Genomic DNA, 105,877 nt, shown 5'->3' with positions numbered 1-105,877 from the left:
GTCCCACCCTGCCAACTTACAAGCTATTCAAAAGTTCCGGACTCCGGTTGAAGCAACACGGACTGATAAGGCAAATTGCATGTTTTCCTCCCAACACCACACATCTGAAAGTTGTGTTAAGCATCATGTTGCGCGCCAGAAAAACAAAGCGGCGTTGGGCTGCCTGCATCCATTGTGCTTTGCTATCAACATGGCCATTTGCGGATTCGCCGTGGGCGCCGAAGCCCCGGCCGCAGTGGCGAGTGAATCTTTCAATACGCTGTTCCTTGAAGGTTCATCGGCGGTCGATCTGCAACCGTTGCTGAATGCCAACAGCGTCTTGCCAGGCCAATACCGCGTCGACGTGTTCAGCAACGGCACGCTGGTCGGGCGTCGCGATATCGATTTCGCGGCCAACCCGGTCAACGGCAAAGTCGAGCCACGCATCACCCTGGAACTGTTGCAGCAGCTGGGTGTGGACATGCGCAAACTGCGTGAGCAGGGTCTGGTTGACGAGCAACACCCTGCCGATCACTACGACCTGCCTGCAATGATCGAGCAAGCGAGTCTCAATTTCGATGCCAACCGCCTGCGCCTCAATATCAGTGTGCCGCAGGTCGCCATGGCGCGTGGCATGCACGGCTATGTAGATCCAGAGCTTTGGGACCAAGGTGTGGCCGCCGGTTTCATCAACTACCAGCTGAGCAGCACCCGCAGCAAAACCGATTACACCACGCAAATCTCCAATAACCTGGGGCTGCGCAACGGCATCAACTTTGGCGCCTGGCGTCTGCGCAACGAGTCCAATCTGAGCAGCTCCACCGGCCGACCCAATCGTTTTGTCAGCAACCGCACGTTCATCCAGCGCGACCTCACGGCGATCAAGGGGCAACTGAGCGCGGGTGAAATCTTTTCCGATTCGGATCTGTTCGACAGCGTGCGCTACCAAGGCGTCAAGATCGCTTCTGATGAAGGCATGCGTGCAGACAGTGAGCGCGGTTATGCACCGATCATTCGTGGCGTGGCGGAAACCAATGCGAAGATCGAGGTCCGCCAGGACAACTACATTCTCTACACCACCAATGTACCGCCGGGTCCGTTCGAGATCAGTGATATCTACCCATCGGGCTCCAACGGTGACCTGGAGATCACCATTGTCGAAGCGGATGGTCGGCGCAAGGTCACCCGCCAGGCGTTCTCCGCCCTGCCGACGATGGTGCGTGAGGGGCAACTGAAGTACAGCCTGTCGAGCGGTAAATTCAACAACAACAGCGAGGGTTATGACAAACCAGCCTTTCTCGGCGGCACTTTCGCCTACGGCTTGACCAGCAATCTGACGGGCATTGCCGGCATTCAGGCGAGCAACGGCTTCAAGGCGCTGTCCATCGGTGCGGCGAAGAACACCTCGATTGGCGCGATGTCCCTGGACGTTACGCAATCGTCCAGCAAGGCATTCGGCAAAACCACCCAGGGCAGCAGTGTCCGCGCGCTTTATGCAAAGACCTTCACCGGTACCGATACCAGCTTCACCCTCGCCGCCTATCGTTATTCGACCGAGGGTTACCGCACGCTGACCGACCATGTGCAGGACACCAGCGCCGGCGCTACGCGGCGCGCGGGCAATGCCAAAACCCGTACCGACCTCACGGTCAACCAGACCCTTGGCGAAGCGCGCCAGTTCGGCTCGCTGTATTTGAATGCCAGTGACCAGCGCTATTGGGATCGCGGTGGCTCGCGCAGCTTTTCCGCCGGCTACAACAACAATTGGCGCGACCTGAACTACAACATCAGCCTGAGCAAAACCCAGGAATTCGGCGCACGCGGTGACACCAGCAACGACACGCAATTAAGCGTTTCAATTTCGTTCCCGCTCGGATCGACACCACGCGCACCGCGTGCCTACGTTTCCAGTAACCATCAGAACGCCGGTACCAGCACGCAAGCCGGGATCAATGGTTATCTGACCGAGGACAGCGACACTTACTATTCCGTGCAGACCGGGCGCAGCGTCCAGGGCGAGCGCTCTGGCTCGCTCAGTCTGAGTACCCGTACGTCGATGGGCGATCTGGGCTTTGGCTACAATCGAGGCAGCGGCTATGAGTCGCAGAACCTGAGTGCGGCCGGATCGATCGTGGCTCATGCCGGCGGCATCAATATGGGCCAGACCGTCGGTGAAACGTTCGCCCTGGTGGAAGTACCCGGCATGTCGGGCGTCGAAGTCAGCAGCTATTCGGGTGTGAAAACCGGCCTGAACGGCTATGCGGTTCTGCCTAACGCGCAACCGTACCGCGTGAACTGGGTAACGCTGGACACGCGTAACCTGGGCGGTGAGATCGAGCTGGACAATGCCACCCAGCAACTGGTGCCAAGACGAGGTTCGGTGGTTCTTGCACGCTTCGAAGGCAGCAAAGGCAGACGCGTCCAGTTTGAACTGTACGATGCCAACGGCCAGCCGATTCCATTCGGCGCGGTGCTGTTGGATAGCGACGGCAAACAGCTGGCATTGTCAGATCCGACGGGCAAGGCCCTGGCGCTGGTGACCAAAGATCACGGTGTCATCACCATCAAGTGGCAGGGCAAAAGCTGCCCCGTGCCATACAAGCTGCCTGAAAGGGTCGAAGGTTTGAACTACGAGCAATATCGGTTGGCTTGCTCTTCGAGCGCGAAGTAGACCGACCGCGAGCTTGTCACCCTACGTCCCCTCAACCAAAACTCAGCCCTGATGATTCAGGGCTTTTCAATGCGCAGTTTGAGCATCGCGTTGATCAATACGCTGGCCCCAGAGCTGAACGTCAAGAAACCTTCCACGGATGCTCACGCCACTTGTTCTGAAAAAACTCGATGAACACTCGTATCCGTGGACTCAAATGCTTGCGATCCGAATAAAGCAGGTAGATCGGCTCGACCACACCCGTTTTGAAATCCTCAAGCAACGGCACCAGTGTTCCCGCTTTTACATCAAGCCCGATATGAAAGTCCGCAAGCTTCACCACGCCAGCGCCTGACAGCGCCATGTCGCGCAACAGATCGCCTTGAGTAAAAGACGCGCTGGCGGTCACCGGTACCGAGACGCCGTCTCCATCCTGCAAAAATGACCATTTGTTCCACGGGCTGACGAAGCTGAAATTGAAGCAACGATGATTCAGCAAATCTGCGGGTGTGGTTGGTGTGCCGTGTTCAGCCAGGTACTGCGGCGAGGCACAGATCAGCCATTCACATTCGCCGATGCGTCTGGCAATGCGTGATGAGCTGGGCAATACGCCGCTGTGGATGGCGATATCCAGACCTTGCTCGAAGTGATCGACAAATTGCGCACCGAGTTGAATCTCAACGTCCAGTGAGGGATACAAGTCCAGAAATTCCGGTAGCCACGGCACGATCTGGTGTTTGGCGAAAGAGGTCATGGTGTGAATGCGCAGGGTGCCACTGACCCTGGAGGGCAACGCCTCGGCCAGCGAGTCCGCCTCGTTCATGGCTTCGACGACGGCTTTGGCGCTGCGCAGGTAAGCGGCGCCCTCCTCGGTCAGCGTCAGCACGCGCGAGCCGCGCTGGAACAGCCGGACCTGCAAGCGATCTTCCAGGCGGGTGATCAGTTTGCTGACCGCTGATGGCGTCAGGTGATGGGCGCGCGCGGCAGCAGAAAAACTTCCACATTCGGTAGACCAGATAAAAGCGAGTAGCTGCGAATAATTGTCCATGGCCGGTCCTGGCGAAAAGCTTGAAGGCATGTTGTCTCAACGCTCATGAAAAAGCGCGCCGAAGCGCGCTTTTTCCTGGGGTCCGGGTCAGCGAATGAACTGTTCGATGTAGTCGTCCGGCAAACCCAGCGTCTTGTAATGCGCTCGGGCGGCTTCAAGCTTGGTGAACACATCTTCGTAACCCACGGCAACGCCCTGCGGATCGACGTAAGTGTAGCCACCCTGCACGTGGAACCAGGTGATCATTTCACTCACATCCTCGGGGACGAACAGGGTATGCGTTTCACCGGGCGGCTCATAGGCAAAAGACCCCTCCTCCGCGACCCAGTCATGCTCCAGGTAGTACCAGCGACCCTTGAGCACGATCGCATGCACGCCGCCGGTATGGCGGTGACGCGACAGCACGCCGGCCTGACGCACCCGCAACAGGTTGATGTAATAGCCGCCGCTGGTGTTGAGCAGCAATGGCTTGAAGGAGACAGATTTCGTTACCGGCACCCACAGCGCATCGTCTTCGAGCCACTGCGTCATGACGCCCGGATGCACCATGTCGGGCGTCATGAATGGAACTTGCGGCAACTGGTACGCAATGGCGAGCTCATCAGGTTTAACAGGAGTATTCATTGTCAGGCCTCTAGGTTTTCTTGACGAACTCACAGCACTTGATTGCGCCAGGATTTCGCTTGAGGGAAAGGTTATGGCGTCGCTGTACGGGAGAAAACAGCTACTTGGTCATACCTGTTGTGACACAGGATCACAGCGTCGCGGGCGGCTTCGCGCAGCCTCTGATCAACCGCGCACCCAGGCTGTCAGCCGCCGCCAATCCTTCTACCAGGCGCTGGTAGGTCAAGGGCGGCTGCATGTTTCTGGCGTATGCCGCCGATAAGGTCGCGTCCACCAGAATAGTGATCTGCGCTGTCGTCAACGGCGTGCGCTGACCCAGCTCAGCGAACGTCACGGGCAGCTTCACCGCGTGCAGCAGACGCGCGACCTGTTCAATCTCGTCGACCGGTCGCGCCTCCACCGCCATCTGCACCAGTGTGCCGAACGCCACCAGTTCGCCGTGCAGCATCGACGCCATCGCCGGTATCGCGGTCAGCCCCCGAACGAGGGCATGGGACAGTGACAAACCACCGCTCTCGAAACCGACACCGCTAATCAGCACGGTGCCTTCGATGACCCGCTCGACATCATCGGTGAGTTCATGTCGACACACCGCCTGATAAGCCGGGACGCCGTACTGCATCAGCGTGTCGAAAACCAGGTTGGTGAGCATCAACGCCGTGTGCAGAGGCGGTGTGCCGAAAGAGTTGTGGCCTGCGGCGGCGTAGCACTGTCGGGCTTCGAATTTCTTGCTGATGGCATCGCCGATCCCGGCCGCGAAGAACCGTGCCGGCGCCTGAACGATGACCTCTGTATCGACAATCACCGCAGCGGGATTCATCTTCAGGAACTCCACGCCCACCACTTTGTGCTCTTCGTCATAAAGCACGATCAGCCGACTCGTTGGCGCGTCACTTGAAGCGATCGTGGGGCAGACAATGATCGGTACGTCGAGATTGGCCGCCAGCCCCTTCGCCGTATCGATGGTCTTGCCACCGCCCAGCGCAATGATCGTGTCGGGGGCGTGCAGCAATGCCTGCTCGGATAACTGCGCAATCGCAGCGCGCGTGCACTCGCCGGGAAACTCGATGTGCAATGGCTCCCATCCCTGGTCCTGCAACGCGGCGCCAACCTGCGGCCATAGATGCCGGGCGACAAACTCATCGCAAAGCACCAGCGGCCGCGATCGGCCCATGTCGTTCAGCACTCTGCCCAATTGGTGCAATGCATTCGGACCCTGCTCGTAGCGTCCGGGAAATCCCATTGTTTTAACCATGACAAACGTCCTCGCAAGAAGTCATCAGCGCATCAACCAGCCGCCCGCGACATCAACCACCTGGCCGGTAATGAAGTCGCTTTCGCTCGACGTGAGAAAACACGCCGCCCTTGCCACCTCAAGCGGTGTGCCCAGCCTGCGCAACGGTGTCTCGTCGACCACGGCTTGATTGGCCTGGGCCGATACGGTCTTGAGCAATGGCGTTTCGATTCGTCCCGGTGCCAGCGCATTGGCGGTGACACCGAACGGCCCGAGTTCGCCGGCCAGGTGGCGGGTAAAGCCGATGACTGCGGCTTTGGTCGCACTGTAGTGCGCTGCGACAATCGGCAAGAACGCGCTGCCCGCCACCGAAGACATATTGACGATGCGCCCGAACCGGCGCTCGACCATGCCGGGCGCGAGCACTCGCACCAGGTTGAAGGAGCCATTGAGGTTGATATCGACCACCCGCAGCCACTCATCCGGCGCCATGGTCCAGATCGGCGCGGGTGCGCCGTGGTGTTTGGGCGAAATGCCGGCGTTGTTGATCAGCGTATCGATGGGGCCGAGCTCACCTTGCAAGCGCTCGCAGGCAGCAGCGCAGTCTTGAAAATTCGCGACATCAGCCTGCGCCCACGCGACCGCAAAACCCGCATCACGCAACGCCACGCCCTGCTGTTGCACCTTGTCGGCATCGGCATCGAGCAGCGCCACGGCTGCACCTTCTTCGCAATACAACCGCGCGATCGCCGCACCGATGCCGCCCCCGGCGCCGGTGACCAATACGGTGCGCCCGGCGTGTCTGGAATGAGTCATGACCTTCTCTCGCTTGCAGATGAATGGATTGGGTCAGAGCCCCAGATAAGCACGCTTGACGTGCGGGTTTTCCAGCAGTTCCTGGCCGGTGCCGCTGAGCACCACCTCGCCGTTCTCCAGCACGTAACCGCGATGAGCAATGCGCAGCGTATGAACGATGTTCTGCTCGACGATCAACACGGTGGTGCCCAGTTGGAGAATCCTGTCGATGATCTCGAAGACCTGCGACACCAGCAGCGGTGACAGGCCCAGCGACGGCTCATCAAACATCAACAATTTCGGCTCGGCCATCAGGCCCCGGGCGATGGCAACCATTTGTTGTTCGCCGCCCGACAGTGTCCCGGCGTTCTGATCAAGGCGTTCGCGCACCCTCGGAAACAGATCGAGAATATTGTCCAGACGCTGCCTGTAGCCTGCTCGTGCACTGCGTTTGTAGGCGCCCATCAAGAGGTTGTCGCGCACGCTGATGAAGGGAAACAACTGGCGCCCCTCCGGTATCAGTGTCAGGCCCGCGTCGACAATCTGATCGGGGCGTTTGCCATCGATGCGCTGGCCTTCGAATTCGATCGTGCCTTGGGACGGTGTGACGATGCCGCACAAGCTGCGCAGGGTCGTGGTTTTGCCGGCGCCGTTGGCGCCGACGATAGTCACCACCTCACCGGCATTGACCTCGATGGACACGCCACGAAGGATCTCCGTACCGCCATAGCCGCTGTGGACGTTGTCGAGTTTAAGCATGGCTGTACTCCTTGCCGAGGTAGGCTTCGATCACCTGAGGATCGTTGATCACATCATGAGGCGCGCCCTGCATCAGCAGCGTGCCGGAACTGATCACGACGATGCGGTCAGAAAGGCTCATGGTGGCTTGCATCAAGTGCTCGATCATCAACACGCTGACACCCGAATCACGCACCCGGCGAATGACTGCGATGGCCTTGGCAACATCCGTCGGGTTGAGGCCGGCCATGACCTCGTCGAGCAGCAGGATGCGCGGGCGCGTCGCCAGGGCGCGGGCCATTTCCAGGCGCTTCATGCCGCCGACCGTCAAGTTGCGCGCCCGGGTGTCGAGCAGCGCGGTGAGTTCGGTCAGCTCGGCGACTTGCTCGGCGATCGCCCTCGCCTCCTTCGCGTCGGCGGTGTGCATGAATGCACCGAGCATGATGTTTTCGCAGACACTCAAATCAGCGAATGGCTGCACGATCTGAAAGGTCCGGCCAATGCCTGCCCTGGCGAACTCGGCCGGGCTGCTCGGGGTGACCCAGTCGCCATTGAGCAAGCGCACTTTCACTAGGCCTTTGGACGGCAGAAGAAACCCGGAGAGCTGGTTGAACACCGTGGTTTTGCCGGCGCCGTTCGGGCCGATCACACCCACGATTTCGCCTTCGGCCAAGCTCAGCGAAACATCGTTGGTGGCGTGCAGTCCGCCAAAGAACTTGTGCAGGTTTTCTGCGACCAGAACCGGCTCACCGTGCGTGGCCGAGTGAGCTCGCGCCAAGGACGGCCCGATCGGTGCTTCTGCATTTGCCATCGAACGACGGCCGCCGGGCAATGAGTCGATCCAGGCAAATATCCGAGCCCCAAAACGCCCCACCACGCCTTGCGGAATAGTCAGCACCACCGCGACCAGCACGATGCCATAGACCAGACCGTGCACACCGCTGCCCAGATCGCCCAGCCAGCCGCGTGCCAGTTCAGCCAGCGGCAGCACCAGCAAAGTGCCGATCAGCGGTCCCGATACCGTGCCCAGTCCACCAATCAACGCGAACATGGCGATCTGAATCGACATCTCCAGAGAAAACATCGAGCCGGGTTCGATGAAGGTCAGGTACATCGCGTGAAAGCTGCCGACCAGGCTGGTGATAAATGCGGACAACACCACGGCGATCAGCTTGACCTTGACCGAGTTCACGCCCACCGCATGGGCGGCGTCTTCACGTTCACGCACGGCGATCAGGTAATAACCCAGTCGGGAATTCTTGATCTTCCACGACACTGCCAATGTGATGAGCAGAAACGCGAAGGCAATCAGCAGGTATGGCCAGCGCGGGCGGAACAACATCCACTCGAAACCGAGCTTCAGCGGTACGCCCAGCCCTGCCGCACCACCGGTCACGTCATGCTGATTGATCGCCACCAGACGCACGACCTCCAGCACCGCAATGGTCGCCAAGGCAAAAAACGGCCCGCGCAACCTGAAGCACGGCCAACTGATCAGCACCGCGACAATTGACGACAGGATTGCGCCAGCGAACATGCCGATCCATGGACTGATGCCCAGTTTCATCATCAACAGCGTCGTCGTGTAAGCGCCCACTCCATAGAACACGGCATGCCCCAACGAAAGCTGGCCGGCAAACCCGCCGACGATGTTCCAGGCACTGGCCAGTGCCGCATAACTGCATATGAGGATGAACAGGTGATAAACGAACGGCGAGCCAACGCTCAATGGAATGATCAGTAACAGCGCCAGGGCCAGTGCACTGACATAGACACGCGGGTGCAAAATATTCATGACCATTTTCCTCACTCAGACCCGCGACCGGCGCCGAAAAGACCTGTCGGACGAAACACCAGGATGCCCAGGAAAATCGTGAAATAGACGACCTCCTTGAGGTCCGGCGCGATGTAGTAACCGGCTAGACTGTCGACGATGCCGATCAGCATTGAACCGATCAGTGCGCCGGACAGGCTGCCCAGGCCGCCCAGCACCACAATCACAAACGCCGTCAGCACGAAGAAAGTGCCAACGGTTGGAAAGACCGGATATTGCGGAGCGATCAGTCCCGAGGCGACGCCCAGGCAGGCGCAACCCAGGCCGAAGGCAAACACATAGATGTTCTTGACGTTGACGCCCATCAGTTGCGCCGCGTTGCGATGCTGTGCAGTAGCGCGGACGGCCCGGCCGAGAAAGGTGTTCTGCAAAAACCAGTGCAGCCCCGCGACCAGTGCGAGCGACGCGACAAAAGTGATCAACTGACCGCTGCTGACGCGAAAGGCGCCAAAGCTGACGGTTGTGGTACCGACGCTGATGTTCTTCACCGTCATGACGTCGGCACCGAAGATCAGCAACGCGCCGTTCATCAGAGCAATCGAGATGCCCACGGTGGCGAAAATCTGGATATGTCCCTCAGCGCCAAGCAACGGCTGAATGATGAAACGCTGCATCACCGCACCAGCGGCAAACAACAGGATCGTCGCAGGAATGATCGCCATATACGGGTGGATGCCGAAGTGCGAATTCAGCAAGTACACGGCATACAGGCCGATCATCAGAAACTCGCCATGGGCGAAGTTGACCACTCGCACGATGCCGAAAATCAGAGTCAGGCCGATGCTGATGATGGCCAACGTGCCACCGAGCAATAAGCCGTTCAACAGGAGCTGGATGAAAATTTCCACGGTTGGCGCCCTCTTTGCGAGCGAACGAACCCGTGAAGCTCAATGATCAAGCTTCAGCAGATTGCGGGGTTCAGGTATCAGGGTTGGTCGGAAAAACGCGCTTGGGCAACGGCGGCTGCCTGGGGGTAAACGGTTTTCAGCAGTCCGTTCTGCCACTGCATGATTGCCGTATTGGCGCGCTGGTTCTGGCCGTTCTTGCCAAACCTGGCACCGATGCCGGCAGCCGTACCGCCGAGAGGAATATCGATGGTTGCCACCGAGGCACGGATCGCATCGGCGTCCAGCGAAGTACTGTTTTCCATGGCATCGAGGAATATCTTCGCCCCGACATAGTTGATCAGGCTGTGGCCCGAGCGCGGTTCGCTGCCGTAGCGATCCTTGTATGCCTTGGCGAACGCCCCGATACCGGGAGCGCCGTTTTCATTGGTCTGGAACTGTGGGAAATCGACATCAAGCACGCCTTCCATATTGGCTGCGCCGACGACCTTGACCGTGTCCTGCATGGAATAGCCGCCGCCGGCGCCGATAACGGCTTTGGGCCTGAAACCGGCTTCGCGGATCTGGCGGAAAAACAGCGTCGTGTCGTTCTGATAACTGGTCTGCAATACCACATCCGCCTGGGCGCCTTTCAAACGCAGGATCAGCGATGAGAGATCGACCGCTTTGGCCGAATATGGTAGTACCTCGACCACATTCAGACCTTGCTCCTGAGCGATTTTTTTCTGAAACCCGGCGATGGTTGTACCGTACAGCGCATCCTCGTGGATGATCGCGACCTTCAATTGTTTCGGATCGACCTTGAGCGACGGGCTGACAATGTCCGTGATGGCGGTGATGGTGCCTTCGGCGAAATTCCTGGCGGTCGGGTTGCTGCGCATCACGTAGCTCAGATCACGCTCAGTGATGTGGTCGGACACCGCACCCAATTCGAAAAACGGCACCCCCGCCATCTCCGTCACCTGCGTGGCCGCAAATGACAGCGCCGAGGAATAGCTGCCAAATACAGCAGTGACGTTCTCAACAGAGGTGAGCCGGCGCGCGGCACCGACCGCTTGTCCCGCATCGACTGCGTCGGCCTTGAGCAACTTGATCGGCTCGCCCTTCAAACCGCCCGAGGCATTTCGTTCGGCGACGGCCAGTTCGAGGCCACGGAAGCTCTCGTCGCCCAGTAACGCCAGGGATCCACTCAGGGGATAAAGCGCGCCGATCCTGATGTCCGCGAGCGCGGCGACCGGGGTGGACAGGCAAAGCAGGATGCCGGCAGCTTTCAGCCAGCTTTTCGCGGTAGCCGCCACGGCCACGGCTTCCTCTTGAGCGAGTCTCATTGGATTCATCTCCCGCAGATATTGTTTTTATTGTTCCTTCAAATGATCCGTGCCGAGCACAGACATCGTCGGATTACAGTGGCGATGACACGCAAGTTTCTGCGCCACTGTTTGCAAGAGTACGGCTCGCCAAGATTGGCTGGATATAGCTGAAAAAGCACACCTGCTGTGAATTTGCGGCACAGCTCCTATGGCGGGCTGATCAGTCCCAAGGCGCCGGTGACCACGCTTCCACCAGCCTGTCGATGAACAGGCGAATCTTCGGCGACAGGTGTCGCTTGCTCGGGTAAATCACCCGGATCGGCTCGGCAGCCTCGGCGTACTCAGCGAGCAACTGCACGAGCTTGCCACTGCGCAGGTCATCGTTGACCACATAGGATGGCAACGTCGCGATACCGAGGCCTGCCGCAGTCGCCTGATGCAAGGCTTCGGCGCTGTCCATTTGCAGCCGTCCGGCATGAATGACCGGCACAGGCTGACCATTGACGCGAAAATTCCACGCCAGCAATCGGCCACCGCTGACGAAGTGCAGGCACGCATGCCCGGCGAGATCTTCGGGTGTCTGCGGTGCCGGATGTTCTTTCAGATAATCGGGCGAGGCACAGGTGATCATTTGCTGGTAAGCCACCGTGCGCGTGAGTAGTCCGGAGTCTTCCTTGGGGGGACCGATGCGAATCGCCAGATCGAAACCCTCGTCGATCAGGTCGACCAGCCGATCGGAAAACGTCGCGTCGATGGCGAGCGACGGCCAGTCTCTCAAGCAGCGCTCGATGTGCTGCACAACGTGCAGCCGGCCCAGTGCTACCGGCAGGCTCATGCGCAAGCGGCCGCTGGGCGTCGAACGGCGGAACGCCAAAGCCTCTTCGACCTCGTCCAGATCCTGCAAGATGCTTACACATCGCTCATACAGCACCCGACCATCGTCGGTCAGGCTCAGGCTGCGGGTGGTGCGGTTGAGCAGGCGGACCTGCAAACGCGATTCAAGCCGCACGATCGATTTACCAACGGCCGAGCGGGTCAGCCCGAGTTGCCTGGCCGCCGCAGTAAAACTTCCGGTATCCACCGAGGCGACGAAGGCGGCGATGTCGTTCAGGTTATGCAGTTCCATGAGGCCTCCGGGTTGGGCATTCAAGCGGCTTGGCACCGGTTATGGGGAACCCTATTCCCCAATCATGAGCATACCATTTCGATTAGTTAAGCCATCACTAACGTCTGATCGAGGTCATATGAACACTGAAGTAAAAGCAGCTGTACAAACTTGGGCCAACAGCCTCAGCGATCTGGTGCCCGTGCTGAAGGGTATCGATACCACCACTAAGATGAGCGACATCCGCGATGCCTACGCAAAAATGCTAGGGCAGAATCAACCACCGGCTGGCGTGAGGTTTGAAGCAGTCGACATGGGCGGCGTGCCCGCTACGCTGGTGACTCCGGATGAACTCAAGACCGACGCGGTGCTGATGTACATCCACGGCGGTGCCTACATCGTCGGTCGACCTGACGGCTACCACGGCATCGGCGGCAACTACGCAAAAATGCTCGGCGCGCGGGTGTACATGCCGGATTACCGCCTCGCACCCGAGCATCAGTTCCCCGCCCCCATCGATGACACTTTGCGCGCCTATGAGTGGTTGCTTGAGCAGAACATCGCCGCCAGCAAGATTGCCTTCGCAGGCGAGTCGGCGGGTGGCGCGATGGTGGTCAGCGTGATGGTCGCGGCAAAATCCAAAGGCTTGCCCTTGCCCGCAGTGGGTTCGTCCATCTCGCCATGGGCCAACCTCGAACACACCGGCGTCTCCATGAGCAATCGTGAAGGCCTTGATCCGCTGAACTCCAAGCCCGTGCTGGATATCCTCGCGCGAGCCTTTCTCGGCGACACCTTGGCCAACCATCCGCTGGCGTCGCCGGTGTTCGCCGACGTCACCGGACTGCCACCGATTCTGGTGCAGATCGGCGAAAACGAACTGATGCTCAGTGACGCCATGCGTCTGGCCAATCACCTGGCGGACAACCGCGTCCGGGTCAATCTTGAAGTGTGGCCCGGCATGTTTCACGCTTGGCATTTCTACGCGGGCATGCTGGCCGAGGGGCAGCAGGCGCTGGAGAGTTCGGTGCGGTTTATCGAGGCGGGGTTGATTGGGGCGGCTCGCTGATCAGACAGCATTCGCTGCTGATCGGCGACACTTCTGGCTGTATAGCTCGGCGCCTTGGCGGTATGGTGGTTTGCCGACCGCCGAGGAACCGTGAATGCCGAAAAAACCACCACCCCCTGACAGCAACCCCAGCGCAGCCGACATCGAACGCGCCATTCTGGCCTTGAACAAAATGGCCGAACGCCTGTGGGGCGTCGGGCGTGAAGCCGAGGCCAAGGCGCTGCTCGATGCACTGGATGCGTTGAACCGCGCCCTCGACCGGATCCGCATCGGGGAAAGTCGCAGGGCCGTCACCCTGCACTGAATCAGACCTGATAAAACTCGCGATACCACTGCACGAACGCTTGCACGCCCTGCTCGATCGGCACCTGCGGGCTGAAGTCGATGCAGCGTGCCAGCGCCGATACGTCGGCCCAGGTCTTCAGCACGTCGCCCTCCTGCATCGGCAGATAATGGCGCTGAGCCTTGATGCCCAGTGCCTGCTCCAGGCATTCGACGAAGCTCATCAGCGCTACTGGACTGCCGCGGCCGATATTGAACAGGCGATTGGTGCCGCGTTCGGCGCTGAGTGCGGGCGGTTTGTCGAGCAGTCGGAAAATCGCTTCGACAATGTCATCGATAAAGGTGAAGTCGCGCGCCATTTCGCCTTGGTTGTAGAGGTCGATGGCGCGCCCGTTGAGCATCGCTTCGGTGAATTTGAACAGCGCCATGTCCGGTCGACCCCACGGGCCGTACACGGTAAAGAAGCGCAGGCCGGTGGCCTGCAAGCCGTAGAGATGGCAGTAACTGTGCGCGATCAGTTCGTTGGCGCGTTTGCTCGCGGCGTACAACGAAACCGGTTGATCGACCGGATCGTCTTCTGCAAACGGCATCTTGGTATTGGCGCCATACACCGAACTGCTCGATGCATAGATCAAGTGCTCTGGCGGGTGACGACGGCACGCTTCCAGAACGTTGAGAAACCCGACCAGATTCGACTGCGCATAGGCATCAGGATTGTCCAGCGAGTAGCGCACTCCGGCCTGCGCAGCGAGGTGAATGACCTGTTTGTAGTGGCCGTGTTCGAACAACGCGGTCAAAGCGCTCTGATCGACAATGTCCAGCCGCTGGAACGTAAAATTGGCCAGCGTCTGCAATCTCTGCAAACGCGCCTGTTTGAGTTTGACGTCGTAATAAGGATTGAGATTGTCGATACCCACAACCTCTAGCCCTTCGCGACATAAACGCATGACCGTGTGATAACCGATAAAACCGGCGGCACCCGTTACCAGAACACTCATGATTGCCTCGGCTCACCGGTTTGACTTCAAGAAATATGCAGCACGAACATTTACCCGCGAACGACCGTAACTATTCATAGACGACCTTAGTTACTCGGGCCAGCAGCATCCGACGCGAGGCATCTAAAATCAAAACTTCTTACGAACCGAAACATGTAAGATTGAAACTAATTTGCTATCACGCGCACCATCTAACCTCCGCGACTTCAACAACTTCGAAAAGTTTAAAAAACCCGACGAATAAATTTCACCTTTACCAATCAATAACCTACGTGAGATGGCCATCATCAGCGGATGAAAGGTAATGTTTTTGACTGTTAGCAATTGACAGCTTGCAAAGACTGGCCGATAACTAATCACTGCCCGATGAGCTCGCGCCGACGCGCACTTTTCTGCTCTCCGGCTATTTATGTAATTGGATCCTGAAGGTCGCAACTGCGAACCGTGCGGTAGCTTTGCTCAAACAAAAGCGCGGACTCGTTATAGCAAGACGGCCATGGATATAACAACAACCCAATCAAGTTGATTCATTTTTGAAACACTTCTTCTGCCAATAAACATTGATGCATCTGGCTCGGCACTTTGCCTTGATCAGCCTACTACCTACTAGCAAGCTTGGCGGCTAGTCCCACGTTATCGGCCGCCCTGCTTACACGATCGCTATGTATGGAGTACTCCAGCATGCTAACGGTTTGCCGCAACGGCTCTAACTGGTATTTATTGCAGTGCAAGCCCCGCCAGGATGAACGGGCACAACTCAATCTGCAGCAACAGAACTATTCGACCTTTCGGCCGCAGCTGATGAGCGAGCGAAGTATTCGTGGCAAACGCCAACGAACACTGGAATCGCTGTTCCCCGGCTACGTATTCATTGAACTGAGCCGCGACGATAACTGGGCACCGATTCGCTCGACCCGCGGTGTCAGCCGCATCGTCGAATTCAACCATGTGCCCGCCCGGGTCGACGAAGACGTGATTGCGCAACTGCGCGAACGCAGCCAGGAGTCGCTCGGTTTTCCTGCCGAACCGACACTCAAGCCCGGCGAACCTCTGCAAATCGTCCAGGGCCCACTGTCCCCGCTCGAAGGTGTGTTCCTGTCCATGCACGGCGATGAGCGCGTGATGATGCTGCTCAATTTTCTCAACCGCCAACAGCACGTCAGCGTCCCGCTGAGTTACCTCGAACGCCAGCGACAATAGTCCGGATCTGCTTCGCCCTGACCCCGACCCCCTTAATCAGGAGCGTGATCCATGGCTCTGAAGCCTCGCTGTTCCCTGGTTTTAGTCGTCGCCTGCTGTGTCCCCGAAGCTGCCTGGAGCGTTGAGCCGCAAGCGATCAATGTCTACGGCTTCGATTTCACCCCGACCTTTGCCTTGTCGGAAAGCTACGACGACAACTTTCGCGAAGTCGAACACGATGTCGAATCGACCATGGTCACCCGTCTGGCGCCGGCCTTCGAGCTCAAGGCGGAGGACCGCAACAGCGCCACGCGGGTGATTTGGGAACCTACCCGCTACATCTATCACAGCGCCTCAGACGCTTCGAACACCGCCCAGCGCCTGCGCGCCGACAGCATCATGGAGTTCACTGATCGGCATCGTCTGAAACTCGAAGCCGAGGTGCGCAAATACGAGCGCACCACCTCGACCGCCGTCGACGGCATCAACGACAAGATCGAGAGTCAGCGCGTCGGCGGCGTCTACACCTTTGGTGCGCGCAGTGCGCTGAACCAGATCGACCTCGGCGCCAGTTACGCACAACTGCGCTATGACAACTCCGACGGCATCAACGATGACAAGGAGCGCAACACCAGCAACCTGACCAGCACCTGGTATCACCGCCTCGGCAGCAGGACCCGTGGCTTGCTCGAATACGACCACACCCGCTTCGACTACCTGCAATCGAACAGCCCGCGCAGCAGCCGCTCCGACGCCGTGCTGGCCGGTGCCGAATGGGACATGACGGCGAAAACCACCGGCAAATTGCGCGTCGGTTACGAGCGCAAGAACTTCGACCAGAGCGGTTCCGACGATCTGAGCAACCCGACCTGGCAAGTGGATCTGGCGTGGAAACCGCGCACCTACTCGACCTTCACCTTTCTCGCCCGCCAGGCCATGGCCGAAGGCGACGATGGCTCCGACGCGGTGAAAGCCACCTTCACCCAGATCGGTTGGCGTCACGGCTGGACCGAACGCATCACCAGCGTTGCCGAAGTCGGCACGGGCCATTACGTCTACGAAGGCCAGGACCGTAGCGACGATTTGCAGGACTACAAACTCGGCGTGAATTACGCAATGCGCCGCTGGCTGGACGTCGAAGTCGCCTACCGCCACCGCGATAACGACTCCGATGCCGACAACGAAAGCTTCACCCGCAATGTTTTCCAGATCACGTTCGACGTCAGTCTGTAGGAGGGTTGGGCCATGCATACGCGCCTGATTTTATTGTTGTTGCTGCTCTGGACAGTGCCCACGGTCGAGGCGGCGGACACCGACACCAATTACCGCCTGGCCGCTGGCGATGTCTTGCGCATCATCGTGTTCGGCGAGCCGGAACTGAGCTTCAAGAAGATCCGCCTCAACGATGCCGGGACCTTCTCCTACCCGTTTCTCGGCGAAATCGTCGCCAAGGGCCTGACGCCCAATCAGGTCGAACAGAAGATCATCGACGGCCTCAAGCAAGGCTATCTGGTCGATCCGAAAGTCAGCCTCAGCCAGATCGAATACCGCCCGTTCTACATCAATGGCGAAGTGCAGAAACCCGGTAGCTACCCCTTCCAGCCCGGGCTGACCCTGGAAAAAGCCATCGCCCTGGGTGGCGGCCTGACCGAACGCGCTTCAATGAAACGCGTGACGATTTTGCGCGGCAGTGGTGGCCCGCCGGTCACCGAGAACATCTCGCGCACCACCGTCATCGCCCCCGGCGACACCATTTCCATTGCACAAGGCTTTTTCTGATCATGGACAACAGCCCAAGCACCTACCTCGAACGTCCGCTCCAGGGCCACTTGCCAACGCAAGCCGCCGATGAGTCGGACACCCTTGATCTGCTGCACCTGTGGCGGGTGATCTGGTCGGCGAAGTGGAACATCGCCTGGCTGGTGCTGCTCAGTTGCGCGCTGGCCGTGGCGGCGCTGTCGTTCATCACGCCGCAGTACGTCGGCAGTGCGACACTGCTGATCAAGGACAAGACGCCGCCGGTGTTGAGTTTTCAGCAAGCCGCCGAATCCGGCGGCGCCACCACCACTGATTACTTGCAGACCCAGCAGGCGTTGCTGCAATCGCGGGAGCTGGCCGAGCGCGCCGTGCGCAAACTTGGCCTGACTACCAACCCGATCACCGATCCACGCCAGCAGGCGCAGAGTTGGTTCACCCCGCGCCAATGGCTGGCGGACCTCAATCGTGACCAGTGGCTGCCATGGCTGGATCTGCTGCCGCCGCCGAAGCCGCCAGCGACCGAAGAACAAGTGTTCAACGACGTCACGCAAAACCTGATGCTGCACACCAGCGTCAAATTCGTCGGCAAGAGTCAGTTGCTGGAAATCGAAGTCGAACTGCCCGACCCGGCACTCGCTGCGGCGGTGGCCAACGCCCTCGCCCAAGGCTTTATCGACAGCCAGCAGGACACCAGCCTCAAGTCTTCGCAAAACAACACCAGCTGGATGAACACCCGCCTGGTCGAGTTGCGCGACAACTTGCGCGTCGCCGAAAACAAGTTGCAGGCCTATCGCGAGGAACAGGGTCTGGTCGATGTCGACGGTGTCGCGACGATCAGTGCCAACGAGCTGCAAATGACCGGCAACCGCATGATCGATGCGCGCCGCGACCGTGCCGAAGCGGAGAGCCAGTTCCGTCAGGCGCAAGCCTTGAGCAACGGCGACATCAGTCGTTTGTCCAGCGTGCCGGCAGTGCTGAGCAACCCGCTGATTCAGCAGTTCCAGGCTGATCTGGCCAAGGCTCAGGCCAAAGTCGAAGAGTTGTCGGGCCGCTACGGGCCGAAGCACCCGGCGCTGATCTCCGCCCGATCCGAACAACGTACGGCGGCCAACAGCCTGCGCCTGCAAGTGCAGCAAGTGGTTGCCGGTATCGAGCGCCAGTATCAACTGGCAGTGGCCAGCGAAGACGCGTTGCGCAAATCCTTCAACAGCAACAAGGCGCAGATTCAGGACATTTCACGCAAGGAATTCCAGCTGCGCGAATTCCAGCGTGAAGTCGACAGCACCCGGGCGCTCTACGAAACCTTCGTCACCCGCCTCAAGGAAACCGCTGCCACTTCGGACATGGATTCGGCCAAGGCGCGCATCGTCGACCCGGCGATCGCACCGCTGGAAGCGAGCAAACCGCGCAAGAACCTGATTCTCGCGATTGTCGCGCTGGTCGCAGCGATCGTCGGCGTCGCCCTCGCCTTCCTCTTCGATACCCTGAGCAACACCTTCAAGACCGACGACACCGTCGAGAGCCTGCTCAATGTGCCGCTGCTCAGCGTCGTGCCGCTGGTGATGAAAAAGAGCCGGCGGCAGTTGGCGCGGCTGTTCGAGGACAACGACCACCCGCGTTTCTGCGAAACCATCCGCAACCTGCGTACCTGGCTGATGCTGCAAAACAACGAACGCCCAGCGCAGGTGGTGCTGGTCACGTCTTCGGTGTCCGGCGAAGGCAAGAGCACCATCGCCAACAATCTCGCTTCGTCGCTGGCGCCACTGGAACGGGTGCTGCTGATCGATGCCGACATGCGGCAGCCGACGCTGTCGCTGAACTTCGATTTTCCGCCGCAGAGCCCCGGCCTCGCCAACCTCATGGCCGGCAGCGCGCGGCTGGAAGACTGCATCCGCAGCGTCGGCAATCTCGACATGCTCCCGGCCGGCTGCCTGTCGCCATCGGCGCTGGACCCGTTCGAGGCACCGCGTTTGAAAGCCTCGAGCAGTTCGAGCAATGCCGTGGCCCCCGCGCAGGACTTGCTCAGTTCACCGCGCCTCGGTCGGCTGTTGCAGATTCTCAAGTCGCGCTACCGGCACATCATCATCGATTCGCCGCCGGCAGAAATCGTCAGCGACGCACTGTTGCTGGCCCAGCATTCCGATGCGGTGATCTACGTGGTCAAGGCGCAGAGCACGCCGGTCGGCCAGGTGCGCAAAAGCATCGCCGTGTTGCAGCAGAGTCAGGCGCCGGTGTTCGGCGTGGTGCTCAATCAGGTCGATCTGCGCAAGGCGCGCAAGTACGGCCATGGCCATTCCCGTTCTTTCTACGACTACGACTTCGCCCCGCGCTGATCCTTCGGGCCGTGCCGCCCGGCAACAGCACATCCTTCCCTGTTCGACGAATCGGAGATCGCGCCGATGACCTCGCAATATTCCGCGCAAATGGCACACCGTCGCGGCCTCACCTTCTGGGTGCAATGGCTGTGCGCAATGACCCTGGTCAACCTGTTGCTGATCGTGCTGGTGCACTGGCGCATCGGCGAGTTGCCCAGTGAGTACCGCTTGCTGATCATCCTCACCGTGCTTGGCTCGATGCCGGTCTACGGCCTGGTGCAGGTCTACCACAAGCGCCATGGTCTGCTGGTCGGGCTCGGACGTTTGCTCGCCGGCTGGCTGATTCTGCTCGGGCTGCTGATGAGCATCGCCTTCGTCACCCAGACCAGCGCGTTGTTCTCGCGGCAAGTGGTGATTGTCTGGGCCGTGTTCGGTTTTCTCGCCCAGGCGGCGACGTTTCTGCCCCTGCACCTTTTCGTGCGTCTTTACACCAAGATGATCAGCAACGAGCGCCGCGCGGTGATCATCGGCACCTGCCCGACCGCCCATGAACTGGCGCGCAAACTGCTCGACCCGGATCGCGCACTGCTGCTGGGTTTTGTCGCGGCGAAAGCCGACAGCGGCCCGGCGCCGAGCATCCTGCCGCTGCTCGGTGAGGTTGAGGACATTCGCGAAATCATTACGCGGTTGCAGGCGCGGCGCGTGTACATCGTGCTGCCGATGGCCGAGGCAGCGACCATCGAAGCGTTGTACATCAACCTGCTCGACATGAACGTCGACGTGGTGTGGATTCCGGATCTGGGCAGCATGGTCCTGCTCAATCATTCGATCTCCGAGATCGAACGGATGCCGGCGATTTACCTCAACGAAAGCCTGCTCACCTCGCATCCCGGCAGCCTGTTCTGCAAAGACCTGTTCGAACGCAGCGTCGCTGCGGTGGCGCTGATTCTGCTCAGCCCGCTGCTGCTCGGAGTAGCCATCGCGGTCAAGCTGACCTCGCCGGGACCGGTGCTGTTCAAGCAGAACCGCCATGGCTGCGACGGCGAAGTGATCCGCGTGTGGAAATTCCGTTCAATGCGCGTGCACGACGATCAGCAAGTACGTCAGGCCACCCGCGACGACGACCGCGTCACACCGCTGGGACGCTTTCTGCGGCGCAGCTCCATCGATGAGCTGCCGCAACTGTTCAACGTGCTGTTCGGCCACATGGCGCTGGTCGGCCCGCGCCCCCACGCGATCACCCACAACATCTATTACACCGGCAAGGTGCGCGCCTACATGGCGCGGCATCGGCTCAAGCCTGGCATCACTGGGCTGGCACAGATCACCGGGCATCGCGGCGAAACCGAGACCGTGGAAAAGATGCAGCGCCGGGTCGCCCAGGACCTCAATTACATCAATCAATGGTCGCTGTGGCTGGACATCAAGATCCTCCTGAAGACGCCCTTCACCCTGTTCTCGAAAAACATCTACTGACAGCGGCCAGCGTTCTGGCCCACCCGGCCACGCATGAGGTTTTCCCATGAATGTGAGTGTATTCGGTATCGGTTATGTCGGACTGGTCCAGGGCGCCGCGCTGGCCGAGGTCGGCCACAACGTGCTGTGTGTGGATGTTGACGCGGCCAAGGTGCAGGCCTTGAATGACGGCAGTCTGCCTATCTACGAGCCGGGTCTGAAAAGCCTGGTGCGGGACAATCATCACAGCGGTCGCCTGCAATTCGGCAGCGATCTGGCCGCTGCGGTAAAACACGGCGACGTGTTGCTGATCGCCGTCGGCACCCCGCCGGACGAGGACGGTTCGGCGGATCTCAAACATGTGCTCAGCGTCGCCCGCACCATCGGCGAGCACCTGCGCGGCGAGCAGATCATCGTCGACAAATCCACGGTGCCGGTGGGCACGGCGGATCGGGTGCGCGAATGCATCAGCGCCATCCTCGGCGAAAGCGGCCGTGGTGCACTGACCTTCGATGTGGTTTCCAATCCGGAATTTCTCAAGGAAGGCTGCGCGGTCGACGACTGCATGCGCCCCGACCGGATCATCATCGGCACCGACAGCCAGCGCGCCGAAGCGCTGATGCGCGAGCTGTACGAACCGTTCAATCGCAACCGCGAAAAAATCATCGTCATGGATGTGCGCAGCGCCGAGCTGACCAAGTACGCGGCCAACTGCATGCTCGCGACCAAGATCAGCTTCATGAACGAAATGGCCGGGCTCGCGGAAAAGCTCGGCGCCGACATCGAAATGGTCCGCCATGGCATCGGCTCGGATCCGCGCATCGGCTATCAGTTCATCTACCCCGGCATCGGTTATGGCGGCTCCTGTTTCCCCAAGGATGTGCGGGCGCTGATCCACGCCGCCCACGGCGTCGACATCGATGCGCGCCTGCTCCGCGCAGTCGAGTCACGCAACAACGAGCAGAAGAGCACGCTGTTCCACAAGATCGCTGAGCACTTCAACGGCGCGCTGGAGGGCAAAACCTTCGCGCTGTGGGGCCTGAGCTTCAAGCCCAACACCGACGACATGCGCGAAGCCCCCAGCCGCGTGTTGATGGAGGCGTTGTGGCGTGCCGGCGCCAATGTGCAGGCATTCGACCCGAAAGCCATGGAACAAGCCCAGCAGCTTTACGGCCCGCGCGATGACCTGACGCTGGCCGGGACCAAAGAGGCGGCGCTGAAAAATGCCGACGCGCTGGTGATCGTCACCGAGTGGCAAGCGTTTCGCGCACCAGACTTCGAACTGCTCGCCCGCCAGTTGAAAAATCCGCTGATCTTCGATGGCCGCAATCTGTTCGATCCGCAACGCCTCAGCGCACGCGGCTTCACCTACATCAGCGTCGGCCGGCCAATCTGCGCCGCCGAAACACAGGATCTCGCGTCATGATCCGCCTGGAATTGCTCGACCGTTATTCGCCGGCGCTGCTGGACTCCAACCGGGCCTTCTCCTTTCTCAACTTTGCCTCGATCGGCAGTTTCATCCGCCAGCCGCCGCCGTCGCTGGCGTATTTCTGCGACGGCATGCTGATGTCCGGGTTCATGTCGCGCATCACCGGGCGCGCGGTGCAGCGGGTCAGTTTCGATTTCACCTCGATTGCCGACCCGGTATTGCGCGAGTCAGAGCAGCGCGGCAAACGCGTCTACGTGGTCGGTGCGCGGCAGGCCGAGCTTGATCGTTTCGTTGACAAGCTCGGCACGCAGTACCCGCGCCTGCAATTGGTCGGCGCACACAACGGTTACTTCGACGCCGAACAAGGTGCGGCAATTCAAGCTGACATCCGCCGACAGCGCACCAACCTGCTGCTGGTCGGCCTTGGCGCCGGTCTGCAAGAGCGCTTTATCCTCGAAGCACTGCGCGGTGGTTTCAGCGGCGTGGCGTTCACCTGCGGCGGTTTCATTCGTCAGGAGGCCAATGCCAGCGAGCGTTACTACCCCGACGCGATCAATCGCCTGCACCTGCGCGCCTTTTACCGCATGTACCGCGAGCCGCACACGATCAAGCGTTACCTGCTCGACTACCCGAGCAATGCCCTGCGCCTGACCGAACTGATTCTGCGCCAGCAAGTGGCAATCAATGTCACTGCCCCATGAGGATTGTGCCGATGCATATTCTGTTCACGCTCAAGGATTACCAAACTGGCGGCGGCGTCGAGTGCGTGCAGCAACGCCTCGCCGAGCAGTTTCTGGCGGACGGTCGGCGGGTGAGCTTTTTCGTCATGAACGGCGACTCGCCCAACGTCGACGGCGCGCCGAGCATGGCCGGTGGCGGCAGTGGGCTCGCGGGCTGGCTGAAATCGATCGTGCTGCTGCGCCGCTTGATTCGCCGCGAAGGCGTGACGCACCTGATTGGCGCCAAGGAGCAGGCCAATCTCTGCACCTGGTTCGCCACGCTGGGCAGTCCCTGCAAAGTCATTTACACCCGCCACGCCGCGCTGGATTGCGCCGAGCAAAACACCGGGCGCGCCAGCCTGCGGCTGTTGTACGCGCTGTACCTGTGCGGCAGCGGCAAGGTGGTCGCGGTGTCCCACGGTCTGCGCCAGTCGCTTGCCGGGTTGATGCCGTGGGGGCGACCGCGTATTCGTTATTGCCCGAACGCAGTGATCAGCGAACAACTGATGCGTGCGGCACAAGCGCCGTTGCCCGGTGGTGTGCCCCATCATTACTGGCTGGGCATCGGCCGATTGGTGCACACCAAGGGCTTCGATCTGCTGCTCGACGCCTACGCGCTGGCGGCGCAACAACGCCCGCTGCCGTATCTGGTGATTGCCGGCGACGGCCCGTTGCGCACAGCGCTTGAAGCGCAGGCACAACGGCTGGGCATCGAACGCCTGGTGCATTTCACCGGGCATCTGCGCAATCCCTATCCGCTGATCCGTCATGCGCAGCTGTTGGTGCTCAGCTCTTTACACGAAGGCTTGCCGACGGTGCTGGTCGAGGCGCTGGCGCTGGGCACTCCGGTGATCTCCACCGATTGCGGCAGCGGGCCGCGCGAGTTGCTCGATGATGGGCGCCTCGGGCGTTTGGTCGGTGTCAATGATGTGCCGGCCCTGGCCGAGGCAATGCTCGACAGTCTGGCCAACCGCGAACCGGCAGCTCCAGCCCGACATTCGGTCAGCGAAGCGATCCTGCCCTATACCAGCCAGTACGCCGCCCAGGCCTATTACCAGGTGTGGAACCGATGAAAAAGCTGCTGATCATCCTCCAGGACCTCGGCGCCGGTGGCGCGGAGAAAATGATGGTGCGCCTCGCCGGTGCCTTGGTCGAGGCCGGCAACGAAGTCACGCTGCTGATGCTCACCGGTGCCGGCATCAATCAACCGGCGCTCGACCCACGGGTCAGGCAAGTGCTGCTCGACAGTCCGCGCAGCGCTGCCGCCGTGCCCGCGCTGATGCGCTTTTTGCGCAGCAACCGCTACGACGCGCAACTGGCGGTGCTCACTCATGTCAACGTCGTGGCGATTGCCGCCGCCGCGCTTTCCGGGACGCTGGCGCGGCTGCATGTCAGCGAGCGCAATGCCTTTTCGCGGGACAAGCACGTCAACCCGGCCCTGTCGATCAAGCTCGCCTACTGGCTGGCGCCGTGGCTGTACCGGCTGATTCCCAACCCGGTGATCTGCGTGTCGCAAGGCGTCGCCGAAGACCTGGTCGACACCACCATCGCCCGCCCGCGCGATGTGACCACCGCTGACAACCCGGTGCTCGACAACGATTTTCGTGACAAGCCCGCCGCCGCGCCCAGCCATCCCTGGCTGAAGGACAAAACCACCCCGGTGATCGTCGCCGTGGGTCGCCTGGCGCAGCAAAAGGGCTTCGACACTTTGATCGACGCCTTCGCCCGCCTGCCGCAAGGCGATGCGCGGCTGATCATCTTCGGCGAAGGCGCCTTGCGCGGCCAACTGCTGGCCCAGGCGGCAGCGCTCGGCGTCGCCGAGCGTTGCGATCTGCCCGGGTATGCCAGTGACCCCATCGCCGAAATCGCTCGGGCCGATTGCTTCGTCTTGTCGTCACGCTTCGAAGGCAGCCCAAACGCCCTGGTCGAAGCCCTGTCGACCGGCACGCCGGTCGTGGCGACCCGCTGCCCGTACGGCCCGCAGGAAATTCTCGCCGATGGCGCCGTCGCGCCCTTGGTCGAGGTTGACGATCCCGCCGCCCTCGCCGCCGCGATCAGTGCGCAAATGGCCACGCCGCGAGCCGTGCATCGCCAGCGCCGCATTGATGCTGCCGCGCGCTTTGTCAATGCTCGCGCGGTGCAGACCTACCTCAAGGCGTTACTCGGGAGGCGCTGAGATGAACCGCCTGCAAGTGCGTTATTCGACGCTGGCCGACGCCTTCACCCTGTTCGGTGTGCTGTTCTATACGCAAGTGATCGGCTTCTTTTTGCGCCTGGGCAATGTGAGCACGCTGGACGATGCCCAGCAGGACCTGGAAGGCAATCTGGCCAATCAGGTCTGCGGCTTGCTGACCTTACTGGTGCCGCTGTTTTTCTTCATCCGGCACAAGGTGTTCCTCAGCAAGAGTTTCTACCGGCAGAACCTGTTCTTGCTGTTGTTTCTCGGCTGCGTGGCGGCGTCGATCAGTTGGTCGAGCGAGCCGATGCTCAGCTTCAAGCGTTTCGTTGCGCTGCTCAGTGTGGTGTTCTTCGCCGGCTTTATTGCTTGGCGCTACAGCCTGGAACGCATTGCGTTTCTGTTCGGCGGTGTGATCGGTGCGGCGGCGTTGGTCGGGTTGATCTTTGCCGTGATTCGCCCGGACATCGCCTTTATTTCCGGCGGCATTCGTGACGGTGCGTTTCGCGGGGTGTTCGCGGAAAAGAATGCCGGTGCACGCCTGAACGCTATTGCGATCCTGTTGCTGCTGCCGATGATCCGCCAGCGCAACCCAATGGCCATGCTCTACGGCCTGTTCGCGCTAATTGCCATTGGCCTGGCGCAGTCAGCCACGGCGATTGCGCTGATCGTCGCCGGCACCGCCAGTTACGCCTACTTCATCACGCTGATCCGGCTGCGAATCAACCGCTCACTGCTGGCCTTCACCGCCGCTACGCTGGTGTTCTTCCTCTTGTGTGGGGTGCTTTACGCCAACTACGCCATGCTGCTGGAACTGGTCGGCCGCGACCCGTCACTCACTGACCGCACGCTGATCTGGGAGCTGTTGCAGCCGCTGATCGATGCGCAATTTCTCAAGGGCTACGGCTTCGGCGCGTTCTGGGCCAGTGCCGATGCCGATGCGTTTATCACGCGCTGGGGCTACATCGGCAATGCCCACAGCGGCTACGTCGAAACCCTGCTCAATGGCGGCCTGATTCAGTTGATCGCCCTGCTGCTGATGTTTGCCCAGACCCTGAGCAAGCGCTATCGCGCAATCACCGCAGATCAGTCCGCGCGCTATCAGGCCTGTGCGCTGGTGATCATCGGCCTGTTCGTCGTTACCAATTACGTCGCCTACGTGATCCCCAACTATCGCTCGGGTGAGTTCCTGATTTTCTGCGTGCTCAGCCTGACCTTCCGCCACCACCTCGTCGCCCGTCCGCAGCCGCTGCCAGCGGCGAATGCTCGGCCAATGCGCGGCACTTTCCGGGAACAACGCCCATGCTGAATGATCCCTACGCCGTCACCGTGTGCGTGGTGATTCCGCTGTACAACGCCGCCGCCAGCATCCAACGCACACTGGACTCGGTGTGCGCACAGACCCGCCTGCCGGACAAAGTCATTGTCGTCGATGATGGTTCCAGTGATGCCGGTCCAGAGATCGTCAAGCACTACGCCGCGCCCTTGCCCATCGTCCTGTTGCAGCAGCCCAACCAAGGCCCGGCCAGTGCGCGCAATCGCGGTGTGTTCAGCGCCGAAGAAACCTTTATCGCCTTCCTCGATGCCGATGACCGCTGGCATCCGGAGAAACTGCAAAAACAACTGGCGCTGCACGCGGAGTTGACTCGACAGGGACGCAAGGTCGGCTTGATCGATTGCTTTCAGATGAGTGAATTCAGTGATGGCAAACGTCAATTGGAAGATCGCTGCAAACACGGCGAGCACTTTGCCGATTTCATGCGCGAAAACATCATCAACGGCACCTCCGGCGTATTGGCCGTACGCGAGATCATCCTTTCCATCGGCGGCTTCGATCAGAGCCTGCGCTTTGCCGAGGATCGCCTGCTGTGGACGCGCATCGCCGAAATCAGCGAGATCCACAGCGTGCCGCAGATTTTGCACTGGCGCGCCGTCAATGCCGCCAATATCACTGCGCAACCGCACAAGTATTACCCGCACAAGCTGCGCTTCATTCAGTTGTACCTGGCGCGTTACGGCACGCGGCTGAACAAACAGCAACGGATCTATTTCGTCCTCGCCAACCACGCCGAATTTCTCAATGCGTTTTCCCGGCGCGGCGATCATCGCCGGGTCATCGAGGTGTTCCGGCAGATGCTCGGGCATTCGTGGCAGACGCTGTTGTTCTCCCGGGGCAAACCGACCCTGCGCTACCTCTACGCCTGCTTGAAAAGCCTGGGCAACAGCCGCTGAATTCCAGGGATCGCGCCATGGCCAACCGTCGCCTGATGACCCTCGTATGGATTTTCACCGAGAAGTTCGGCCTGATCTTTCTGTCGATGATTACCTTTGTCGTCTACGCGCATCTGCTGACGCCGACGGAGCTGGGCATCGGCACGCTGATCATCGCCGTGGTCGAAGTGGTCGGCATTCTATTCTCGTCGATGCTGGAAGACCCGCTGGTGCGCCTGCAACGTGTCGAGGACAAACACATCAGCAGCGTGTTCTGGTTTGCCGTGCTGGTCAGTCTGCTATCGATTGCGTTGATTTCGCTGGCGGTGGTGCTGTATACGCCGTCCACCGCGCTGCGCTGGATGACCGCCGTGGCCTCGGTAAAAATCCTCTTCACCCTGATGGCGCGGGTGTATGTGGCGCAGATGCGCCGCAGCGGCAATTTCAAGTTGCTGGCCTCGCGCACCTTGCTCGGCAAAGTCGCGGGCGGGGTTGGCGGTGTGGCTGTGGCGATGCTGGGTTTCGGCCCGTGGGCGGTGGTTGCCCAGGCGCTGATCATGGACGGCGTTTCCACACTGGTACTGATGCGCAGCGAGCGTCGGCGCATTCCCTTTCTTATCGACCGCCAGGTGCTGGGCGAACTGCTGCGCGCCGGCCTCCCGGTCTGTATCAACGTGATGAGTTCGCAAACCCTGCAACGCGGCGTCAACCTGATTCTCGGCCTGACTGCCGGGGCGCATGCGGTGGGCATGTTCAACCTGGCCATGCGCATCATCGACCTGCCGCGCTCGGCGATCTACAACGGCTTGATGAGCTACGCCTTGCCGGTGTTCGCCCGGCGCAGTACCGAACCGGCGCGGCTGATCGGGGTGATTGGCGATTCCACGGCGATCAGCGGCTTCGTGCTGACACCGCTGTTCTGCGGCATCGCCCTGACCGCCGAAGACATCATCCTGCTGATCTTCGGCGCGAAATGGGCCGATGCGATTCCTTTGCTGCAAGTGCTCGCCTGCACGGCGGCGCTGGGCAACCTGGCGCTGTATGCAACCACTGCGCTGGTGGCGGTCAATCGCACGCATTTGACCCTCAAGGCGGAAGTCGCCACCACCTTGCTCGCGCTGGTGCTGGTGTATCTGCTCGGCGCGAGCTACGGCGGCATGGCGGCGGCGCTGGCTTTGCTGCTGCGCATGCTGCTGATCACGCCGTTGCAGGTACGCGGCCTGCACGCCGCGATCGGTTACGACTGGCGCAGCTTCTTTCAGTCCAGTTACCGCAGCCTGTTCGCCTCGCTGCTGATGGTCGTCGTGGTGATGTGGACGTCGCGGCAAACGAGCCTGTCCGGCTACGCGCACCTGGCCGGCGATATTGCCATCGGCGCGCTGACCTATGCCTTGGCCTACAGCCTGCTGCACCCGCGCTGGCCGCAAGAATTCAAGTTGGTGTTTACCGCCCGCTGAGCTGAATTTCCTCGCAATGGAGCACGTCGTCATGCGCAAAACCACGTTGATCACGGGCGGTGCCGGCTACATCGGTTCGCACACGGCATTGCAACTGATCGAGTCCGGACACTCGGTACTGATCCTCGACAATCTGTGCAACAGCAGCCGCGAAGCAGTCGCACGGCTGGAGCTGTTGAGTCACTCGCACGTCGATTTCATCGAGGGCGATATCCGCGACGCCGCATTGCTGGACGAGATTTTCAGCACCTACGCAATTGATGCAGTGCTGCATTTCGCCGGGCTCAAAGCCGTTGCGCAGAGCGTACGCCGGCCGATGGATTACTACGCCAACAATGTGTTCGGCACACTGAACCTGTGTCAGGCGATGGCCCGCGCCCACGTGTTCAATCTGGTGTTCAGTTCCTCGGCAACGGTGTACGGCGAGCCGGCCCGCATGCCCATCGTCGAAGACCACGGCACCGGCAAACCGGCCAATCCCTACGGGCGTTCCAAGCTGATGATCGAAGAATTGCTCAGCGACCTTGCCCTCGCGGATGCGCGCTGGAACATCGCTGTGCTGCGTTACTTCAACCCGATCGGCGCGCACCAGAGCGGGCTGATCGGCGAAGCGCCCAACGGTCGGCCGAACAATCTGCTGCCGTGCCTGACCGAGGTTGCCAGCGGCCAGCGCGCTGCGTTGACTGTTTACGGCAACGACTATCCAACCGTCGACGGCACCTGTATTCGCGACTACATCCATGTGCTGGATCTGGCCGAAGGTCATCTCAAGGCCCTACAGGTTTTGCAGGACGATGAACATGGCCTGCACGTGTGGAATCTCGGCACCGGCAGCGGCTACAGCGTCTTGCAGATCATCAGCGCCTTCGAAGACGTCACCGGCCTGCGCATTCCCTACCGCTTCGCCCCGCGCCGCGCCGGTGATGTCGCCGAGTACCGCGCCGATGCGAGCAAGGCCGGACGCGAACTGGGCTGGCGCGCGCAACGCGAGCTCACGCAAATGCTCATCGACAGCTGGCGCTGGCAGACCAACAACCCCTGGGGCTACCGCCCGCAACCGGCGCCGCTGCTGGCGGTGGGCACGTAATAACGGAGCAAATCCACGTTAGGGACGACTCATGAACAGATCACCATGCTTGCTGTTGGTTTTGCTGCTGCTGAGCGCTGGCGCCAACGCCAATATTCCACGACCGGTGGCTGACGGACTGGTGCTGTGGCTGGACGGCAATGATCCGGCCTCGATGACGCTGGAGGGGCAAAATCAGGTCGTGCGCTGGCTGGATAAGTCCGGCAAGGGCAATGACGTGGTCGTCGACAATCGCGCGGCGACGACTTTGCCAACGCGCGTCGACAACGCCCTCAACGGCCACGGCGTGGTGCGCTTCAGCGGCACGGCGGCATTCATGGGCCAGGCGATCCACACAAGCAAAGGGCCGGTGACGGTGTTCGTTGTCTCGCGGCGCCTGCCCGAGCAAGCCGGCGGCAAGGCCTGGCAGCGCCTGTTCAGCTCGCGGCCGCAACTGGCGGATAACGATAACGTCGCACCGAATTTCGGCATCAGCGTGCAGCAGACCACCGCGTACGAGCCGGCGCTGGCGTTGCTGGAAACCAGTGACGTGCCGATCGGCCCGTTCGCGGTGGCGCGCAACGTGGTTGGCACCTCGGAAAACCTCCGCGGTGACATCGCCGAGGTACTGGTTTATGACCGCCCATTCAGCAGCCAGGAAGAACGCCGCAACGTGTTCGAGTATCTGGCGCAAAAGTGGGCGGTCGCCATTCCGCAACAGGTGGATGCGTGGACTCGCGTCGGCCCATTAGGCCCGACCCCGACGCACGTTACGCCCGACCTGCCGTTATCGGACCAGGCCAATGCCGGCGGTTGGAAACGCGATACACGGCTGTCCGACGAATTCAACGGCAGCGCCCTCGATGCCGAACGCTGGCACGTCAACAACGCCACCGGCACCGATTCCCTCGGGCGCAAACCGGCGCTGTTTTTGCCGGAGAACGCCAAGGTCGGCAGCGGCAATCTGAACATCACCTTCCGCAAGCAGACCTTGCCGGAAAAATACGTCGCACTGGGCTATAAGGATTACAGCTCGGCGATGGTGCGAACCAACGAACGGGGGATGTACGGCTATTACGAAGCCCGGGCGAAACCGATGAACTCTGCCGGTTCCAGTGCCTTCTGGCTGGCCTGGACGGGGCTGCCGGACAACGCCACGGAAATCGATATCTTCGAAATCGGCGGCAAGACCCGAAACGAAGCCTTTGATCGCCGGTACAACATGAACGCGCATGTCTGGGCCAGACCGCAGAATGATCAACACCTCAGCTCCGGCAGCACCTGGATCGCACCCTGGCGGCTGGCCAATACCTTTCATGTCTACGGCTTTGACTGGCAACCCGAGACTTTGCGCTGGTACGTCGACGGCGTACTGGTGCGAGAGGCGAAAAACAGCTACTGGCATTTCCCGATGCAAATCGTCTTCGACAGCGAAGCGATGTGGGACTGGTTCGGCGTGGTCGACGATGCTGATCTGCCGTCGGTGTTTCGCATCGATTACGTCAGGGTCTGGACCCGCTCAGCGCAATAAGGCAGCGCTCAGCGGTTACAGACCAGCGCCTGCATCTCCCCCCTGGCCTGCGTGCAGCTCCTGCGGCGTGCCGCCCCGCACGATCTCGCCTTCCTCCAGCGCCATCCCTCCCCCTCGATACCCGCAACCCCCGAAACCGCTCGGAAAGGTTGAAGCGCGCCAAGCCACCTGAGCGTTGCACACGGTCACTCATTCTCGTGACCGTGCGCATCGGCACAGGACAATCGTCCGGACTCGCCGCCGGCAATTCGTTCTGCCTGATCGATGCCACGTTTGAGCGCGTCCTCGACTTCCCATTCCACGCCGGGCAATTTCCTGATGCGTTCGTAAGCGCATTCGCCGGTCGCGGTGTAAACGCTGATGAACATTTCGACGTCGCCATCATCGGCTTCCCGTGCCCGTACCTCGATATGACAGCCGTTTTCAACTTCTTCGGTATGGCACTTTTCCGCCTTTTCCGTCGCCTTCCATTTGTTGTAGGTTTCGCCGCGTTTGAACATGTCGTACTCCTGAACTCAACTCGCTCACGTCAAAGATCTTTCCTTTGGCGGAATAATTCCACGGATTGCCAAGAGGCATTTTCAGCATAGCGCGTTGATTCGCGCCCGCCGTTTCGCTAGTTCAACCGTTCGTCAGCTTGCGTAACATTCTGTAAAACCAACGTCGCAATGCTCATTCAAAAAGTTCGTGACCCAGGCGAGCTCAAGTACAACTCGTTATTCAGCCCAGCGTAATTAGCCGGTACAGAAACGGGGTTTTCTGTCCATGGCCAAGTGTTGCCCGAAGAAAACAAGGATCGATATAAAGAACAGGAGCATGTATGAAGCGAACAATCAGCTATTGCCTGGTCTATCTCGCTACCAGCGTTCTGCTCGCCGGTTGCAATCTGGTGGTGTTCAACCCCAAGGGCGATGTTGCCCGCGATGAACGCGACCTGATCATTCTCGCCACGGGCCTGATGCTGTTGGTGGTGATCCCGGTCATCGTCATGACCTTCCTGTTCGCCTATCGCTACCGCGCGACCAACAAGAAGGCCCGTTATTCGCCGCGTTGGGCCAGTTCGCACAAGATCGAAGCGGTGGTCTGGGGCGTGCCGTTCCTGATTATTTGCGTACTCGGCTGGGTGACCTGGGAAACCACCCACGCACTCGATCCCTATCGCCCGTTGGACTCCGACGTGCCGCACCTCAATGTGCAAGTGGTGGCAACGGACTGGAAATGGCTGTTCATTTACCCCGATCTGGGTATCGCCTCGGTCAATGAACTGGCGATACCGGTGAATACGCCGGTAAGTTTTACCGTCACTTCCGACGCGGCCATGACTTCATTCTTTATTCCGGCACTGGGTGGGCAGATATATGCCATGGCCGGCATGCAGACCAAGTTGCATTTGATCGCCAATGAAATCGGCCAGTATCGCGGGATTGCTGCGAACTATAACGGCCGCGGTTTTTCCGACATGCACTTCAGCACCCTGGCACTCAGCGGCGCTGATTACGAGGCGTGGGTCAACAAAGTCAAAGCGGCGCCCGGGCAACTTGATCAAGCCAGTTATGCCGAGTTGGCCAAGCCTTCAGTGGCGCACAAGATCACTTATTACTCGGCTGTGCAGGAGCGACTGTTTCTCGACATCGTCGACAAGTACGAAGGAATGAACAAAGCACCGCGCAAGAAGGAAACCCAGGTGCAACGCAACAGCGACGATGTGCGCGTCAATCAACAACCGAGTCTGCTGGCCGAGGAGCGTTAAATCATGTTCGGGAAACTTTCATGGGACGCGGTTCCATTGCACGAGCCGATTGTCATGTACACCCTGGCTATCGTCGGCCTGATGGGTTTTGCCCTGGTCGGTACCGTCACCTGGAAGCGCAAGTGGGGCTACCTGTGGCGTGAGTGGTTCACTTCGGTCGACCACAAGAAAATCGGCTGTATGTACATCATCGTCGCGCTGGTCATGCTGCTACGTGGTTTCTCCGACGCGATCATGATGCGTACCCAGCAGGCCATGGCTTCGAGCGGCGGCCCGGGTTATCTGCCGCCGGAACACTACGACCAGATCTTCACTGCCCACGGCGTGATCATGATTTTCTTCATGGCGATGCCGTTCGTGGTCGGCCTGATGAACATCGTCGTGCCACTGCAGATCGGCGCCCGCGACGTCGCCTACCCGTTCCTCAATGCGCTGAGTTTCTGGCTGTTCGTCGTGGGCGCGGCACTAGTGAATATTTCCCTGGGCGTTGGTGAGTTTGCCCGCACCGGCTGGGTCGCCTACCCGCCCCTGTCCGAGCTTGGCTACAGCCCCGGGGTCGGGGTGGATTACTACATCTGGTCATTACAGATATCCGGCATAGGGACGCTGTTAACCGGGGTTAACTTCTTCGTGACCATCCTGAAGATGCGCACCGAAGGCATGACCCTGTTCAAGATGCCGGTGTTCACCTGGAACGCACTGTGCACCTCGATCCTGATTCTCGCTGCGTTCCCGATCCTTACCGCCACCCTGTTGATGCTGACCCTCGATCGTTATCTGGGCATGCACTTTTTCACCAACGAGGCCGGCGGCAACCCGATGATGTACGTCAACCTCATCTGGGCGTGGGGCCATCCGGAGGTGTACATCCTGATCCTCCCTGCGTTCGGGATCTTCTCGGAGATCGCCGCGACCTTCAGCAGCAAGCGCCTGTTCGGCTATGTCTCGCTGGTGTGGGCGACGATTGCGATCACGATCCTGTCGTTCATCGTCTGGCTGCACCACTTTTTCACCATGGGCGCGGGGGCCAACGTCAACGCGTTTTTCGGCATCATGACGATGATCATTGCAGTGCCGACCGGGGTGAAAATCTTCACTTGGCTGTTCACCATGTATCGCGGCCGCGTGCGCTTCGAAACGCCGATGCTGTGGACGCTGGGCTTTATCGTCACGTTCAGTATCGGCGGCATGACCGGCGTGCTGCTGGCGGTGCCCGGGGCCGACTTCCTGCTGCACAACAGCCTGTTCCTGATTGCCCACTTCCATAACGTGATCATCGGTGGCGCGGTGTTCGGCTACATGGCCGGGCTGACTTACTGGTTCCCCAAGGCGTTCGGCTTCCGCCTCAACGACCGCCTCGGGCGCATTGCGTTCTGGTGCTGGCTGGTCGGTTTCTACTTCGCGTTCATGCCGTCCTACGTGCTCGGTTTCATGGGCATGACCCGACGCCTGAACCATTTCGACAACCCGGCCTGGCAACCGTGGCTGCTGCTGGAACTGTTTGGCGTCGGCATCATTCTTTGTGGCGTGTCCGCGCAGGCGTTGCAGCTCTACGTGAGCATCCGCAACCGCGCGAAACTGCGCGACCTGACCGGCGACCCGTGGGACGGTCGCACCCTGGAATGGGCCACGGCCTCGCCGCCGCCGTTCTACAACTTCGCCGAGCAACCGAAAGTCAACGATCTCGACGCCTATTGGGGCATGAAAGAGCGCGGCGTCAGCACCCTCAGTCACACCGACTACCGCGCCATCCATATGCCGCGCAACACCTCCGCCGGCCTGGTAATCAGTGTCTTCGCGCTGATCTGCAGCTTCGCCCTGGTGTGGCATATCTGGTGGCTGGCGATCTTCGGCCTGGTCGCTTCGGTGGTGGCAATGATCGTGCGCAGCTATGACGAAGACATCGACTATTTCGTCCCGGCGCAGGAAGTGGCGCGGATTGAAAAAGCGCGTCTCAAAGACTTGGCGGAGGCTTGAACATGTCCAACATCGTTCTGGATAAAGACATCGCGCACAGCCATGAACATGGCCATGAAGACGCGGGCTCGATGCGCATTTTCGGTTTCTGGATCTACCTGATGACCGACTGCATCCTGTTTGCGACGCTGTTCGCAGGCTATGCCGTACTGCGTGACAGCGTGGCTGGCGGGCCTTCGACCGTCGACATTTTCGAACTGCCCTACGTCCTTGCCGAAACCGCGTTGCTGCTGTTGAGCAGCATCACATACGGCTACGCGATGCTGGCGATGAATCGCAATGACAAAGCCCATGTGCTGCGCTGGCTTGGCGTCACCTTCGTGCTGGGTTGCGGCTTCATCGCCATGGAAATCAACGAATTCCATCATCTGATCGCAGAAGGCTACGGGCCGGATCGCAGCGGTTTCCTCACCGCGTTCTTCACCCTCGTCGGCACCCACGGCGCCCACGTGCTCAGTGGTCTGGTGTGGATGGCGGTATTGATGCTGCAAGTAAGCAGCCGGGGCCTGACCAACACCAATACGACACGCTTGAGTTGCCTGAGTCTGTTCTGGCACTTCCTCGATGTGGTGTGGATCTGCGTATTTACCGTGGTTTATCTGCTGGGGGTGGTGTGACATGTATAACCAGAGCCCGATTCATAGCAGTGCCGGCACCAGCCATGGCACCAGTCGTTCGTACATGGTCGGTTTCATCATTTCGGTGATTCTGACCGTCATTCCCTTTGGCCTGGTCATGTACCCGACGTTGCCACGCAGCGTCACCGCCTGGGTGGTGGTTGCACTTGGCGTGGTGCAGGTCTTCGCCCACCTCAAATACTTCCTGCATCTGGACACCGCCAAGGAACAACGCTGGAACCTCAGAGCGCTGATCTTCTCGGTGGTGATCATTCTTCTGCTGGTTGGGCTTTCGCTATGGATCATGGACAGCATTCACCACAACATGCTGGCGCACTGAAGCAATGGCGACTGTCGCTGAATGTCGGGCTGGAACTGACCAAGCCCGGCATCATCGTCGGCAACCTGGCTTCGGTGTTCGGCGGCTATCTGCTTGCCGCCGGTGGCCGCCCGGTGTCCCTGGCGCATTTATTGGCCGCCCTGCTCGGCACCGCGCTGGTCATCGCTTGCGGTTGCGTGATCAACAACTGCGTCGACCGCGATATCGATCGGCGCATGGTGCGTACCTGTCATCGGGCCTTGGCGGTTCGCGCAGTCTCGCTGCTTGGCGCGTTGTGCTACGCGGCGGTGCTGGGTGTGATCGGCTTCGGTTTGCTGTGGGTCGGCACCACAGCATTGGCCTGCGCCATGGCGGCAGTCGGTCTGATCGTTTATGCGGGCGTTTATACCTGCCTGATGAAACGCCGTTCGCACTGGGGCACGCTGGTCGGCAGCCTGTCCGGGGCCATGCCGCCGGTGGTCGGTTATTGCGCCGTGACCGGCAGCTTCGATGCCACGGCGCTGATGCTGATCATGGTGTTTTGCTGCTGGCAGATGCCCCACTCCCACGCGATCACCGTCATGCGCCATGAAGACTTTCGTGCCGCCGGATTGCCGACGTTGACGCTCAGACAGGCACGACGCGAGATCAACCTGTACATGGTCGCGTTCCTGATCAGTGCGGCGATATTGGGCTGGGTGGCGGCTATCAATGTTTCTTATCCGCTGGTGGTGCTCGGGCTGGGCGGCTACTGGTTTTATCTGACGTTGCGACCGGTGCGAACCACCAATGCGAAAGTCTGGGCGCGGCGCATCTTCAGCGTGTCGATCCTGCTGGTCCTGGCGCTGAATCTTTCGTTGGCACTGAACGCCGTACTGCCCTCGCCCTCTGCGCTCTACCGCTCATCGGGCGTGGCGGAAAATCATCAAACGCAGGTGCGGGGCGGGTTATCAGAATCGGTAACGACTGCCTTTACAGACCACCTGGAGGAAACCCATGGCTAACGATCCTTCAACAATTGATTGCGCCTGCCCGGGCTGCACCTGCAAATGCAGCGGCGAGCAAACCTTCGAGCGTGACGGCAAGCAGTTTTGCAGTCAGGCCTGCGCGGATCTTCACCCGAAGGGCCAACCCTGCCCGTCCTCGGCCTGCCATTGCGAGCAGAACCTTGGGGCCGATGAGCGTAATGTCAGTGATTCGAAACTGGATCAGGCGGTCGAGGAAACCTTCCCTGCCAGCGATCCGATTTCACCGTGAGCCTCAATCGACGCAGCCTCAATCTGGTCGCGGCAGCCTTCGCGCTGACGGCTTTGTCCTATGGCCTCGCGCGCTTCGCCTACGGATTGCTGTTGCCGCAGATTCGTCAGGATCTGACGCTCAGCGTGACCGCGGCCGGCTGGATCGGAGGCAGTGCGTTTGCGGCTTATTGTGTGGGCATCGTTGCGACGTTTGCCTGCAACGGCAAAGTCAGTCCGCGCGGGTTGACGGTGATGGCCGGCGCCGCTGCGACGCTGGGCATGGGACTGGTGGTTGTCGCTTCGTCGGGGCTGACGTTGGGCTGCGGCGTGGCGCTGGCGGGATTGAGCACCGGTTTGACCTCGCCGCCATTGGCCAGCGCGGTAGCGGCGCGTCTTGATGATGCGGATCGCCCGCGGGCCAATGGTTTTATAAATGCCGGGACGGCGGCAGGAATCGTTTTTTCCGGTTTGGCGGCGATATTGGCGGCCGGGCAATGGCGCCAGCTGTATGCCCTGTTTGCCTTGATCGGCATCGGCGTCACGATCTGGCTCTGGTTTGCGGTACCGCGCCGGGTCGAGCGTGACGTCGCGCAGAACTTCTCGCTGGCAATGCTGCGTCGACCCGGCGTACTGCCTTTGTGCGCCAGCGCTTTCCTGATGGGCCTGGCGAGCACGGCGATCTGGACATTCGGTGCCGACATTCTGCGCAGCGAGGCTGGATTCTCAGATCAGTCGATAGCATGGGCGTGGATCGTCCTGGGTGCGGCGGGAATCAGCGGATGCATGACGGGCGTGTTCACCGGCCGATTCGGTGTCGTGCGTATTCAGCATCTGGCACTGGCTGGGATCGCCCTCGGGACATTGGGACTGTCGACCGCCTCGATATCAGCCGGGTCTGGCCTCGTCGCAATGTGCCTGTTTGGCGCGGCCTATATCGTTTCTTCAGGCGTTTATCTGCTGCAAGGCATCCGCCTGTTTCCGGATCGCCCGGACTTGGGGCTGGGCATTCCGTTTCTGCTTCTGGCTCTCGGTCAAACCGCTGGCACGCCGGTTTTCGGCGCTGTGCTGGAGGCTGCCGGCGTAATCGTTGCCCTTTGTGTTTTCGCGGCGGCCGCTTGCGCCGCCATGGTGCTGTGCCCAAGAGATGGTGAAAGTCCGCGCGGACAGATGTGCCAATCCACCGAAGGCTTGGGTCGCTAATGATTTTTATCGTCAGGAGTACAAACCATGGCCGTAAACATCAGCAATCTCACCCTGTCCACCCCGGTGGCCGTTTCGGCAACCAATCCGGTCGCACTTGAGCTCAACGGCGCCGAGGCCATTGCGCAGTTCCCCAGCATCGTCACGGTGCTACCGGATGGATCGCTGCAACTGTCCGCGCCGACCAAAGGCGCCTCGAGCAAGAGCACTCACCGCACCCGCTGCGAATGGAAAGAATCCTTTTACTGGTCGCTGGGCAGCGCCGCTGACCACCTCAACTATCAGGAAATGACCGTGACCAAGGTCAACTCTGCGCAGAAAGTCGTTATCTCGCAGATGCATGTGAAAAATGACGACGGCCCGGTCATCAAAGTGTTCTGGCAGAAAGGCAACATCACCATGGGCTTCCGCCAGAGTTTCAATCAGCCCACCCCGGTCAACACCACGGTGCTCAAGGGCGTACCGTTGGGGGCGAAGTTCAAGATCACCATTCGCGCCAACTCTGCCGGCGTGGCTCGAGTCACTGTCGACTACAACGGCGTTGTCGGCACATCAGGTGATTTGCAGCTCGACTCAACCTGGAATTCGCAGGTGTTCAATTTCCACGGCGGGGTCTACAACCAGATCGACTACACCGACGCCACGCCGCCAGAGGATGGCTCGATCTGCATCATCAGTGACTTGTTGATTTCGCATACTTAGGCGCTGAAACGAGCAAGGGCCTGCGGCAGCTTTCGCTGGCAGGCCCTTGTCAGAGCTGAGCTCGATGTTGGGTTTTCAGCCTCCTCTTCGACTTCGAAATTGCCTGCGTCCTAACGTCGCAGCCTTCGGCTATTGGCAAATCCTGCGCAAGCCGTAGAATCCCGCGCGCTCTTGCAGAGGTCCAGTCTGGTCATAGACAGGCCTTTCCAGGACTGGCCATGCCTCATTGACGTACGGCCGACGCCACCGCCCTGCCCGATCGGCAGACATTTGCACAACACCTGTTCCAGCCTGGCAACCGCATGCGCAGAGGCGCACGTTGCGCTGTACGATTTCTTGAGGTTTTTATGTCTCCGCGTTTGCTGGCCATGGCGCTGGCGCCCCTGCTCGGGCTGTTCATTATTGCTCTGGGCAATGGTTTTCTGTCTTCCCTGACCACCCTTCGCCTGGACGCCGCCGGCGCCTCGGCGACGATGATCGGAATTGTTTCGTCGGCTTATTTCATCGGCCTGACGCTGGGCGCGGTGTTCAACGACCGGCTGATTCTGCGCATCGGCCATATTCGTGCCTACGGCAGCTTCGCCTCGCTGATTGCCGTGACGATTCTGTTGCAGGGGCTGTTCTATGACACCTGGGGCTGGCTGGTCCTGCGCCTGATCAACGGCTGGGCCACGGTCGGTGTGTTCCTGGTGATCGAGAGCTGGCTGCTACTCGCCGGTGACGAGAAGATTCGCGGGCGCTTGCTCGCGCTGTACATGATCGTCCTGTATGGCGCTGGCGTTCTGGGCCAGGCGACGCTGGGGACCATCACCGGCATGAGCGATAGCGCGCCGTTCATGGTCGCCGGCATGCTTGCTGCGTTGTCGGTGCTGCCGATCGTGATCCTGCCGCGCGTCTCGCCGCTGCTCGATCAGGTCGAGCCGCTCAAGCCCCGGCAACTGCTGGGTGTGACGCCGACCGGGCTGGTCGGCTGTTTCGGTTCGGGCGTGACCATCGCGGCGATCTACACCTTGTTGCCGCTGTATCTGCAACGCAGAGGTCTGGACGTCGGTGAAGTCGGCAGCATGATGGCCTGGACGATTCTCGGCGCGATGCTGCTGCAGTATCCGGTCGGACGCTGGTCCGACCGCACCGATCGCTTGCAGGTGCTGACGCTGCTGACGGTGGCGTGCACCGCGTTATCTCTGGTGGTTGTGCTGCTGCCGCTGTCTTCGACAATGCTCGCGGCGATGCTGTTTCTGCTCGGTGGCGGTGTCTTCGCGCTGTACCCGGTGGCCGTCAGCCACGCGGCCGACCGCGCCCCGGCCGAAGCGCTGGTGCCGATGATTCAGGGTTTGCTGCTGATCAACTCGCTGGGCTCGGCCATCAGCCCGATGATGATCTCGCCGGTGATGAACTCGTTCGGCGCCAACGGCCTGTTCTGGGTTTTCGCAGTGGTCAATCTGAGCATGGTCAGCTTTTTCTTCTGGCGCCGCGGCAAACGCCCGGTGCCAGCCAACCCCGCCCCGTTCACGGCGGCGGCCACCTATTCGCCGACGGGTGCGGAGTTGCGGGTAACCGAGGATTTGCGCGTCGCCGCTGAGGAGCATCCGGCGATGATGGATGCGATCAGCGGAGAACTGGTGACGCAGCCACGGTGACCGCCGATCAGCAACTGCCCGGCGGGATGCCGTCCTTGTTGAAGTCCTTCAAGCGCTCGCGCTCTTCTTCGGTGGAATGCGCCGGGGTTGTTTGATCCGGTACTTCTTGCGGCACTTCGGTTTTTTCTTCAGTCATGGCTTTGCCCTCGTTGTCGATGCTATTTCGGCATCGGCGAGGGCTGGCAGTTCCGGATTTTCAGCTCCACCGCAGCCATGCGCTTGAGTGCGGCGAACATCCCCTTCGACGAACGGCGCAAGATGCTTGCCTCAAGAGCGGGCACGCTCAATCAACATCCTCTGCAACGTGTTGTCCTTCACCCAGTAATGGTGGAACAACCCCGCCAGCGCGTGCAGGCCGATCAGCCAGTAGCCGGCACTGCCAATCCATTCGTGCCAGTACTTCAGTTGTTTGGCCAGGTCCGGATCAATAGCCACCGGCGCCGGCACATGGAAACCGAAGTACGGAAACGGCTTATCGCCCGCCGCGAGCATGAGCCAGGCGAGTAGCGGTGTGACAATCATCAATCCATACAGCGCCAGGTGTGTCAGGTGCGCGATTGCGGTCTGCCACGCTGGCGGCTTGGGGATGATCGGCGGACGCGGAGTCAGGCGGCCGATCAGGCGAATCCACACCAAGGCGAAGATGCTGGCGCCAAACAGGCCATGCAGGCCCATCAGCATGCTGCGCCCCTCACTGCCCTTGGGCAGACAGCCCTTGATTTCGACGCACGCATACACCCCGACGAACAACGCCAGCATCAGCCAGTGCAGAATGATTGAGAGTTTTCCATAACGGATTACAGCGGTTTCGCGGATCATAGGAAACGCCTCGTGATTGTTGTGGAACGACGATCTTCTCGCTGGCCTACCGTGCTTGCCCAGCCTTAAGACAGTCTGAAGATTGGCGCTGCGCTTAACGGTTTTTCATCTTCAGACTTCGTTAAGAAATGGCTTGGATACTGCGCTCAAACCCATTGAGGGAGGCGCTCTGCCCATGCCCGAATTCGACTGGAACATCCCGCTGCCCTTGCGCTTCGGCGAGGCCGAATCGTTGCCGATGACGCTGAGAAACGCGTTGCCGGTGGACGAGTTGCGCGCGCCCTTCGAAGCCTTTATCCAGCAGCGTTTCCGCACCGCTCACGGTGCCGAAATCCGCCATTTCATGCCCGAGCTGTTCGGCATGCACAACAGCGACGGCCAGTTGTGCGCCGTGGCCGGGGTCCGTCGAGCGCATCAACAGGCACTGTTTCTCGAGCGCTATCTGGATGAACCGATCCAGTCGTTGATCAGTGCCGCCGCCGGTCGTGCAGTGGATCGCAAGGTCATTGTCGAAGTCGGCAACCTCGCCGCCAGCGATACCGGCAGTGCGCGCCTGAGCATCATCGCCATCACCTATCTGCTGGCCATGGGCGGCCTGGAATGGGTGACCTTCACCGGCAACATCGGGCTGGTCAACAGCTTCCATCGCCTCGGTTTGAAGCCCGTGACATTGTGCGCCGCTGATCCACAGCGACTGGGTGACGAGCGTCAACACTGGGGCAGTTATTACGAAAGCAAACCCTGGGTGCACGTCGGCAACATTCGCGCGGGATTTGTTCATCTGCGCAATATTGGCCTGTTCACTCGCCTGGGTTTGCCGACTTCCGTTGAAGGAGCCTGCCATGTCGCTTGAAATGCAGCGCTTCCAGGAAACCCTGCGCGACCATGCCCGGCGCAATGACAACGCCTCAGCCCTGTGGGGCGACACGCTGAGAATAGATTACGCCACGCTGTATGCCGAGGTGTTGTATCGCCAGGAGCGGCTGCGCGATGAGCAGGTGCAGGTGATCGCGCTGGCGCTGGACAACGGCGTCGACGCGATGCTTTGGGATCTGGCTGTGTTGTTCGAAGGCTTGACCTGCGTAACGCTGCCGCCGTTTTTCAGCGCCGCGCAGCGCGCCCATTGTCTGGAGCAGAGCCAGGCCGAACGGGTGATCGCCGAGCCGCAACTGCAAGCCGAGCTGCTGGCGGCGGGATATCAACAACGGGGTGAGTTCTGGTGTCGCTCGTTCAATGGCCCCAGTCGCATGCCGGCGGGCACCGCGAAACTCACGTTTACCTCCGGGACCACCGGCACGCCGAAAGGGGTGTGCCTGAGCGCCGACAGCTTCCTGCGCGTTGCCCGGGAGCTTGATCAGGCAAGCGCAGCCACTGGACCGGAGCACCATCTGGCGCTGTTGCCTTTGGCGATCCTGCTGGAGAACCTGGGCTGTTATGCCGCGCTGTACGCCGGTGCGGTGTTGAGCCTGCCAAGCCAGACAACCCTCGGCATTCAAGGCGCCAGCGGCATCGACGTTGCGCGCCTGCTCGGTTATCTGGCCAAGCGTGCGCCGGAGAGCCTGATACTCGTACCACAGCTTCTGCAAGTTCTGGTCAGCGCCGCTGAACAGAAGGCTTTCGATCCGCAAACCTTGCTCTTCGCCGCGGTCGGTGGCGCGCGGGTGTCAGCGGATCTGCTGCACCGCGCGCAACGGGTCGGGTTAGCGGTTTACGAGGGATACGGCTTGTCCGAATGCGCCTCGGTCGTATGCCTCAATCGCCCCGGCGCACGCCGTCCGGGCAGCGTCGGGCGCCCTCTGCCTCATATCGAGGTGCGGTTGGCCGAGGACGGGGAAGTGCTGATCAAGGGTTCGGTGTTGCTCGGTTATCTGGGGGAGCCGGCGTATACCGATCAATGGTGGCCGAGTGGCGATCTGGGCGAGTTCGATCCGGAAGGTTTTCTTTATCTCAAGGGCCGCAAAAAACACCAATTCGTCACCAGCTACGGGCGAAACGTCAACCCGGAATGGGTCGAGTCGGAACTGACCCAGCGCCGCCACATCGCTCAGGCGTTCGTCTATGGCGAGGCGATGCCGCACAACCACGCCCTGCTCTGGCCGCATCGTCCCGATTGCACCGACAGCGAAATGGCCGCCGCCGTCGCCGAAGCGAACGCGGCCCTGCCCGATTACGCCCAGGTGCACCAATGGACGCGCCTGGCGCAGCCCTTCACTGCGGCCAACGGCCTGCTCACCGCCAATGGCCGGCCGCGCCGTGACGCCATCATCGCGCAGTACCGCACGCAACTGACCGAATCCGCCACTTCCGAGGAATCCGCATAATGAGTTTTTTCGACACCCTGCAAGAAGCCACGCAACGGGAACGCCACGAGCTGTTCAACCTGCCGATCATCGTCGATGCGTTGCAAGGCAAGGTCAGCCTCGACAGCTATCGGGCGTTTCTTGCCCAGGCTTACTACCACGTGCGCCACACCGTGCCGCTGATGATGGCTTGCGGTGCACGCCTGCCGACACGCCTGGAATGGCTGCGCAAAGCGGTGTGCGAGTACATTGAAGATGAATACGGCCACGAGCAGTGGGTGCTCAACGACATTGCCGCCTGTGGTGGTGATCGCGACGCCGTGCGCGATGGTCAGCCGTCGTTATCGATCGAGCTGATGGTCAGTTTTCTCTACGATCTGATCGCCCGGGGCAATCCGGTGGGTCTGTTCGGCATGGTAAACGTGCTCGAAGGCACCAGCATTGCCCTGGCCACCCACGCGGCGGGGAGCATTCGCGATCGCCTGGCGCTGCCGGAAACGGCATTCAGCTATCTGAACTCCCACGGTTCGCTCGACATCGAGCACATGCAGACCTATCGGCGGTTGATGAATCAGCTGCAAGACCCTGACGATCAAGCGGCGGTCATTCATGCCTCGAAAGTCGTCTATCGCCTTTACGCCGACATGTTCCGTGGTCTGCCGCGGGACGCTGAGGTTCAACATGCAGCTGCATGAAGCCCGCGTGGTGCTGACAGGTGCCAGTGGCGGCATCGGCCTGGCCATCGCCAGTGCCTTGTGCGCCGCCGGTGCCAGGGTATTGGCCGTGGCGCGGCATCAGGAGGCGCCGTTGCCGCTGCTTGAGCGGTATCCGCAGAACCTGTGCTGGGTCGCCGCCGACCTGACCTTCCTCAGCGATCGGCGCAAAGTGTTGGCCGCCGCCGACGCCATCGGCGGCATCAACCTGCTGATCAACGCCGCCGGGGTCAATCACTTCGCCATGCTCGAACAGCTCGATGACGGTGACATCAACGCGATGCTGGCGGTGAACATCAGCGCGCCAATCTGCCTGACCAAAATGCTGTTGCCGCAGCTCAAGCAGGCTGACAGCGCGATGGTGGTCAACGTCGGCTCGACCTATGGCTCGATCGGTTACCCCGGTTACGCCAGTTATTGCGCGAGCAAATTTGCCCTGCGCGGATTCTCCGAGGCATTGCGCCGCGAGCTGGCCGACACGCGGGTCAGCGTGTTGTATGTCGCGCCCCGGGCCACCCGCACCTCGATGAACAGCGCCGCTGCGCAAGCCTTGAACGATGCCCTCAAGGCCAGCGTTGACGATCCGCAGACCGTGGCGTCGGCAGTGATGCATGCGATTGCCGGCGATCGTCGTGACCTGTACCTAGGCTGGCCGGAGCGGTTTTTCATCCGTTTGAACAGCTTACTGCCGCATCTGGTGGATCGCGGCTTGCGCAAGCAATTGCCACTGATCCGCCGTCTCAGTGAAAAACCTGATAACGAGGCTCCAACGCCATGAAAAAACTCTCCACATGCCTGCTGTTTGCCGCCCTCAGTCAAAGTGTCTGGGCGCTTGAGCCGGCTGATCAGCAACGTCTCACCGGCATCCAGCAGAACTGGGCGCACATTCAATACGAGGTCGCGGAAAAGCAGCGCGCCGCGGCGTTCGAGCAATTGGCCAGCGAAGCCAACGCGTTCACCACGCAACGTCCGAATGTGGCCGAAGCCTGGATCTGGAAAAGCATCGTCACCAGCAGTTGGGCCGGTGCCGAGGGCGGGCTCGGTGCCCTGGGCAAAGCCAAGGACGCCAAGGCGGATCTGGAAAAATCCCTGACGCTTGACCCCAAGGCCCTGCAAGGCTCGGCCTATACCAGCCTCGCTGCACTGTACGACCGCGTACCGGGCTGGCCGATCGGCTTCGGCGACAGCGACAAGGCCGAGCAATTGCTCAAACAAGCCCTGCAGCTCAACCCCGATGGCATCGACAGTCTGTACTTCTGGGGCGACCATCTCTACCGTCAGAAGCGCTACGCTGAAGCCAAGGCAGCGCTGATCAAGGCCAGACAAGCCGCACCTCGTGCGGGCCGCGAAAGTGCCGATGCCGGGCGTCGTAAAGAGATCGACACCTTGCTGGTGGACGTGAACAAGAAACTCGACTGAAAGGAGTGCGCGTGCGTTTATTACTGATCGAGGATGACGTGGCGCTGGGTGAAGGCATTTACCAGGCGTTGGGTCGCGAGGGTTACACGGTCGACTGGCTCAAAGATGGCAGCAGCGCCTTGCACGCGCTGCTCAGCGAAACGTTTGATGTCGCCGTGCTGGACCTCGGCCTGCCGCGCATGGATGGCCTCGAAGTGTTGCGCCGCCTGCGTGACAGCGGTTCGAACCTGCCGGTGTTGATTCTCACCGCTCGCGATGCCACCGAAGATCGCATTGCCGGACTCGACGCCGGTGCTGACGATTACCTGGTCAAACCCTTCGACCTCGCCGAACTCAAAGCCCGCCTGCGTGCCCTGTTGCGCCGCAGTGCCGGGCGCGCCCAGGCGCTGATCGAGCACGCCGGTATCAGCCTCAACCCCGGCACCCAGCAGGTCAGTTATCAAGGCCAACCGGTCGCGCTCACCCCCAAGGAATATCAGTTGCTGCACGAACTGCTGTCGCCGCCGGGGCGGGTGATGACTCGCGATCAATTGATCCAGTTGCTCTACGGCTGGAATGAAGAAGCGGAAAGCAACACCCTGGAAGTGCACATTCATCACCTGCGCAAGAAGTTCTCCACCGACCTGATCCGCACCATCCGCGGCGTGGGTTATCTGGTGGAGGAGCGTCGATGACCTCGATCCGCCGGCGCACGCTGACCCTGATCATCGGCCTGTTACTGGCCGGTCTGGCGGTACTCAGCCTCTTCAATGTGCATGACAGCAACCACGAAATCGCCGAGGTCTACGACGCGCAATTGGCGCAGAACGCACGCCTGTTGCAGGGCGTAATGCGTATGCCGATGGCGAGTACCGAGCACGCGCAGTTGTATCAGGCGTTCAATCAGGCTCTCGGCGAAGCCAAGCCCCGGGTTGACGGACATCCTTACGAAAGCAAAATCGCCTTTCAGGTGTGGAACCCGCAAGGCGAGGTGCTGGTACATACCGCCAGTGCGCCCTCCTTCACTGCGCCGCCGACGAAAACGGGCTTCAGCGACGTGGTCGATCTGAAAGGTCGGCAATGGCGAGCGTTCATGCTGGAAGACAAGCAGAACGGCCTGCGCATCTGGGTCGGCGAGCGCGACGATGTGCGCACCGACCTGGTCGACCGCATCGTACGCCACACGCTGTGGCCGAACATGCTCGGCAGCCTGATCCTCGCCGCGATGATCTGGCTGGCCATTGGCTGGGGGCTCAAGCCCCTGGCAGACATGGCGGCGACTCTGCGCGCCCGTCACAGTGGTTCACTTGAGCCGCTGCAACTGACGCCCCTGCCCAGTGAGCTGGAGCCAATGCAGGCAGCGCTCAACCGCATGCTCGCGCAGATTCAGGAGGTGCTCGGCCGGGAGCGTCGCTTTATCGCCGATGCCGCGCACGAAATGCGCACGCCGCTGGCGGTGCTGCGGGTGCATGCGCAAAATCTGCAAGAGGCCGGGACCGAAGAAGAGCGCCGTGAGTCACTTGAGTTTCTGATCTCCGGAGTCGACCGCACCAGCCGGCTGGTCAACCAACTGCTGACCATGGCGCGTCTTGAACCCAAACCCAACCCGCCGCCACTGCAACGCATTGATCTCAGCGAAACCGTACGCAACAGCCTGGTGCAATTGACACCATGGTTGCTGAGCAAACACCTTGAATTGATCTTCGAGGTCAGCGACCAACCTTTTCATGTCCTCGCCGACCCCGCCGCCATCGATATCGCGCTGAATAACCTGATCACCAACGCGGCGAATTTCTCTCCCGAGCACGGTGCGATCACCGTGCACCTGAGCAAGTCCGAGGGCTTCTGTCATTTGACGGTCGACGATCAAGGGCCGGGAATCGATGAATCAGCCAGAGAGCGATTGTTCGAGCGTTTCTACAGCCGTGGCACGGCGCATGGCGCCGGATTGGGGTTGACCATTGTCAACACCATCGCGATGCGACTGAACGGACGGATTGAACTGACAAACCGCGCAGAGGGAGGTTTGAGGGCGACGTTATCGATTCCGGCAGGGGAATAATCATCCGATTGATTCAGCTGTATGCCGCCGGCCCCAAATACCTGCTGCTCAGCGCTCTGCTCTACGCGCCTGGATCGTTGATTTACCTGGGCACGTTGATAACGCGCCAGGGCCAGCCGCTCAGCGGTCCGGAAACGGGTGTGTTGATCATTATCTGGACCGCCGCGATTTACGCTGGCCGGATGTTGTGGGCCGGAACGCTGACTTTGTAAGGTGCACCAGCGTTTGCGCTAGACCGCCAGTACGCTGCAGGGAACCTGGTACAGAATATGTTCGGTGGTACTTCCCAGCAGTTTTTCCAGCCCGTGACGTTGAACCCTGCCCATCACAATCACGTCCACATCGTGCTCTTCGGCAAACTCACTGATCGCCGCCACGGGATGTCCCTCCCTGCTATGCCTGTGTTCGGCCGTCACACCGAATTTCCTCGCCAAAGCGCTGTAATGCGCTTGCAGTTCCTGGCGCCGGGCATTCATCAGTTCCGAAACCGTCCAGTTGTTCACCACTTCATCCAGATAGTTTTGCGAGACGTCATAGGCATATAACAGGTGCAACTCTGCACCGAACTGAGTGGCGAAGGACGTGGCCTGTTCGACGATCCGGTCATTGAGAGCGCCCCCATCATCTTCGCTTGCAGCTACATCCACTGCCGCTACGACCTTGCGCGGCAGACCCGGACCAGCAGCGCCCAACAGGTAGACCGGCACCGGACAATCACGCAGCAGCTGCCAATCCAATGGGGTAAACAAAGCGCGTTTGAGTAAGGATTCGTGCTGCACTTCCTTGATCAGCAAGTCGGGCTGGTTCACGGTGACGTGATCGAGGATCTCCCGTTTCATGTCTTCGGACCAGCCAACCTCGGTCGTCACCCGCAAACCTTCGGCTCGCAGGCTGGCAGCCTGGCTTGCCAGCCACTCGTGATGGTCCTGCAAATAGGCCGCGCGGGCCCTTGCCCGATCCCCTTCCTCCAGCAGCGACAGGAAATCCCACCATTTGATCAACGCTGCGATGTGCAGCGACGCGCCGCTGGCTTTAGCCAGGGCGGCGGCCTGGCTAAAGCCGGGGAATGGCGCAGGGCCGGGTTGATGATCAGCAACAAGTGTTGATATTGGCTCATGTTTGTCTCCAGAGAGATGGACGTCTGCGCTCATGTCACACGCAGCTGACCCGGGCCGAAAGAATCAGACGACAACGTCAATCGAGGTTGCGCCATAGCCCGGCGACTTCCTTGATAAATGTCATATGCAAGGCCCCTGGTGCGCGTCCTCCCCCTGAAAAACCTGAATATCGAGGCTTGTCCACCACCCTTGCGCAAGCGCCTGGAAAACCGACAAAGCGGCGATGAAACTGGCGAGCGACATTGATCTGGATCAATCGCTGCGACGACAAACTGGATCGAAATAGAGTCATGACTCGGCTGCGCCCGCATCTCGGATCAGGGACAGTCACAAGCTGCTCGAACGCGTGAAAGTTACAGATGCGGCCACAGGGTGACAGGTCCGCAACCCACCCTCATTCTTGCTTTGCGAGGTTCACGATATGGTCATCAATGATCCAGCCATGACAACCGCCAATGTCCGCGACGCGATCGATGACAGTGGCGCACTGTTTCACGAAGCCGATCGGCTCAGCGAACGGGCCTATGCCGTCCTTGAAGAGCCGTTTTCTCCAGACACCATGCACAAGTTCACTGAAGCGAGGAAACGCGCCGATGAGAAATATCGGCACGCCTGGCAACAATGGCATTACGCACACGGCGGGCGCAATCACTGATTGATTACCCCCAACCGAATACCATCAACTGCTGCGATGACCGGTCAGGCTGTGGCAGGCATTGCCTTGACCATCATCAAACTGCAAGGAGCCCGGTTCATCAGGCATTCGGCCGTGCCGCCGATAAAGCCGTCCAGCGCTCGATGGTGACAGATGCCGAGCACCAGCAGGTCGAACGCGTTTTGCCGGGCGAAGTCTTCGATCACCCGGTACGGGACACCTGAGAGCAGGTGGCTATGCTGTTCATCGAGACCATAGCGCTCGGCCAGCGTATCGAAGGCTTCCTGCTGAGTGTCGTTGATCGCATCGCACAAGCTGTGGTCCAGGCTCAAGTTCGGCACGCTCATCGCCGCATCACCCACCACTGACCAATTGGCGACGTTCAACAAGTGCAACGATGCATCGCATTTCGACGCCAATGTCGATGCAGCGCCGAGTATCCGGTCGTTGAGCCCTTGGGTCAGATCCTCGAGATGCGACAGGTCAATGGCCGCCAGGATCTTCAAGGGTTTCGGATGCGCGGCCTCGGTGACCAGATGCACGCAGGCGGGACAATCTCGTACCAATAGCCAGTCCAATGGCGGATGAAACGTTTGATTGAGCGCTGAAACATGGTGAGCGTCCTTGATCACCAGATCGACATGAAAGTCATTGATGTACTCAAGCACATGCGCCGGGGTGGCCCTGGCCCAGACCACTTCGGTGCTGACTTGCACGCCAGCGCCACGTTGAAACAGGGCCTGCTGTTCCAGCCACTGGCGATGCATCTGCAAATAGCCTTCACGCGCTTGCGCCATGGCGTCGTGGTCGATCAGGCCGGCCAACGCCAGGGACTGGACATGATCGAACGCCACGATGTGCAGCAACGCGCCACTGGCCCGAGCAAGTGCCTGGGCGCGATCAAACGCCGGGGTGCGGGTCATTTCGGCAGGTGCGATCAACAGAATGCGTTTGAGCCTGAACATCACGAGTGTTTCCAGTCAGCGCCATCGGACGATTCTGCAACTCTGCCAACCGCCACGCTTGATATGCATCAAGTCTCCCCATTAACCCTGCAATACAAGAGCGGCGAAGAGCCCGACGCTTCTGTGAGTTCCCTCCCCGCCGTTCGTCCGTAATCACGCTGACACGCCAAACGAAAAGTACATGCGCTGCGAAGACTTCTATGCTTATCACACTCATTGGAGGCTGCTAATCAATGCTTGAAGCCCACTCGCCCCCGCCGATTCTCAAAACTGCCTGTTCCAACTGCAGTGTGGTCGAGTTATGCCTGCCGCTTGGTTTGACGGGCCCGGAGGTCGAGCGGCTCGACACGCTGATCGTGCAGCGATACAAGGTGAAGAAAGGTGCCGCTCTCTACCGGACCGGGGATCCGCTGCGCTCGCTGTACGCTGTTCGGATAGGTTCGTTCAAGACCAGCGTGGTCTCCGTCGATGGGCGCGAGCAAGTGACCGGTTTTCATATTCCCGGCGAAATGCTCGGGCTGGACGCCATCAGCATCGATCAACACGCGTGTACTGCGTATGCGCTGGAAGACAGCGAAGTCTGTCCTATTCACTTCGCACAGCTGGAAAAACTCGCGCAAAGCCTGCCATCCCTGCAGCACAACCTCAACAAATTGCTGAGCCGGGAAATCGTGCGCGATCACAGCATGTTGATGCTCATGGGCAACATGAACTCCGATGAGCGCCTGGCGGCTTTCCTGCTCAACCTCTCACAACGCCTCAGCTCCCGTGGCTATTCCTCGAAAGAGTTCGTGCTGAAAATGCGCCGCGAAGAAATCGGCTCCTACCTTGGGCTGCGTCTGGAAACCATTTGCCGCGGCATTGCCCACTTGCGCGATCAGGGTTTGGTGGAAATCACCGCACGCGACGTAAAAATCCGCAACATGGACGGCCTCAAGCAGATGGTGTCCGGCTGCAACCGCCAGCAGCATTGAGCCCGTCCATGAGTTCCTGCCATGCCTTCGCCATCCCTCGGGCAAGCCATATCGAAGCGATGGGCGCGCTGTTTCGATGCACTTGAAATCACCTGTCTTTCTAACCGTTGAACGTCGCTTGAAAAGCTGCGTACTGCCGATGCCGGCAAAACCTTGTGTGTTGGCTGAGCGGTGACGCGTTGCGCAAATCGAGGGAACTCCGATGGCCGACTCAAGCAAGAAAATGAGCCTCATGGGGCTCACCACACTGGTGACGGTGAACATGATGGGCTCAGGCATCATCATGTTGCCGACGAGCATGGCCCAACTCGGGGCTGTTTCATTGCTGTCATGGATCGTCACCGCTGTCGGCTCGATGGCTATCGCGTACTGCTTTTCCCAGTGCGGCATCTTCTGCCTGCGCTCAGGCGGGCTATCCGCCTACACCGAAGAGGCGCATGCAAAGTCAGGCTTTTTTCTGTGCTCTTACCTGTACTTCCTGTCGCTGGCCATCGCCAACGTGGCGGTGGCCATTTCGGCAGTGGGCTACATGACGTCGTTCATGCCCTGGCTGGGAAGCGGCGCCATTCCTTTATTCGTTGGAACGGTCGGCCTGCTCTGGCTGACCACCGTGGCGAATTTCGGCGGCCCAGGCATCACCGGCAGGATTGGCGCGGTTACGGTGTGGGGGGTGATCATTCCTGTAGCGGGCTTGAGCATCATCGGTTGGTTCTGGTTCAAACCGGAGCTGATCATCGCCGCCTGGAACCCGAATCAGCTACCGATATCCGAGGCCATCAGCAAAGCGATTCCCCTCACGCTCTGGGCGTTTCTCGGCATGGAGTCGGCAGCCCAGGCCTCAGATGCGGTGGAAAACCCCAAGCGCACCGTACCGCTGGCCTGTCTGTTCGGGACATTGGGCGCAGCGGTGGTCTATGTGCTATCGACGACGGTCATTCAGGGCATTATTTCCAACGCCGAACTGGCCAACTCATCTGCTCCTTTCGCGCTCGTTTATGCACACATGTTCAATCCCCTGGTCGGCAACATCATCATGGCGCTCGCGGTAATGGCCTGTGTCGGCTCGCTGCTGGGCTGGCAGTTCACGTTGGCGCAAACGGCCAAGGTGACCGCTGATCAGGGGATGTTTCCAAAACTGTTCTGCAAGGTCAGCGCACGCAACGCCCCCATCGTCGGGATGCTGGTCTGCGGCGTCCTGCAGACCTTGATGGCGCTGTCGACCATTTCGCCGAACGCAAGCGCGCAGTTTGGAAAACTCGTCAGCCTCGCGGCGGTGACCAACCTGATTCCCTACGTGACGGCAGCCACCGGCCTGCTGGTCATGATGTACAAAGCCAGAGTCAGCGCCGCCGTATACACGCGCAATACCCTGCTGTTAGTGGTTGCCGTGGCCTATTCCTTGTATGCGCTGTATGCCTGCGGCAAGGACGCGGTATTCGGCGGCATCCTGGTCCTGGTGTTCGGCTACCTGCTTTACGGTTTCCTTGCCAAACGTTTTGTCGATGCCCCTGCGCCTGTCGGCCCCCGGCCTGATAACCCTTGATCGAAGTCTTCGGTACAGCACAGAAATCTGAATTCGAGGAACCGCGCGCATGAACGTGAAACTGATCAGAGCCCACCACCTCCTGCTCGCCTGCGTCCTTGCGCTGCTACCGGTAGTGACCCATGGCAACACGCTGGAGCGCATCCGTGCCAGTCAAGCGATCACCCTTGGCTACGTGCCTGACTTCATGCCGTTCAGTGATCAGGCCGCCGATAAAGCCAGCGGCTATGCCATCGATCTCTGTCTGAAAATAGCCGAGAGGGTCAGGATCGATCTGAATCTGCCGGCGTTGAAAATCCAGTACCAGCCGGTCTCGCTCAATGACGAGATGAACGCCGTCAGTTCCGGCAGGATCGACATTCTTTGTACGCCGACCCCTCCCACGCTGGCGCGGCGCAGGGTCGTCAGCTACTCGGTGCCGATTTACACCGCTGGCCTCTCGGCTGTGGTGCGCCAGGATGCGTCCGAAACCTTGCTCAATGTGCTGAATGGCAAAGTGGCCCATACCGGGCCAACATGGCGAGCCACGGTGAACCGTGGTCTGGCCAACCAGACCTATGCCGCCATCGCCGGCGGGGTCACGGAGACGTGGATACAACAGCAGATGCGATTGCTGGGTGTGGTAGCCACGCTAGTCACGGTAGAGAACGCAGAAGCCGGTCTGAATCTGGTTGCCAATGGCAAAGCCGATGCCTTCTTCGCTGAACGCATGATGCTCAAACATCTGCTGACCAGAAATTATCCATCGGGCAACCTGGTGCTGCTGGAGCGGATTTTCGAGTACGCACCGACGGCGATGGCAGTGGATCGAGAGGATGAGGACTTTCGTCTGCTGGTCGACACTGCGCTGAGTGATATGTACCGATCCGGCGAAATTGAACAGGCGTTCGACAAACATCTGGGCGGCGCCAGCAGTGCCGCCAAAAAGCTCTTCAGGATCTATGCAATACCCTAGCGGGCCAGCGAACAGGCCGGCTCGCTACGCTGCGATCATGCTCACCGCACAGGCTCTTTCCTCACCGCCAGAATGCTCCCCGGCACCGAATACAAGGCGCGCTCAGTGGTGCTGCCGATCACGCGTTCGATGCCCACGCGATGAACCGTGCCCATCACCACCACGTCGGCCAGGTACTGCTCGACGAACTCATTGATGACCTGCACTGGATGGCCCATGACGAAGTGTCGACGCTCAGGTGGCACGCCGTGGCGATCGGCAAGGGCGACAAAAGCCTGATGCAGTGTCTGACGCAGTTCGTTCGCCAAATCTTCGTTCCAGCCACCATTGACCACTGGCGCTTCGCCGTTGAAGGCAGCGGACAAATCGTAGGCGCAGAGCAGGTGCAACGGCACGTCGCATTGCAACGCCAAAGCATTCGCCGACCGTATGATCACGTCGTTCAAGCCGCTGATTTGGGTATCCGGATCGAACGGGTCCACGGCTGCCACGACACGATGCGGCAACGCATAGCGAATCTGATTGACCAGATGCACGGGAATCGGACACTCACGCAGCAGGTGGCAATCGAGCGGCGTGATGAACACGCGCTTGAGCGCCGGTTCCAGTCGCACGTCCTTGATCAACAGGTCGGGCTTGAGCACATGGACGGTCTTGAGGATGTCCAGCAGCGGATGGCTGGAGAAGACCACGTCAACGGTGCCGTCCAGCCCCTGGTTGCTGAGCTGCTCGAGCTCATCGGCCACCCAGCGACGGTAGCGCCGCTGATAGCGCTGAGCATCCACGTCATCGATTTTTTCCTCCCACAGATGGGTGATCGGCACCGGCGAGACAAAGGCCCGCACATCCAGCGCCGCCCCGCTCGCCTTGGCCAGCGCGATGGCACGCAGCATCGCCGCCGATTGATGCAGCGTCTGGTCGGCGACCAGCAACAGACGTTCATATTGACCCATCACACACCTCCGCTCGGCACCGGCGCGGTGGGCCGGCAGGCTTCAAGACTGCGCCCGCTCGCCCTTGCCCGGCGTTGATTTACATCAAGCCCGGGTCAATGAAAGAGGCGTCTGATGTAGATCAGATGTCGCCGTGGGCAACCGCGTAGAAGGAAGGCAAGCGGACGCTTTTTCACCGTCCGCCAGCCTTTCGAACCGGATGGAGAATGACCATGCTCACCGTCAAAGACCACAACGATCAGGCCGTGGCCGCTTATGCGGCGGTCGCCGGACAATACTGGATTGAGGCGCTCAAGGACGGCCGCCATGTATTGATCCGGCCCCTCACGGAGAAGGATCGCCTGCGCGAATACGACTTCATCAAGCGCCTGTCGCCCGAATCCAGGCACATGCGTTTTCTCGCCCAGATCAGCGAACCCGGCACCGCTCTGCTAGACCAGTTGATGGACACCGATAACAAACAGCGCAGCGCCTTCATTGCACTGGTTCACGAGAACGGCAAGTTGATCGAAATCGGCATCAGCCGCTATGCCGGCACAGGCGCCCATCAATGCGAGTGCGCGGTGACGGTCGCCGATGAATGGCAGCACCTGGGCATGGGCACGTTGCTGATGGAGCATCTGATCAAGGCAGCCCGCCGCAACGGATTCCGCCAGATGTACTCAGTCGATGCCGCCAGTAACGCGGCGATGCGCGATCTGGCCAAAAGCCTGGGCTTCGAGACCCACAATGATCCGGACGACGCACGCCAGGTCATTCATCGTCTTGACCTGTAAATGAATCGCCCCGAGGTGAGTCGGCCAACGACGCACCTCGGGGCGATCGTGTTTCAGGATTGCAGTGTGGGTTGCGGCTTGATCGCCAGCACACTGCACGGTGCCCGATGCAGCAACTGTTCGGCGGTGGTGCCTAACAACTTGCTCAAGCCGTGGTGCTGCACTGTGCCCATGACAATGACGTCGATCTGCTTGTCGATGGCGAACTCGCAGATACTGCGCACCGGTGCGCCCTCGATGAAGTGCCGGCATGAGACCGGCACGCCGTGGCGCTCGGCCAAGGCCGTAAATGCCTCATGCTGCGCAGTGCCCAGTGCTTCATGAATCCCGGTGGCCAGCGGCAATGCGCCGAACCCCATGTCCGTGGCGTAAACCGCCGTCCAGTCGTAAACATGCACCACATCAAGACTGGCATCGCACTGCGCGGCGAGTTGGGCGGCGGCATCGATGATCTGATCGTTGAACACGCAGTCCTGCTCTTCGCTGCGCAAGACATCGACGATGGCCAGCACACGGCGTGGGCGCGGATGAGTGTCGTCGGTCACCAAATGCACCGGCACCGGGCAATCGCGTAACAGTTGCCAGTCCAGCGGGGTGTAGAAAATACGCTCCAGCACGGACTCGTGCTGCACATCCTTGATGATCAATAGCAACGGCATCTCGTTGATGAACTGCAGGATCTCGGCGAAGGGATCCTGGACCCACATCACTTCGCTGGTGACCATGATCTGATGCCTCGCCAGCAATGAAGCCTGCTCTGCGAGCCACTGCCGGTGAGTGCGCAGATAACCATCGCGGGCGAGGCGGATCTGCTCGGGGGCAAACAGCCCTGCCACGGCCAGCGCCTGCAAGTAGTCGAAGGCCACGATGTGCAGCGGCAACTGCATGGCCTGGGCCAGCGCAGCCGCGCGCTCGAACGCCGGCGTGCGCTCCATGGCTGAAGGAGCGATCAACAGTAAACGCGGAGTCTGTGACATGGGATACCTCGGCATGCGGCCAGCCAGGAGAAACAGACTTCAGGGTGAATGCTGTGGCCATTGGCAGCTTGATCTTTATCAGCAAGAGCACCGATCGCGCTCAAAACAGCACATTGCCCGCCCACATGGCCAAGGTCAGCAATACCTGGCCCGGGATCACGCAGGCAGCGAAACGCCTGCCGCCGCTGACCCACGCCACCACGCATTTGCTCACCGAGTTACTGCTGACGGCAATCAGCGCTGGCACCGCTATCGAGTCATAAGGCACCTGGCCCGCCTTGGCCAGGCTGGCGATGGACGCTGTGGCAGAGTGCGCATCGGCAAAGCCCGAAAGCATTGCGGTCAGCCACAAGCCTGCCTGACCAAAGTGGCTGAGCATGGCCGAGGAGACAAATGTGATGCCGGTAAGGGTCAGTGTCACGATGACCGCGAGTTTCAGATTGAACGCCCCTGCCGTGTCGACCGGCTTGCTGCGGCTCCCTCGCGTGGGGTCGGGGAACATCAGGCAGGCGCCGTACAACAACGTAGCGATCAAGCCGAAGAGCAGTGGCGCCCATACACTGTTCAGCAGATCCGCATCAACCATCGTCAGGATCAGGCCGATCTGTATCACCGTCGCGAGATTGGAAAAAATCGCCGCGGCGCTGAGGATGCGGATGTTGTCCGGTTCATGGGCAAGGCGTTGGCCCATGGTCGCGATCGTCACGGTACTGGAGGCGAAGCCGGATGCAATCGCGCTGATAACGTAGCCATAGCGCGAGCCCAGGGCGCGCACTGCAATGTGGCCGAACGCGCCGACCAGCATCAGCAACACCGTCACGGTACAAATGGTGCGCAGATTGATCGCGGCGTACGGGCCGATATACCGGTCCGGTGCCAAAGGCAGTATCACCAGCGCTGCGATCAGCAGGATCAGGCCATCACGCATTTCCGTTTCGGACAACTGGCTGTTGGCAAAGTGATGCAGCGCCTGGCGATACGCCAGAAGGCCCGCGATCACCACGCCAAGGGCAATGGCCAGCGCCGGCGCGGTTGCGCACAACGCGCCCAGGACCAGCACCGCGATCAACGCCACCTCGCTGGTCAGCCCAGGGTCGTCGCTTTGACTACGCCAGTACGCAACACTGGTCAGCAACGTGACACAGCCGGCGATGATCCCCAGCAGCAGGCCACCGCCGACCTGTAGCGCGACATACCCCAACAGCGCGGTAATGGCGAACGTGCGCAAGCCGGCGCAGTGTCGCGCATCGCCAGTGCCCTTGTGCCGTTCACGCTCAAGACCGATGAGCATGCCGATCCCCAGCGCCGCAGCGGCGCCGGACAGATCAAAAACCTCATTCATGATGGGTAGCGTCCCGCAGGATTTGCGCACCCTGCTGCACTCGGTTTATGGCGAGCATTCAACGCTTGCGCTGATGCGGCGAGCCGTTACCGGCCTTGCTGGCAACGGCTGGGCAAACGCATTCGGCCACTCGTGAGGGGCGTTGATACGGGCCTCAAGCACCTCGACAAATTCCTGCGCAGCCTTGAGGCTCATGAAGCCTACATCCCAGTCATCCATGTGCACGACCCAGCCATGGGGAGCGTGTTTTTCAGTGATCTTGATGTTCATGGAAACCCCGGTTTCAGCGGCACGCCAAGGTGCTTTCAAGGAGTGATTGCGACTTTCATGACTCCGTCGCGTTGATGAGCGAACAACTCATACGCCTGCTCGATGTCGTCCAGTCTGAAACGGTGAGTCACCAGCGGTGACAGATCGACGGCGCCGCTCTGCACCACGGCCATCAGTCGACGCATGCGTTCCTTGCCGCCCGGGCACAGAGTGGAAACGATGCTGTAATCGCCCAATCCGGCGGCAAACGCCCCGAGCGGGATGTGCAGATCGCTGGAATACACCCCGAGGCTGGACAAACGCCCGCCCGGGCGCAGCACCCGCAATGCCGACTCGAACGTGCCTTGGGTGCCCAGCGCTTCGATGGACACATCCACGCCACGGCCATCGGTCAATGCCATGATCTGTTCCACCACATTGCCGTCCTTGAAATTGACGGTATGAGTCGCCCCCAGTCGGTGCGCCATGGCCATGCGTTCGGCCACCGCGTCGACACCGATAATCGTGGTGGCGCCCTTCAGACGTGCTCCGGCCACGGCGCAGAGCCCGATCGGGCCCAATGCAAATACCGCGACAGCGTCGCCGATGGCGATCTCGCCGCGCTCGGCCCCCGAGAACCCGGTGGACATGATGTCCGGGCACATCAGCACCTGTTCATCGCTCAATTCATCGGGGATCGGGCACAGGTTGGCCTGTGCATCCGGCACCAACACGTACTCGGCCTGGCAACCGTCGATCGTGTTGCCAAACTTCCAGCCGCCGATGGCCTTGAAGCCGTGCCGGGTGTCGGGGCCGTCCTGCGAGCCGCAGCCACACAGGCACGCGTAACTGTGCCCGCTGGGGGTGATGGCCCCGGCGATCACCCGCTGCCCTTCGACAAAACCGAGTACTTGCGAGCCCAATCGCTCAATAATGCCGACCGGTTCGTGGCCGATGGTCAGTCCTCTCGCCACTGGGTATTCGCCGCGCAGGATATGCACGTCGGTGCCGCAAATGGTGGTGGTGGTCACGCGGATCAACGCATCCAGCGGCCCGACCTCGGGTATCGGCTTGTCATCGAGCACGATGCGGTTTTTTTCAACGAATATTGCGGCTTTCATGGTGGCCATGATGGCTTTACCTCCGCCGACAGGTGAGTGCAGAGCAGAGCTTGAGCCGCGGCGGCAGGGTCGTAGTTGATAATGGTCAACTATCCGAGGATCAGTGGTCTTGCTCGACCGTACATCCGCTCACGACCACGCGCTGATGTCTGGTTGATAAATATCAACCCCGCCCTGCTGGCTCGCTCCAGGATAAGCGCATGCCCCACTACTCACTGTTTCCAGGCATGCAGCGCAATGCCTGGGTGACTACCCTCGGGAGTTCTGTCATGTCTGAGCAATCGCGTTTCATGCTGGTCGTGTCGCCGCTGATGAAAAACAGTCCGGCGTTCGACCGCGCCGCCGCACTGGCCAAAGCGTCGGATGCCGCACTGCATATTGTCGCGTTTGATTATCTGGAGGGCCTGGCGACCGCAGGAATGGTCAACGAGCAAGCCCTGGAGCAGATGCGCCTGGGCTATGTCGAACGCCATCATCAATGGCTCGAAGACCAGGCCCGGCCGCTGCGCAAGATCGGGGTGACCGTCACCACCGAGGTCGTCTGGGTGGACAATCCTTTGAAGGAAATCCTCATTCATTTGAAGGAACAGCCGATGGCTGTCCTTATAAAGGCTCTGGAGCACGAATCAGTTTTGTCGCGACTGATGTTCACCCCGCTGGACATCCATCTGTTGCGCGAATGCCCGGTGCCGCTGCATTTTGTCAGCCAGGTTCAAAACGCTCTGCCACGCCGAATCGTCGCGGCGGTCGACCCCTTCCATCGTGAGGGCCAATACCAGGGCCTCAACGATCGGATCCTGCGCGAAGCAGCAAGACTGGCCAGTGTCTGCAATGGCAGCCTGGACGTGATTTATGCCCACGACCTGTCATCGATCAGCGCTGCCGAGTTCGGCTTCAATAACGCGTCCGCGATCTTTTCTTCCAGCGCAGCCAAGAAACTGTTCGATGCCCAAGGCGAAGCCTTCCAGGCGTTGGCTGAACGTAACAACATTCCGGCAGAGAACCAGCACATGATTGTGGGCGATCCCGCCAAGGTGCTTTCCAGCTATGCCGATGCTTACGACATCGATGTGATCGTAATGGGCCGCGTCACCCATCGAGGAATCGCCCGACTGGTTGGCAGTACGGTCGAGCATCTGTTGTACAAAATGCCTTGTAGTGTGTGGGTGGTGGCGCCGGAAACGCTTACTCGCTGATGGATGCAGTCGACGCTGAAGAAAGGAGTGGATTTCCAGGCACCAGACGGTGACGGAATGGCCAGTCAGGAGCGTGGAAAACATTTCCACCGCACAAAAAATAAGGCTTGCATGACATATGTCATGCAAGCCCTTGATATTTATGGTGCCCGAAGCCGGAATCGAACCGGCACGCCCTTACGAGCGGGGGATTTTAAGTCCGTAATTTTTTTCTTTTAAATCATCCGCTTAGGGACATGATTTTTCCGCATCGCACACATTTCTTATCCGTTCCAAGACAGCAAAATCAGTACCTCAAAATAAATTGCGGAAAGAAACCGGGCTGTAGAGAGGCCTGGCCGTCACCGTGCGCCGGTCGACTGGATCTCAGATCAGTTGAGCCATACTCATGGAAAGATGATCAGTCAGCAGTACGGAGCGTGGACCAAGGACGACGGACCGGACGTGGTAGATAGGCTACAGATCGACATGAATCTATCACTGGTAACTGTCGCCCCATCTAGCTAGGCAGAAAGGATCGGTGGACCCAGCTTACAGCGGCCCGGTTTCCGAGGTGGCAAGAAAGGGTCCCCACGCCTGGGCTAGGTGTAGGGGCCATTGAACATAGGCAGGAATTCCACCTGTCAGTCTTCAAGGGCCGCTATCGGCCCAGAGTGTGTAAAAACGCGCTGATGCACTGTCGGCGCGCAGCGCTGACGGTTGTTAGTTGAGTAATTGCTCACAACAAGTCCTGCGGATCATCACGAGGGTCTGGGAGCCCCTCGCGCCGCTTCTACCTTGCTGGGTGGCCAAAATACAGACCTCTTCAGGCCGACAGCGCCTTCATTAAACTGCTGGTACCGAGAATTTTCATGATTCGTTTCAAGTTGTAGGCGAGGACGTTCAAGCTCATCTCCGCACTTACTCCGTTCAGCTTTCGTGTCAGGAAATGTGTGGCGCCCATCCATTGTTTGAGTGTCCCGAAGGGATGCTCGACCGTACGCTTGCGGACTCGCATCATGTCCGGCGCGTTGCTCAGCCGAAGCTGCATCTCCTCCAATACGTCTTCATGCTCCCATCGCCGAACTCGTCGTTGCTTGCTCGGTGTGCACTTCGATTTCAGCACGCATCCCTGGCAATTAGAACTCCAGTAACGGTGCAGCGTCAGGCCTTTTTCAACGCTGGAAAAGCGCCAGATCAACGCCTCTCCAGCGGGACAGATGTATTCGTTTTTTGCCGCGTCATAGATGAAGGCATCGTTATTGAAACGTCCGTCAGCCTTGGCTCCAGAGGTCATCGGTTTGGGCACATAGGCGGTGATGCCTGCATCGTGACAAGCCAGGATTTGTTCGCTTTTGAAGTAACCTCGGTCAGCCACTACCGACAACGTATCTGACGCCATCGCCTCGCGGGCCTGCTTGGCCATCGAGCTGAGTAGATCGCGGTCGGAACCGACGTTGGTCACCTCATGCGCAACGATCAAATGGTGCTGGGTATCGACCGCTGTCTGCACGTTCTAACCGACGATTCCAGTGCCGCGCGTCATCATGGAACGGGCGTCTGGATCGGTCAGTGAGACCTGTTTATCCGGTGATTCGTTGAGCTGAGTTTCAATGACCTGCAACTCTTTCATCTGAGCTTTGAGTTTGTCGATTTTCTCTTGCAGACGAGCAGCCTTGGGCTGAGCGACCGAGGGTTCTTGCCGATCGGTTTCGTCGAGCGCAGTCAGGTACCGATTGATAATTGATTCAATTTCTTCCATCCGCCGTTTCAGCTTGGCGCTGGTGAAATTGCGGTCGCGGTTATTGACGGCCTTGAATTTACTGCCGTCGATGGCGACCAGATTTTCTTCGAACAGTCCTAGCTGCTGGCACAGCACCACGAACTGGCGGCAGACACCTCGGATGGCCTTGCTGTTGTCTTTTCGGAAGTTGGCGATGGTCTTGAAATCGGGCATCAAACGTCCAGTCAGCCACATCAGCTCGACGTTGCGTTGGGCTTCTCGTTCAAGACGCCGACTCGATGGAATGCGGTTCAGATAGCCGTAGATGTAGATTTTCAGCAGGATCGCGGGATGGTAAGCCGGCCGGCCAGTATCAGCCGGTATGGCGCCTTCGAAACCCAGTTTGACCAGGTCGAGTTCGTCGACAAAGACGTCGACTACGCGCACCGGATTGGCATCCGTGACGTAATCGTCGAGGCTCGCGGGAAGGAAGGTTTCTTGGCCTCGATGTTCACCTTGGATAAAGCGCTTCATGGGCGATCCCTGCGATGAAATCCTCAGAAATCATAGCAGGGCTAAGAGCGGTGTTCTGTTCAGATATTGATGCGTTTTTCAACCGCCTGTAGTTGCCTTACCGGGTCCCAACCACTCGGCGACGCTTGAGCTTTGCTCCACCAAAGCATTCCTTTAGAGATCCATAATTTCCGCAAATCAGCATGAGCAGATGTTGCGTCATCATAGCCAAACTGCGTACCGCAGGACGGGCACATGCCAAAAGAAGAGCAGCCAACCTCATCGTATGGAGGCTCTTCAAGCCCGGGGTATCCACAAACCGGACAAAGATATGAAACGTTGCTTGCAATCATCCAACCCCCAGATTTCTAGCATCTAGCCCACGTTTTCGGCGTACCTGCTGATTTCCGGAATCTTATACTGAATCTGAGCAACTGATGTCTGACCTGGGCTGAGTAGGAAAAAACATTAGAGTGGAAGCCGCTAACAAGCGGTTTTGACACACTCTGAGCCAAAAGCGGACCTAGATGAGCCATGCATATGGCAAAGTGGTCACCGCTGCAGGCTTGCCATGTTCGTCTTTCCTTCAAGGCAAGCTGGGCGTGACGGCACTGGCCAGCTGAGAATTTCATTGATAAAAGGTGGGCAACTATGTGGAGAATGTACTTAATCAAGGGCCCGAGTTGATCACGTCAATTAGAGGTAAAGTTAGCGCAGAAAATAGAGGCCGAGAGCACGATCCGCACCGGATAGGTGTCTCCTCGACCTCAATGCGTTTCTAACGCCTACCGCAAGGTATACCCCCCATCTACCACAACATCTTGGCCGTAAATGCCACGTGCTCGCTCTGATAGAAGGAACAGAATCACATCTGCCACCGCTTCCGGCTCAAGGAACTTACCCTCTAGTAAGCGCTGGTTGACCGTTTCCGCGACTGAGGACAACGTCGCATTATCCAACCCTAGTGATCGCCAGATCGGCGTAGCTGTTGGCCCTGGCGATACGACGTTCACTCTAACTCCGGCCTCAGCCTGTTCGACGGCTAAGGTTCGAGCATGCGCTGTCAGTGCTGTTTTCGACGCAATGTAGCCAGCCAAGCCTGGGAAGGCCAAAGCGGAAAGAAAAGTCCCCACAAATACAACCGAAGCGGGTCTCGCCAATTGGGCTCGCAAAGCTGAAAGCGTGTTAAGCGCACCTGCTCCGTTGATGGCCCAATTTCGCTCGAATCCCTCACTCGCCAAGCTGTCTTCAAATACAGCGACTCCTGCATTCGGTACTAGAAAATCTACAGGCCCGATTCTGGAGACGCAGTGTGCAAGCTTCTCAAGATCCGAACTTACCGTAACATCGCCACTGACAATATGGAGGCGATCACCATGAACGTCTTTGAGTGCAGCCAGGCCGCCCCGGCCACGGGACATCGCCACTACCGTCGCTTCATAGCTTAGTAATCGTTGAACGACTGCCAGTCCGATGCCTGAACTTGCTCCGGTTACCACAGCGACACGATTGTCGAACTCACTTTTCATGTTTCAGCTCCTTGGGTATTAAACCATTTACCCATCACTGACACATTTCATGCCAACCTCAAACGTCATAAAAATCAGGGTGCTGAAGCTATACCGAGTCAATTTGACCATTATTCGTTTTTGTCGAAATGACGACAAAAAGGTTTTTTTGACACGCACCAATGGCTGTGTTCTCAAGTGCGTTATAGGACTGAAAATCCGGTCGCATCGAATTTCTTTGAGAGGAAAATGCCACTCCACTCTTCGTAAACACGCCCGAGTTGCTCTGCGAACTGCGGATTGACCGCCCACCGCCCCACTCTCTTGCGATCTGTTTCGGCGTTGTCGACCGGCGAGAGGAATCAGTCTTCACAAAGGCGCTGCACCTGTTATCCACCCCAGAACTATCGCGCATCGCAACTCAGTTGCCGCTTACTGTGCCAGTTTATACACCGGCTTTGGGTCGCCTTCCGCCGGGTTCACGGACAACCGGCTTGGCAACATCGGCGAACGGCAAATCGCGAATCAGAACTGTATGGCTTAGTTGAAAGGTCTTTTCTTGGCCCTGTCTGACTAGACCACGCGTGGCTACTGTGGGCTCCAACAACCCTAAACCCGCTGCGAGTGACCGCCATGAACAATCGTCTTGATTACTTCAAACAGTCGCCTCAGGCTTCCAATAAGCTGGTGGAGCTGACGATGCAACTGAGTAAGAAGCCGCTACTGGCTGACCTGGCCCACCTCATAATGCTGCGGGCGTCTCAATTGAATGGCTGCGCGTTCTGCGTGGATATGCACGTGAAGGAAGCCAAGATCCATGGCGAGCGCGAATTGCGCCTCCATCACATTGCGGTCTGGCGTGAATCGCAACTGTTCTCGCCAATAGAGCGCGCGGCGCTCGCCTGGACAGAAGCCCTGACCCAACTGCCATCCCATGGTGTACCTGAAAGCCTCTACGCGGATGTGCGTGAGCAGTTTTCCGAACAGGATCTGTCGGATTTGTCGTTCCTGATTGTCGCCATCAACGGTTGGAATCGCCTCAATGTGGCCTTTCAGGCAGTCCCTGGTTCGTCGGATGAGGTGTTCGGCCTGACCAAAGCCAACCTCAACTGAGCGCACGGTTTATAAACGCGCCAAGCTGCTCGCCCTGAGCAGCGCAGGCGCAGTTGGTGAAGCTCAGCAGCAGCCCAGATTGACGCCGCGACGAAACACTCCATCGCGACAAGGGTTGCACGGCGATGCCTTTGGCCAGCAGCTGCTCAGCCAGGGAGGTGTCGATTACTCCCTCCGGCAAACGGAGTACCAGGTGCATCCCCCCTGGCGAGCGCTCCACCAGCAGTCCATTGGGTAAACTCCGCTCCAACGCTTCAATAGTCAAAGCGCGTCGTTCGCTGTAGAGCCTTCGCATGCGCTGAATGTGCCGAGTGAAATGCCCCTCGACAATGAACTCTGCGACCAGCGCTTGAGTAATCGCTGGCGAGCCTGCGGAGAATAACGCCCGACTTACACGCTCAAACGCTGCCACTTGCCCCTGAGGCACCACTAGGTAGGCAAGGCGGATACCGGGGAAAAGCACCTTGCTGAAAGTTCCGGCGTACAGCACGCGCCCGTTGCGATCCAAGCTCGCCAACGCCGGCAAGGGGCGACTGACATAGCGATACTCGCCGTCGTAATCATCCTCGACAACCCAGGCATCGCTCCGGGCCACCCAATCGAGTAACAACTGTCTCCGAGGCAAAGACAGCGCCATACACAATGGGCTTTGATGCCCCGGCGTCACCATGACGACCTGTGCAGCCTGATGCCTGGCAATGGCCTGCTCCACATCCATACCTTCGGCATCAACTGGCACTGCCTCAAGCTCAATACCGAATTGACGAAGCACTTGGCGCGTGGTTGGGTAGCCAGGATCTTCGACCCAGGCTCGCTCCCCTGCGCGCAGTAAAGTATGTGCGATCAGCGACAGGCTACTGCGCCAGCCGCTGGTGATAAATACCTGATGGGCGCCGCAATCGATACCTCGAGACACCTGCAGATATGAGGCTATGGCGCTGCGTAAGGCAGGCAGGCCGTGCGGCGGCGGATAGTCCAGATCGCCTGAACGCATGCCTCGCAGATAACGGGCACCCAAGCGCGCCCAGATCTTGCGTGGGAACTCATCCATTGCAGGCACTCCCATCTGAAACGGCAAAAGTTGCGGTGGACGCCATAGTGCGTCTGGGGAGTTTTCAATCACCTCGCTGCTGACGGATAAAGCGGGGGCAGACAGTAGCGGCTTCTGCAATTCGGGATTGACCACGGTGCCCTTCTGCCCCAGGGCCAAGAGGTAGCCCTCGCTCGTGAGCAGCGAATAGGCCAGCTCGATGGTGCCACGAGCAACGCCGAGATCCTTGGCGAGAGCTCGCACCGAAGGCAATCGGTCACCAGGGGAAAGCGTGCCAGCGGCGATGGCGGCGAGTACTCGGTCATATAACTGACGGTACAGAGGCGAGCCGGGTTGCCCATCCAAGGAGGCGAAAGGGTGCGAACAGGAAGTCATCATGGCCTAGTTCATATCTCACTTCTTGGTTCAATAAATTGAGGCAATGTTAGTTCAAGATTTGACCATCACAACCCACTAAGGCCTCTCCCATGACGTTCAATCTTCAAGACTACGTGCCCAGCGTGCTCGACTTGGCCGACACTGCCCTGCGTCCTCTAGACAGCCGCCATGACTTGAAAATCGCTTTCCCGGTAATGCAGCAATTGCGCCCCCACCTAACAAGCGAGGCCGATTTTATGAGTCGTATCGAACGAATGCGAGCCGGCGGCTATCGCCTGGTTGGAGCCTTCGAGTCATCGGCTCTCGTGGCGCTTACAGGTTACCGCCTTCAGGAGAATCTGATTTATGGCCCATTCTTGTATGTCGATGACCTCATCACCGATGAAGCCCAGCGCGGCGGCCAGTGGGGCTCCCGATTATTGCGAGCTCTGGAACGACTGGCTCGTGCCAGCGGTTGTGCTCGCCTTGTGCTTGACACGGGTTTGGCCAACGCGCGCGCCCAACGCTTCTACTTCCGCGAAGGCCTTTATACCGGCGCGCTGCGTTTTCAAAAACAGTTCGATACCCCATGACCGCATCACCCGTACAGGAGGCAATATCATGAACCCGTCTCAGAAGCCACTCGCTCCTTTGCGAATCCTTCGCCTGATTGCCAGTCCCAACGGTAATGCATCTGAAAGCTTGAAACTGTCTGAGCGGATTCTGCACGCTCTGACAGTACGCGCTGGTATACGCGGGATTGAACTGACGGATATAGACCTGAACACGTTATCGCCAGTCGATGCGACTTATGCCCATGCCTTGGCCCATCCGAGCGAAATAGCTACCGAGGATCAGAAAGGTACATTGAGTCGCTCCGACCAAATGATCATCCTGTTGAATGCCTGCGATGTACTGGTAATCGCTACTCCCATGCACAACTACAGCGTGCCCTCTCCGCTCAAGGCCTGGATTGACCACGTTGTACGCGTCGGAAAAACTTTCCTGAGCACATCAAAAGGTAAGGTTGGAACGTTATTGGATCGCCCCGTCTACGTTGCCGTAGCCACCGGCGGCTACATTAGCGGTGAGAGGGCCCGGCAACCCGACTTTCTTCGTCCCTACCTATCCGCAGTGCTGAAAACCATCGGTCTCAATCAGGTGCATTACTTCACCGTTGAAGGGACAGCAAAAGGGACGGACGCGCTAAAAACGGCGCAGAAAATAGGGTACGACGATGTGCACACGTTCTTTCATGAGGAAATCGAAGCTAGGACTCATGAAACAGTTGCCTGAAGCCGGTGCCCCCAGACGGTCGAAGTACAAAGGTCGGCAGCGATGCCTGAAGCTGAGCCTTGCTTTTTGATTTCGGGAGAGCCGTTCGCCCGGCTCGGCAGCCATGAGCCGCAAGTCCCACGCTTAATATCGCCCTACAGAGAGGAATTAATCATGAGTCGCCTCGATTGGTTTCAAATTTCACCTAGTGCAGCCAAGGCGCTTGGAGGTTTGCATCACTTTGCGACCACTGCAACCAACCTGCCAGCCCAACTGATCCATTTGGTGTTTCTCAGAGTGTCGCAGATCAACGGCTGCGCACACTGTATTGATCTGCATTCACGGGATCTGATCAAAGAAGGCATGTCGGTGGACAAGCTGGTATTAGTACCGGTATGGCATGAAGCACAGCACCTATTCTCGGATCAGGAGCGCTCGGCATTAGCCTGGGCAGAAGAGGTCACGCGGGTAAGCGAGACCCACGTATCGGACGAAGCGTACGCAGCCGCCTTGGCGATGTTTGCGGAAAAGGATCTGGTTGACCTGACAGTAGCGATTGCTGCGATGAACGCTTTCAATCGTATGGGTGTCAGCTTTAGATTGAAGCCTGCTGCCAAGGCTTGATGGCGAAGGCCTATGAGTCCGAAGACAGCACTTCAGCATCCCTCTGCTGACCCTGCGTAAAGGCTAGTGTACGCCCACCACAACTGATGCCCGCTGTGGGTTGCGGCGGACGCTAAAGGCCCGGTATCCGTACTGGGCCTGGGTCTTCGCCCCGCCTCATTTGTCCGATTGAATTCAACATCTTTGAAGGGCTATCTCCGCGCATCAGTTAGAGGCGGCAATTTTAGTTAACAGCCTTCTCTTAGCCTTCCTCATGCGTTTATGCCAATACTGTTGGCAGCTATAGCCTGGACGTTTTCGGAAACATCCACGAGTTCGCGTCTAGCGGTTTTTCATCGAAGGTAATCTCAGGTTGATCTGCCGCTTATAGCCGAAAATGGACGCCCATCAGGGCTGCTTCTGGCCGAAAGCGGCCGTTCACGAATGACTACCTTCGGCCAAAAGTAGCTCTGAAGGCGGGCTATAACTCTCTGATGCTCAGAATCAACGGGGGATGACAGCGGGGGGGAAATAGGCTGTAAGTCGACCCTGCCTCATATCACCACCTTCGCCACGATAGAGAAGCCATCGGGCTTTCTACTTCAGGCGAACGAAAGACCATTCAACGCTACAGATGAGAATTGGCGGTAGCTGCTTCTCCCTTAATAATACTGGCCTACGGCGAGCAAGCTTTCGAGACCCGTCTAATCGTAACCCCTATCCTCCGAATTTGACCGGTTGAGGAAGGTGCTCTCGTCTGAAGAGGGACTGCGACGGCGAAATGTCCGTATTCTAGGCGAACGCAGTGGCGCTCGAACAATCTCGGTCGGTACCCAGGTGACGGTTAGCGGCGAAAGAGCCACTGCAATGGCGAACCCATTCAGTCCCCCTGTGCCGATAACATCAGAGCAGATAGCCCTTTTTTCGCCATTGAAGGTACATGCGGCAAGATTATCAAAGAGCATCCGAGTGCGAGCTTTATCTGACTGTTGTAAAGGTGGCCTGGACTGAGCCTGCAAGAGAGATTGGAAATCTGCTCCATCACTCGTTGCCCGCATCCTGGGTTCTGATGTTGGCCAGTCGGATGGTGCTGGCGTTACTGCAGAAATACCGGTCATCGGCATGCCTCATATCACGCTTGGTGTCATGAATCTCGCCAGTGTTCCTGGCGTGACAGTTCCGTTCTTTGCTTCATCAGATCCCGCTGAACCAGTTGTAGCCCTGGTCTTCCCAATACCCGCCCGGGTTGTCGTTGCTGACGAAAATCTCGACAACATGCTTGGGGTTTTTGAATCCCAGTTTGGTGGGGACCCGAACCCTCAGCGGATAGCCGTACTCGGGCGGCAGCGCCACGTCAGCGTAATCCAGTGCCAACAGCGTCTGCGGGTGCAAGGCAGTCGGCATGTCCAGACTGGAGTAGTAACGATCGGCACATTTGAAACCGACAAATTTCGCTGTGGTGTCGGCGCCGATGTGTTCCAGGAAGGTTTTCAACGGTACACCTCCCCATTGACCGATCGCGCTCCAGCCCTCAACACAGATCAGCCGAGTGATATCGCTGCGTTGCGGCAGCTTGCGCAAGCTTTCGAGTGTCCACGGCGCCTTGTCCCTGATCCGGCCGGAGACGGCGAGCGAGTAACTGGTCAGGTCTACTTCAGGGATATCGTCCTGACCATAGAAAGCGTTGAACGGAAACGGCTTGGTGATCTGCGCGCGGGCGAAGGTCGGCGCCAGTTTCCGTCCACTGAACAGCCACGCCTGGACCCGGTCGTTCCAACGCGACATGGCCCAAAGCACTTTGTCGACCTGATCGCCGTCCTGCAGGTTGCAACCGGTCAGCATCGACATCGCGCCAACCGTCAGGCCGGCCCGAAGAAAATGCCGGCGCTGAATGTTTTCCAGTTCAAGCTGTTGCGCAGGTTCAATCCTGACGCGCTGACGCGTTGTTATTTTAAATTCAGTCATGACCCGTTTTTCCCGTTATCAGGCGTCCGCACTCCACCCGTGATCATTGGCAACAGGGTTTTCGGTACCAAAATCACCAAGACCAGATGAATCACCACAAACGCTGCAATCATCGTCATGGCCGCGAAATGTACGTAACGAGCAACGTCATAGCCGCCCAGTAACGCGACCAGCTCCTGAAGTTGAACCGGTTTCCAGATCGCTACGCCCGAGATAACGATCAGTACGCCTGCCGCCAGCACCATCCAATACATCAAGCGTTGCATTGCGTTGTAGACACCCTTTTCATGCACCAGCCGAAAGCGCAAGACAGCCGTCAGATCATGCTTCAACGCGGCGATCCCGATGGGTAGCAGGTCTCGTTTGAAATGACGACTGACGAACCCGTACAGCACATAGATCGCACCGTTGATCAGCAGCAACCACATGAACGCAAAATGCCAGGCAAGTGCCCCGCCCAGCCAACCGCCCACGGTCAATGAAACCGGAAACCTGAAACTGAACAGTGGCGAGGCGTTGTAGATAGCCCAACCGCTCATGAACATGCAGACCATGCAGGCCGCATTGATCCAATGGGTGAAGCGAACCGGCCAGGGATGCAGCTTCTTCTGTCTCACGTGGTTCCCCTTGCAAACCATCCATGTAGCTGGGCGCCGCCAGACAGCAGCGCCCTAACCTTTTTCAGGTGATTACATCGGTGGCTGGAAGCCATCCTTGCCCACCGCAATGCCGCGTGCGGAGGTGCCATCTGCAGCGGGGAACACGACAATTTTGGTGCCTTTGACCAGTTCATCGGTCTTGCCGGGCTCGACATAGGCGATGGGCACATCATCCGGTACTACAATCTGCTTCTCGCCGCCCTTGTAGTTGACGGTCAATGTTCGGCCGTCGGTTTTGGACAGTTTGCCAACGGTGCCGTTGGTCATGGTGCCAGTGCTGCCGTCTGCGTTCTGCCAACCGTAATGACCTTCGCCGCTGCCCTTGAGCCTGGCGTCGAATACCGTGACCTCAAGCGCCTTCAAGGTTCCGTTGGCCTGCGGGATGGCCGCCGAGCCGATGAAGCTGTCGGATTTGATCGAGTCGATATTGGCCTTCGATACCCGGCTGATACCGGTCTTGTCAGTCAGTCCGATCGTCTGCTGGGCGCCAGAGCGGACAGTGAAGGTCAGCGTGTTGTTGCTGACGCTTTCCACCGTACCGCGCAGTGGTTTGATGACCGGCATGTCGGCGGCGGTGGCAATGACGGCAGCGCTGAGCATCACCAAACCGAACGTGGTAGACAGGGCGTTTTTGAGTTGCATGGCGACGATTCCTCATGGGTTGATGTGTCGCCATCCTCGACCGCAGACCGGGACGTCACGATGACCGTCGAATGACATTTTTGTCATTCGCCAACCCTGACCATGTATGACAGAAATGTAACCGACTGCGCCCGCTCATCCCGTTACACTGCACAGCCGAGATACCGATGTCGCGGACTGAATCCCGTCATGAAGAAACCCGAGCGCGCCTGACGATGCATATCCTGCTGATCGAAGATGACACCAAAACAGGTGAGTACCTGAAAAAGGGGCTCGGTGAGTCCGGTTACAACGTCGACTGGACCCAGCATGGCGCTGACGGCCTGCACATGGCCTTGCATACGACCTATGACCTGATCGTGCTGGACGTGATGTTGCCCGGGATTGACGGCTTTCAGATCATCGAGCTGTTGCGCGCCAGACAAGACGTACCCGTGCTGTTCCTTACCGCGCGCGACCAGTTGCAAGACCGCATTCGCGGTCTGGAACTGGGCGCCGATGATTACCTGATCAAACCTTTTTCGTTTACCGAACTGCTGTTGCGCATCCGCACTATTCTGCGCCGCGGTGTCGTGCGCGAAGCCGACCATTTCCACCTTGCCGATCTCGAACTGGATCTGGTCCGGCGCCGCGTGACCCGCCAACAACAGGTGATCGTGCTGACCAACAAGGAGTTCGCCCTGCTCCATCTGTTTCTCCGTCGAGCCGGCGATGTGTTGTCCAGGACACAAATCGCTTCGGAAGTCTGGGACATGAATTTCGACAGCGATACCAACGTGGTGGACGTCGCTGTCAAGCGCCTGCGCAACAAGGTCGACCAGCCCTACCCGATCAAGCTGATCCATACCATTCGCGGTATCGGCTATGTCTGCGAGGTGAGGCCATGCGGTCCCGACGCCAACCCTCGCTGACGCTGCGATCGACCGTGGCGTTTGCCATGGTCGCGATGCTGGCCGTGGCCGGCGCGGGCTTCTATCTGTATCAGACGATGAAGGCCTCGGTATTGGTCTACAGCGATCACGCGGTGATGGGCCGTCTGGAGCATTTTCGCAAGCTCCTGCATTACGAACTCGCCATCGAAAAGCTGCGCGACAGCCCGCAGATTTTCAAGAACATGCTCGACAGCGAAGACGACATCTTCATCATTGAAGAGCCGGGGCAGCCACCGGTCATCCAGGTCAATCCACTCAACGTCACGTTGCCTGAACTGCCGGTGATCGGCCAGGACACAAAGCTGAGCGTCAGTGATCTGCGCAGCGGCGTGACCGACTCGGGAACAAGGCTGCGCGCCGCCTCCGTAGTCACGACGTCGGGTGGCCGTGTAGTCCGATTGACGGCCGCCCACCTTATGGGCAAGGAAATGGCGATGCTTGCAGCGTATCGCGAGCGCATCTACCTGGCCGTGGCCCTGGCCTTTCTGGCAACCGCGTTGCTGGGTTATCTGTTATTGCGTCGCGGGCTGCGTCCGCTGCGCAAAATGGCCGCCCATGCCGCAGCCATAACGCCTGAGCGTCTGCACAGCCGTATGGACAGCGCCGATACGCCGGTTGAATTGCAACAGCTGAGTGACGCCTATAACGCGATGCTTGATCGTCTTGCTCAGGGTTATCAGCGACTGACGCAATTTTCCGCCGACCTTGCCCATGAAATCCGCACGCCGGTCGGGTCGTTGATGGGACATTGTCAGGTTGCCCTTCGCCAATGCCGTAGCGAGGACGAATATCAGGCGCTGATCGCTTCGAACCTTGAAGAACTCGAACGGATCTCGCGCATCGTCGAAAGCATTCTATTTCTGGCGCGCGCCGATGAAGCGCAAGCCGTAGTGGAGCGCCAGCAACTGTCGCTGCATGACGAATCACAGCGCATCGCTGAGTATTTTGAGGGTTTGGCTGAAGAGCGGCGAATGAGCTTCCAAATAACGGGCGATGGTATCGTGCTCGCTGACCCCTTGCTGCTGCGCAGAGCGTTGAGCAACCTGGTGGCGAACGCTGTTCGCTACGCTTACGAGGGCACCGAGATTCTGATACGGGTATTGGAAACCCACGGAGGTGCCCGGATTGAGGTGGAGAACCAAGGGCCGGTGCTGGGCGACGAAACCCTGGGCAAACTCTTCGACCGCTTTTACCGTGGCGATGCGTCTCGGCACCAGAATTCCGACTCCTACGGGCTTGGCCTCGCCATTGTCGTGGCCATCATGCAACTGCATGACGGCCACGTGGGTGTCGAACAGCCAAGGGCCGGGACTATTCGTTTTTCGCTGTCGTTCCCTTGAGCTGCTCGAACGGTGCAAACTGTTCTTCGCCCGCTGCGGGTACCCAATCTTTTAACGGCGTCAGGAAATGCATTTCAAAACGACGTGACAGGAACGCCCACTTTCCGTCCCGACGTTCAAAACTGTCGTGGTAAAGACCGCTGACTTGCACCGGGCCTTTTTCAATGTCATGAAACAGGCAATCCGCAGCTACCGTGCCCACTGCGCTGTCACCCTCGATTTCAATCAGCGGGTTGGCCATCCAGTGGTGCATATGGGGCATCTGGCGCCAGCTGTTTTGCGCCATCGCCAGGATTTCGTCACGGTTTCCAGCCTGGCCAAAACCCGGTAGATCCAGTGTCGACTCTTCGTGCCAGATTGAGCTAAGAAGCGAGGCGTCGATGCGGTCGAAAGCATTGGCGTAGGCGCTGATCAGCGACTCGATGGCGGCGCGACTTTCCAGGGCGTCCAGTCGGGCTGTCAGTTGTTCATTGTTCATGATGAGGTTTCCTGCAGGTGCTGCGCATAAGCGAGGAAGGCAGCCCTGCGCGAGGGCTGCGCTACGGTTGAGCACGTGGTCAGATCTGCGACAGGCCGCCGTCGACCATCAACTCCACACCGTTGACATATTTCGCATCGGCAGACGCAAGAAACAGCGCCGACGAGGCGATTTCCTCAGGCTCGGCCATGTACCCCAATGGCGTGATCTGCTCGACGTGCTGACGCAGCGCGGCGACGTCGGTTTCGCTCATCTTCAAGCCGTTATCCATCAGCGGTGTGCGGGTGAAGCCAGGGCTCAGGACATTCGCTCTGATCTTGCGACCTTTGAGTTCGTTGGCCCACGTCCTGGCAAAGGAACGTACCGCGGCTTTGGAGGCGTTGTAGAGGCTCAGTCCTTCCATGCCATTGCTGGAACAGATAGAGGCCGTCAGCACGATCGAAGCGCCATTTTTCAACAATGGCATCAACGTCTGTACAGTAAAAAAGACTCCCTTTACGTTGATGTCGAACATGTTGAAATAGGCGGCCTCGGTGGTCTCGCCCAGCGGGTTCTTTTCACAAATACCCGCATTGGCAAACACTGAGTCCAGTTGATCGCCGTGCGCCTCAATCGTCGCCTTGAGCTCGTCCAGATCAACCTGGCGCGCGACATCGGAAATGACCGCGACCGCCCTGTCGCCAAGCTTGGCCACCGCAGCCTCCAGCGTGGCTGCAGAACGCCCGGTGATGTAAACGCGCCTGGCGCCCTCGGCAATCAAACCCTGTGCAATCGCAAATCCGATCCCGGTGGACGCGCCGGTGACGACTGCGACCTGATCAGCGAATTTACCTGACATAACTGACTCCTCGATTTCGGTTGTGTGGCTCGACTGGAACCACAGTGCGGCCATTTTGCGAGGAGGCAGGGGCGCAGCGGCACTGCCATAAATGAACATTGGACGTTCATTTATGTGAGGCGTCAGCCAGGGTTTGATCGTTTAGATTGAAGTCAGCTTATTCAAAGCATGACTCGCAATCGAAAATATTCTGGAGCCGAAGGGTTTCAGAAAGGAGACCTTATGCCTGAGAAAATAGTAGCCCTTCCGGAACAGCGGCGCTGGCTGATGTTCGCCATCCTGTTGGTCGGTGCATTCTTGCCGCCGCTGGATTTCTTCATCGTGAACGTAGCGCTGCCTTCGATTCAGCAATCGCTGGGCACGGCCTCCTCTGCCGAACAGTTGATCATCTCTTCTTACGCGGCGCTGTATGCCGTGACACTGATCACCGGCGGAAGGCTTGGCGACATCTTTGGCCGCATGAGAATGTTCTTCGTTGGCCTGATTGGCTTTGCCGTCGCCTCACTGATCTGCGGTGTCGCCGAGTCACCCTGGGTGTTGATCGCCGGACGCTCGCTGCAAGGCGTGACGGCCGCTGTCATGGCGCCGCAGGCACTCGCTTCAGTGCAGGCGATATTCCCTGAGTCGGAAAAACCCTTGGCGTTGAGCCTGTACGGTGCGGTGTTTGGTTTGGCGTCGGTAGTCGGCCAGGCACTTGGCGGGATTCTGATCTCGCTCAACCTGATGAACCTGGGCTGGCGGTCGATATTTCTGGTGAATCTACCGATTGCGTTGCTGGTCATTCTGATCGCCATCCCCGTGGTCAAGGAAACCCGCGCACCCCAGACCAGCAAGCTGGATCTGGGTGGAACGCTGTTGTCGATGGTGACGCTTGCGGCGCTGATCGTTCCACTGATCGAGGGACGTGAAGCGGGCTGGCCGTGGTGGGCCTGGCTGTCGCTGGCGGCGGTGCCACTCCTGGCCTGGCTGTTCTGGCGCTACGAAGCCCGCTTGTATCAAGCGCAAGGCGCGCCGTTGCTGAACCCTGCTGCACTGCGTGCGCCCGGGCTGGGCCGGGCATTGCTGGTGGCGCTGACTTTTTACGCGATCGGCGTGTTCTTCCTGCTGTTTTCCATCTATTTACAGGGAGCGCTGCATACGAGCCCGCTCAGTGCAGGTCTGGTCTTTCTGCCATTCGGCGCTGGTTTCTTGCTGGGGCCGCTCGCCACCCATCTATTCCGGCGTTTGCTGGGGTCTTATGTGAATCCCTTCGGAATGGCACTCGAAGTGCTGGGGTTCGTGCTATTGGCCTGGCTCGTGGCGCACACACCGACGGCCGTCACGCCCACTGCGCTGTCCCTTGCCGTGATTCTCTTTCTGATCGGCTTCGGACAAGGACTTGCCCTTCCGACATTGATGCGCATGATCACTGGACGCGTGGCACCGGCGTATTCCGGCATGATTGCGGGCATCACCAGTTCCACCCTGCAAATCAGCACGGCACTGAGCGTGGCGATCATCGGTGGCATTTTTTACACGCTTCTGGGCAAGGACACGGACGCGGCGGCCATCACCCACGCCTTCACCGTCGCCATACTGTGCATCGCTGCGTGTCTGGTGGTAGGCGCAGGACTGAGTCTGAGTCTGGCGCGCCAATCTGCTGCAGAGCTGCAAACGGCGGCCATGCAGCCGGCAGAGTGAATCAACCGCCTGCCTGAGTGCCAATCATGACGGAGGCCAGGTCGGCAAGCGCGCGCAGACTGTCCATCTGGCGCATGTCCTGGTGGTAGCCCATCCAAATGTCGCGGCCTGGTGGCGGTTCATCTGAATCGATCAGACGCAGCGCCGTCAACTGGTCGCCCAAAGCGCGGGGCAATACCGCGACGCCCTGCCCCTGCGCACACATTTGCGCCTGGACTGTGCGGCTGCTACTGGTAAACACGGTACGCGCCAGAGGGTAACGCTGCTGCAGCCACTGCACATCGGGATAATGAGACTGGGCAACACTCATGGTGATCAGACCCAGCCCGGCGCCCTGTGGCTCAGGGTCAGCAGATCCAACGGCTGCGTATAACCCGTAAGTCAGGGAGATCAGCTTGCGGTGCACGATATCGGGTTCGGTGAACGGAACGATTCGAAACGCGATGTCGGCGTCGCGGCGAGCCAGATCAAACAATCGATGCCCGGCAATGACCTCGGGCACGATCAATGGATAACGCCGGCCCAGTTCACTCAGCACCGGGGCCAGCACATAACAGGCGAACCAGTCAGCGCAGGAAATGCGCAGCACACCTTCGGGCTGTGCGCTGTCCCCCGCGAGGCGCCTTTCGATGGCCAACGCACTTTGCTCCATTTCCTGCGCGAGGCTGAGGAGCTTCTCGCCGCTGTCGGTCAACACGAGACCTTGGTTGGTACGCAGGAAAACGGGTTGGCCACTGAACTGTTCCAGCACCTGCAAGCGCCGCCCCACGGTCGGATGGCTGACCCCCAACAGCTTGGCGGCAGCCCCTAATGACCCGCTGCGGGCAATCGCGAGAAAGACCCGCACATCACTCCAGTCCATGCTCCGCCCCCGTACAAAAATGAACAGTGAGAGTGCAGCAATGGCAGTGCCGTAGCAATCCCGTGCCCGACATACTTGTCTGCATTCACCGTCGTCGAATACCAACCGGAGACTGCAAATGAAGATTGGTTTTATCGGAGTGGGATGCATGGGCAGAGCCATCATTCCACTGCTCGTCCGCGCTGGCCATCACGTCTCGGCATGGAACCGCAGTCAGGCGGCGATCAAGGATCTCGAAGGCATCAGCGTTATCGAAACGCCGGCCTCGGCGTTCCAGCAAGAGGTAGTCATCACTCTTCTGGCCGATGATGCCGCCGTCAGGCAAGTGCTGCTCTCCAGCGCTGTTCTGGAAACTGCAGACAAAGCTTGCGTGCATGTCGTGATGTCGACCTTGTCGCCTTCGCTGATGTTGGAGTTGCAGCGCGAACATGAAGCCGTCGGCATGCCATTGATCGCGGCGCCGGTCTTCGGCGTGCCCGCCGTGGCGGCCAAGGGCGAGTTGAATATCCTGGCGGCCGGATCGCAGGCCGCTGTCTCGACCGTCCAACCGCTGTTCGACCTGCTCGGGAAAAAAACCTGGTATCTGGGCGACCAACCTGAACAGGCCTGTATCGCGAAAATCGCCGGCAACATGATGATCACCCAAGCCATCCAGTCGCTGGGCGAAGCCAGCGGACTCGTTCAACGCCACGGACTGAGCCCTTCGATTTTCATCAAGCTCATGACCCAGACCCTGTTCGCCTGCCCCAGTTATCAACGTTATGGGCAGAACATCGTCAGCAGCAATTTTGAACCGGGATTCAAACTGTCGCTTGGCCTCAAGGATATGAATCTGGCGATCGATGCGGGTCGTCTCAAGGGGCTGGAGTTGCCAGCGGCGGATGCCGTGCGATTGAAAATGACGTCGGCGGTAGCCAGGGGAGATGGCGACAAGGACTGGTCGGTTTTTGCTCAGCAGACGAATCATTGAGAAGCTCTTTCGAACACCTGTCACGAGGTCATTCATGGAAAACTCCAACATCGCGCGTCAACTCTCAACATTCAGGAAAACCATCGACAATATCGACGCCGCCCTCATCCACCTGCTCGCGGAACGGTTTCGCTGTACCGATGAGGTCGGATTGCTCAAGGCCCGATATCAGTTGCCTGCGGTAGACGAGGCCAGAGAGCAGCAGCAATACCAGCGTCTGGCAGCACTTGCTCAGGAGGCCGAGCTGGATACGGCCATCGTGCAGAGGCTGATGCAGTTGGTCATTGGCGAAGTGGTCGAGCGCCACAGGCAGATCGCCGCCAGGCATGCCCCGGCACCCGCCAATAACCCTGACCCTCGGGCCTGCCCCCGGCGCCACTTATCGAAGCAATCAGACAAACGAGCAGAACCGCATGAAATGGCCAACGATCGAGCAAATTCGCAGCTTCACCGATTTACCCTATGGCTACAGTTGGGATTACCTGAAACGTGAGGAGATCAATGTCGCGACAGATTTTTTCCGGACATGGTTTCCCTCCATTTCGGTGGGGTTGGCAAGCCCGTTTCTGGACCAGCAGTTCTACGCAGACAACGTGGTGCTCGAAGACGATCCGGATCGAGGCATATTCGCTACCGTCGTCCGCCAGAACGATGAGATTGTTGCTATCGCCACGTGGGAAAAAATTGACGGTGCTGACGTTATTTTCGGGCGGGTCGGCGCGGTAGCCAAACCGCACAGACAAGCCAGACTGGCCGTTGCGGCCCAGGACCTGGGAGAAAAAATCGGCACGTTCATGGGCGCGGGGCTGATCTATGGCATGGCAACAACCCGCACGCCGTATATGCAACAAGCACTGGAGCAAGCCGGTTACAAAGCGGTAGGGATAATGCCTGGCTTGGACCGGGAAGAAACAGCACCTGGAATCGTGCGCAGGGTTTACGAAGTCATCTACGTAAAACGGCTCGCACCACACGCCGACTTTCTCATTCCTGCCGGTCATAACCTTACCCCTACAGTCGCGCGACTTTACGCAGATATATTTCAAGGTGATGACGACACGAACTGACGAGCCAGCCTAGCAGCGAACCAACCATCGAAATGCTTCTGATCAGTAACGCTACCGGCTCGCGCCTTTTGCATCGATCGAGGTAGCCACATTAGGTAATGAGTTCAAAAAGACTCAGCAGCGGCTAAAAGCACCTGTGGGGTTGATTAATAGATGAGAAGTGAACTGAGTGGACGCGGCTCTGGCCCCTGAGTTAGCTTTCGTAACCGTTCTAACTTGGGGCTCCGCAATCATGACTGACCGTCAGATCATTGTTCCAGATGGCATGAGATTGATCTACGAGCGCGCGGGTTATGCACCAGCAGTAAAGGTAGGAAAAACTCTCTACTGCGCGGGTCAGGTAGGCAGGACGCCGGAATTATCCGTCATTGAAGAACCTGAGCAGCAGTTTTTAGCTGCATGGGACAATCTCCGGATCGTCTTGGAGGCAGGTGGCTGTAAATTTGAAGATGTCGTAGAAATGACAACTTACCACGTCGACATGCACCGTCACATGCCAATTTTCAGACGCGTAAAGGATAAAGTATTTCCGAGAAGCACTTGTGCATGGACCTGCATTGGTGTCAGTGAATTAGCTCGACCTGGCCTTCTCGTGGAGATCAAGTGCGTCGCAGTAGAGCGATAACCCTCTGACAAGAACCTGCATATCCAGGTCTTAAAATGGGTGACTACGCATGCGGTGGTAGATTCAAAATTACACTTGCCTGCTGCATCGGTAGGCGCGTGATAACACTTTACGCCGACGGCTAATACTGACTGGAAGCAGGCGCCAATCAATTCCGATGCGAGCAGAAAAATGCCTATCAGCGGATATCCTTAGCACTCGCTAAACGCAAATCCAAAGTCATCGCTTGACACTTGTGCCGCTTCGTTAAGTCGTTGGCGCAGCGCAGCCGTTAGCTGCCTCTCCACCACCCACGGATCCGACAGCGCGGCGAGTTGTAGCGCCAATTGCGGCGACAGGCTCATTAGCGAATGATTAAGCGATCGCGCCGTTTCAAAAGCGGCTTTCTGCACAAAGCTGATTTCCACCAGCTCCCCCTGCGCCTTGCGAAACTCCATCTCAGCCATCCGCGCCAAGTAGTGCTCGCGATGTGCACGCGCTTTCTGAAAGTCCGGGGACTGCCCTTGCGCGGGATCAACGGGCGGCGGCGCAGCCATGTTGGTCGGTTCGGATTGTGTAGCGACGTGGCTGTACACATTACGCTGAAGCCGCTCCTGTTGGTGGCGAGCAGCGACGGCAGCCTTGCTCGGGTCAGCGGTATCGCGGATCAATGCTTCGGTGGCCAGAACGTCGACCTGCTTGCCATTGGGGACAGGACCAGTCGACCGTTTTCCTTCAGCCAGGTGATGTAACTCGGTGAGCGGCCGATGTGTGCGGCGAAGGCGCTCTTGGATAGGTACGTGGCTGCGGTCATAAGCCCTCCTTTTCAGCGGCTTTTCAATGAATGCTTTCAAGATTTCAGTGGATTGAAATTTCAGTAAGCTGGTGGGCCTCCCACTAACAAGATCCCGCGGGTTTCCGACCCCGTGTCCTTTGGAAGTCCCCAGGGTCCCCGGCGGTTTTCCGCCCGGTCCGGTCGCTCGACTGCCATGCCCTGCCCCCATCCCTTTGGAAAGACGGACATCCCTGCAAAGGTTTCAGCTAGAGAGATCTCGCGAGTTCGATAACCCGTGTACACGCGCCTGGCAAAAGCCTGCAAACGACTTGAAGCAGATCCGCACTTCGGCCCGGCCGAGCACCAGACGCTGGTCGCCATCGGCGAGCTGCTGCGTATCGCGGCCGAGACGTTCAGCGCTTTTCGTACCGGGAAGAAACTTGAACGTGATGCTCGGTCCCTTCGTACACAAGCACTTGCGATGGCAGGAAGCTTGCCGCCGACCTCGAAGGACGAACACTCCAATCAGCAAGCACCTTTGAGAAGCGCTTTCGGACCTAGCAAGGAGGCAGCATGACAATCCAGTTTTTGAGCCATGAGCAAGTATGCGAATTGACCGGCGCCAAAACTAAAGCAGGTCAGATCACCGTTTTAAAGCGAAATGGCATCCGCCGTACGATAAAAAGGAATGGATGGCCCTGCGTCGTGACTGCAGCGCTAACAGGGTCAACCACCACCACATCGGAAACGCCGAAGTGGCAGCCACGCTTGGTGGGATAGATGGGACGAAGACCAACGAAACCGGGGAGCATTCCCCGCTTGCGTGAGAGAAAGCGCGGCAAAACAACCTACTACTTGTACGACACTGGTGGAAAACCGCGCAAAGAAATCCCCCTGGGTACTGACTATGGCCTTGCCATCTTAGAGTACGCAAAACTGGAAAAAAGCCGTGTATCTCAGGCTTTAATGCAAGAAGTATTAACTTTTGCATACGTTGCCGAGCTCTATATGAAGGAGGTCGTTCCAACCAAAGCCCATGCCACTCAAAAGGACAACGCGCGCGAACTGAAAAATCTTCTCCTGTTCTTCAACGACCCACCGGCCCCTCTAGAAGCAATCGAACCGAAACATGTCAGCCAGTACCTTCGTCATCGCGGTAAGGCAGCTCCTATTCGTGCAAATCGGGAAAAAGCGTTACTCAGCTCCATTTGGAACTTCGCTCGCGAGAACGGCTACACATCCTTGGCAAATCCGTGCTCAGGCGTGAAGGGTAATAAAGAAACCGGTCGCGACATATATGTTGAAGACGACGTCCTTGCCCGAGCCTACCAGCATGCCGATCAACCATTAAGAGATGCTTTGGACCTGTTCTATCTAACAGGTCAGAGGGTCGCTGACACATTGAAGATGGATGAGCGAGACATAAAAGACGGAAAGCTCTCCGTTCAGCAAGGCAAGACAGGGGCTAAACGAAGGATCGAAATCATTGGTGAGCTCAAAGTCGTAATAGATCGAATCATGGCGCGAAAGACCGGACAGAAAATCAGATCAACACGCCTGGTAGTAATCGACTCTGGGCAGCCGATGACGACCAGCATGCTCAGAAAAAGGTTCGATGACGCCAGGGAAGCAGCCGGGATTCCAAAAGCAGAATTTCAGATGCGCGACCTACGAGCAAAAGCGGCCACGGATAAAGAGGAGTCAACAGGGAACATCAGAGAAGCTCGAGACCAACTTGGGCACACCACCGTAGGGATGACAGAACAGTACATCCGTATGCGGAAGGGCATGAAGGTCACCCCTACGAGGTGACTAACGGTCACGAATTGCGGAAAAGATTTTTTGATTGCGGAAAAAAGAACTAAGGGCTTGCATGAGGTATGTCATGCAAGCCCTTGATATTCATGGTGCCCGAAGCCGGAATCGAACCGGCACGCCCTTACGAGCGGGGGATTTTAAGTCCCGCGCCAGAATCAAGCGGGCTGCGGCTTTGATGCGATTTTTTGGGCCGCAATTAGAGTCGAAAGACTGAGATTCGCCCCAATGTTTTCGCATACCGAAAAATGATTGCGGCCCAAAAAAAGGGCCTTAATTTCACGTAAAAATTGAAACCCTATCGGGCACTGAGAAGCTGGCATTATGCCGACTTTGCATAATCCAGCGCTTTGCCCTTCTCCGGCGTTCTGCCGACATTGAATCCCCCTGCTACTCTGGTTTCGTCCAAGGAGGAAACCAATGCCAAACTCTGATCTGCTCCCTTCCCTACTCTTCAAAATCAATGAAAACCAGCTCGCCCTTGAGGCTGCCATCATGGAGCTCACCCTTTGGGTCGAGCAGCGGGGATCCGCCGATGTCGCCGAAAACGTCCGGAGCTCTCTGGCCGCGCTTGATCGGAATGAAGAATTCATCAAAATGACCTTGGCTGTTTTGATGACGCCCGACTGACAGCTCGTCGCCTCACACTCGCCCGCTGGCACAGCCTCGATTACTGTATATGCAAACAGTATTCAGTAAGGCGTGCCCGTGGCCCCCCTCTATATAGAAGACACCGACGATTGGCTCGGAAGTCCAACGCCAATCGAAACCCTCCGGCATCAAATCTTGCTCTATGAGAACGAAGTTGTGGAGCTGAACCTGCTGCTGCGCCAGGCTCGGGATAAAATTTTCAGATTGCTGGAGATGAATAACGAGGTTGCCGGCGAGCGAGACGCGCTGCGCTCGCAACTGGCTGACCGAAGGTCTGAAACTGCCTACATACATAGCGAGAGCACGGAGTTGCTCAGCCAAGTCAGGAGCCTCACGCAGGTCGCAGATCAGTGTGACCGTCCGCTTCATGAGAAACCAACGACTGCTAAATGAGAAGGCGGAGCGAGAAAAGCGTAGATAAGGCGGATAAGCAGACTGCGCTCATGCAACGCAGGTGATTAGCTGCCAGAGCTAACGTACGATTGAAGCTTTTCCTAGCTATTGGCCGAAAAAATCCCGGAGGGATAGGTCGTCAAAAAGCGTAGCCAAAGATAACCAAATGGGACGTATTGGCGTAGAATGCGCCATTTCAGGCCTAGATGGTTAACATGAAGAACATGAGCAAAATCAGTGCAGCAGCTTTTATATCTCTCACAGCGGTCTTTCTATCGGGCTGCGACGATAACACTGTGAGTAAAACCGTAACCACGTACGGCACTGACAAATGCAGCGTTGATCTAATCTCTGGAAAACCCGACGCCATTGCTTATGTTAAGCGAGGCAAAGTTGAAATTCAGGGCTGGGCATTTGACGAAGCCAAACAAGTTACAGCGCAAAACCTGCAAATTCGCCTAACTGGAGCGCAAGGCGAAGCAACTGCCAAGGATCCTGCGCGAATCGACCGTCCTGATGTAGCAAAGGCCTATAATAACAAGGAGCTTACTAATTCAGGCTTTAACTTTGTTTTAGACACTACGGCGCTTGTACCGGGAGCTTACGCAATCGCTCTAAATATCCAAAAAGAAAATGGGCTGTATATATGTCAGTCTAAAAAGCTTCTAGTCCTCATGTAGATTTACTGCGCGCCTATTGACGCGATCTTTGTAACTTATACGGTGGGAATACCGCCTAGATTCAGAGTCTTATAGGGAAGCTCGCTTATGGGACGTCTCTGAAAAAAATGTGACAACCGAGTTTTAGCGTCTGAGTCGCTAGCATTGCCCACGCCGGTGCCTTGATGCTAGTGGCGTAATAGTGCGTGGCGCCGCCGGTAGGATCCGGCACCTTTCCATCAATCACCTGGTCAGCCGCGACCCGGCACTGCGCCAGCTCGCGGAACGGGATCTGCTTCACGCCGATCAGGAACTGATAGTTCGGGTCGGTCTTGTTCCAGCAGCTGAATTGCCAAGGCTTTTGGCAGACGCCGGCGTAGCCTTCCCCCCACCACGACTTTTCCTTTCCATCGAACACGCGGTTGCGGATCGTCCAGGCTACGGCAACCTGTCCGGCCGCACCTTCGCCACGTGCCTCGCCCCACAGTGTGCGCGCGAGGATGTCGCGGTCTTTCTCGGTTACTGGCATAACTTTTCTCCAGGCAAAAAAAATCCCGCTCGATGGCGGGTTTCGGTGTTCGTGGCTGCTCAGCTAGCGTCCAGCTCGCCCAGCAATGGCGCGGCGATGATTTCCGGGGCCGGCGGCTGAACTGGCCACACCGGGGCTTGATACCAAGTTGGCTGCAGCGTGACCTTGCCCAGCGCAAACTTGTATCCCTTCCAGGCTTTGAGGCTGATGAGCAGTTGAGCCTGCTCGGCCTCATCCTCTTCGGTGGCTTCGCCAGCATCGATGCCATAGCCGAGCGTATCCACACGGTCCTGAATCCGAGCGATTTGCTCGACCGCACTTAAATTGTAAGCGGCCAGCTCAACCTTAGCTGCGGTAAGCGCTGCGGCAGCGGCCGCAGCGTCCTTCATCGCCTTCGTTACCAATTTGCTCCAGTCGATATTCATTGATCCACCTGCGCAGTGACGAATGTTGTAGGCAATGGCGCAGGTAGCTCCACCACGCCATCGGGCACGTTGAAAAGTGGGACAGGGTACGCCTGCGCCTGGCTGAAATTCGCCGGAATTGGTAGGCGCAAGGTCAAAACCAAGGTTCCATTTGTACGATTGACCGAATCGCCAAACCACTGCGATGTAATTGCCTCAAGTGGCAGCGTGTCGCCATCCCCCATCGGATTGAAGTCGAAGGACTCGCCATTGAGCGTCAGAACATCGCCCTGTTTGACGACGGTCAGTTCGTCGTCTGAGCGAAACGGAGAAAGCTTAATATCCATCAGAACCACCTTCCGATTGCGCGCAAGCCGATCCGATACACTTGGCTTGCACTGAAATTCGCCTGAACGGAGACAACCCCGTTGCTGCCCATGTTTGCGTTAAGCCGAGCAATGGTGAAGGCCTCCGTTGTCTCTGCATACTGCAGGGTAGCCATCACTGTTGCGACATTCCCCACAAAAGCCGCCGGTGGCGACCAGTTCGCCAGCGCAGTAACGTTTGCAGTGGTGGGGCCGAAGCCAAGGTTGCGTATCCAGCATTCTTGGGTGCCGTCGGCGTAGCGAATCCAGCTGCCATTGCTGGTTGAACCGCTCTCGACGATGTTTCTTCCGCCTAGCTGAATCCCTGTCGGGACATTCAAAACCCCGCCAAACGAGTACGTCATGAATGGGCCGCCGACGGTGTTGGTCGAGTTCACCGACCGCCAGCTAAACCCGCCAGTGCCGCCACCCTGGTTGCAGGTAAACGAAACGCCACCAACCAGACCACTGCCGTTTGTTTCGTTCCAGCCGATAAATGCACCTTGCGAGTTAGGGTTTGCAGCACCAAACATGGAAATGCTGTTCAAGCGAACGTTGTACGCTCCCCCTACTGCTGGCAGCGCACCAAGGGCCGCTAACAATTCGGTGCTATTGTTCACTGCGACATTGGTGCCACCCTTGCTAAAGGGCAGAGTCTCGTAGTTGCCCGTGCTTCCAAGCGCAGCCATTTTCGGACCGTAAGTGTTCACCCAAGACCGCACTTGGTCGGCCAAATCCTTTTGGTATCCCTGCACCGGCATGATCGAGTAGAAGCCGCCGGCCACCGTCGGGCCTTCATAGTTCGGCGAGATCGACAACGCAGTGTTGCTGGCAATGTTGGTCACCTCATACCAGCGACCATCCGGGCCGCGAAATCCATCGCCGACCCGGCTGTTTGCAATAAAAGCAGTACCCGCACCGATCACTGCGTTGGAATTTTGGGTGACAGAGACCGTTCCCGTCTTGTACCAGGGCATTGTGTATCTCCAGTAATAAAAGGCTCAGGCCAGCAATTTGGCGCAGAGAAATGGGCGATGGCCCTGATCGGTCCATGCGTTCGAAGCGAGGCTGTACATCAGAATGCGGTTATTCGCGTAGTCGACGCCCAGTGCGCAACTGCCCCCAGAAGAGTTGTTGTGGCAGGTCATCGTGAAGGGGTTGATGGAAACAAACTCACCGACCCCGAGCGCCTTGGTAATTCCCCAGATGTAACGTTGTCCGACGCTCAGTTGTTCGGCGCCGAGATACGTCCAGTTGCCAGCGGCGAAGGTCACAACCACCGCCGGCGCGCCGCTGTCATAGCAAAGAATGCCGTTCGGATCCCATAGCCGCAGGCCGTAGTTGGCCGTGCCCATCGAGGCCCAGGCAGCGACGAAATACTGGCCGCTGAGCGACTCATTGACCTTCGAGGCGTTCATTGAAAAGCCTGTCCAGTTGCCCGGCCCGCCAGTGAACCACACCGAATACGGAACCTGAATCAAGCCCGTCTGGTCCGGCCGGATGAATACCAGCGGCGGGTCTTGGCTGGTCACCGCCCTCGGGAATGTGGCCGTTGCGGTGGCCACTCCCGAATAGGATCCTCGGGTCAGCATGCAAAGCCTTGGCGCTTCCGAATCGATCTGAACGAAAGCGTTGTCATTGATGCTCTGGAATCCGAAGCTCATGTCGCAAACCTTATGGCGTAGGCCTTGGAAACGATCCTCGACTGTAGTGTCGAGGCGCTGGATGATGGGTTTTTCGGCCTGACCACGACCTGCCCTACCGCTGTCGTCACGTACGGGTACGACCGGATGTTGCCCGACGAGTCGTTCTCCGAAGGCTGCACGTCCTGTGCCCTCGTCGGGATGATCATGAAAACGCAGTTGGCTGGGTTGAATCCTGGAATATTGAAGGTGAGGCTCGGCGCGGTGCCGGTGAAGTCAATCACGCCCTGCCAGATCACTTGATACGTGAAGCTGTTGGTGTCCATAGCAAGCTGACCGCTCTCGTTAAAGACACGCAGTCCAAATAGCGCCATTGATTACCCCAGGTAGCCGAGACGGACACGCAAGACGTTGTTGGCGTCGTAGACCGAGACGTTCAGTGAGTTGATCACCAAGCGCCCCTGCCCCGGAACGATGCCGTTTATTTCAAGCGTGCCGTCTTTGTTCAGGATCCAGCCTTGCTGGCCGGCGATGTAGTTGGAAGAGCTGATGTAGTTGCCGATCTTCGCGTTGGTGATCGAGCCATCCATGATGAACGCGGAGTTCATGAACACCTGGCCGCCCTGCACCGCGAACGGCACCGCGATCGCGCCGCCGGCAATCGTGTTGACGATGGCGAAGCGGTCGGCCGCGACGAGCAACTGGCTCTGCAACCCTGCTCCGGTGTTCTCGATACCCAAGCCAATGCCTGCCGCGACGTACTGCCCGTTCGCCGTGACCTGCATCTTCACCGACCACATCGTCGTCAGCTTGCCGGCCGTATCCGCGTACGCGGTGGACGTCTGCTGAATGGCAGCCGAGTTCTGATCAACCGAGACGTTCAGCTGGTCAATTTTCGTCGCCGTTGCCGAAGCGTTGGTGGCCACCACTTGCTCAAGCTGGGTGATGTTCGCCTCGTTCGCGGCGATCTTTGCATCGAACGTGGTGATCCGCTGGGCGGTTGCCTCGTTTTCCGATGCTCTGACCTTGCTTTCTGTGGCAATCGACGCCGTGCTCGTCCACCCCTTCATTGCGTCGGCAAGATCACCCTCCCCGTCGTCTTCCCGATACGCCGCGCGCAGAGTTTGCGTGGCCACTGCCTGAGCGGTGATAACCCCGTCGAGCTCAATGATCTCGGCGGTATTCGTCGCAACCTGCTGAGCAAGGCCATTCGCAGTCTCAACGGTTTGCCCAACGTCGAGCCAGTAGAGCGGGTTTGGCGGTGGGGTTTCGAGAGGTACCGTGCCGGTGGCTTGATAGATCCGCTTGCCCTGCACCACCAAGTCGTACTCTTCATAGGTGGCTTCGGGGTCGTAACCCTTCAAGCCGTCCAAAGCATCGATCTGCGCCTGCAAGCCTGGGATCTTCTCGATTTCTGCCAGCAGATCCTCGCCGAGTTCCGTCTCGGTGATTTGGCCGGCGATCATTTCAAGAATGGCAGCGGCATCTGAACTGGATTGCCCCTGCACACCAAGCCCGATCGGATACCACGGCCCGATGTTGCCGATCTTGTCGACGATGCGCCCCCAGAAATAGAAGGTCACGCCGGCGCGCAGGCCGAGCATGGAGAAATCGCTCTGCGGATAGGCCAGGTCTGTCAGCTTGGTCGCGGCCTCAAGATCGGTCGTCGGCCCGTACCAGATCTCCGTGCGCTGGCTGTCCTCGGCGCCAGCAGGGAATCCCCACTTGAGGTAGATGCCGAACAGCAGCGGCGTGGCAGTCAGGAACGCCAGCGCCGGCGGCAACCCCTGCTTGCCGCTGAGGTTGGTCAGAATCGAGTTGCGCCACGGCGATGTAATGTCGAATGCGCTCACGGCGCGAGCACGGGCCACATATGCGCCAGCGTAGATCCCGACGACGTCCGCGTTGGTCATGCCGGTGCGTTGCAGCTTGATCCAGTTACCGCTGTCCTTGCGCCATTCGACGTCATAGCCGACGGCGCCATCCACGGCTGGCCAGCTGATGGTCATGGTGGCCACGGCCAGCCCCTGCACAACCGACGACGTCGACGAAAGCGACACGCTCGCGGGCGCCGGAACAACGGTTATTGGAATCACGCTGATCGGGCGTTCTTCCAGGCGTGCGCCGGTGTCGATGAAAGCAAACTTGCTCGGTTCGAACTGGAGCGCACTGATTTCGTAGTCACCCTCGGTGGTGCGCTTGGTGCGCAGCACGCGATACAGCGGAATGGCCAAGTCATCGGCGTCGAGCGCCCATTGCAGCTGTGCAACCGGCGGTTCGCTGTAGGCAACCGTGACGGTGACGGCTCGGCCGTTGACGCTCTGTACGGTCCGACCTTCGGCGCGGCCGCCCGGCAGGTTGATGATCAGCCGGTCGCCGGCCTTGGCCTGGGTATCGCGATCGAGCGTGATAACCCGCCCCGCCACCGCCGAGATACGGCCGCCCACTTCACGGCCAGCCAGCAGCGAATCCGCCACTGGGATGATGTGTCCGGGCAGCGGGATCACGCCCTCCATACCAGTCTTGAACGAAACGGTGCGGTCTTGGTTGTTGCTGAGGATCGCCCACTTGCCACGGCGCTGGGCCTCGGATGCGCGGGTGCAGCCAATGGCGCTCAGCTCAGTCGGCCGGTCGCCGTAGCGGCGCTGGAGATCCAGGTCTGCGAATGGGATGACGTCAGTGTCGTAGTTGTTCGCCGGGTTGTCATAGCTGACTAGCGCCCGGGTGTAACGGGTCTTCGCCGAGGCGCTGCCATAGGAGAACCTGCCGTCGATAACGTTCGACCGGGTGAAGACGTAGTCGAAGTCCTGAGCGCGCGGCATGTCCGCCTGCATCACCAGCTGGCCCTGCGCCCAGTACGTCATGCCCCGGTAAATCGCCGAGATATCGCGCAACAGCGACCAGGCATCGGCCTTGCCCTGCAGGTTCATGTCGCAGAGGAAGCGCGGTTCCTGCCCGCCCAGTCCGTTCGGCACCAGCTGATCGCAATACTGGGCAATGCGGTACAGCTCCCACTTATCCACCATGAACGGTTTGATGCGCTTGCCCAGGCCGAAGCGGTCTTCGGTGCAGATGCCGTAGGTAATCCACGCAGGGTTATTGGTCCAAGCCGATTTCATCGAGCCGTCCCACGTCCCGGTGTAGGTGCGCTGGATCGGGTCGTAGTTGCTCGGCACCATCCAGCGGCGCGCCTTGCACTTTACGGTGACGGCCGGGATGTTCGTGAACTGCTCGGCGTCGAATTCGATGTAGAGCAGCGCGGTGTTTGGGTATCGCAGCTTGGCGTCGATGACTTCGGTATAGCCAGCAACCAGCATGGTGTCGGCGATCTTGTTGGTGTTCTGGTTCGGCGTCAGGCGGCGCACGCGGATCTGCCAGCCGGTGGTGGCGTCCGGTAGATCAATGCGGCGCGAGCGCTCGTAGCGCGTGGTGGTCTTGCCGTCGACAGCATCCACCAGCACCTGCTGATAGGCACCGCCGTCGGTGGCGACGTCGATTGCGTACTCGATCCGGTAGCCGCCGACGTTTCCCTGGTCGTCAGAGCGTTGCAGCGCCGGCCATGCCAAACGCATGCGCACGGCGGAAAGCTGAGTGTTCGTGATCGAGCGCACCCACGGCGAATCGCTGCGCAGCTCAATGTTCAGCGACGTCTCGTTCTCCACGGACGGAATGCCGGGGATATACGTCTGATCCACCGAGCCTGGGCGCCAGTCCCACTTCACGTTCGGGAAGTTGTAGTTGCCGCTGGCATCGCGGATCGGCGTGTTGTCCAGGTAGATGTCGTAGTCAGTCGGGGCGCTGTCGAACTCACCCTCGCCCACGGCGATCAGCAGCTTGGCCAGGTTGGTCGAGCGCAGGCTGTCGCTGGCTTCGGTCGGCGACTTTGGCTTGCTGCTACCGCCCTTCTCGCCGTGGATGTCGATCTTTGCTGGTGCGCCCATGCTTTCCTCCAGGCGTAAAAAAACCGCCTAGCGGGCGGTCGGTGTGCTGCTGTCCTGATTACACTTTGTCTTCAGCCAGGATCGAGGCCGAGATGATCATCCCGCCCCACCGGCGTTCGCCGATGCAGATCGGTACCGGGTTGCCGCTGGCCGTGGTGTTCTTGGCGCTTCCGAAGGCGTAGGACGGCGAGTTCTCGGGGGAGGCACTCTGCTTCAGTCCGGACGCTTGGGGGCTGAGCATTTGAATGACGCCGCCGATCGCCATAGACGCGCCGGCCGCATACAAAAACGGCGATGCGGCTGCAAACGGAGTGAATGACAGCACATACGCTGCGGCGATCATCACTGTGCCGATAATGGTCTGTAACCCGCCGGCACGCTTGCTGCCACCAATCACTGGAACAATGCGGATTTCCCGTGTACCGCCGAGATCGAATCCGTCCATTCCGATGTTTGCGCGATTGCGGAAGATCGCAAACTTTAGTCCTAGGCGCTCCAGTCGTTTAATTTCCTCGGCGAACCCAGCAATGGTCGCATTGAGCGCACGGAACACCTCCACGGCCGATCCGCCGTCGAGAAGGAATGGCTTGCTTCGAAAAAAATTCTTCGCAAGCGAGCCGGACAACATGACTTTCGTCATTGGCGTGTAGGTAATTGCTGAGCACATGCCATTCTCCAGGCAATAAAAAACCGCCCGGAGGCGGTCTGTTCAGAGAGTCGTGGGTAGTATGTCGATCTGCCCATCGCCCCCGGTGAAAACTCGGTATTTCTTGATCGCGCCGTCTTTCACGATCGCTTCACGCTCCACTCGGGCTGCGCCCATGGAGCAGATGCCAGAGCCGGTGTAAGCGGCGCCAACTGAAAACGAATCAGGCGGCAGATAGAAAGATGCCTTCTGGCCCGGGTCGAGCTTGGCAGCTTGTTTGCCATCGATAAAAACGGCCATTGAACAAAGGCTTCCGGTCTGCCCAGAGTCGCGGATCACTTGCAGCGTCCCATATGCCCCCGATGGCTTGGCCTGGTAGGCCGACAGCTGGCTGGCCGGCGCCTGCTTGGCTTCATTGGACGGCACTGGCGAAGTCGCACACCCCGCCAACAGCGCTACCGCCAGCGCTCCTACGATCAATTTCATGCAGGTCACTCCTGTGGGAAAGGATGCACTGTAGCGCGACACTGTCCGGGCATCCAGCATGGATGAAAGGACAGTAGAATTCCGCGCGACTCAGCAAGTAGCATTACGCCACTACAATCTTGAGATAAAGTAACCATGGAAGGCTTCCCAATACCACCAACAATCTTCGTAGCACTGGGCGTAATAGTGGCAGCACTGCTGGCGGGGTTTTTCTCATTTCTAAATCTTGTGAGTGCAAAGGAAAACAAGGTCTCTGAATTTAGACTCGCTTGGCTAGACGGGCTTCGAGATGAAATTTCAAAGTACACTGCGGGCGTGCAGGAACTTTTAAGATTAGAAAAAAACGGCTTATATAAAAGAACAACGGGTATGCAAGACGCAGATTATAAAACCCTAAGGAAGGAATGGTACAACGATACCCGCGAAGCCTACTCGAACATTTTAGAAAGTTTATCTCGCATACAGCTAAGACTAAATAAAAAACATATTGAAGAAAAACCGAATGGCCACGAATCCATACTAATGGAATGTATAATTCGATCGAGGAAGCACTTTAGCCTAGGTGAATACAAAGAAGCCTTTGACTGCTGTGACGAAATCAGAAACGCAGCCGCGCCGCTGTTGAAATCAACTTGGGATTTGGTTAAAAATGGTGAACAGGGATATCAACGAGTCCGAACCATTGCAGCGAAGACTATTTCTTGGGGCATGATCGCTATAGTTTTAATTTTCGCCACGTTTTGTATTGCTGCAATGAATCAATCCAGCTCCGAAACTGAAAGATACACGATTCAAAACTTCAATCTAAATATTGAGCATTTGCAGAATCTAGATCCCAAGCCAACTACAAACCCTTCAAAGATTGCACCTACACCTGCACCCGCACCCGCACCCGCACCTGCGTCTGCACCTGCGTCTGCGCCTGATAAAGTTTTTAATAGATGATGAATCACCGTCTTCAAAGCAAGCTAACTGAGGACTCTAACGCTTGGCAATCCCGCTTTTCTTTACTGTACAGATACTCAGTAGCGCCCCGCCGACCTCCGATAGTAGCCTCTTGCCCTCAAGCACGGATTCTCCAGTCCTTTGCCTGCAAGCCCAAGGACTGGGATTGCGCCAATTTCGGCGCGCCTAACGCAAGGAAAGTGAAATGAGCGAGCCTGAAGAGCCAATGACGAAAGATACGCTGGACGGCTCGTATAACTACGGGATGCTGTCCGTGCTTCAAGTTTTAACCGGCTTCATATATGAAAAATCGACTCCTCATGAACGGCAATATTTAAAGGCGCAGCTAGAGCGCGCGAAGGCGCATCCGATTGCCAAATGGAACCGAAAAGAGGAAATCGATTTTTTCGAGGCTCCTTTTGAGTCCGCAGAGTCAGTCATGAAAGGGATAGATGAGCAACTTGCCGCGCACGCGAAAGGCTGATTGCCTCCTTCACTTTGTACATAGCAGCAAGCTTCGAAAGCAGCTCATTCTGGGCTGCTACTTTCTCCGATGGTTGATTCATTAGCCAAACTCCGAGCGGTTAATTCCGCATCATGTAATTGAAGGTGCATCTTTGTGCCTGAGAATCAGGCGGGTTCGGTCAAGCCAAGGCCCGCCGAAGACAATGACCTCTGACGGCCTGCCGTACAGGTGGTGCAGCAGGAACGGGCCGGGGCCAAACGTGGCGGCATCTTCACCAGGCAGAGCTGGATCAGCGCCGAGGAAGATCCCCGCGTGGTTCGGGTAAACCGTGCGTCCCACTTCCATCACGATCATGTCGCCGCGCTGCGGCTGGTCAACACGGTAGAAGCCGGCCGCCTCGTAGTTCGCTTCGTACAGGCTGGTGTTGTCCTTGCTTTCCCACCAGCCATCGGCACGCTTGAAGGCTTCGAACTCCAGCCCCCACTCGCGTCTGTACCAATCGGCGCAGACCTGCCAGCAGTCCCAGGCGCCGTGCACAAACGGTCGTTTCAGCAGCGGCACTTCACCAGTGGGAACGATGGTGCGCAGGTCGCCTTCCGGCCAGCTCAGAATGTGCCAAGGAATCGCCGTCGCTTCGCACATCGCAAGGTCGCGTGGTGACGGCCTGCTAGTCGCGTCCGGATGTGAATGAATAACGCCGATTACTTCGCCTTCGCCTTCGGCAGCTGCGTACTGCTCGGGATCGATCCGGAACTCTTCGTTCGGCTCGGTGGAGACATTGCTACAGGGGAAGTACTGCTGCTTGCGCCCGATTGCCAGCAGCAGCCCGCAGCACTCATTCGGGTAGTCGGCCGCCGCATGCTCCTGGATCGCGTTCAAGATGTGCTTTCGCATGTCAGCTCCTTGCGATCAGGGATACAGCGGGGAAGCCGCCGAACGGCAGCGGGTTGCCTTCGCCGAAGCGCGGGATACAACCCGTGCCCAGCGTCGCGTCGCATTGGTCCAGTTCAGGGTTGTCGGTGATGACGCCGTCCTTCGTGACGTACGGCCCGGTGTAACCGCAGTTCGGCCCGCGATAGCCACCGGTGAGACACCAATGGCACAGCGTTGTGGCCTGCCGGCCGATTGATTCGTTGCCAACGTCGCCCGGGCTGGCCAACTCCCAACTGACCGTCTCCCCGTCCTCGTTCGTCTTCTGATCGATGTACCAGACCTCGATCGTCTCTTGGGTTGGATCTGCCGTTGGATTGCCGGCCGGGAAGTTCGCAGCGTCGAGGTAGGTGCCGAGCGTGTGCCGCATCGTCAGCTTGAACTCCAGCAGATCCTCGAACGCCAAACAGAGCGCCGTGATGCGCCCGTTGACGTTGCCCACAGACAGAGTTGGCCGGACCGCTGTGCCGTCGCCGTTCGCCTCAATGCCGTCGATCTGCATCGGCCAGGCGCTGTACTCGTTGCCTTGCCAGTAGATCGCCTTGGCCGGCAGCTGGTCGGCATCGGCGCCGGCGGCGGCGGCGGCGGCGATAAGCTCGGCCGGTGTGTGCGGTATCGCGTGCCCATGAAAGCGCAGAACGTCCGCCCCGTAGTCGGTTCCGTCCAATTCAAACAGCAGCACTTCGCTGCCAGGCTCAAGCACTTGGATGTCACTGATCAGCGGCATGTTTGCCCCTTATGGATGGAATGCCCGCTCGAACGTGGCGGTGAGTTTGAAGACCCCGCCGCCCATTGGCGTGGGAGCGGGATTTTTGCAGGTGAACAGCCCGAGTTCGCCGAGCGGCGTTGTCCACAGAAACGCCTTTGCGCCGCCGTGCCGGTCAAGGAACCCCATGATTTCCTGCACCTTGGCCTTTCGACCGGAGCAGGTGATCGGATAGGAGTCCTCCTTGTTGTTCGGGCCGTCGCCAACATTCTGCGCGTAGCCGCCGCCGAACTTAGAGGTGCGCACCCGATAGGTGATTTCGGGTGTCTCACCGCGCTCGGTTGGCCAGGTGAATTTCTCGATGGCCATCAGGCCCTCCCATTGGCATTTCGAAAGCTGGTGCCGCCCGCTCGCCAAGAGTCAGCGACGGCCTTCTCGGCCACGGCCTGCATTTGCGATTGAAGGTTTTTCGATAGCGCTTGCTGGTCGATCTGCATGCCTTCAGACCCACGGTCCTCAGTCACCACCGTGACCGGCGCGCTGATGCTGATCGTTGTCCCGGAACCGCCACCAGCAGCGAGAACGCCGAGCTTGCCGCTGGAAGTCCTGGTCAGCGGCATGATCGCCTCCGGCCCCGCCTCACCCATGACTCCCGCCCGACCGCCGGCCATGCCGAACGCGGTCGGCGCGCTGACGATGCTGTTGGTGAAGGCGCCGCCGTTGGCGAACATCTGCACGCCCGACGACCAGGCACCGCCGAGCGCCTGCGGGAAGTAGCTGCTGGAGTAACCTGCCGAGAACGCGCCGAGATTCGAAGACGTTGCACCGGCAGATCCAGCCGCCAGCCCGTTACCGCTGCCTCCGCCAGTGAAGTAACTGGTGGCAGCACCGACGAGGCTGCTCAGCAGCGCAGAACTGGCCTGACGGGTCGCGATCCGCGCCATGTCCGCCAGAATCGACTTGGTGAAGTCAGCAAAAGACAGTTTCCCGGTCATGGCGAAGTTGACGACCGCGTCTTCCATCGAGCTGAAGGCGTTGCCGAACAGGGTCTTTGTCTGGCCGGCGATATTGCTCGCCGAGTTCAGATAATTGGCCCAGGCCGATGTTGCGCCCTTGGTCCAGTCCCCTTGAGCTTTCTCAACATCTGCGTAGTTTTGACGGATCTGATCGGTTGCAGCTTTGTTCGCATCGGCGAGCGCCTGCGACTTCCGAGAGAACTCCTCTTCCGACATGTTGCGGGATGGGTCAGATCGCTGATTTTCCAGCTCGAGCGATTGCTGAGCGAACCGATCTTGCTGGCTGTTCAGTTCGCCGTTCAGTGCGTTCTGCCGATCACCCTGGCCAACGCCAACTACCGCCCGCTGCCCTGCCAGCTCCAGTGCTCTCTGCTGCTGGCTCAAAGCCTGAACGTAGGAGGAAATCGCTCGCTCCTGCTTCGCCAGCCTTCCGGTTTCGCTGGTAGCGAGCACTTCGAGCTGGCTGTCAGCTTCCTTTTGAGCCTTGACCATGCCGGCGCGAGCATCGGCAATCTTCTGATCCAGTTGGATGCTTTGCGCGGCAGATGTGGTCTTTTTCGCCTTAGCGGCTTCCAGCGCAGCGATCTCAGCCTCGTAGGCTGCGGTCACTTCGTCGCGCTCGTTGCCGATCAGCGCTTCACGCTTCAGGGCATAGTCGGCTTGGGAAACGAGTCCAGCCTTCTGTGCTGCGTCCAATTCCTTTTGGGCGTTTTTGTATTCAGCGCTGATGGCTACCAGGTTGTTTTTGGCGTTGTTGAAACTGGTCAGATCGACCTGTGAACTGGCCGTTTTTGAATCCCTGAACTGGTCGTTGATGTTTGCCAGGTTCTTGTCGATCGCCGCCTGATTCAGGCGAGGATCGTTCGGCGCTACCTCGCGGATGTCTTCCAGTTGCCGCTTGTACTCCTTGATCGCGTCGTTACGTTTCTGCTCATTCGTCCACGCCGACTTGGTGAGAGCGTCGACCTTCGCCATGGATGAGACGGCATCACCTTGGGCCTTTGCCTGCTCACCTTGCCACTTGGCGATATCGGCTTCTGCAGCCTGCTGATCCTCCAGCATGTTGAGGCGATTTTGATAGAGATCGATCATCTCTTGCTTGTTCTGGAACAGGCCTACGTCGCCCGCCTGAGCGCCCGCCAAGTCACGGCGGGCTTGTTCGATATCAGCACCGATATCGCTGCGCCCGATATTCTTCAATCCATCAGCAGCGCGAGCAACTGCGTTGTATCCCCTCTCCCAAAAGCTAAGATTCTCGAGGATCCGCGGCGTGCGCTCGTTGATCGCATCGGCGAACGACTCAGTAGCCAGCTTCACGGCGCCGGCATGGTCGCCCTGCTTCTCCAGTGCGGTGATCTGCGAGTAAACCGACGCGGTGAGATAGTGGTACTGCTCATTCAGCGCAGCAGATGCCTTGACCGGGTCGTCGGCGAGCTTGGCGAACTCCGCGACAGTCTCGCTAACGGCCTTGCCGGTCGCTTCCTGCATCGACACCGCTGCTTGAGTGATGCCCGTAAAGCTTTCGCCAGCAATCTTTCCATTGCCGGCCAGCAGCGCGAGAACCTCAGCGGCTTGCCCAGTAGTGCCGACAGTCGCGCTCACCTGACGCGCCATATCGCCGATCTGTCCAGCACTCACACCGGCGTAATTGCCGGTCAGGATCAGCGATTTGTTGTAGCTGTCCTGCTCCTCGCTGCCCTTGTAGAAAGCGTATGCAAGACCGCCGGCGGCGGCAGTGGCCAGCGCCAGCGGGCCGAGAATCGCCAGCAGGCCCGCCGCGCCTTCACCTGCACCGGCACCCAACTGCGCGATTGCGCGAACGCCGCTGCCCCAATCCCCCGAGGACAGTGCATTCCCCAGCTGCACCACATTTTCCTGCGCCTGGCGCGAGCCGAGGCGCAACTTTTCGAAGCCGGTGGTGGTTTTGTTGAGCTTGTCGTAATCCTTATCGATCTTGCCCAGCGCGGCGTTGTACTCATCCTGGCTGATGCGGCCGGCGTCCAAGTGCTTGCCCAGTTGCTCTACCTGAGTATCCAGCTTTGCCAGTGCGGCGCGGGCCGGGTCGATAGCACCCAGCAGGCTGGTCAGTGCCTTCTGTTCATCCATGGCCGACTTGGCCAACGCGACCTGCTGCTTGTCGAGCTGCGCCGAGATCTTCGCGGCCTCAGCCTCGCCATAGGCGCCCGTTCTGGTCAGCTTCGCGAGCGCTTCCCGCTGCTTTGCGAGATCCTGCGTGGTCTTGGCGTTGGTAGAGAGCGATTTCTCCAGCGCCTGCATTTCGTTCATCAACGAAACGGCGGACTGCTCGGCGCGGCCGCCGGCCTTCGCCATTTCATCCAGGCTGGTTTTGGCCTGAATAGCGTCGGCCGAGTCGATCTTGACGCCGAGTTCTGCAATGTTCATCGACTCACCTTGAATAGATGCCCGCGTTTACGGGCTGTTTTCCCTTTCCTCTGCCATGACGCGCAGGGCTTCGCCTTCCAGCACCTGAAGGTCAGGGAAGATTTCAGCGAGTTTCTTTTTCTTGATGCCGAGGAAAGCGGCCACGTCGCGGATGCTGCTGTAGTCGAGACCAATAGCGCCGCCGGCGCCGACACGCCACTGAGTGGACATCCTGTTGAACAGGAGGAAGGCTGGCCAAAGACATGGCCAAACTTCGAATTCCTCTTCAATGTCCTCGGCGTCCAACCCGAATGCGGCAAGTTGCTCCGCATTCGGAGGGGGCTCATACATGGCGCGGGCGGCGCGAATCAGTTTCCCGTGCGGGCCTTGGCGTAGGCCGCTTGGTAGGCATTTACCACGGCCTCGGTTGCACCGTGGCAAGAAGTCACCAGCGCCTTGATGCCCTCGTCGTCGAACTTGTCATCGAACTCCCAGCCAACAACCAGATCCTTGATCTGCTGCACTTGGTTTTCGGTGTCGACCGCAACGATCTGCGACATCGTAGGCTTGTCGCCGAACTGTTCGAGACTTTGCTTTTGTCGCTGATTCCATCCATCGAACAGCGCGGCAAGTTCGATGCGGTCTCGATATTTGAAAGTGAATTCCACCTTCACCGGATCCTGGCCAACTACCGGGACCATCACTGCACCGGGGAAAGTTGGCGCTTGCGCAATTTTGAACTTCGCCATGATTAAGCCCCGCCGCCAGCAGCAACCGGCGCGCGATACGCGGTGATTTCAGCGTTGATGGTGAAGCCAAAGGAAACGGCCGCACCTTCGTTGCGCACCAGCGTCGGAGTTTTGTTGAAGGATGCGTAACCGGCGTAATAGATCGTTTTGCCGTTGGGCAGCGACATACGCAATATGCGCACTTCCTTCTCTCGATCGGCTTTATCCAGTTCTTCATACCAGGCCAGGCTGTCATCGTCAGCCAGCTGGAAAGCGAACGCCTGCGCATTTTTGGTGGTCGGGATCTGCTTGTCACGGCGCGCTTCGAGCGGCGCGTAAGTCCAGTATTGCTGCTCGCCGCCGGACATGGAGTTGCCGATCACCTGGTTGACGGCTACCCAGCCGGTCACTTTCTTGGCGGTACCGCCGCTGATTCCATCGGGAAAGAAAGCCACGTTGGACGTGTCGATGCCTTCCAGTGTGAATGCGCCCGCCGCCGCGTTGGATACACGCACGGCGCGCTCGTTGATGTCCTCCCAGCCGGAGGTGATCAGAAGGATATCGCCATTGGCAAAGCCGTTCGCAGCGCTGGTAGCGACCCCCGGATTCGCGTTGCTGATTGCCGAAATAATCTTCGCGGCGGCGAATCCGCTGGAAATTGAAAGCGTCGCCCCGTTGGGGAAGTAAACAGACATGGGTTTTCCTCTTTGCAGAAATGACAAAACCCGCGCAGAGGCGGGTTCAGGATTTGCCCAACGGGCGGGTTATGGCGTGGTGTCGGACCGATATGAGAACGACAGCGGGACGGTATAGGTTGAATCGCCTGTGATGCCTGGGCCGACATCAACAGGCGTCATGGGCGTAACTACAAAACCGTTCTTCACGTCGCGCACATAAAGCGGAAATAACGCGATGAGCTCGGCGGCAATGGGGTTGGCTTTTGCTTTACCTGTGCCTGCCGGGCAAACAATGCTGACCTGGAACACGCCGGTATACAGCCGGTGGTCTCCGCCGAGCGTGTTGCTGGCCGTGTCGCCCGGGATGGTGAACGCCCTCAGATAGGTCTCGCCTGTCGCCGGGGTGTAAGCCATGTTCTCAAAAACGATTTTTAGCTTTTCCAGCCTGGCATTGTTCCAGGCGATCAGCTTTGCCTCGTAGATCGAGGCGATGATGGCGTGACTCATACCTGGTTGTTCCTGATGGCCTCCAACACGATCTGCTGGAAGCGAGCCACGGTTACCCGGACCATGCCGCCGGGGGCCTGGGTCGAATGACCGAACTCCAGCGGAATCGCGTAAGGCAAGTTGTTGATGATGTAGGCCATCTGGCCGGCGGAGAAGTCGCTCATTGCTGCTACCAGCGCCGCGGTAGTCTCGGCCCCGGTCGGGTCAACCTCGTCGAAGGTGACGCTCTCGACCACGCCGAGAGAGATGTGCCAGTTCGCGCGGAACCGGCCGCCGACGTAGCCTTCGGGCGCCTTGATGTCCATGCCATCGTTGAGCTTGCGGCCTTTCTTGAGCCTGCCACCCTTGGTCAGGTTGGACGGGTCGCTGCGCAGCGCAGTGTTGTGTTCGTCGACAGCCTTGTTGTACTTGGTCGCAATCGCATTCTGCGCCCAGATCTCCGGGTTGCCCACGGGAGACATGCGGATCAGGCTGCTGCCGACCTCGATGATGATCTCGCGCACACTTGCGTCGATGGCTTCGCTAGTCTGGGCCGCGAACTCGGCGAGACTCAGCGCGAAGCTGCCGGATTGACCGGCGCCCGCCCGGTTCACGACCTCACCTGCAATTCGTAGAGAATCGGCGTGCCGGCCGGGTTGATTTCTTTCAAGGGAGGGATGATTGACCAAGTGCGACCTTGAACAACGATCTTGTTCAGTAACTCAGGCACCCACTCCAGCCCCTGCGCGGCGATCTTGAGCTTCTTGTCGCCCTGCCTGATGAGGCTGTTGGTCTGGAACTCCTGACCCGAGAAATCGAGCAGGATGCCCTGGGCGGTCTGTTCGATGGTGGCGCCTGGTGCCTCACCGCCCAACTCAGGGTCATACTCGCCCGGCTCAGTCTTGCTGATGATCACGGGCTGGCCGAACTCTGTGATCATCTCCAGAGCCATCACGGCCATTTCGTCGTAGAAGGTGGCCATCGTGGCTCCGGATGCATAGGCGTTATCGGGCGGTTACTATCAGCTGCCCAATAGGCCGCCGAGAAAGGAAAAGGAAATCACTATGACCACTGAAAATCAGCACGCACGCGAAGTCATAGCCAGGATGCAACGCCTGTGCTCCCAGGCTGATGATTTAATGGCATTGCACGCAGGTAAGACCATATTCAATCGACTGGAGAAAGATGAGCTGCAGCAGGGATTTCGGTCGCTCAAAGAGGAAATTAAGCGCTACGCCAAAACCGGAACGATCGATGGCAAAAAGCGCGCCCGCAGTGAGCTCGAAGAGTTTTATTTTGAGCCAGCAGTAAGAACTGCCGCAGCCAACATCCTGGTAAGCGTAAATGCTGATCCAGCTTCACAGGCGTGGTTCTCCTGTGTCTATGGCATTCAAACCGACGTCGGGTACCTACTTTCTCAACTGACAGAACAGTTTCCAAACTAGGCGCGGACTGCGAATAGCCCGCGTTTCTGCAGGTAATCGGCAAACTGCGTTGCGCTCGGCCGGTCCGGCGCCGCGGGCATCAGTCGGCCGCTGGTGTTCGGAATGGTCGCGTATTCGCGAGTTACCGCACCCTCGACACGCTCCAGCGTCACCGCGCCTTTGCGCTTCTCGATCGGGTCGACGTCGTCGGTGTGGATCTCGGCAGCCAAAGCCATTTGCCCGTACTGGATCCGCGCCGGCAGGTAGTTGTCGGGCTTGATTTCGTAATCCAGTTCGACGCCGCGGCGTGGCCAGGACAGCGCCTGTTCGCTGTTAGACTTTCGCCCTTTCCACGTCATGCCATCCATTGCCAGCGCGGACCGGCGCAGCAGCGCTTCCTGTGCTGGCACTTCCGCCGGGATGGTCACGCCGAATTTCACGGCGTACATGGCCAGGTCTTCGGCAGATGCGTAGCTTTCGGCGTCAGGCTTGCCGGTACCGTCCTCGATGATGAGTGTCATGAATCAGCTCGCTGTGGTGTGCTGGATCGGGCGCCGCGTTGTCAGCGCCCGGATGGTTACGCCTGATGTAGATCAGCAACTGCCTTTTCCAGCGATTCTACCGAAGCATTCGCCCGATACGTCACATTGGCGGAGTCGAGTTGCGCTTTGAGGCTCGCGATCTTCTCAGCATTGTCGACGGGCTCCGCTGCTGCCTTGAGACGTGCAACTTCGCCACGTAGCGATTCAACCTCGCCCGCCAAGTTGTTGCGTTCAACCGTGAGGGTTTCGAAACCTTCGTGGATGGCTTTCAGCGCACCGAACAAGCGGATCGGCAATTCGCCGGCGCCCGGGTGTTCCAGTTCGGTCAGGCCTTCTGCAGCTTCGATCAGCAGCACGACGCCATCGCGCTCAGCATTCAACTTGTCGATCAGCTCCTGCAGCGCGGCGTGATCACCACTATCTGCGATCAGCAGCACCGGCGCCGGTTCAACCTGCCGCACCGTCACCTCCGGCACATCATCGGCCTCTCCATCGCGACTTTCTGTGATGTTCGCGTCAATGATGCGCAGCCCGTGTTCCTTCGCCAGCGCCTTTACATCTTCCCGGTACTGGTGAAACGGTCCGGGTAGATACCAGATTTTGTTGCTCATGATTGCATCTCCGCCAAGCCGGGCACACGTCCCGGCTTGGACATCACAGGGTTACTTGGAGGCGTCACCGATCAGAGCCACACCGGCGGTGTGCTTGATGCTGGTAGCGGTCTTGTCCCAGTTGGTACCGGTCGCCAGCTCGGCGTCGGTCGGAGACTTGCCGCCGGTGGTGGTGTCCCAGGTGTAACCCTTCAGACCCAGGCCGAAGGTGTAGTCGGTCTGGAGCGTGGTTTCGATCCGCTCCTTGCCGTTGGTGGTCTGAACGTTGCTGATGATGTCGCGGCCGTCATGGACCAGCGCAGCGCCTTGCACCAGGGACAGGATGATTTCCTTGTTCGGGGTGCCGGCCTGCATCAGCGCAGGGGCATCCGTCACAACGGAGATCTTGCCGAGGATGTCCACCACGCGAACGTTGCCCGCCTGGAACAGCTGCTGCTGGTTCGCCAGGTTCTGGCCGACCAACTTGTGGTAGCTGGTGCCTTGCATAACCTGGGTGACCAGGTTTTGACTGGCGTCGCCGAACTTCGCGTGGGCGTTGTTCAGACCGGCGTAGGTGATGCCTGCGGTCGCCGACACATCGTTGACTGCGGCGGCTTGGGCGGTGATCGCTGCAACCAGTGCCGCGATCGCAGTGTTCAACTGGTCCTTAAGCAGGATTTCAGCGAACGCGCGGCTGGCAACCTCGATGCCTTGCGCGGTCGGGCGCTCCAGCCAGGTCATCTGCGATGGCTCATAGCGGATCGGACCGAAGCCGCCGGCGACTTTCACCGAAGTGTTCTTCAGCTCGGTCAGGTCGGTGGCAGCGACGGCGGCGTTGGCGCTGTAGCGGTCTACGCGGCGCTGGGCAGCAGCAAGAGTCTGGAAAAACGACTCTTGGAGGAAGTCACCAGTGAAGCCGTCCGGGGACAGCACAATTGCGCCGCGGCTCGCAGCGTTGAACGCGGCGAGATATTGATCCAGCGTCTCGAGAGTCGCCGGCATGATGTATTCGTTAAAAACCTGCATTTGCGACAGGGACATGAGTTATTTCCTTAAGATTGAGGGAGATCTGGGAACCGGCTTGCGATTGCAGCCGTGCGTTCCTCTTTGGTACCGCCGATTTTTCCTTTCGGGGCCCCGCCCCCACCACCTGCAC

Annotated in this window: 108 protein-coding genes and 4 pseudogenes; 61 read left to right on the top strand and 51 right to left on the bottom strand. The window is 59.0% G+C overall.

What is annotated here, in order from left to right; all coding sequences use genetic code 11:
- Positions 1 to 190 precede the first annotated feature (190 nt).
- The gene (locus D8U60_RS22225; protein ID WP_241663568.1) at positions 191 to 2,650 is read left to right on the top strand and encodes a fimbria/pilus outer membrane usher protein; all 2,460 of its coding nucleotides are present in this window, start codon (positions 191 to 193) and stop codon (positions 2,648 to 2,650) included.
- Between the two features lie 121 nt (positions 2,651 to 2,771).
- Here the strand turns inward: D8U60_RS22225 and D8U60_RS22220 are convergent, their stop codons facing one another.
- From D8U60_RS22220 to D8U60_RS22180, 9 genes are all read right to left on the bottom strand, one after another.
- The gene (locus D8U60_RS22220; protein ID WP_016774575.1) at positions 2,772 to 3,677 is read right to left on the bottom strand and encodes a LysR family transcriptional regulator; all 906 of its coding nucleotides are present in this window, start codon (positions 3,675 to 3,677) and stop codon (positions 2,772 to 2,774) included.
- An 87-nt stretch (positions 3,678 to 3,764) separates the two neighbouring features.
- A complete protein-coding gene (locus D8U60_RS22215) occupies positions 3,765 to 4,301 on the bottom strand; it encodes a 2,4'-dihydroxyacetophenone dioxygenase family protein (RefSeq protein ID WP_024012829.1) in 537 nt (178 codons plus the stop codon).
- Between the two features lie 130 nt (positions 4,302 to 4,431).
- Positions 4,432 to 5,556 (bottom strand): glycerol dehydrogenase, encoded by a 1,125-nt coding sequence (locus D8U60_RS22210; RefSeq protein WP_130900956.1) that lies wholly within the window; start codon positions 5,554 to 5,556, stop codon positions 4,432 to 4,434.
- A 24-nt stretch (positions 5,557 to 5,580) separates the two neighbouring features.
- Positions 5,581 to 6,351, bottom strand: a complete 771-nt coding sequence (locus tag D8U60_RS22205) for an SDR family NAD(P)-dependent oxidoreductase (protein ID WP_130900955.1) — start codon at positions 6,349 to 6,351, stop codon at positions 5,581 to 5,583.
- Positions 6,352 to 6,384: 33 nt separating this feature from the next.
- Entirely contained in the window at positions 6,385 to 7,089 is a 705-nt protein-coding gene (locus D8U60_RS22200; protein ID WP_130900954.1) for an ABC transporter ATP-binding protein, read from the bottom strand.
- Positions 7,082 to 8,863: a branched-chain amino acid ABC transporter ATP-binding protein/permease gene (locus tag D8U60_RS22195; protein WP_201278860.1), complete on the bottom strand. Its 1,782-nt coding sequence runs from the start codon at positions 8,861 to 8,863 to the stop codon at positions 7,082 to 7,084. Before D8U60_RS22195 ends, D8U60_RS22200 begins: the two co-directional genes overlap by 8 nt.
- Positions 8,864 to 8,874: 11 nt before the next feature.
- Positions 8,875 to 9,750, bottom strand: coding sequence for a branched-chain amino acid ABC transporter permease (locus tag D8U60_RS22190; protein WP_130900952.1), 876 nt, complete (start codon positions 9,748 to 9,750; stop codon positions 8,875 to 8,877).
- A 77-nt stretch (positions 9,751 to 9,827) separates the two neighbouring features.
- The gene (locus D8U60_RS22185; protein ID WP_016774568.1) at positions 9,828 to 11,075 is read right to left on the bottom strand and encodes an ABC transporter substrate-binding protein; all 1,248 of its coding nucleotides are present in this window, start codon (positions 11,073 to 11,075) and stop codon (positions 9,828 to 9,830) included.
- Positions 11,076 to 11,277: 202 nt separating this feature from the next.
- A complete protein-coding gene (locus tag D8U60_RS22180) occupies positions 11,278 to 12,183 on the bottom strand; it encodes a LysR family transcriptional regulator (RefSeq protein ID WP_071172318.1) in 906 nt (301 codons plus the stop codon).
- Positions 12,184 to 12,301: 118 nt separating this feature from the next.
- Here D8U60_RS22180 and D8U60_RS22175 point away from each other — a divergent pair, with 118 nt between their 5' ends.
- Together D8U60_RS22175 and D8U60_RS22170 are read left to right on the top strand one after the other, a co-directional pair.
- A complete protein-coding gene (locus D8U60_RS22175; protein ID WP_024012824.1) occupies positions 12,302 to 13,228 on the top strand; it encodes an alpha/beta hydrolase in 927 nt (308 codons plus the stop codon).
- 94 nt (positions 13,229 to 13,322) lie between these two features.
- The gene (locus D8U60_RS22170) at positions 13,323 to 13,532 is read left to right on the top strand and encodes a hypothetical protein (RefSeq protein ID WP_130900951.1); all 210 of its coding nucleotides are present in this window, start codon (positions 13,323 to 13,325) and stop codon (positions 13,530 to 13,532) included.
- Between the two features lies 1 nt (position 13,533).
- Here the strand turns inward: D8U60_RS22170 and D8U60_RS22165 are convergent, their stop codons facing one another.
- Positions 13,534 to 14,508: an NAD-dependent epimerase gene (locus tag D8U60_RS22165; RefSeq protein WP_130900950.1), complete on the bottom strand. Its 975-nt coding sequence runs from the start codon at positions 14,506 to 14,508 to the stop codon at positions 13,534 to 13,536.
- Between the two features lie 681 nt (positions 14,509 to 15,189).
- Here D8U60_RS22165 and rfaH point away from each other — a divergent pair.
- From rfaH to D8U60_RS22095, 14 genes are all read left to right on the top strand, one after another.
- Positions 15,190 to 15,708, top strand: a complete 519-nt coding sequence (rfaH, locus tag D8U60_RS22160) for a transcription/translation regulatory transformer protein RfaH (RefSeq protein WP_024012821.1) — start codon at positions 15,190 to 15,192, stop codon at positions 15,706 to 15,708.
- Between the two features lie 51 nt (positions 15,709 to 15,759).
- Entirely contained in the window at positions 15,760 to 16,920 is a 1,161-nt protein-coding gene (locus tag D8U60_RS22155; protein ID WP_130900949.1) for an outer membrane beta-barrel protein, read from the top strand.
- Positions 16,921 to 16,932: 12 nt separating this feature from the next.
- A complete protein-coding gene (locus D8U60_RS22150; RefSeq protein ID WP_130900948.1) occupies positions 16,933 to 17,466 on the top strand; it encodes a polysaccharide biosynthesis/export family protein in 534 nt (177 codons plus the stop codon).
- Between the two features lie 2 nt (positions 17,467 to 17,468).
- Positions 17,469 to 19,778, top strand: coding sequence for a GNVR domain-containing protein (locus tag D8U60_RS22145; protein WP_130900947.1), 2,310 nt, complete (start codon positions 17,469 to 17,471; stop codon positions 19,776 to 19,778).
- 66 nt (positions 19,779 to 19,844) lie between these two features.
- The gene (locus tag D8U60_RS22140) at positions 19,845 to 21,236 is read left to right on the top strand and encodes an undecaprenyl-phosphate glucose phosphotransferase (RefSeq protein WP_130900946.1); all 1,392 of its coding nucleotides are present in this window, start codon (positions 19,845 to 19,847) and stop codon (positions 21,234 to 21,236) included.
- A gap of 46 nt (positions 21,237 to 21,282) precedes the next feature.
- Complete coding sequence (locus tag D8U60_RS22135) at positions 21,283 to 22,641, top strand: UDP-glucose/GDP-mannose dehydrogenase family protein (protein ID WP_130900945.1); 1,359 nt, start codon at positions 21,283 to 21,285, stop codon at positions 22,639 to 22,641.
- Positions 22,638 to 23,345 (top strand): WecB/TagA/CpsF family glycosyltransferase, encoded by a 708-nt coding sequence (locus tag D8U60_RS22130; RefSeq protein ID WP_130900944.1) that lies wholly within the window; start codon positions 22,638 to 22,640, stop codon positions 23,343 to 23,345. Before D8U60_RS22135 ends, D8U60_RS22130 begins: the two co-directional genes overlap by 4 nt.
- Before the next feature lie 11 nt (positions 23,346 to 23,356).
- On the top strand, positions 23,357 to 24,436 hold the full coding sequence (locus tag D8U60_RS22125; RefSeq protein WP_130900943.1) for a glycosyltransferase: 1,080 nt from the start codon (positions 23,357 to 23,359) through the stop codon (positions 24,434 to 24,436).
- Complete coding sequence (locus D8U60_RS22120) at positions 24,433 to 25,539, top strand: glycosyltransferase (RefSeq protein WP_130900942.1); 1,107 nt, start codon at positions 24,433 to 24,435, stop codon at positions 25,537 to 25,539. Before D8U60_RS22125 ends, D8U60_RS22120 begins: the two co-directional genes overlap by 4 nt.
- Position 25,540: 1 nt before the next feature.
- Entirely contained in the window at positions 25,541 to 26,848 is a 1,308-nt protein-coding gene (locus tag D8U60_RS22115) for an O-antigen ligase family protein (protein ID WP_130900941.1), read from the top strand.
- Entirely contained in the window at positions 26,842 to 27,771 is a 930-nt protein-coding gene (locus D8U60_RS22110; protein WP_130900940.1) for a glycosyltransferase family 2 protein, read from the top strand. Before D8U60_RS22115 ends, D8U60_RS22110 begins: the two co-directional genes overlap by 7 nt.
- A gap of 17 nt (positions 27,772 to 27,788) precedes the next feature.
- Positions 27,789 to 29,207: an oligosaccharide flippase family protein gene (locus D8U60_RS22105; RefSeq protein ID WP_130900939.1), complete on the top strand. Its 1,419-nt coding sequence runs from the start codon at positions 27,789 to 27,791 to the stop codon at positions 29,205 to 29,207.
- 31 nt (positions 29,208 to 29,238) lie between these two features.
- Positions 29,239 to 30,294 carry a UDP-glucose 4-epimerase GalE gene (gene galE, locus D8U60_RS22100; protein ID WP_130900938.1) on the top strand — a complete coding sequence of 352 codons (1,056 nt, stop codon included), beginning with the start codon at positions 29,239 to 29,241 and terminating at the stop codon, positions 30,292 to 30,294.
- A 31-nt stretch (positions 30,295 to 30,325) separates the two neighbouring features.
- Positions 30,326 to 31,804, top strand: coding sequence for a family 16 glycosylhydrolase (locus D8U60_RS22095; protein ID WP_130900937.1), 1,479 nt, complete (start codon positions 30,326 to 30,328; stop codon positions 31,802 to 31,804).
- Positions 31,805 to 31,989: 185 nt separating this feature from the next.
- Here D8U60_RS22095 and D8U60_RS22090 read toward each other — a convergent pair whose 3' ends face one another.
- Entirely contained in the window at positions 31,990 to 32,304 is a 315-nt protein-coding gene (locus D8U60_RS22090; RefSeq protein WP_016774554.1) for a hypothetical protein, read from the bottom strand.
- Between the two features lie 320 nt (positions 32,305 to 32,624).
- Between D8U60_RS22090 and cyoA the strand changes: the two genes are divergently transcribed.
- The 9 genes from cyoA (at position 32,625) to D8U60_RS22045 (ending at position 41,247) form a co-directional block, all read left to right on the top strand.
- The gene (gene cyoA, locus D8U60_RS22085) at positions 32,625 to 33,554 is read left to right on the top strand and encodes a ubiquinol oxidase subunit II (RefSeq protein WP_123442597.1); all 930 of its coding nucleotides are present in this window, start codon (positions 32,625 to 32,627) and stop codon (positions 33,552 to 33,554) included.
- A 3-nt stretch (positions 33,555 to 33,557) separates the two neighbouring features.
- Positions 33,558 to 35,531 carry a cytochrome o ubiquinol oxidase subunit I gene (gene cyoB, locus D8U60_RS22080; RefSeq protein ID WP_039760284.1) on the top strand — a complete coding sequence of 658 codons (1,974 nt, stop codon included), beginning with the start codon at positions 33,558 to 33,560 and terminating at the stop codon, positions 35,529 to 35,531.
- A gap of 2 nt (positions 35,532 to 35,533) precedes the next feature.
- On the top strand, positions 35,534 to 36,148 hold the full coding sequence (locus D8U60_RS22075) for a cytochrome o ubiquinol oxidase subunit III (protein ID WP_110599448.1): 615 nt from the start codon (positions 35,534 to 35,536) through the stop codon (positions 36,146 to 36,148).
- 1 nt (position 36,149) lies between these two features.
- Positions 36,150 to 36,488 carry a cytochrome o ubiquinol oxidase subunit IV gene (gene cyoD, locus D8U60_RS22070; RefSeq protein WP_016774550.1) on the top strand — a complete coding sequence of 113 codons (339 nt, stop codon included), beginning with the start codon at positions 36,150 to 36,152 and terminating at the stop codon, positions 36,486 to 36,488.
- Positions 36,446 to 37,471 (top strand): heme o synthase, encoded by a 1,026-nt coding sequence (cyoE, locus tag D8U60_RS22065; RefSeq protein ID WP_130900936.1) that lies wholly within the window; start codon positions 36,446 to 36,448, stop codon positions 37,469 to 37,471. The genes cyoD and cyoE overlap by 43 nt, the downstream gene beginning before the upstream one ends.
- Positions 37,464 to 37,724, top strand: coding sequence for a metallothionein (locus tag D8U60_RS22060; RefSeq protein ID WP_166554697.1), 261 nt, complete (start codon positions 37,464 to 37,466; stop codon positions 37,722 to 37,724). Before cyoE ends, D8U60_RS22060 begins: the two co-directional genes overlap by 8 nt.
- Positions 37,721 to 38,905: an MFS transporter gene (locus D8U60_RS22055; protein ID WP_130900935.1), complete on the top strand. Its 1,185-nt coding sequence runs from the start codon at positions 37,721 to 37,723 to the stop codon at positions 38,903 to 38,905. The genes D8U60_RS22060 and D8U60_RS22055 overlap by 4 nt, the downstream gene beginning before the upstream one ends.
- Positions 38,906 to 38,932: 27 nt before the next feature.
- Complete coding sequence (locus tag D8U60_RS22050; RefSeq protein WP_122699293.1) at positions 38,933 to 39,607, top strand: polysaccharide lyase family 7 protein; 675 nt, start codon at positions 38,933 to 38,935, stop codon at positions 39,605 to 39,607.
- 302 nt (positions 39,608 to 39,909) lie between these two features.
- Positions 39,910 to 41,247, top strand: coding sequence for an MFS transporter (locus D8U60_RS22045; protein WP_323165258.1), 1,338 nt, complete (start codon positions 39,910 to 39,912; stop codon positions 41,245 to 41,247).
- A gap of 7 nt (positions 41,248 to 41,254) precedes the next feature.
- Here D8U60_RS22045 and D8U60_RS28005 read toward each other — a convergent pair whose 3' ends face one another.
- Together D8U60_RS28005 and D8U60_RS22040 are read right to left on the bottom strand one after the other, a co-directional pair.
- Positions 41,255 to 41,383 (bottom strand): hypothetical protein, encoded by a 129-nt coding sequence (locus D8U60_RS28005; RefSeq protein ID WP_024012797.1) that lies wholly within the window; start codon positions 41,381 to 41,383, stop codon positions 41,255 to 41,257.
- A gap of 131 nt (positions 41,384 to 41,514) precedes the next feature.
- Positions 41,515 to 42,066: a cytochrome b gene (locus D8U60_RS22040; protein WP_130900933.1), complete on the bottom strand. Its 552-nt coding sequence runs from the start codon at positions 42,064 to 42,066 to the stop codon at positions 41,515 to 41,517.
- 175 nt (positions 42,067 to 42,241) lie between these two features.
- Between D8U60_RS22040 and D8U60_RS22035 the strand changes: the two genes are divergently transcribed.
- Genes D8U60_RS22035 through D8U60_RS22000 form a run of 8 tightly spaced genes read left to right on the top strand, consistent with a single transcriptional unit; the run spans position 42,242 to position 48,751 of the window.
- The gene (locus D8U60_RS22035; protein WP_110599433.1) at positions 42,242 to 42,919 is read left to right on the top strand and encodes a thermostable hemolysin; all 678 of its coding nucleotides are present in this window, start codon (positions 42,242 to 42,244) and stop codon (positions 42,917 to 42,919) included.
- Positions 42,909 to 44,387 (top strand): AMP-binding protein, encoded by a 1,479-nt coding sequence (locus D8U60_RS22030; RefSeq protein WP_130900932.1) that lies wholly within the window; start codon positions 42,909 to 42,911, stop codon positions 44,385 to 44,387. The genes D8U60_RS22035 and D8U60_RS22030 overlap by 11 nt, the downstream gene beginning before the upstream one ends.
- Positions 44,387 to 45,061, top strand: coding sequence for an iron-containing redox enzyme family protein (locus tag D8U60_RS22025; RefSeq protein WP_130900931.1), 675 nt, complete (start codon positions 44,387 to 44,389; stop codon positions 45,059 to 45,061). Before D8U60_RS22030 ends, D8U60_RS22025 begins: the two co-directional genes overlap by 1 nt.
- Complete coding sequence (locus D8U60_RS22020; RefSeq protein ID WP_130900930.1) at positions 45,048 to 45,857, top strand: SDR family oxidoreductase; 810 nt, start codon at positions 45,048 to 45,050, stop codon at positions 45,855 to 45,857. Before D8U60_RS22025 ends, D8U60_RS22020 begins: the two co-directional genes overlap by 14 nt.
- On the top strand, positions 45,854 to 46,498 hold the full coding sequence (locus tag D8U60_RS22015) for a tetratricopeptide repeat protein (RefSeq protein WP_130900929.1): 645 nt from the start codon (positions 45,854 to 45,856) through the stop codon (positions 46,496 to 46,498). The genes D8U60_RS22020 and D8U60_RS22015 overlap by 4 nt, the downstream gene beginning before the upstream one ends.
- Before the next feature lie 11 nt (positions 46,499 to 46,509).
- Positions 46,510 to 47,172 carry a response regulator gene (locus tag D8U60_RS22010; protein WP_016774538.1) on the top strand — a complete coding sequence of 221 codons (663 nt, stop codon included), beginning with the start codon at positions 46,510 to 46,512 and terminating at the stop codon, positions 47,170 to 47,172.
- Positions 47,169 to 48,539 (top strand): ATP-binding protein, encoded by a 1,371-nt coding sequence (locus tag D8U60_RS22005; RefSeq protein ID WP_130900928.1) that lies wholly within the window; start codon positions 47,169 to 47,171, stop codon positions 48,537 to 48,539. Before D8U60_RS22010 ends, D8U60_RS22005 begins: the two co-directional genes overlap by 4 nt.
- Positions 48,540 to 48,547: 8 nt before the next feature.
- Positions 48,548 to 48,751, top strand: coding sequence for a hypothetical protein (locus D8U60_RS22000; protein ID WP_241001783.1), 204 nt, complete (start codon positions 48,548 to 48,550; stop codon positions 48,749 to 48,751).
- An 18-nt stretch (positions 48,752 to 48,769) separates the two neighbouring features.
- On the opposite strand, the pseudogene D8U60_RS21995 reads toward D8U60_RS22000, so the two are convergent.
- Positions 48,770 to 49,656: pseudogene (locus tag D8U60_RS21995) on the bottom strand (universal stress protein).
- A gap of 443 nt (positions 49,657 to 50,099) precedes the next feature.
- Between D8U60_RS21995 and D8U60_RS21990 the strand changes: the two are divergent.
- Entirely contained in the window at positions 50,100 to 50,312 is a 213-nt protein-coding gene (locus D8U60_RS21990) for a hypothetical protein (RefSeq protein WP_241663567.1), read from the top strand.
- Between the two features lie 44 nt (positions 50,313 to 50,356).
- On the opposite strand, the gene D8U60_RS21985 is transcribed toward D8U60_RS21990, so the two are convergent.
- On the bottom strand, positions 50,357 to 51,277 hold the full coding sequence (locus D8U60_RS21985; protein WP_130900926.1) for a universal stress protein: 921 nt from the start codon (positions 51,275 to 51,277) through the stop codon (positions 50,357 to 50,359).
- Positions 51,278 to 51,510: 233 nt separating this feature from the next.
- On the opposite strand from D8U60_RS21985, the gene fnr reads away from it, so the two are divergent.
- From fnr to D8U60_RS21970, 3 genes are all read left to right on the top strand, one after another.
- Positions 51,511 to 52,251 carry a fumarate/nitrate reduction transcriptional regulator Fnr gene (fnr, locus tag D8U60_RS21980; protein ID WP_130900925.1) on the top strand — a complete coding sequence of 247 codons (741 nt, stop codon included), beginning with the start codon at positions 51,511 to 51,513 and terminating at the stop codon, positions 52,249 to 52,251.
- 202 nt (positions 52,252 to 52,453) lie between these two features.
- Entirely contained in the window at positions 52,454 to 53,794 is a 1,341-nt protein-coding gene (gene potE / locus D8U60_RS21975; protein WP_130900924.1) for a putrescine-ornithine antiporter, read from the top strand.
- 49 nt (positions 53,795 to 53,843) lie between these two features.
- Positions 53,844 to 54,749, top strand: a complete 906-nt coding sequence (locus D8U60_RS21970; RefSeq protein ID WP_130900923.1) for an amino acid ABC transporter substrate-binding protein — start codon at positions 53,844 to 53,846, stop codon at positions 54,747 to 54,749.
- 41 nt (positions 54,750 to 54,790) lie between these two features.
- On the opposite strand, the gene D8U60_RS21965 is transcribed toward D8U60_RS21970, so the two are convergent.
- Complete coding sequence (locus tag D8U60_RS21965; RefSeq protein WP_024012774.1) at positions 54,791 to 55,702, bottom strand: universal stress protein; 912 nt, start codon at positions 55,700 to 55,702, stop codon at positions 54,791 to 54,793.
- 212 nt (positions 55,703 to 55,914) lie between these two features.
- Between D8U60_RS21965 and D8U60_RS21960 the strand changes: the two genes are divergently transcribed.
- A complete protein-coding gene (locus D8U60_RS21960; protein ID WP_130900922.1) occupies positions 55,915 to 56,478 on the top strand; it encodes a GNAT family N-acetyltransferase in 564 nt (187 codons plus the stop codon).
- A gap of 53 nt (positions 56,479 to 56,531) precedes the next feature.
- On the opposite strand, the gene D8U60_RS21955 is transcribed toward D8U60_RS21960, so the two are convergent.
- From D8U60_RS21955 to D8U60_RS21940, 4 genes are all read right to left on the bottom strand, one after another.
- A complete protein-coding gene (locus D8U60_RS21955) occupies positions 56,532 to 57,455 on the bottom strand; it encodes a universal stress protein (RefSeq protein WP_130900921.1) in 924 nt (307 codons plus the stop codon).
- Positions 57,456 to 57,555: 100 nt separating this feature from the next.
- Positions 57,556 to 58,797 carry a DUF4010 domain-containing protein gene (locus D8U60_RS21950; RefSeq protein ID WP_130900920.1) on the bottom strand — a complete coding sequence of 414 codons (1,242 nt, stop codon included), beginning with the start codon at positions 58,795 to 58,797 and terminating at the stop codon, positions 57,556 to 57,558.
- A gap of 45 nt (positions 58,798 to 58,842) precedes the next feature.
- Positions 58,843 to 59,067: a hypothetical protein gene (locus tag D8U60_RS21945; RefSeq protein ID WP_122610501.1), complete on the bottom strand. Its 225-nt coding sequence runs from the start codon at positions 59,065 to 59,067 to the stop codon at positions 58,843 to 58,845.
- Positions 59,068 to 59,102: 35 nt separating this feature from the next.
- On the bottom strand, positions 59,103 to 60,176 hold the full coding sequence (locus D8U60_RS21940) for an NAD(P)-dependent alcohol dehydrogenase (RefSeq protein WP_130900919.1): 1,074 nt from the start codon (positions 60,174 to 60,176) through the stop codon (positions 59,103 to 59,105).
- Between the two features lie 260 nt (positions 60,177 to 60,436).
- Between D8U60_RS21940 and D8U60_RS21935 the strand changes: the two genes are divergently transcribed.
- Complete coding sequence (locus D8U60_RS21935; protein ID WP_130900918.1) at positions 60,437 to 61,363, top strand: universal stress protein; 927 nt, start codon at positions 60,437 to 60,439, stop codon at positions 61,361 to 61,363.
- Positions 61,364 to 62,168: 805 nt separating this feature from the next.
- Here the strand turns inward: D8U60_RS21935 and D8U60_RS21930 are convergent.
- Together D8U60_RS21930 and D8U60_RS21920 are read right to left on the bottom strand one after the other, a co-directional pair.
- Positions 62,169 to 63,599, bottom strand: a pseudogene (locus D8U60_RS21930) (IS1182 family transposase).
- Between the two features lie 764 nt (positions 63,600 to 64,363).
- Positions 64,364 to 65,107, bottom strand: coding sequence for an SDR family oxidoreductase (locus D8U60_RS21920; RefSeq protein ID WP_123442615.1), 744 nt, complete (start codon positions 65,105 to 65,107; stop codon positions 64,364 to 64,366).
- A 612-nt stretch (positions 65,108 to 65,719) separates the two neighbouring features.
- Here D8U60_RS21920 and D8U60_RS21915 point away from each other — a divergent pair.
- Positions 65,720 to 66,199 carry a carboxymuconolactone decarboxylase family protein gene (locus D8U60_RS21915; RefSeq protein ID WP_122506017.1) on the top strand — a complete coding sequence of 160 codons (480 nt, stop codon included), beginning with the start codon at positions 65,720 to 65,722 and terminating at the stop codon, positions 66,197 to 66,199.
- On the opposite strand, the gene D8U60_RS21910 is transcribed toward D8U60_RS21915, so the two are convergent.
- Complete coding sequence (locus D8U60_RS21910) at positions 66,192 to 67,628, bottom strand: PLP-dependent aminotransferase family protein (protein ID WP_130900917.1); 1,437 nt, start codon at positions 67,626 to 67,628, stop codon at positions 66,192 to 66,194. The genes D8U60_RS21915 and D8U60_RS21910 overlap by 8 nt on opposite strands.
- Positions 67,629 to 67,717: 89 nt before the next feature.
- Between D8U60_RS21910 and D8U60_RS21905 the strand changes: the two genes are divergently transcribed.
- From D8U60_RS21905 to D8U60_RS21895, 3 genes are all read left to right on the top strand, one after another.
- Positions 67,718 to 68,200 carry a GNAT family N-acetyltransferase gene (locus D8U60_RS21905; RefSeq protein WP_122506015.1) on the top strand — a complete coding sequence of 161 codons (483 nt, stop codon included), beginning with the start codon at positions 67,718 to 67,720 and terminating at the stop codon, positions 68,198 to 68,200.
- A 28-nt stretch (positions 68,201 to 68,228) separates the two neighbouring features.
- A complete protein-coding gene (locus D8U60_RS21900) occupies positions 68,229 to 68,903 on the top strand; it encodes an NAD(P)H-dependent oxidoreductase (protein WP_123442617.1) in 675 nt (224 codons plus the stop codon).
- 153 nt (positions 68,904 to 69,056) lie between these two features.
- Positions 69,057 to 69,506, top strand: coding sequence for a carboxymuconolactone decarboxylase family protein (locus D8U60_RS21895; RefSeq protein WP_122506013.1), 450 nt, complete (start codon positions 69,057 to 69,059; stop codon positions 69,504 to 69,506).
- Positions 69,507 to 70,679: 1,173 nt separating this feature from the next.
- On the opposite strand, the gene D8U60_RS21890 is transcribed toward D8U60_RS21895, so the two are convergent.
- From D8U60_RS21890 to D8U60_RS21880, 3 genes are all read right to left on the bottom strand, one after another.
- Positions 70,680 to 71,450 carry a molybdopterin-dependent oxidoreductase gene (locus tag D8U60_RS21890; protein ID WP_039760272.1) on the bottom strand — a complete coding sequence of 257 codons (771 nt, stop codon included), beginning with the start codon at positions 71,448 to 71,450 and terminating at the stop codon, positions 70,680 to 70,682.
- A complete protein-coding gene (locus tag D8U60_RS21885; RefSeq protein WP_130900916.1) occupies positions 71,447 to 72,067 on the bottom strand; it encodes a cytochrome b/b6 domain-containing protein in 621 nt (206 codons plus the stop codon). The genes D8U60_RS21890 and D8U60_RS21885 overlap by 4 nt, the downstream gene beginning before the upstream one ends.
- Positions 72,068 to 72,139: 72 nt before the next feature.
- Positions 72,140 to 72,751: a hypothetical protein gene (locus D8U60_RS21880; RefSeq protein ID WP_130900915.1), complete on the bottom strand. Its 612-nt coding sequence runs from the start codon at positions 72,749 to 72,751 to the stop codon at positions 72,140 to 72,142.
- A 215-nt stretch (positions 72,752 to 72,966) separates the two neighbouring features.
- Between D8U60_RS21880 and D8U60_RS21875 the strand changes: the two genes are divergently transcribed.
- Both D8U60_RS21875 and D8U60_RS21870 read left to right on the top strand, forming a co-directional pair.
- Complete coding sequence (locus D8U60_RS21875; protein ID WP_039760267.1) at positions 72,967 to 73,662, top strand: heavy metal response regulator transcription factor; 696 nt, start codon at positions 72,967 to 72,969, stop codon at positions 73,660 to 73,662.
- Positions 73,635 to 75,023 carry a heavy metal sensor histidine kinase gene (locus D8U60_RS21870; protein ID WP_130900914.1) on the top strand — a complete coding sequence of 463 codons (1,389 nt, stop codon included), beginning with the start codon at positions 73,635 to 73,637 and terminating at the stop codon, positions 75,021 to 75,023. The genes D8U60_RS21875 and D8U60_RS21870 overlap by 28 nt, the downstream gene beginning before the upstream one ends.
- Here the strand turns inward: D8U60_RS21870 and D8U60_RS21865 are convergent.
- Positions 74,995 to 75,501 (bottom strand): nuclear transport factor 2 family protein, encoded by a 507-nt coding sequence (locus tag D8U60_RS21865; protein ID WP_130900913.1) that lies wholly within the window; start codon positions 75,499 to 75,501, stop codon positions 74,995 to 74,997. The genes D8U60_RS21870 and D8U60_RS21865 overlap by 29 nt on opposite strands.
- Before the next feature lie 79 nt (positions 75,502 to 75,580).
- Positions 75,581 to 76,339 (bottom strand): SDR family oxidoreductase, encoded by a 759-nt coding sequence (locus D8U60_RS21860; protein ID WP_039760604.1) that lies wholly within the window; start codon positions 76,337 to 76,339, stop codon positions 75,581 to 75,583.
- 267 nt (positions 76,340 to 76,606) lie between these two features.
- Here D8U60_RS21860 and D8U60_RS21855 point away from each other — a divergent pair, with 267 nt between their 5' ends.
- Positions 76,607 to 78,019, top strand: a complete 1,413-nt coding sequence (locus tag D8U60_RS21855) for an MFS transporter (protein ID WP_241663566.1) — start codon at positions 76,607 to 76,609, stop codon at positions 78,017 to 78,019.
- 1 nt (position 78,020) lies between these two features.
- On the opposite strand, the gene D8U60_RS21850 is transcribed toward D8U60_RS21855, so the two are convergent.
- Entirely contained in the window at positions 78,021 to 78,881 is an 861-nt protein-coding gene (locus D8U60_RS21850) for a LysR family transcriptional regulator (protein ID WP_122704478.1), read from the bottom strand.
- A 118-nt stretch (positions 78,882 to 78,999) separates the two neighbouring features.
- Here D8U60_RS21850 and D8U60_RS21845 point away from each other — a divergent pair, with 118 nt between their 5' ends.
- The 4 genes from D8U60_RS21845 (at position 79,000) to D8U60_RS21830 (ending at position 81,543) form a co-directional block, all read left to right on the top strand.
- Positions 79,000 to 79,851 carry an NAD(P)-dependent oxidoreductase gene (locus D8U60_RS21845; protein WP_042609811.1) on the top strand — a complete coding sequence of 284 codons (852 nt, stop codon included), beginning with the start codon at positions 79,000 to 79,002 and terminating at the stop codon, positions 79,849 to 79,851.
- 34 nt (positions 79,852 to 79,885) lie between these two features.
- The gene (locus D8U60_RS21840; protein ID WP_130900912.1) at positions 79,886 to 80,344 is read left to right on the top strand and encodes a chorismate mutase; all 459 of its coding nucleotides are present in this window, start codon (positions 79,886 to 79,888) and stop codon (positions 80,342 to 80,344) included.
- Complete coding sequence (locus D8U60_RS21835) at positions 80,265 to 80,918, top strand: hypothetical protein (RefSeq protein ID WP_110599395.1); 654 nt, start codon at positions 80,265 to 80,267, stop codon at positions 80,916 to 80,918. The genes D8U60_RS21840 and D8U60_RS21835 overlap by 80 nt, the downstream gene beginning before the upstream one ends.
- A 232-nt stretch (positions 80,919 to 81,150) precedes the next feature.
- Positions 81,151 to 81,543 (top strand): RidA family protein, encoded by a 393-nt coding sequence (locus D8U60_RS21830; protein WP_009049394.1) that lies wholly within the window; start codon positions 81,151 to 81,153, stop codon positions 81,541 to 81,543.
- Positions 81,544 to 81,734: 191 nt separating this feature from the next.
- On the opposite strand, the pseudogene D8U60_RS21825 reads toward D8U60_RS21830, so the two are convergent.
- Positions 81,735 to 82,336 (bottom strand): annotated as a pseudogene (locus D8U60_RS21825) (terminase small subunit).
- A gap of 265 nt (positions 82,337 to 82,601) precedes the next feature.
- On the opposite strand from D8U60_RS21825, the pseudogene D8U60_RS21820 reads away from it, so the two are divergent.
- The 6 genes and pseudogenes from D8U60_RS21820 to D8U60_RS21790 form a co-directional block, all read left to right on the top strand.
- Positions 82,602 to 82,874, top strand: a pseudogene (locus tag D8U60_RS21820) (hypothetical protein); the annotation flags it as partial.
- The gene (locus D8U60_RS21815) at positions 82,871 to 83,077 is read left to right on the top strand and encodes a DUF4224 domain-containing protein (protein ID WP_130900911.1); all 207 of its coding nucleotides are present in this window, start codon (positions 82,871 to 82,873) and stop codon (positions 83,075 to 83,077) included. The pseudogene D8U60_RS21820 and the gene D8U60_RS21815, both read left to right, overlap by 4 nt.
- Positions 83,078 to 84,109: a tyrosine-type recombinase/integrase gene (locus D8U60_RS21810; RefSeq protein WP_130900910.1), complete on the top strand. Its 1,032-nt coding sequence runs from the start codon at positions 83,078 to 83,080 to the stop codon at positions 84,107 to 84,109. It abuts the gene before it with no gap.
- A 423-nt stretch (positions 84,110 to 84,532) separates the two neighbouring features.
- Positions 84,533 to 84,742, top strand: a complete 210-nt coding sequence (locus D8U60_RS21800; protein WP_122602544.1) for a hypothetical protein — start codon at positions 84,533 to 84,535, stop codon at positions 84,740 to 84,742.
- A 78-nt stretch (positions 84,743 to 84,820) separates the two neighbouring features.
- The gene (locus D8U60_RS21795; protein WP_241663565.1) at positions 84,821 to 85,156 is read left to right on the top strand and encodes a hypothetical protein; all 336 of its coding nucleotides are present in this window, start codon (positions 84,821 to 84,823) and stop codon (positions 85,154 to 85,156) included.
- Positions 85,157 to 85,371: 215 nt separating this feature from the next.
- On the top strand, positions 85,372 to 85,836 hold the full coding sequence (locus D8U60_RS21790) for a hypothetical protein (RefSeq protein WP_130900908.1): 465 nt from the start codon (positions 85,372 to 85,374) through the stop codon (positions 85,834 to 85,836).
- An 85-nt stretch (positions 85,837 to 85,921) separates the two neighbouring features.
- Here D8U60_RS21790 and D8U60_RS21785 read toward each other — a convergent pair whose 3' ends face one another.
- From D8U60_RS21785 to D8U60_RS21765, 5 genes are read right to left on the bottom strand one after another with little or no spacing between them, the layout of a single operon-like run.
- Positions 85,922 to 86,344 carry a cell wall hydrolase gene (locus tag D8U60_RS21785; protein ID WP_130900907.1) on the bottom strand — a complete coding sequence of 141 codons (423 nt, stop codon included), beginning with the start codon at positions 86,342 to 86,344 and terminating at the stop codon, positions 85,922 to 85,924.
- A 59-nt stretch (positions 86,345 to 86,403) separates the two neighbouring features.
- Positions 86,404 to 86,769 (bottom strand): phage tail protein, encoded by a 366-nt coding sequence (locus D8U60_RS21780; RefSeq protein WP_130900906.1) that lies wholly within the window; start codon positions 86,767 to 86,769, stop codon positions 86,404 to 86,406.
- Positions 86,766 to 87,095: a hypothetical protein gene (locus D8U60_RS21775; RefSeq protein ID WP_130900905.1), complete on the bottom strand. Its 330-nt coding sequence runs from the start codon at positions 87,093 to 87,095 to the stop codon at positions 86,766 to 86,768. Before D8U60_RS21775 ends, D8U60_RS21780 begins: the two co-directional genes overlap by 4 nt.
- Positions 87,095 to 88,090, bottom strand: a complete 996-nt coding sequence (locus D8U60_RS21770) for a phage tail protein (protein ID WP_130900904.1) — start codon at positions 88,088 to 88,090, stop codon at positions 87,095 to 87,097. Before D8U60_RS21770 ends, D8U60_RS21775 begins: the two co-directional genes overlap by 1 nt.
- 24 nt (positions 88,091 to 88,114) lie before the next feature.
- The gene (locus D8U60_RS21765; protein WP_130900903.1) at positions 88,115 to 88,777 is read right to left on the bottom strand and encodes a hypothetical protein; all 663 of its coding nucleotides are present in this window, start codon (positions 88,775 to 88,777) and stop codon (positions 88,115 to 88,117) included.
- Between the two features lie 24 nt (positions 88,778 to 88,801).
- Here D8U60_RS21765 and D8U60_RS27715 point away from each other — a divergent pair, with 24 nt between their 5' ends.
- The gene (locus D8U60_RS27715; RefSeq protein ID WP_177435489.1) at positions 88,802 to 89,059 is read left to right on the top strand and encodes a hypothetical protein; all 258 of its coding nucleotides are present in this window, start codon (positions 88,802 to 88,804) and stop codon (positions 89,057 to 89,059) included.
- Between the two features lie 74 nt (positions 89,060 to 89,133).
- Here the strand turns inward: D8U60_RS27715 and D8U60_RS21755 are convergent, their stop codons facing one another.
- Genes D8U60_RS21755 through D8U60_RS21745 form a run of 3 tightly spaced genes read right to left on the bottom strand, consistent with a single transcriptional unit; the run spans position 89,134 to position 93,829 of the window.
- Complete coding sequence (locus D8U60_RS21755) at positions 89,134 to 92,697, bottom strand: phage tail protein (protein ID WP_130900901.1); 3,564 nt, start codon at positions 92,695 to 92,697, stop codon at positions 89,134 to 89,136.
- A gap of 58 nt (positions 92,698 to 92,755) precedes the next feature.
- A complete protein-coding gene (locus tag D8U60_RS21750; RefSeq protein ID WP_130900900.1) occupies positions 92,756 to 93,364 on the bottom strand; it encodes a tail assembly protein in 609 nt (202 codons plus the stop codon).
- A 42-nt stretch (positions 93,365 to 93,406) separates the two neighbouring features.
- Positions 93,407 to 93,829 (bottom strand): hypothetical protein, encoded by a 423-nt coding sequence (locus tag D8U60_RS21745; RefSeq protein ID WP_130900899.1) that lies wholly within the window; start codon positions 93,827 to 93,829, stop codon positions 93,407 to 93,409.
- A 135-nt stretch (positions 93,830 to 93,964) separates the two neighbouring features.
- Between D8U60_RS21745 and D8U60_RS27785 the strand changes: the two genes are divergently transcribed.
- Together D8U60_RS27785 and D8U60_RS21735 are read left to right on the top strand one after the other, a co-directional pair.
- Entirely contained in the window at positions 93,965 to 94,774 is an 810-nt protein-coding gene (locus D8U60_RS27785) for a hypothetical protein (protein ID WP_206663315.1), read from the top strand.
- A 205-nt stretch (positions 94,775 to 94,979) separates the two neighbouring features.
- Positions 94,980 to 95,258: a hypothetical protein gene (locus D8U60_RS21735; protein WP_130900898.1), complete on the top strand. Its 279-nt coding sequence runs from the start codon at positions 94,980 to 94,982 to the stop codon at positions 95,256 to 95,258.
- A 111-nt stretch (positions 95,259 to 95,369) separates the two neighbouring features.
- Here the strand turns inward: D8U60_RS21735 and D8U60_RS21730 are convergent, their stop codons facing one another.
- The 10 genes from D8U60_RS21730 to D8U60_RS21685 all read right to left on the bottom strand — a co-directional run bounded on the left by D8U60_RS21730 (position 95,370) and on the right by D8U60_RS21685 (position 103,147).
- The gene (locus D8U60_RS21730) at positions 95,370 to 96,134 is read right to left on the bottom strand and encodes a C40 family peptidase (protein WP_130900897.1); all 765 of its coding nucleotides are present in this window, start codon (positions 96,132 to 96,134) and stop codon (positions 95,370 to 95,372) included.
- Between the two features lies 1 nt (position 96,135).
- Entirely contained in the window at positions 96,136 to 96,897 is a 762-nt protein-coding gene (locus tag D8U60_RS21725) for a phage minor tail protein L (protein ID WP_130900896.1), read from the bottom strand.
- 9 nt (positions 96,898 to 96,906) lie between these two features.
- On the bottom strand, positions 96,907 to 97,245 hold the full coding sequence (locus tag D8U60_RS21720; protein WP_130900895.1) for a phage tail protein: 339 nt from the start codon (positions 97,243 to 97,245) through the stop codon (positions 96,907 to 96,909).
- Entirely contained in the window at positions 97,245 to 100,295 is a 3,051-nt protein-coding gene (locus D8U60_RS21715) for a phage tail tape measure protein (RefSeq protein WP_130900894.1), read from the bottom strand. The genes D8U60_RS21720 and D8U60_RS21715 overlap by 1 nt, the downstream gene beginning before the upstream one ends.
- A 27-nt stretch (positions 100,296 to 100,322) precedes the next feature.
- Complete coding sequence (locus tag D8U60_RS21710; protein WP_090283138.1) at positions 100,323 to 100,625, bottom strand: DUF1799 domain-containing protein; 303 nt, start codon at positions 100,623 to 100,625, stop codon at positions 100,323 to 100,325.
- A 17-nt stretch (positions 100,626 to 100,642) separates the two neighbouring features.
- Positions 100,643 to 101,023: a phage tail assembly chaperone gene (locus D8U60_RS21705; RefSeq protein WP_130900893.1), complete on the bottom strand. Its 381-nt coding sequence runs from the start codon at positions 101,021 to 101,023 to the stop codon at positions 100,643 to 100,645.
- Between the two features lie 2 nt (positions 101,024 to 101,025).
- Complete coding sequence (locus D8U60_RS21700) at positions 101,026 to 101,697, bottom strand: phage tail protein (protein ID WP_130900892.1); 672 nt, start codon at positions 101,695 to 101,697, stop codon at positions 101,026 to 101,028.
- A gap of 69 nt (positions 101,698 to 101,766) precedes the next feature.
- Positions 101,767 to 102,186 (bottom strand): phage tail terminator-like protein, encoded by a 420-nt coding sequence (locus D8U60_RS21695; RefSeq protein WP_125915847.1) that lies wholly within the window; start codon positions 102,184 to 102,186, stop codon positions 101,767 to 101,769.
- Positions 102,183 to 102,779, bottom strand: a complete 597-nt coding sequence (locus tag D8U60_RS21690; RefSeq protein ID WP_130900891.1) for a hypothetical protein — start codon at positions 102,777 to 102,779, stop codon at positions 102,183 to 102,185. The genes D8U60_RS21695 and D8U60_RS21690 overlap by 4 nt, the downstream gene beginning before the upstream one ends.
- Positions 102,776 to 103,147 carry a hypothetical protein gene (locus tag D8U60_RS21685; RefSeq protein WP_130900890.1) on the bottom strand — a complete coding sequence of 124 codons (372 nt, stop codon included), beginning with the start codon at positions 103,145 to 103,147 and terminating at the stop codon, positions 102,776 to 102,778. Before D8U60_RS21685 ends, D8U60_RS21690 begins: the two co-directional genes overlap by 4 nt.
- An 82-nt stretch (positions 103,148 to 103,229) precedes the next feature.
- Between D8U60_RS21685 and D8U60_RS21680 the strand changes: the two genes are divergently transcribed.
- Complete coding sequence (locus D8U60_RS21680) at positions 103,230 to 103,610, top strand: hypothetical protein (protein ID WP_130900889.1); 381 nt, start codon at positions 103,230 to 103,232, stop codon at positions 103,608 to 103,610.
- Here D8U60_RS21680 and D8U60_RS21675 read toward each other — a convergent pair.
- The 3 genes from D8U60_RS21675 to D8U60_RS21665 are packed head-to-tail and all read right to left on the bottom strand — an operon-like array spanning position 103,607 to position 105,762.
- Complete coding sequence (locus D8U60_RS21675) at positions 103,607 to 104,110, bottom strand: DnaT-like ssDNA-binding protein (RefSeq protein ID WP_125915844.1); 504 nt, start codon at positions 104,108 to 104,110, stop codon at positions 103,607 to 103,609. The two genes, D8U60_RS21680 and D8U60_RS21675, sit on opposite strands and share 4 nt — an antisense overlap.
- Positions 104,111 to 104,166: 56 nt before the next feature.
- Positions 104,167 to 104,742, bottom strand: coding sequence for a hypothetical protein (locus D8U60_RS21670; RefSeq protein WP_130900888.1), 576 nt, complete (start codon positions 104,740 to 104,742; stop codon positions 104,167 to 104,169).
- Between the two features lie 51 nt (positions 104,743 to 104,793).
- The gene (locus tag D8U60_RS21665) at positions 104,794 to 105,762 is read right to left on the bottom strand and encodes a major capsid protein (RefSeq protein WP_008431834.1); all 969 of its coding nucleotides are present in this window, start codon (positions 105,760 to 105,762) and stop codon (positions 104,794 to 104,796) included.
- Between the last annotated feature and the right edge of the window lie 115 nt (positions 105,763 to 105,877).

It is taken from the genome of Pseudomonas sp. Sample_11 (assembly GCF_004307505.1).
Taxonomy (GTDB): domain Bacteria; phylum Pseudomonadota; class Gammaproteobacteria; order Pseudomonadales; family Pseudomonadaceae; genus Aquipseudomonas; species Aquipseudomonas atacamensis.
The sequence above is the reverse complement of the archived record's forward strand: the minus strand, read 5'-3'. Positions and strand labels throughout refer to the sequence as shown.

Coding starts and splice junctions, on each gene's coding strand:
- D8U60_RS22225 (WP_241663568.1), top strand. CDS start 191: ATGGCCATTTGCGGATTCGCCGTGGGCGCCGAAGCCCCGGCCGCAGTG.
- D8U60_RS22220 (WP_016774575.1), bottom strand. CDS start 3,677: ATGGACAATTATTCGCAGCTACTCGCTTTTATCTGGTCTACCGAATGT.
- D8U60_RS22215 (WP_024012829.1), bottom strand. CDS start 4,301: ATGAATACTCCTGTTAAACCTGATGAGCTCGCCATTGCGTACCAGTTG.
- D8U60_RS22210 (WP_130900956.1), bottom strand. CDS start 5,556: ATGGTTAAAACAATGGGATTTCCCGGACGCTACGAGCAGGGTCCGAAT.
- D8U60_RS22205 (WP_130900955.1), bottom strand. CDS start 6,351: ATGACTCATTCCAGACACGCCGGGCGCACCGTATTGGTCACCGGCGCC.
- D8U60_RS22200 (WP_130900954.1), bottom strand. CDS start 7,089: ATGCTTAAACTCGACAACGTCCACAGCGGCTATGGCGGTACGGAGATC.
- D8U60_RS22195 (WP_201278860.1), bottom strand. CDS start 8,863: ATGAATATTTTGCACCCGCGTGTCTATGTCAGTGCACTGGCCCTGGCG.
- D8U60_RS22185 (WP_016774568.1), bottom strand. CDS start 11,075: ATGAGACTCGCTCAAGAGGAAGCCGTGGCCGTGGCGGCTACCGCGAAA.
- D8U60_RS22180 (WP_071172318.1), bottom strand. CDS start 12,183: ATGGAACTGCATAACCTGAACGACATCGCCGCCTTCGTCGCCTCGGTG.
- D8U60_RS22175 (WP_024012824.1), top strand. CDS start 12,302: ATGAACACTGAAGTAAAAGCAGCTGTACAAACTTGGGCCAACAGCCTC.
- D8U60_RS22170 (WP_130900951.1), top strand. CDS start 13,323: ATGCCGAAAAAACCACCACCCCCTGACAGCAACCCCAGCGCAGCCGAC.
- D8U60_RS22165 (WP_130900950.1), bottom strand. CDS start 14,508: ATGAGTGTTCTGGTAACGGGTGCCGCCGGTTTTATCGGTTATCACACG.
- rfaH (WP_024012821.1), top strand. CDS start 15,190: ATGCTAACGGTTTGCCGCAACGGCTCTAACTGGTATTTATTGCAGTGC.
- D8U60_RS22155 (WP_130900949.1), top strand. CDS start 15,760: ATGGCTCTGAAGCCTCGCTGTTCCCTGGTTTTAGTCGTCGCCTGCTGT.
- D8U60_RS22150 (WP_130900948.1), top strand. CDS start 16,933: ATGCATACGCGCCTGATTTTATTGTTGTTGCTGCTCTGGACAGTGCCC.
- D8U60_RS22145 (WP_130900947.1), top strand. CDS start 17,469: ATGGACAACAGCCCAAGCACCTACCTCGAACGTCCGCTCCAGGGCCAC.
- D8U60_RS22140 (WP_130900946.1), top strand. CDS start 19,845: ATGACCTCGCAATATTCCGCGCAAATGGCACACCGTCGCGGCCTCACC.
- D8U60_RS22135 (WP_130900945.1), top strand. CDS start 21,283: ATGAATGTGAGTGTATTCGGTATCGGTTATGTCGGACTGGTCCAGGGC.
- D8U60_RS22130 (WP_130900944.1), top strand. CDS start 22,638: ATGATCCGCCTGGAATTGCTCGACCGTTATTCGCCGGCGCTGCTGGAC.
- D8U60_RS22125 (WP_130900943.1), top strand. CDS start 23,357: ATGCATATTCTGTTCACGCTCAAGGATTACCAAACTGGCGGCGGCGTC.
- D8U60_RS22120 (WP_130900942.1), top strand. CDS start 24,433: ATGAAAAAGCTGCTGATCATCCTCCAGGACCTCGGCGCCGGTGGCGCG.
- D8U60_RS22115 (WP_130900941.1), top strand. CDS start 25,541: ATGAACCGCCTGCAAGTGCGTTATTCGACGCTGGCCGACGCCTTCACC.
- D8U60_RS22110 (WP_130900940.1), top strand. CDS start 26,842: ATGCTGAATGATCCCTACGCCGTCACCGTGTGCGTGGTGATTCCGCTG.
- D8U60_RS22105 (WP_130900939.1), top strand. CDS start 27,789: ATGGCCAACCGTCGCCTGATGACCCTCGTATGGATTTTCACCGAGAAG.
- galE (WP_130900938.1), top strand. CDS start 29,239: ATGCGCAAAACCACGTTGATCACGGGCGGTGCCGGCTACATCGGTTCG.
- D8U60_RS22095 (WP_130900937.1), top strand. CDS start 30,326: ATGAACAGATCACCATGCTTGCTGTTGGTTTTGCTGCTGCTGAGCGCT.
- D8U60_RS22090 (WP_016774554.1), bottom strand. CDS start 32,304: ATGTTCAAACGCGGCGAAACCTACAACAAATGGAAGGCGACGGAAAAG.
- cyoA (WP_123442597.1), top strand. CDS start 32,625: ATGAAGCGAACAATCAGCTATTGCCTGGTCTATCTCGCTACCAGCGTT.
- cyoB (WP_039760284.1), top strand. CDS start 33,558: ATGTTCGGGAAACTTTCATGGGACGCGGTTCCATTGCACGAGCCGATT.
- D8U60_RS22075 (WP_110599448.1), top strand. CDS start 35,534: ATGTCCAACATCGTTCTGGATAAAGACATCGCGCACAGCCATGAACAT.
- cyoD (WP_016774550.1), top strand. CDS start 36,150: ATGTATAACCAGAGCCCGATTCATAGCAGTGCCGGCACCAGCCATGGC.
- cyoE (WP_130900936.1), top strand. CDS start 36,446: ATGGATCATGGACAGCATTCACCACAACATGCTGGCGCACTGAAGCAA.
- D8U60_RS22060 (WP_166554697.1), top strand. CDS start 37,464: ATGGCTAACGATCCTTCAACAATTGATTGCGCCTGCCCGGGCTGCACC.
- D8U60_RS22050 (WP_122699293.1), top strand. CDS start 38,933: ATGGCCGTAAACATCAGCAATCTCACCCTGTCCACCCCGGTGGCCGTT.
- D8U60_RS22045 (WP_323165258.1), top strand. CDS start 39,910: ATGCGCAGAGGCGCACGTTGCGCTGTACGATTTCTTGAGGTTTTTATG.
- D8U60_RS28005 (WP_024012797.1), bottom strand. CDS start 41,383: ATGACTGAAGAAAAAACCGAAGTGCCGCAAGAAGTACCGGATCAAACA.
- D8U60_RS22040 (WP_130900933.1), bottom strand. CDS start 42,066: ATGATCCGCGAAACCGCTGTAATCCGTTATGGAAAACTCTCAATCATT.
- D8U60_RS22035 (WP_110599433.1), top strand. CDS start 42,242: ATGCCCGAATTCGACTGGAACATCCCGCTGCCCTTGCGCTTCGGCGAG.
- D8U60_RS22030 (WP_130900932.1), top strand. CDS start 42,909: ATGTCGCTTGAAATGCAGCGCTTCCAGGAAACCCTGCGCGACCATGCC.
- D8U60_RS22025 (WP_130900931.1), top strand. CDS start 44,387: ATGAGTTTTTTCGACACCCTGCAAGAAGCCACGCAACGGGAACGCCAC.
- D8U60_RS22020 (WP_130900930.1), top strand. CDS start 45,048: ATGCAGCTGCATGAAGCCCGCGTGGTGCTGACAGGTGCCAGTGGCGGC.
- D8U60_RS22015 (WP_130900929.1), top strand. CDS start 45,854: ATGAAAAAACTCTCCACATGCCTGCTGTTTGCCGCCCTCAGTCAAAGT.
- D8U60_RS22005 (WP_130900928.1), top strand. CDS start 47,169: ATGACCTCGATCCGCCGGCGCACGCTGACCCTGATCATCGGCCTGTTA.
- D8U60_RS21990 (WP_241663567.1), top strand. CDS start 50,100: ATGACAACCGCCAATGTCCGCGACGCGATCGATGACAGTGGCGCACTG.
- D8U60_RS21985 (WP_130900926.1), bottom strand. CDS start 51,277: ATGTTCAGGCTCAAACGCATTCTGTTGATCGCACCTGCCGAAATGACC.
- fnr (WP_130900925.1), top strand. CDS start 51,511: ATGCTTGAAGCCCACTCGCCCCCGCCGATTCTCAAAACTGCCTGTTCC.
- potE (WP_130900924.1), top strand. CDS start 52,454: ATGGCCGACTCAAGCAAGAAAATGAGCCTCATGGGGCTCACCACACTG.
- D8U60_RS21970 (WP_130900923.1), top strand. CDS start 53,844: ATGAACGTGAAACTGATCAGAGCCCACCACCTCCTGCTCGCCTGCGTC.
- D8U60_RS21965 (WP_024012774.1), bottom strand. CDS start 55,702: ATGGGTCAATATGAACGTCTGTTGCTGGTCGCCGACCAGACGCTGCAT.
- D8U60_RS21960 (WP_130900922.1), top strand. CDS start 55,915: ATGCTCACCGTCAAAGACCACAACGATCAGGCCGTGGCCGCTTATGCG.
- D8U60_RS21955 (WP_130900921.1), bottom strand. CDS start 57,455: ATGTCACAGACTCCGCGTTTACTGTTGATCGCTCCTTCAGCCATGGAG.
- D8U60_RS21950 (WP_130900920.1), bottom strand. CDS start 58,797: ATGAATGAGGTTTTTGATCTGTCCGGCGCCGCTGCGGCGCTGGGGATC.
- D8U60_RS21945 (WP_122610501.1), bottom strand. CDS start 59,067: ATGAACATCAAGATCACTGAAAAACACGCTCCCCATGGCTGGGTCGTG.
- D8U60_RS21940 (WP_130900919.1), bottom strand. CDS start 60,176: ATGGCCACCATGAAAGCCGCAATATTCGTTGAAAAAAACCGCATCGTG.
- D8U60_RS21935 (WP_130900918.1), top strand. CDS start 60,437: ATGTCTGAGCAATCGCGTTTCATGCTGGTCGTGTCGCCGCTGATGAAA.
- D8U60_RS21920 (WP_123442615.1), bottom strand. CDS start 65,107: ATGAAAAGTGAGTTCGACAATCGTGTCGCTGTGGTAACCGGAGCAAGT.
- D8U60_RS21915 (WP_122506017.1), top strand. CDS start 65,720: ATGAACAATCGTCTTGATTACTTCAAACAGTCGCCTCAGGCTTCCAAT.
- D8U60_RS21910 (WP_130900917.1), bottom strand. CDS start 67,628: ATGATGACTTCCTGTTCGCACCCTTTCGCCTCCTTGGATGGGCAACCC.
- D8U60_RS21905 (WP_122506015.1), top strand. CDS start 67,718: ATGACGTTCAATCTTCAAGACTACGTGCCCAGCGTGCTCGACTTGGCC.
- D8U60_RS21900 (WP_123442617.1), top strand. CDS start 68,229: ATGAACCCGTCTCAGAAGCCACTCGCTCCTTTGCGAATCCTTCGCCTG.
- D8U60_RS21895 (WP_122506013.1), top strand. CDS start 69,057: ATGAGTCGCCTCGATTGGTTTCAAATTTCACCTAGTGCAGCCAAGGCG.
- D8U60_RS21890 (WP_039760272.1), bottom strand. CDS start 71,450: ATGACTGAATTTAAAATAACAACGCGTCAGCGCGTCAGGATTGAACCT.
- D8U60_RS21880 (WP_130900915.1), bottom strand. CDS start 72,751: ATGCAACTCAAAAACGCCCTGTCTACCACGTTCGGTTTGGTGATGCTC.
- D8U60_RS21875 (WP_039760267.1), top strand. CDS start 72,967: ATGCATATCCTGCTGATCGAAGATGACACCAAAACAGGTGAGTACCTG.
- D8U60_RS21870 (WP_130900914.1), top strand. CDS start 73,635: ATGCGGTCCCGACGCCAACCCTCGCTGACGCTGCGATCGACCGTGGCG.
- D8U60_RS21865 (WP_130900913.1), bottom strand. CDS start 75,501: ATGAACAATGAACAACTGACAGCCCGACTGGACGCCCTGGAAAGTCGC.
- D8U60_RS21860 (WP_039760604.1), bottom strand. CDS start 76,339: ATGTCAGGTAAATTCGCTGATCAGGTCGCAGTCGTCACCGGCGCGTCC.
- D8U60_RS21855 (WP_241663566.1), top strand. CDS start 76,607: ATGTTCGCCATCCTGTTGGTCGGTGCATTCTTGCCGCCGCTGGATTTC.
- D8U60_RS21850 (WP_122704478.1), bottom strand. CDS start 78,881: ATGGACTGGAGTGATGTGCGGGTCTTTCTCGCGATTGCCCGCAGCGGG.
- D8U60_RS21845 (WP_042609811.1), top strand. CDS start 79,000: ATGAAGATTGGTTTTATCGGAGTGGGATGCATGGGCAGAGCCATCATT.
- D8U60_RS21840 (WP_130900912.1), top strand. CDS start 79,886: ATGGAAAACTCCAACATCGCGCGTCAACTCTCAACATTCAGGAAAACC.
- D8U60_RS21835 (WP_110599395.1), top strand. CDS start 80,265: ATGAAATGGCCAACGATCGAGCAAATTCGCAGCTTCACCGATTTACCC.
- D8U60_RS21830 (WP_009049394.1), top strand. CDS start 81,151: ATGACTGACCGTCAGATCATTGTTCCAGATGGCATGAGATTGATCTAC.
- D8U60_RS21815 (WP_130900911.1), top strand. CDS start 82,871: ATGACAATCCAGTTTTTGAGCCATGAGCAAGTATGCGAATTGACCGGC.
- D8U60_RS21810 (WP_130900910.1), top strand. CDS start 83,078: ATGGGACGAAGACCAACGAAACCGGGGAGCATTCCCCGCTTGCGTGAG.
- D8U60_RS21800 (WP_122602544.1), top strand. CDS start 84,533: ATGCCAAACTCTGATCTGCTCCCTTCCCTACTCTTCAAAATCAATGAA.
- D8U60_RS21790 (WP_130900908.1), top strand. CDS start 85,372: ATGAAGAACATGAGCAAAATCAGTGCAGCAGCTTTTATATCTCTCACA.
- D8U60_RS21785 (WP_130900907.1), bottom strand. CDS start 86,344: ATGCCAGTAACCGAGAAAGACCGCGACATCCTCGCGCGCACACTGTGG.
- D8U60_RS21780 (WP_130900906.1), bottom strand. CDS start 86,769: ATGAATATCGACTGGAGCAAATTGGTAACGAAGGCGATGAAGGACGCT.
- D8U60_RS21775 (WP_130900905.1), bottom strand. CDS start 87,095: ATGGATATTAAGCTTTCTCCGTTTCGCTCAGACGACGAACTGACCGTC.
- D8U60_RS21770 (WP_130900904.1), bottom strand. CDS start 88,090: ATGCCCTGGTACAAGACGGGAACGGTCTCTGTCACCCAAAATTCCAAC.
- D8U60_RS21765 (WP_130900903.1), bottom strand. CDS start 88,777: ATGAGCTTCGGATTCCAGAGCATCAATGACAACGCTTTCGTTCAGATC.
- D8U60_RS21755 (WP_130900901.1), bottom strand. CDS start 92,697: ATGGGCGCACCAGCAAAGATCGACATCCACGGCGAGAAGGGCGGTAGC.
- D8U60_RS21750 (WP_130900900.1), bottom strand. CDS start 93,364: ATGTGCTCAGCAATTACCTACACGCCAATGACGAAAGTCATGTTGTCC.
- D8U60_RS21745 (WP_130900899.1), bottom strand. CDS start 93,829: ATGAAATTGATCGTAGGAGCGCTGGCGGTAGCGCTGTTGGCGGGGTGT.
- D8U60_RS27785 (WP_206663315.1), top strand. CDS start 93,965: ATGGAAGGCTTCCCAATACCACCAACAATCTTCGTAGCACTGGGCGTA.
- D8U60_RS21735 (WP_130900898.1), top strand. CDS start 94,980: ATGAGCGAGCCTGAAGAGCCAATGACGAAAGATACGCTGGACGGCTCG.
- D8U60_RS21730 (WP_130900897.1), bottom strand. CDS start 96,134: ATGCGAAAGCACATCTTGAACGCGATCCAGGAGCATGCGGCGGCCGAC.
- D8U60_RS21725 (WP_130900896.1), bottom strand. CDS start 96,897: ATGCCGCTGATCAGTGACATCCAAGTGCTTGAGCCTGGCAGCGAAGTG.
- D8U60_RS21720 (WP_130900895.1), bottom strand. CDS start 97,245: ATGGCCATCGAGAAATTCACCTGGCCAACCGAGCGCGGTGAGACACCC.
- D8U60_RS21715 (WP_130900894.1), bottom strand. CDS start 100,295: ATGAACATTGCAGAACTCGGCGTCAAGATCGACTCGGCCGACGCTATT.
- D8U60_RS21710 (WP_090283138.1), bottom strand. CDS start 100,625: ATGTATGAGCCCCCTCCGAATGCGGAGCAACTTGCCGCATTCGGGTTG.
- D8U60_RS21705 (WP_130900893.1), bottom strand. CDS start 101,023: ATGGCGAAGTTCAAAATTGCGCAAGCGCCAACTTTCCCCGGTGCAGTG.
- D8U60_RS21700 (WP_130900892.1), bottom strand. CDS start 101,697: ATGTCTGTTTACTTCCCCAACGGGGCGACGCTTTCAATTTCCAGCGGA.
- D8U60_RS21695 (WP_125915847.1), bottom strand. CDS start 102,186: ATGAGTCACGCCATCATCGCCTCGATCTACGAGGCAAAGCTGATCGCC.
- D8U60_RS21685 (WP_130900890.1), bottom strand. CDS start 103,147: ATGGCCACCTTCTACGACGAAATGGCCGTGATGGCTCTGGAGATGATC.
- D8U60_RS21680 (WP_130900889.1), top strand. CDS start 103,230: ATGACCACTGAAAATCAGCACGCACGCGAAGTCATAGCCAGGATGCAA.
- D8U60_RS21675 (WP_125915844.1), bottom strand. CDS start 104,110: ATGACACTCATCATCGAGGACGGTACCGGCAAGCCTGACGCCGAAAGC.
- D8U60_RS21670 (WP_130900888.1), bottom strand. CDS start 104,742: ATGAGCAACAAAATCTGGTATCTACCCGGACCGTTTCACCAGTACCGG.
- D8U60_RS21665 (WP_008431834.1), bottom strand. CDS start 105,762: ATGTCCCTGTCGCAAATGCAGGTTTTTAACGAATACATCATGCCGGCG.